This is a genomic window from Vibrio sp. 10N.239.311.G01, from assembly GCF_041465805.1.
Lineage (GTDB): Bacteria > Pseudomonadota > Gammaproteobacteria > Enterobacterales > Vibrionaceae > Vibrio > Vibrio crassostreae_C.
Genome location: NZ_JBFSRM010000001.1, coordinates 115,343 through 230,685 on the forward strand (window position 1 = coordinate 115,343; position 115,343 = coordinate 230,685).

Genomic DNA, 115,343 nt, shown 5'->3' on the forward strand with positions numbered 1-115,343 from the left:
ATCTACGGTCTGGGTGATCCTAAGTCTTATTTGAAGATGATGCTTCATTTGAGTCGTGGCGAGGTGATGGATCAGCGAGACATCCTGCGTCGATTGGCTGAGCTGCAATATTCAAGAAACGATGTCGCCTTTGAACGTGGTCAGTTCCGTGTTCGTGGTGAGGTGATTGATATCTTTCCGGCTGAATCTGACCAAGATGCGGTTCGAATTGAGATGTTCGATGACGAAGTGGACTGCATTAGTATTTTTGATCCTCTGACTGGTGCGGTGAAACAAAGAGACTTGCCGCGCTTTACGGTTTATCCAAAAACTCACTATGTAACGCCAAGAGAAAAAATCCTTGAGGCGATTGAGAACATCAAGGACGAACTGCGCGATCGTGCTCAATACTTAAAAGACAACAATAAGCTTTTGGAAGAGCAGCGTATCTCTCAAAGAACTCAGTTTGATATTGAGATGATGACTGAGCTTGGCTTCTGTTCCGGTATCGAAAACTATTCACGATACTTGAGCGGCCGTGCGGAAGGGGAAGCGCCGCCAACGTTATTTGACTACCTGCCTGATGATGGTTTGCTGATCATCGATGAGTCACACGTGACTGTGCCGCAAATTGGTGCGATGTATAAAGGTGACCGTTCTCGTAAAGAAACCTTGGTCGAGTTTGGTTTTAGACTGCCTTCTGCATTGGATAACCGTCCAATGAAGTTTGAAGAATTTGAGTCTATAGCCCCACAAACGATTTTTGTGTCGGCAACACCAGGTAATTACGAGATTGAAAAATCAGATGGCGAGATTGCTGATCAAGTGGTACGTCCTACTGGTCTGTTAGACCCAATCATCGAAGTAAGACCTGTCGCGACGCAGGTGGATGACTTGCTGTCTGAAATCAGAATCCGTTCAGTGAAAGAAGAGCGTGTTTTGGTTACCACGTTGACCAAGAGAATGGCAGAAGACTTAACCGAATACCTAAGTGAGCACGGCGTTAAAGTGCGTTACTTGCACTCGGATATCGATACCGTTGAGCGTGTAGAGATCATCCGAGACCTACGTTTGGGCAAGTTCGATGTGTTAGTGGGCATTAACTTACTTCGTGAAGGTTTGGATATGCCTGAAGTGTCGCTGGTGGCGATTCTTGATGCAGATAAAGAGGGCTTCTTGCGTTCTGAGCGTTCTCTGATTCAAACCATTGGTCGTGCTGCTCGTAACTTGGAAGGTCGAGCAATCCTTTATGGTGATTCGATTACTAAGTCGATGAGAAAAGCGATTGATGAAACCGATCGTCGTCGCGAGAAACAGCAAGCCTACAACGAAGAGCAAGGCATCACTCCGCAAGCGTTGAAACGCAATATCAAAGACATTATGGAACTGGGTGATCTAACCAAGTCGAAGCAGCAGCGCCAATCGAAACAAGTTCCACTATCTAAGGTGGCAGAGCCTTCTGAAAGTTATGCAGTACTTACGCCGCAACAGCTTGATAAAGAGATCAGCAAGCTAGAATCTGCGATGTATCAGCATGCTCAGAATCTGGAATTTGAATTGGCCGCACAGAAGCGTGATGAAATTGATCAGTTAAGAAAGCAGTTTATTACCAACAGCTAATCTCACTTTTCGCTCGAGAATTGATCCCCCTCAACACAAGAATTGAGAGTGTTTCAGACAAAAAAACAGCCAGTAGTAAATGTTCTACTGGCTTACGTTTGTGAACAATCGGTCCACTAACAACGTCAGTTGGCTAGGTGACCCGAAGGTCATTTATACCGTTGCATCGTTCGTGCCAGATAGATAAAACATTGATTGTTTGAAGCAAGTAAAAAAACACACTACAAATACTGTGGCTAATTTGCATAATGCAAAGCGGAATGCGACTATAATAAGAAATGCAAATTATAAATGGCTAGGATATGCAATCAAAAACGCTAGATAACAAATCGAAGTATTTGTTGATGGTAGAGGATACCGCTTCGGTAGCAGCTTTATATCGCTCGTATCTTACACCGCTCGAAATTGATATCAACATTGTCGGCACTGGCCGCGATGCAATCGAGAGTTTGAATCATCGAATCCCAGACCTTATTTTATTAGATCTACGTCTGCCTGATATGACGGGTATGGACGTACTATTTGCTGTAAAACAAAAATACCCTGAAGTTCCAGTTATCTTCATGACGGCTCACGGCTCTATCGATACCGCTGTAGAAGCGATGCGTCATGGCTCTCAAGATTTCCTTATCAAACCGTGTGAAGCCGACCGACTCCGTATTACGGTGAATAATGCGATCCGCAAAGCCACCAAACTTAAAAATAGCTCGGAACACCCGGGAAACCAGAACTACCAAGGTTTTATCGGCAGCAGCCAAACCATGCAGCAGGTTTACCGAACTATCGATTCTGCTGCATCGAGTAAGGCGAGCATTTTCATTACTGGTGAAAGTGGTACCGGTAAAGAGGTATGTGCAGAAGCCATTCATGCGGCGAGTAAGCGTGGCGATAAGCCGTTCATCGCGATTAACTGTGCCGCTATCCCTAAAGACCTGATTGAAAGTGAGCTGTTTGGCCACGTTAAAGGTGCCTTTACCGGTGCTGCGACCGATCGCCAAGGTGCTGCTGAGCTTGCTGATGGTGGAACACTGTTCCTTGATGAACTGTGCGAAATGGACTTAGAGCTGCAAACCAAGCTGCTGCGCTTTATCCAAACCGGTACTTTCCAAAAAGTCGGCTCTTCGAAGATGAAGAGTGTCGACGTTCGTTTTGTGTGTGCGACCAACCGTGACCCTTGGAAAGAAGTACAAGAAGGTCGCTTTAGAGAAGATTTATACTATCGTTTATACGTGATTCCATTGCACTTGCCGCCATTGCGTGAGCGTGGTGAAGATGTCATCGAGATCGCGTATTCTCTGCTAGGCTATATGTCGGTCGAGGAGGGGAAGGCGTTTGTACGTTTTGCTCAGGAAGTACTTGATCGCTTTAATCAATATGAGTGGCCGGGTAACGTTCGTCAGCTACAAAACGTGTTGCGGAACGTGGTGGTTTTGAATAACGGCAAAGAGATTACTCTCAACATGCTTCCACCACCGTTGAACCAACCGATTGAAAACAGTCTGCGATTGAAAGAGAAGCAGAATGAAGACATCACGGTAAAAGATATTTTCCCATTGTGGATCACTGAGAAAACGGCTATCGAGCAGGCCATTAAAGCGTGTGATGGCAACATCCCTCGTGCGGCAGGTTTCTTAGATGTCAGTCCATCGACGATATACCGTAAGTTGCAAACGTGGAATGCGAAGCAGTAATCAACAAACAATAAGAAAATAATAATGACGAAAGTATTAAATCAGCAAAAAGTTGATGAGCTTGCCGGCGAAATAGGCCAAGAGAATGTCCCGGTTTTACTGGAAATCTTTTTAGGTGAGTTGAAAGGCTACTACGAACACCTAGAGATAAATAAAGAGTCGGATACCTCTAAGTACTTGGCTGATATCAGTCATGCGCTTAAGAGCAGCGCAGCAAGCTTTGGTGCGGATTCTTTGTGTAGTTTTGCGATTAGCTTAGACGCAAAAGTGAAGCAAGCGTTGCCTGTAACCGAGATTGATTTTCAAGATATGCAAGACCTCCTGTTATCGACGTACACTGAATATCAGCAGTTGATGACGGACCTTTAAAACAGCGAGTTATTACTGAGATTAAAAAAGGAGCAGCATGCTCCTTTTTTGTTGTTTGTCGCTTGAACCTATGGCTACGCCAACTGGGCTTCAATGGCTTGTTGAAGCTTCACACGGTCGTGTCGCCAATCTCGGTTTGCCGATGCAAGATCTGTGGTCACACAATTCCATTGCACTTCTAGTTCCGGGTGAGGTTCATTGCCTAACACGATGTCTATTTTCCTTGCCTTACAGGTACGTTCACACCACTCCAATTGCTCTTGAAGCGTCATTTTCCCTGCGGGACCGTGCTCTGGTGAAAGGTTTTCAACGAAGATAACTTTTGCCTTGGTGTTCTCAGAGATTGCTTTGCCAATCTCTGGAAGGAGAAGAGGGGGCATCACACTGGTTAAAAAGCTTCCAGGGCCAAGGACAATGCAGTCTGCTTGCTCAACGGCAGCAACGGCTTCTTTGGTTGCTGGCACTTCTGGAGACAAGTCCATCATGCGCAGCTTTTCCGTCATGTCATCAACGTTGGTTTCGCCGGTAACCCAGCGGCCGTCCATTGATAGAGCCGTGAGGTCTGAAGGATGCTCAGTCATCGGCACGATATTGACATCGACCTTGAGCATATTTCGAATCAGGTTAATTGCTTCCAATGGGCGAACGGAAAGGTTGTCTAACGCCGTCAGCATTAGGTTACCCAAGTTATGACCGTCTAGCTCACCTTGACCACGAAAGCGGTATTCGAACATCATCGAACTGATTGAAGGCTCTGTGATTAATTGGTTGATACAGTTGCGTGTATCTCCCCATGCGATGCCACCTTGGCAATCTCTAATACGTCCGGTGGAACCGCCGTTATCTGTCGTTGCAACAATGCCAGTTGCGTTGTTACCAAAGTCTTTTAATGCAGCTAACATGCGACCTAAGCCATGGCCACCGCCGATTGCTACGACTTTCTTTGAAGAGTAAATATTCATTTATTGTTCTTGTTAGGTTATTACCAACTATAATTTAGGTTAAATGCTTCTCGCTATATACTCAACAAGAGTTATTTTGAGCGTTTGATACGTTTTTTTTGCCGATGTGACCCGTTTTTTACCATCAGAGCTAGATTCACGTACAAATATTAAGTATTTTATTACTCAGCTACTGCGCGTGTGAATATAACGCTCAGTTGCCATAACTCCGAGCTCTCGCATGCTAAGTCGCACAGTGGTATTTGCTGTACCGATACGCATCAAGAGCCAGTGACATGTTGTCACAAGGGCTTAATTGGAAATGATTATGCCTCCCGTGTTTGGAAAGGTGTTCCGTGGCGCAACAATTCGAAGATAGATTCCATCGCAAGTTTTATTACTTGCGCTTGTCGGTTACAGACGTCTGTAACTTTAAATGTACTTACTGCTTGCCAGATGGTTACAAACCGTCAGGGCAAAAAAACTCGTCTTTTTTAAGTGTTCCCGAGATCAAACGCATTGTTAAAGCGTTTGCAGATTGTGGTACCTCAAAGATCCGCATTACAGGCGGAGAGCCGAGTCTGCGTAAAGACTTTCCTGAAATCATACATACCGTTGCTTCTACTCCAGGCATCGAAAAAGTAGCCACCACAACGAATGGCTACCGCATGGAGAAACAAGTAGGGCAATGGCGTGATGCTGGTTTAACCCATATAAACGTGAGCGTGGATAGTTTAGATTCGCGCATGTTCCATCAGATCACTGGTGAGAATAAGTTTACTGAGGTTATGCGAGGCATTGATAAAGCGTTTGAGGTTGGCTTTGAACAAGTCAAAGTCAACGTCGTATTAATGAAAGACCTCAATAGTCAGGAATTACCAGCCTTCCTTAATTGGATCAAAGACAAACCTATTCAATTACGTTTTATCGAGCTGATGAAAACCGGCGAGATGGACGAGTTGTTCGATAAACATCATGTGTCTGGCGTTGCGATTCGCAACCAGCTTATTGCTAATGGTTGGCTGTTAAAAGTCAAAGCCGTTAACGATGGCCCGGCGCAAGTGTTTGTCCACCCAGACTACAAGGGTGAAATCGGTTTGATCATGCCTTACGAGAAAGACTTTTGTGAGAGTTGTAACCGACTGCGCGTTTCTGCGACCGGTAAACTTCACTTATGTCTGTTTGGCGACCATGGTGTTGAACTGAGAGATCTGATTCAAGAAGATCAACAAGAGCAAGAACTCATTGATCGAATTCAGGCTCAGCTTCAAACCAAGTCCGTTAGCCACTTCTTACACGATGGCAACAGCGGCATGACTCCAAACTTGGCGTCAATCGGCGGTTAACCCGCTACACACTCTAAAGCATTTTATCGCTCAGCTTCTTCAGGCTGGGCGAATCAGTCTAATGAAAAATTTATATAGGTGAACAAATGGGTCACGCAGAAAGCAAATTCCAAGCAGCAAACATCGCAGTACTAACGGTTTCAGATACTCGTACAGAAGAAAACGACACTTCAGGCGGTTACCTAGCAGAGCATGCTAAAGAAGCGGGTCACAACGTGGTTGATAAGCAAATCGTTATTGATGACATGTACAAGATCCGTGCGATCGTATCTAAATGGATCGCTGATGAAAGCGTACAAGCTATCATGATCACGGGTGGTACTGGTTTCACTTCTCGTGACAGCACGCCTGAAGCGCTTAAGCCACTGTTCGACAAAGAAGTAGAAGGCTTTGGTGAGCTATTCCGTCAAGTATCTTACGAAGAGATCGGTACTTCGACAATTCAATCTCGTGCGATTGCGGGTTTTGCTAACCACACGGTTATCTTTGCGATGCCAGGTTCTACAGGCGCTTGCCGCACCGGTTGGACTAAGATCATCAAGCAACAGATGGATGCTAGCCACCGTCCTTGTAACTTCATGCCACACCTTTCTGTATAAGGCGGTTTGAGTATGAGCCAATTTACACACATTAACGCGTCTGGCGAAGCAAACATGGTCGATGTATCGGCTAAAGCGGAAACAGTACGTGAAGCGAGAGCGGAAGCCTTCGTTCAAATGTCGGCAGAAACGCTAGAGCTGATTGTTTCTGGTAGCCACCATAAAGGTGATGTTTTCGCAACGGCACGTATCGCAGGTATTCAAGCGGCTAAGAAGACGTGGGATCTGATTCCCCTGTGTCACCCTCTGCTATTAACTAAAGTAGAAGTGCAGCTTGAAGCTATCGAGTCTGAAAACAAGGTTCGCATCGAATCTGTTTGTAAGCTTGCGGGTAAGACGGGCGTAGAGATGGAAGCGCTAACGGCTGCTTCTGTTGCTGCGTTAACGATTTACGATATGTGTAAAGCTGTTCAGAAAGACATTGTTATCGAGAATGTACGCCTGTTAGAGAAGACGGGTGGTAAATCTGGTCACTTCAAGGTGGAATCATGATTACAGTACTTTTCTTTGCTCAAACTCGTGAACTTGTTGGTGTGGACAGCGTTGAAGTTGATGCACAGTTCAAAACGATTGAAGCGATTCGCAGCCACCTTGTAGAACAAGAAGGCAAATGGGATATCGCTTTGGAAGAGGGCAAGCTTCTGGCTGCGCTTAACCAATCTATCGTGCCTTTGACGACTGAAGTGAAAGACGGCGACGAAGTTGCTTTCTTCCCACCAGTGACTGGAGGCTAAGCATGGATCCAAGAGTATTAGTGACAGCTGAGGATTTCTATGTAGGCGACGAATACGACTACTTGGCTCAAGGTACAGCTGCCGGAGCGATTGTGACGTTCGTTGGTAAAGTGCGCGACATGAACCTTGGCGACAATGTGATAGGTTTGTCTCTGGAGCACTACCCGGGTATGACAGAGAAATCACTGAGCGAGATCTGTGATCAAGCTGAGGCACGCTGGCCAATCCAAAAGATGCGAGTTATCCATCGTGTTGGTGACCTAGATATCGGTGACCAGATTGTTTACGTTGGTGTATCCAGTGCACACCGCGGTGCGGCCTTTGAAGCCAGTGAGTTTGTGATGGATTTCCTAAAAACCAAAGCGCCGTTTTGGAAGAAGGAACGCACCACTGAAGCAACTCGTTGGGTTGACTCTCGAGACTCAGACGCGAAAGCTGCAGAGCGTTGGGAAAAATAATCACCCAAGGTTACTCACCTTCAGAACGAATATTAAAAGCCGACTATTAAAGTCAGTTTTTTTGTACGTGCTACAAAGCTATTTATAAATAAGTGGTGTATTAATAAATGGTTAATCATTCAAGTTGCATATAAATTCGGTACGTGATTTTGCCTGTCTTGGTGCATTTCTAAATCTGTTTTGGTGCAGTGCATTATGCTGTTTTGTATAAAGTGATAATCCTCACAAATAGTGGAGTCTATTTAGGGGATATGTGATGTGCAATTAGATTTCATGTGGCATTAATGTTAATTTGCTGACCGTGTTCTAGCATAAGATGCTAAAAAAAAGTATCAATACAGATACATCAACACTAAAGGCTGTTTTTAATTAATCCCTATGTGTAACTCACTATTCATTAGGTTTTTATTAGAGATTTACACTGTTACCTTGAGTAATTCGGAGAATTATCCGATTTTTTGCGACTTGTTTATGGCAAATTACTTCAATGGTTGATAGTGTGTGCCTCAATCTTTGTAAGGTTTTAGATTTTTATGCTTAAAATTTGAGCTAAATAAATCTAAATCACTGCCGTTCAGTGAACCAAGCAAAGAAGTCATGGATGCAATACGGAAAACTTGGAGTTTATTAAATGTACAAGAATAAAATCACTCAGGCCCTTCTTCTAGGTGCTGGTTTGGCAGTGGCTGCCACTTCTACTCTTTCTATCGCTGCTGAAGTTCCAGCAGGCACTGAACTAGCAAAAGTTCAGGAACTGGTTCGCGGTAATGGTACTGAAGTAGCAACACTCGACCCTCACAAATCTCAAGGTGTACCAGAATCTCACGTAATTCGTGACCTTCTAGAAGGTTTAGTGAACCAAGATGGCGACGGCAATACTATCCCAGGAGTAGCTGAAAGCTGGGAAACGACAGACAACAAAACATTCACTTTCCACCTACGTAAAGACGCAAAATGGTCTAACGGCGATCCTGTAACGGCAAATGACTTCGTTTACAGCTTCCAACGTGCGGTTGATCCTTTAACTGCTTCTCCATACGCTTGGTACATGGAATATACCAAGATGGCGAATGCGAAAGACATCGTTGCGGGTAAGAAAGACAAGAGTGAACTAGGCGTTAAAGCTTTAGATGACTACACGTTAGAAGTGACTTTAGATACAGCTGTCCCATATTTCGTAATGATGATGGGTCACACAACAGTGAAGCCAGTACATAAAGCAACTGTTGAAAAATTCGGTGACCAGTGGACTAAGCCTGAAAACTTTGTTGGTAATGGTGCATTTGTTCCAAATCAATGGGTAGTTAACGAGCGTCTTGAACTAGTACGCAACGAAAATTATTGGGATAACGAACATACAGTTCTTAACAAAGTAACATTCTTACCAATCGAAAACCAAGTAGCGGAAATGAACCGCTTCCTCTCTGGCGAACTAGATTTCACATACGAAGTTCCTAACGAGCACTTCCGTCGCTTACAGAAAGAATACCCAGAAGATGTAAACATTAAGGGTAACCTGTGTACTTATTACTACCAATTTAATGCACAGAAAGCACCTTTCGACGACGTACGTGTTCGTAAAGCAATGTCTTATGCGATGGATCGTGACATCGTGACGAAAGCGATTCTTGGTCAAGGTCAAAAACCAGCTTACTTCTTGACTCCTGAAATTACTGCTGGTTTTGACCCGGTAACTCCAGAGTATGGTCAACTTTCTCAAAAAGAGCGTATTGCTGAAGCGAAGCGTCTTCTTGAAGAAGCGGGCTACACGAAGAGCAACCCACTTGAATTTAACCTGCTTTACAACACGTCTGAAAACCACAAGAAGCTTGCTGTAGCAATCGCATCAATGTGGAAGAAAGAGCTTGGTATTAACGCGAAACTCGAAAACCAAGAGTGGAAATCATATCTAGACAGTAAAGATACTGGTAACTTTGACGTTGCTCGTGCAGGTTGGTGTGGTGACTACAATGAAGCATCTTCATTCCTAACATTGATGGTTAGTCAAAATACAACTGCTGGTCAGCACTATAAGAGCGCAGACTATGACAAGATTATCGATAAAGCACTAAGCTCTACTTCAGAAGAAGAGCGTACTAAGCTATACATCGAAGCAGAAAAATTGCTAGCTAAAGACATGCCAATTGCTCCAGTCTACCAGTACGTTACAACACGTCTTGTATCACCTCAGCTAGGTGGTTACCCAGAAGGTAACGCCGAAGATAAGATCTATTCAAAAGATCTTTATATCAAAGCAAAATAACCTCCTATAAAAATAAAATATAACTAACTTAGACCTGTGTGCGAGAAATCGCACGCAGTGTCTATTTAATTTTTAATTGTCACAGACTGAAAAGAGTGAGTTTATGCTTAAATTCATTATGAAAAGGATATTCGAAGCGATTCCAACCATGTTGGTGTTGATCACTATATCTTTCTTTCTCATGCGTTTTGCACCGGGTAACCCGTTTTCGAGCGAACGCCCATTACCGCCAGAAGTTATGGCTAACATCGAAGCTAAATACGGCTTAGATAAACCTGTATTTGAACAGTACACCACGTACTTGACTAACATCGTTCAAGGTGACTTTGGTCCATCATTCAAATATCAAGATTACACCGTAAATGAGCTGATCGCAGTCGCACTTCCAGTATCTGCGAAGGTAGGTTTTATTGCCTTTATCTTTACCCTGATTATGGGAGTATCGGTCGGGACGATTGCCGCCTTGAAGCACAACACCTGGATTGACTACACCATAATGTCGACCGCTATGCTCGGGGTAGTAATGCCATCCTTCGTGTTGGCTCCAGCGCTTATTTACCTGTTCTCTCTGCACTGGAACATATTCCCAGCAGGTGGTTGGCACGGCGGTACTTATATGTACATCGTCCTGCCAGTTATCGCGATGTCTCTTCTTTACGTAGCCACATTTGCTCGTATTACTCGCGGTAGCATGATTGAAACGCTAAACAGTAACTTTATCCGAACTGCTCGTGCAAAAGGCCTAAGTTACCGTTACATCGTTCTAAAACATGCACTGAAGCCAGCACTGCTGCCTGTCGTTTCTTATATGGGACCTGCGTTTGTAGGTATCATTACAGGTTCTGTTGTTGTTGAAACCATCTTCGGCCTACCAGGTATCGGCAAGCTGTTTGTTAACGCCGCGTTTAACCGTGACTACTCGCTAGTAATGGGTGTAACCATCTTGATTGGTTTCCTATTCATCTTGTTCAACGCAATCGTTGATATTTTGCTAGCGCTAATTGACCCGAAAATTCGCTACTAACAGGGACGCATGGTTATGTTGAAGAAAAAAGAAAATTTAGAAGCGATCGAAAAGTTCTCTGAGAGTTTAGAGATTGAAGGTCGCAGTTTGTGGCAGGATGCCCGCATTCGTTTTATGCGAAACAAAGCGGCAATGGTAAGCCTGTTTATTCTTACGCTTATGGTACTGGCGGTTATCTTCTTACCGATGCTTGCTCAGTACACTTATGATGATACTGACTGGTACGCAATGCATGCAGCGCCAAGCGCGGACCACTGGTTTGGTACTGATAGCTTAGGCCGTGATTTGTACGTTCGTACTCTTATCGGTGGTCGTATCTCATTGATGGTTGGTGTGATGGGCGCATTCGTAGCGGTACTGATTGGTACGCTTTACGGTGCAGCTTCAGGCTTCATCGGCGGTCGTACTGACCGAGTGATGATGCGTATCCTAGAGATCTTGTACGCAGTGCCATTCATGTTCCTAGTAATCGTACTGGTAACGTTCTTTGGTCGTAACATCGTCCTAATCTTCGTTGCTATTGGTGCGATTGCTTGGCTAGATATGGCGCGTATTGTACGTGGTCAAACGTTGAGCCTACGTAGTAAAGAGTTCATTGAAGCTGCACACGTATGTGGTGTAAGCAAATGGAAGATCATTACACGTCACATCGTACCGAACGTACTGGGTATCGTAGCGGTTTACTCTACGTTGCTTATTCCAAGCATGATCCTTACAGAATCATTCTTATCTTTCCTTGGTCTTGGTGTTCAAGAGCCTATGACAAGCTGGGGCGCATTGCTTCAAGAAGGTTCGCAAACAATGGAAGTTGCAATCTGGCAATTGACATTCCCTGCGGCATTCATGGTAGTTACGCTGTTCTGCTTTAACTACGTAGGTGATGGTCTGCGCGACGCGCTTGATCCAAAAGACAGATAACGAAATAGCAATTAAAAGCTATAAAAGATTAAGGAAGCAATAATGAGCTTATTAGATGTCAAAGATCTGCGCGTCGAATTTACCACACAAGATGGTATCGTAACCGCAGTAAACGACTTGAACTTCTCACTTAACCAAGGCGAAACGCTGGGTATTGTTGGTGAGTCGGGTTCAGGTAAATCACAAACGGTATTTGCACTGATGGGGCTGCTGGCTAAGAACGGCATCATCTCAGGCAGTGCAAAGTTTGAAGGCAATGAAATTCTCAACCTGCCTGAAAAAGCACTGAACAAGGTTCGTGCTGAACAGATCGCGATGATCTTCCAAGATCCAATGACCTCACTGAACCCTTACATGAAAGTAAGTGATCAGCTGATGGAAGTACTTATGCTGCATAAAGGCATGGGTAAAGCAGAAGCGTTTGAAGAATCAGTACGCATGCTTGAAGCGGTGAAAATCCCTGAAGCACGCAAGCGTATCACTATGTACCCGCACGAGTTTTCGGGCGGTATGCGTCAGCGTGTGATGATCGCAATGGCACTGCTGTGTCGTCCTAAATTGCTTATCGCTGATGAACCAACAACGGCACTGGATGTAACCATTCAAGCGCAAATCATGGAATTGCTGAACGAACTAAAAGATGAGTTCAATACAGCAATCATTATGATCACCCATGACTTGGGTGTTGTTGCTGGTTCTTGTGACAAAGTACTTGTGATGTACGCGGGTCGTACAATGGAGTACGGCACGGTTGATGAAATCTTCTACGAGCCAAGCCACCCATACGCGGAAGGCCTGCTTAAAGCGATTCCTCGTTTGGATACCGAAGGTGAAATTCTACCGACGATTCCAGGTAACCCACCTAACTTACTTCGCCTACCAACAGGTTGTCCTTACCAAGACCGTTGTCACCGTGTAATGGACCGTTGTAAGCAAGAAGCACCGATTTTGCAGCCATTTGCTAAAGACCGTCAGCGTGCTTGTTTTTCAGATTGGGAGACTTGGACAAAATGAGTAAAGAATTACTATTAGATATTAAAGACCTGAAAGTTCACTTTAGCATTGCAGCTAAGTCTGCTTGGCCTTGGGCAAAACCATCAAACCTTAAAGCGGTTGATGGTGTTGATGTTCACCTTTACGAAGGAGAGACTCTGGGTGTAGTAGGTGAGTCTGGTTGTGGTAAGTCGACTTTTGCCCGTGCGATTATCGGCTTGGTTGAAGCGACTGAAGGTCAAGTGATGTGGTTAGGTCAAGACCTAACTAAGATGCAGGAAGTGAAGCGTCGTGAGACTCGTAAAGAGATTCAGATGATCTTCCAAGACCCGCTAGCATCGCTTAACCCACGTATGTCAGTAGGCGATATTATTGCTGAGCCTCTAGAGACTTTCTTCCCTGAACTTTCTAAACAAGAAGTGAAGGACAGAGTTAAAGAGATGATGGCAAAGGTTGGTCTACTACCCAACGTAATCAACCGTTACCCTCATGAATTCTCTGGTGGTCAGTGTCAGCGTATTGGTATTGCACGTGCGCTTATCTTGAAACCTAAGATGATCATCTGTGATGAACCTGTTTCTGCACTGGATGTATCTATCCAAGCTCAAGTAGTTAACCTTCTGAAGGAGCTACAAAAAGAGCTAGGTTTGTCTTTGGTATTCATCGCGCACGATTTGTCGGTTGTTAAACACATCTCTGATCGCGTATTGGTGATGTACCTAGGTAATGCGGTAGAACTTGGCGAATCAGATGCATTGTTCTCTGATCCTAAGCACCCATACACCAAAGCGTTGATGTCTGCAGTTCCAATTCCAGACCCACGCTTAGAGCGCAGCAAAACCATTCAGATGTTGGAAGGTGATCTCCCATCGCCAATCAATCCGCCATCAGGTTGTGTGTTCCGTACTCGTTGCCCACAAGCAACAGAGGCGTGTGCGCAAACTAAGCCAACGATTCAAGGCGATGACGTTCACGCAGTATCTTGCTTGCACGTACAAGTCTAGAGCCTATTTAAAACGGTTCAGCCTGTGACAGGCTTAAGCGCGACTAGTTATTAGAGTCGCGCTTTTTTTGTCTTAGGCTTATTGGTTCGCTCAACAAGCTTCATCAAAATATTCGAACAACTAAGCCAACTTCTTCTAGTTTTGAAAAAGTTGGCTTTTTTTATACTAGAGAAAAGTTTCGATGACAGAGGTTTGGATATGGGTAAGTTAGTTGAAGGTGTTTGGCACGATGTGTGGTACGACACCAAAGAAAGCGGTGGTAAGTTTGTTCGTGAAGATGCGGGCTTTCGTCACTGGATAGAGAACAAACCGGGCGCGCAGTTTGAGCCTGAAAGCGGCCGTTATCACTTATACGTATCATTGGCTTGCCCTTGGGCGCACCGAACCCTTATCTTCCGTGAGCTGAAAGACCTAACCGATCACATTGACGTGACGGTTGTTTGCCCAGACATGATGAGTGAAGGTTGGCAAATGGGGTTACCTGAACCTCTATTTGGCCATACCCGCATGCACCAAATCTACACTCAAGCCAAGCCTGACGACTCGGGTAGAGTAACGGTACCTGTGCTGTGGGATAAGAAAACCAACACCATTGTGAGTAACGAGTCGTCTGAAATCATTCGCATGTTTAACTCAGAGTTTAACGAGCTAACGGGTAACACCGATGATTACTACCCGTGGGAGTTGTCCAAGAAGATTGATGAGTGGAATGATTATATCTACCCAAACATCAACAACGGCGTATACCGAACCGGCTTTGCGACAACACAAGAAGCCTACGAAGAGGCGTATGAAGCGTTATTTGAAGCCTTAGACAAAGTAGATGCGCACCTTAGCGAACATCGCTATTTGGCGGGTAACGAGATTACAGAAGCGGATTGGCGCTTGTTTACCACTCTGGTTCGATTTGATGCGGTTTATGTGGGTCACTTCAAGTGTAACAAGCAACGAATTGCGGATTACAAACATATCCAAGGTTATCTAAAAGAGCTCTATCAAATAGAGGGTATTAAAGAGACTACGGATTTCTACCACATCAAGCGCCACTACTATTACAGCCACACTGGTATCAACCCGACTCAAGTGGTGCCTAAAGGGCCTGATCTGGATTTAGATTCGCCTCACGGACGTGGTTAGAATCATTAATTAATCCGCTTTTCTTCAGGCGTAAAAAAACCCTAGATAAACATCTAGGGTTTTTGCTTTCTGAAAAAGAAAATTAGTTAACTACTTTTTCTTCAGCTTGTGCAGCTTGGTCTGCTTGGATAGCCGTTAGAGCTACTGTGTAAACGATGTCGTCTACTAGAGCGCCACGAGACAAGTCATTTACTGGCTTGCGCATACCTTGAAGCATTGGACCGATAGATACTAGATCTGCTGAACGTTGTACCGCTTTGTAAGTCGTGTTACCAGTGTTTAGGTCTGGGAATACGAATACAGTCGCTTTACCAGCTACTGGAGAGTTCGGTGCTTTAGAAGCAGCAACGTTTTCCATGATAGCAGCATCGTATTGTAGAGGACCGTCGATCACTAGATCTGGACGTTTCTCTTGAGCAAGCTTCGTCGCTTCACGTACTTTATCTACGTCTGCACCCTTACCAGATTCACCAGTAGAGTAAGAGATCATAGCAACGCGTGGGTCGATACCGAATGCCGCAGCAGAATCTGCAGATTGGATAGCGATTTCAGCAAGCTGTTCAGCTGTTGGATCTGGGTTGATCGCACAGTCACCGTATACAAGAACTTGATCAGGCAGAAGCATGAAGAAGATCGAAGATACGATAGAAGCATCAGGAGCAGTCTTGATGATCTGGAACGGAGGAACGATAGTGTTCGCCGTTGTGTGAACAGCACCAGAAACTAGGCCGTCAACTTCGCCAGCTTCAAGCATCATAGTACCTAGGAATACTGAATCTTCTAGCTTCTCACGAGCAACAACTTCAGTCATACCTTTAGCGCCACGAAGTTCTACTAGACGAGCTACGTAGTTTTCGCGAACTGATGCAGAATCGATGATCTCAACGCCAGCGCCAAGCTCAACACCTTGCTGCGCTGCAACGCGACGGATTTCTTCAGGGTTACCTAGAAGTACACACGTTGCGATACCGCGCTCAGCACAGATAGCCGCAGCTTTAACTGTACGTGGCTCATCACCTTCAGGAAGAACGATGCGCTTAGCCGCTTTACGAGCAAATTCAGTTAGCTGGTAACGGAATGCTGGTGGGCTTAGACGACGGATGCCTTGAGTACCTTCAGATAGAGAATCAATCCAAGGGCCATCAATGTGGCTTGCAACGTGATCGTTAACGAACTCGATACGCTCTTTATCGTCTGCAGGAACTTCTAGGTTGAAGCTCTGTAGGTTTAGAGATGTCTGCCAAGTGTTACCTTGAGCCTTGAAGATCGGTAGACCTGAAGCGAATGCTGGTGCACAAAGGTTAGCAATGCTTTCTGGAATGTCGTAACCGCCAGTAAGCAGGATTGCGCCAATCTCAACACCGTTTTTCGCAGCAAGAGCCGCAGCAACGATAACGTCAGGACGGTCTGCAGAAGTTACTAGCAGTGAGCCTGGTTTGAAGTGCTCAATCATGTGCGGTAGAGAACGTGCACAGAAAGTGATGCTCTTAATACGACGAGTTGAGATTTCACCTTCGTTAACGATTTCAGCGTTAAGGTGCTTAGCCATATCAACCGCACGAGTTGCGATTAGATCGATGCTCCATGGCACGCAGCCAAGAACACGGATAGGGCTAGAGTTGAAGATTTGCATTACTTCAAGGTTCGCTTGCTGAGCGCTGTCTGCATCATCAAAGATTTCAGATAGGTCAGGGCGAGTACGGCCAGCCTCATCAACAGGAGCGTTAAGCTTGTTGATGATTACGCCTTTGATGTTTTTGTTCTTAGTACCGCCGAAGTTAGAACATGCTACTTCTATACGCTCTTTAAGCTGCGTAGGGTTGTCAGTACCAGGAGTCGCAACGAATACGATCTCCGCGCCAAGTGTTTTTGCGATTTCCGCGTTCACTTGGTTAGCAAATGGGTGCTTACGAGTAGGTACTAGACCTTCGATTAGCGTAACTTCTGCGTCTTTGTTGATCTTGTTGTATTGCTCAACAACAGACTCAAGAAGTTCGTCCATTTTTTCGCTACCGATCAAAGCTTCAGCTTTAGTCATTGCGATTGGCTCACCAATCTTAATGTCGCTGTTTGCGCTGATGATAGTAGACGTTAGATCTGGTTGGTTACCACCGCTGCGAGGCTGAGCGATTGGCTTGTAGAAAGAAACACTTACGCCCTTACGCTCCATAGCGCGAAGAACACCCATGCTAACACTAGTAAGACCAACACCAGCGCTTGTAGGGATAAGCATAATAGTACGTGACATTGACGAACACCTTTGACTATTGGAAATAAAAAAAGCTCAACTGCTATTCCCACCGATATTTAAATTGGGGTAGGAATAGAAGTTGAGCCCCATTTTCTTGATATGAAAAACTGACTAGCTTCGAATGAAGCTAGTCAGGAAAATCAATTAAAGACCTGCTAGTTTCGCAGTGTCTTCAGCAATTACTAGCTCTTCGTTAGTAGAGATAACCATTGCAGGGATACGGCTGTTAGCTGTAGTGATAGTACCTTCGCCGCCGAAACGAGCTTTAAGGTTAGCTTCACCGTCAACTTCGATACCGAAGATGCCTAGGCGGTTAAGAACCATTTCACGGATTGGGCCTGAGTTCTCGCCGATGCCGCCAGTGAAAGTGATTGCGTCTAGACGACCTTCTAGAGTTGCAGTGTAACCAGCTACGTACTTAGCTAGACGGTGACAGAACACGTCCATTGCACGAGTTGCTTCTTCTTTCTCACCGTAGTTGTCTTCAACGAAACGACAGTCAGAAGTCACTTCAGTTAGACCAGCAAGACCAGACTCTTTAGTTAGCATGTTGTTGATTTCTTCAACAGAGTAACCAAGTGCGTCGTGTAGGTGGAAGATGATTGCAGGGTCTAGGTCACCACAACGAGTACCCATTACAAGACCTTCAAGAGGAGTAAGACCCATAGAAGTGTCTACAGATTTACCGTTCTTGATTGCACATACAGAAGCGCCGTTACCTAGGTGACAGTTGATGATGTTAACTTCTTCAACTGGCTTGTTTAGTAGGCCTGCAACTTCACGAGTGATGAATAGGTGAGAAGTACCGTGCATGCCGTAACGACGGATGCCGTGCTCTTTGTACAGGTTGTACGGTAGAGCGTATAGGTAAGACTCAGAAGGCATTGTTTGGTGGAACGCAGTGTCAAAAACAGCAACGTTTTGTAGACCAGGGAAGTTCTGTTGAGCCGCTTCGATACCGATAAGGTGAGCAGGGTTGTGAAGAGGTGCGAAAGTCGCAGCGTCTTGAATACCCTTAAGAACTTCATCAGTGATAAGTGCAGAAGAAGTGAACTGCTCGCCACCGTGTACGATACGGTGACCGATAGCGCCAAGGTTAGCTTTAAGCTCAGGCTTAGAAGCAAGAATAGTTTCTACCATGAAAGATAGTGCTTCTACGTGAGCTGCGCCCGCGCCTAGTTGTGCTTCATGCTTGCCATCAAGTTTCCACTTCATACGAGCTTCTGGAAGACCTAGACACTCAGCAAGACCAGTTAGGTGCTCTGCACCTGTTTCTGCATCAACAACAGCGAATTTAAGAGAAGAACTACCACAGTTTAAAACTAAAACTAGCTTAGACATTAATGACTACCTGTTTATTTTTCTGATCGAAATCAGTTAAGGATGAAAATTAATCTCAAGAATAGTCGAAGCACATAGGCTTGCGTACTAACCTTGGTCAAAAAAACGTTAATTTCCGTATAAAGTGAAAGCGCTCTTTATCAAAAAGAGGCTTGTGCATTCCTTGCAGAAGTCTTCTCAAAGTTGCTTAAATTGTAAATAAGGGCAACAATGAGATTGAGGTCTGCAAATAATAGCGATATTGTGCAAATATAACAAAAAAATTTGAAAGAATATTATTTTTCGTCAAATTTTTGTGTTTTTAGTTGATGATTTCAACTTTTTTTTAATGGGAGACTCATATGAGCAATAGAGTTGGTTTAGCTAGTAGTTTAAAAGATGGCCAAAAGTACATGGATCTCTGGCCTGTTCGAAAAGAGTTAAACGCTATTTTCCCTGAGCAACGCATTATTAAAGCGACCCGTTTTGGCGTGAAAGTGATGCCTGCGATTGCCGCTATCAGTGTTCTTACACAAATGGTCTTTAATAATTACCAAGCGATGCCACAGGCTGTGGTTATGGCTTTGTTTGCGATCAGCTTGCCGCTACAAGGTATGTGGTGGTTGGGCAATCGCTCAAATACACAACTTCCGCCGGCGCTAGTATCGTGGTACCGCGAACTGCATGAAAAGATCACTGAAACGGGTTTTGCGTTAGAGCCTATGAAGCCGCGCCCTCGCTATAAAGAATTGGCAATCATTTTAAATCGTGCCTTTCGTCAGTTAGATAAATCCTCAATGGAGCGTTGGTTCTAAAGAATCCCAGCTCTCCCTCTTGTCTGAAAACAACTATTCATCTTCTATAGCTTGTTCTCAGATTTGCTCCTCTTTTTGTTACCTCGCTTACTTTCCGTTTAGCTTACCTGTCCTTATTCACTTGGTTTCTTACCTTCCTCCGAAGTCAATATAACCTTTCTCACATAACTCGAGCCTTGTTGTATTTTTGTTAAATATCACTTCAAGTTATCAATGGTTACTGGTAATAATGTCAATAGTGATTTTGATGTTGTTCTCTTTGAGCGAGTAATGACGGGTAGAGCTTGATTCAGGGAGCGATAATGAGTTCTGTAAGAAAGGTATTGGCAGCGGTTTTAAGTTGCTTGATGTTGCTATGGACTGGCAATGCAATGGCAAACGTGGCCAAAGTGTCGGTTTCACAAGTTGTTGACCATCCAGATCTGAATGCGACACGTTTAGGGCTTCTTGAAGGATTGAGAGCCAATGGTTATGAACCCGGTAAGAACTTAGAATTCTCCTATGAAATGGCGAATGGTAACCCGGCTCAGGCAGCCAAGATTGCCAGAGAGCTCGTCAGTGAAAATCCACATGTACTTGTTGGTATCGCGACACCGACTTCACAAGCCTTAGTGTCGGCGACTCGCTCGATTCCTATCGTGTTTACCGCGGTTACGGATCCTATCGGCGCTAGGCTCGTTAAACAATTAGAAAAGCCGGGGCGTAATGTCACGGGGCTTTCTGACTTATCTCCGATCACTCAGCATGTGTCATTAATCAAAGAACTGCTCCCTGAAGCTAATTCAATCGGTGTAGTTTACAACCCAGCAGAAGCAAATGCCGTTGCGTTAGTTGGGTTATTGAGAAAGGCAACTCGAGATTTCGGTTATACACTTCACACCGAAAAAGCGCTGACTGTTGACGATGTCGAAGCAAAAGCAGAATCCATTGCTAAGAAGTCCGATGTTATCTATGCCTTGACCGATAATACGGTTGCAAGCGGCATGGAGGGTCTTATCAAAGCGGCTAACCATGCAGATACGCCAGTCGTCGCAGGCGCCACATCTTATGTCGGAAAGGGAGCGATTGCTGGTTTAGGTCTAGATTATTATGATGTTGGGGTTCAGACCGCGGATTATGTCGCAGCCATTCTGGAAGGACAGAAGCCCGGGAAGTTGAGTGTCAAAACTGCGCAGAGCTCTCAGCTGGTGGTCAACCTAGATGCTGCTCGTGAGCTTGGCGTGACAGTGCCTCAATCTGTGATTGAGCGTGCGGTCATTAGCCGGTGAATTGAGTTTGGTGTTAGGTGAGCTAATAGGCCATAAGTCATATTATTAACAGCATTGAAATGGGCTCAGATAACAAACTCACCTGCTCTATATGTTGGCGCTTCTCTATTTTATTCATTTGTAAGCGGTTATTTGACCGTTAGGTGTGTCGTTAATATCAATTTACATTATTTTACGTCGAGCGAATTGCCGATTAATGTAATAATATTAATGGGGAAAATGAAAATAGCTGAACGCTAAGAGCACATTATATGAAAGTAAATAGGCACTTTAGCCTAACCTTTGTTTTCGGGTTTCCCGCTGTGATCGCCGCGATGTTACTTGGCCTAATAGGAAAGAATCATTTTGACGCGGTAGAAAAAGATATCAGTAGTGAGTTTCATCGTATTGAAGATGTGTTCAAAAGAACCACAAAAGTGGCGACAGCCCTAGACTACAGCTTCTCCAACTATTATAAATCAGGAAACCCTCTCTTTCTTGATCACAACAAACATGTTGTGGATGGTCTTTGCCAAATTTGGCCCATTGATGTATTGCTACTTGCCGACGGTAAAACCTCAGACATTCCCTCTGTCGATATCGACTATATGCTAATCGGTCAAGAGTCTCTTTGTTCTGAAAGCAGTGATAGTTATAAGAGCGCGTCAGAAAAAATAGCGTTAGCTCCTATTCTTTCATTTTTATCCCAGCTTGATGAATACCATGCCGGCGTGCACTTTATTGATACGAGCGGCTATGTGATCTCTTCACCTGAAGGTTTTGCCAAAGGGCTGAGCAAAGAGTTACTCGCGACCATAAAGAGTCGTCCTTATTGGCAGAAAACTGCCAACAACCCTGACCAACTCACCCTTTCAGGCCCTGGTTATCGTTTTGATTCCCTTGACCGTATAATCAGTATGACGATCCCTGTATTCCATAAAGGCGTTCACCAAGGGATGCTGTCGGTGGATATTAATGCTGACAAGCTGCTCGCAAACTCGAATGAGCATCTTGCAGGTCGGATCGATATCATTGATACCACTTTAGCGACTCCGGTAGATTCTGCTGCTTTTTATCACGAGATCAAACTGGATGGTGTCTCGTCTCACCATGCGATGTATTACAAATTAGACATCGCGAAAGAGGTTGAGCACTTTTTCGTCTACGAGAAAGACAGCCTTATTGTTGCCATCATTGTGTATCTGTTCTCAGTAACCATCTTCTTCTACGTCAATTCCAATATTGAACGTGGTTACTTCAAAGATCTCGCAGCCAAAGACCCTATGACAGGGTTATTGAATCGTCGTGGCTTAGAAGCGTTCTGGCGCAGTGTAGAGCACGATCAACTGTTTGCATTAACCGTCTTCGATATTGATGATTTTAAGTCAATTAACGACACCTACGGCCACGATAAGGGGGATGATGTGATTCGTTATATGTCGCGTCAGATCAGCAACAGTATTCGAAGCAGTGACGTTGCAGCACGGTTTGGCGGTGAAGAGTTTGTCGTTTATATGAAAGGCGAAGATCGTGAAACTTTGATGAGAACATTAGAGCGAGTGAAGAATGCGATTTGTTCCACTTCAGCCGACATTATTCCAAATGGATTTACGGTGTCTGGCGGTGTCTGCATTGTTGAAACTGAGCAAAGTAAACTTAACTTCGATGAGATATTTAAGTACGCCGATGAAAAGCTGTACGTGGCTAAGACGACGGGTAAAGACCGTCTTAAATTTTAACCACGTTATTGAATCGATGCTTTGTATGAAAATGAAAATGAAAGAGGGAAGAGCGAACGTGTCTACCAAGCAAAGCTTATTTGCACCGGTAAACACGTTTGTAGCGTTGGGTATTTAACCCTAAACATAATCTTAAACAGGTTGGCGGCGTTCTTCTTGATAACGCTGAAGGCGTTCTACAATCGGTGGCGCCTTTTTGAAAGTACGAATTTCTTTAAACAGTTCGTTCGCTTCAGGGTAGCCTTTACTCAGATAAACAAACCACTGCTTCACTCTATTGGGGTAGTACATGCCTTTGTCCCCTTTAATTTGAAACTCTGAATAGCGCAGCAAAAGTTCAATGACTTTATCCCACGGCATTTTCTGGTGGTTGTGCTTAACGACGTTACCAAGGTTTGGAATATTGAAAGCACCACGGCAGACCATTAATGAATCGACGCCTGTTGCTTCTATGCAATCTTGACCATCTTGATAGTTCCAGATCTCCCCATTAGCAATCAACGGCAGAGATGTTTTTTCTCTTATTTGATTGATGAAGTCCCATTTGATTTCGCTGGCTTTATAGCCGCCAACTTTGGTTCTTGCATGCACGGTGAGTTCGTCAGCTTTGGCTTGTTCGATGGCATCGACGATTTCAAAGCACTCTTCCGGATGCTCCCAACCCAATCGAATCTTTGCGGACACAGGAATGTGTGCCGGTACCGCTTCTCGACAGGCGTTCACCACTTGATAGATGAGCTCTGGCTCTTTTAGCAATGAAGCGCCACCATTACTTTTGTTGACCGCTTTTGCTGGGCAACCAAAATTAAGATCGATCCCTTTCGCGCCTAAGCTAGCAGCTTGAAAAGCATTCTCGGCCATCCAATTTGGGTGTTGCCCTAGAAGTTGGAGATGGATTGGCACACCAGCCATGGTCTGAGAGCCTTGATGTAGCTCAGGGCAAATACGGTGGAACACATGCGGGGGAAGAAGTTGATCTACGACGCGCACAAACTCTGTCACACAGAGATCGTAATCATTAATCTCTGTGAGAATTTCACGCATTAGGTGGTCTAGAACGCCCTCCATAGGGCCAAGTATTACGCGCATGTTGCTTTACCAAAACTGAATGAACCGAAAAATTCGAGGCGTGATTGTACGGTGTGCTTACAGAATTGTCACTATGAGTGTGGTGCATGTCTTAATGATGGTTTCGTCTCTTAATAGCGACATCTTTGGGAGGATGGCGTTATAATATCGAAAATGCCCAATATCCAGAGCTTTCATGACATATCAATTATTAAGCCTACCAGAATCAATCACTGACATTACTCCGCAGTTTATGGAAGGTGCAATCCTTGCCTCTAACTTAGCGACCAAACCACTCGATCCAGAAGAGTGGCTGGTTATCGTTGCGCCTGAAGCGGGTAAAGAGCTGGTAAAAACGGTGACAGAACAGATTAATCGCCAGCACAACCTGATTCAGCGTAATGAATACCTATTAACAGACGTACTGGCTGAAGGTGACTTTAACGAACAGTTCGCTGATTTTTCTGAAGGCTTCATGATGGTTTGGCCAACAGTGGAAGAGCAGTGGCAGAACGTGACAGTCGCGGATGGTACTCTGCGCATGTTGCAAGCGCTCTTAACCACCTTGATGCTTGCGATTGATGAAGAGCAAACTCAACAACAAATGATCGCTGCAGGGCTTACTAACCCACCATCGCTTGCCGATTTAGTGGGTCAAGTCGATCTGATGATCTCAGAAGTGGCAATGGCAGCGGATGAAGCTATGTTGGGCAATAAGTCCCAGAGCGTGAACCCGTTTAAAGACATCGGTCGAAACGACCTTTGCCCTTGTGAAAGCGGCAAGAAGTTTAAACAATGCTGCGGTAAAAGCAGCTAATCACGGCTTGTTGAGCAACTTAGTTTGTGTGAATAACAGACTCTCTTAATATGTTCAAAAGCTTAAGTAATAAAAAAGTCGACCTCGTGGTCGACTTTTTTGTTGTCCAAGTGTCAACGGCTTACTGTTAGTCGTTTTTCGACTTCACAAATTGAGAAATAACCACAATACCGAAAGCAACCAAGTTACCTGCAAAGATAATTACTAGCCACTGAGGCATAGAAAGATCGAAGAACTGCCACACAACCTTGCTGCAATCGCCGTAAGCCTCAAACATCCACGGAGCCCATTGGTTTAAAGGCGCCCAGCTAGGGAAGGTTACGAATAAGTCGCAGGTTGCGAAAGGGGACGGATTGAACTGGTAATCGACGTGCTCTAAAGCAAGCATCAAACCTTTGTATGCGCCAAATCCCCAGCTAGCAAGGCCTAACCAGCGTGATATTGGGTTATTCGGGGCAATCGCACCAATCATGGCGGCAACACCGATAGCGAGCATAGCAACGCGCTCATAGATACACATCACGCAAGGACCAAGCATCATCACGTGTTGGAAGAAGAGAGCGCACGCTTCAAAAAAGACAATAAAAGCCAGCAGTAAAAGCCAAGATAAACGTCCCTTAGAGAAGTCTTTGATCATTGCTAAAAAGTTCACGAATTGAATCCTGTCTATAAAATAAAAAAGCCCTGATTACTCAGAGCTTTTTATCTTGGATAAGTTTCCTAATCAACTAATATTTTTGATTAGTTAGTTATAGTTATTGTGGTTTGCGACACAATGTTTAGCTTAATGACCACCAGAGATAACTGGAGCAACGACTTCACCAGTGCGTTGAATGATCCAACCTGCATCATAGAACCATGCTGTCATTGGCTCTACGAAGAACACAATGCCTGCTAGGCCAACCAGTGCCAATACGATGGTGTATGGCAACGCCATGATAACCATGCGACCGTAAGACAATCTAATTAACGGAGCAAGTGCTGATGTTAATAGGAATAGGAATGCAGCCTGGCCGTTTGGCGTTGCAACAGAAGGTAGGTTAGTACCAGTGTTGATAGCAACAGCAAGTAGGTCGAACTGATCACGAGTGATGATGCCTTCAACCAGTGCAGTTTTCACTTCGTTAATGTAAACCGTACCGACGAACACGTTATCTGAAACCATCGATAAAATACCGTTGGCAATATAGAAGAGTGCGAGCTGTGCGCCTTTATCTTCAACGTGAAGTACTGCATCGATGACTGGCTTAAATAGAGCTTGGTCGATGATCACAGCAACAACAGCGAAGAAAACGGCAAGAAGTGCAGTAAATGGCAGCGCTTCTTCAAAGGCTTTACCCATAGAGTGTTCTTCAATAACACCCGTAAATGCTGTAGCTAAGATGATCACAGACAGGCCAATCAAACCTACTTCAGCAACGTGAAGTGCAAGGCCGACGATAAGCCAAACTGCGATTGCACTTTGAACCCATAGTTTTGCTACGTCTTGCTTCGTGCGGTTTGCACGTTCTTTGTTGTCAAACTCAACTAAGATTTGGCGAACATTCATTGGTAGTTGAGCACCGTAACCAAACACTTTGAATTTCTCGACAAGTGCACAAGTTAAAATACCGCAGAAGAAAACAGGTAGTGTTACTGGCAGCATACGGATGATAAATTCACCGAACTCCCAACCTGCTTGCTTAGCAATTACCAAGTTTTGTGGTTCACCTACCATGGTCATTACACCACCCAGTGCTGTACCCACACCAGCGTGCATTAGCAGTGAACGTAGGAAAGCACGGTAGTTTTCTAGGTCATCACGAGTTAGCTCTGAGATCTCTTCATCATGAGTATGATCGTGCGAAGACGTTGTGCCCTTGCCTGATGCAACCTTGTGGTAGATAGAGTAGAAGCCGACCGCAACGCTAATAACTACGGCGATTACTGTTAGTGCATCTAGGAATGCTGATAAGAAAGCGGCAGCAACACAGAAGGCAACGGAGAGTAAAATTTTAGATTGGATGCCAAGCAAGATCTTCGTGAAAATGAACAAAAGCAGTTCTTTCATGAAGTAAATGCCAGCAACCATGAATACGAGCAAGAGTAATACAGGAAGGTTTGCTTGCAGCTCGTGATAAACCATTTCTGGTTTGGTCATGCCAATGGCGACTGCTTGAATAGCTAATAGACCACCCGGTTGAAGTGGGTAGCATTTGAGAGCCATAGCTAGAGTGAAAATAAACTCAACCACCAATAGCCAGCCCGCAACAAATGGGTCAACTAGGAAGAAAACAAACGGGTTGATGATTAAAAAGGAAATGATGGCAAGTTTATACCAATCAGGAGCTTTACCAAGGAAGTTCTTGATAAAAGCGTTTCCGAGAGACATCGGCATGTTAATACTCTTTTATGTTGATTATGAATAGACAAGCAATACAACATTTTGAGAATCGAGCTATAGAAATTGTTAAAAACTATAACTAACAGTGACTTAGAAAAACTACATTCCATGTAATGTTCTGTGGTCTTGCCAAGTCACTCCCTTAGAAACTCAAGCACTGCTTATTTTTGAGCGCAACTTTACTCTTAGATAACATTTAGTCAACAGGAAAAGCCCTGTAGCCCTAAAAATACCTCTTTTTTGTTGAGAAACGCGATCAAAGTAGCGCAAGCATACCACTTAAAATGTGATAAAAACCGACTAGAATCAATATTTCAGCGAAATGATTGAAAATTACAGAATAACGACGGCTTATATATGATTATTACAACTTAATATTGCAAATTAATAGCTTTAAAAATATGACCAATCCCATTGATTTTAAAGAAAAATTGTTGTGTTATCGGTTTGTTTAAATGGTGGTTTAGAGTCGCTTGCTTTACAAACCTGAGGTGCAAACGTGTGCTGAACTTTAGAGTTATAACTCTAACGGTGTTTAGGGTGAGTAAAATTTTTGAGGGTGTTTCCGCTAGGTGTGAACTAGTGGTATGATGAGTAAATTAGAACAGAATAATTAAATTGGATTGAAGTGTAGATGGTCATTAAGGCGAAGAGCCCGGCAGGATTTGCAGAGAAGTATATCATTGAAAGTATTTGGAATGGCCGTTTCCCTCCAGGTTCTATCTTGCCCGCAGAGCGTGAGCTTTCTGAGCTGATTGGTGTTACACGTACTACGCTTCGTGAAGTACTACAACGTCTTGCTCGTGATGGTTGGTTGACAATCCAACATGGCAAACCAACTAAAGTTAACCAGTTTATGGAAACCTCAGGTCTTCATATCCTTGATACGCTAATGACGTTGGACGTTGATAACGCAAGCAAAATGGTAGAAGACCTGCTTGCTGCTCGTACTAATATCAGCCCGATCTTTATGCGTTATGCATTCAAAGCAAACAAAGAAGCTTCAGAGCGTACTATCAGTAACGTGATTGAATCTTGTGAAGCGCTACTTGCGGCACCAACTTGGGATGAGTTCCTAGAATCGTCGCCATACGCTGACAAGATCAAACAAGCGGTAAAAGAAGATTCAGAAAAAGATGAAGCGAAACGTCAGACGATCTTAATCGCGAAGACTTTCAACTTCTATGATTACATGCTTTTCCAACGTTTGGCATTCCACTCAGGCAACCAGATTTACGGCCTGATCTTTAACGGTGTGCGTAAACTTTATGACCGTATCGGTAGCTACTACTTCTCTAACCCAGAAGCACGACGTTTAGCGATGGACTTTTATAAAGAGTTGTTCATTATCTGTGAAAGTGGTGAGCGCGAAACTTTGCCATTAGTGATTCGTAACTACGGTATCGCAAGTGCACAAGTTTGGAATGAAATGAAAACGACATTGCCGACGAACTTCACTGAAGACGACAGCTAAGGCATAGGTTTACTATTGTTGTTCCTGTTTAGTCAGTGACGTAAAGAAAACGAAAAAGCGGCGAGATAATTCAATTATCTCGCCGCTTTTTATTTATCTGTCGTTACTAGAAAATTATCAGTGGGTCAGTTACTTACCTATGACGAGTAATTTATCTATGTGTAGCAACTTAAAATTTATCTAGGAGTAGTAACTTAACCCGCAAACTCTTCTGAGTCTGGACGGTTGGTAAATTGCACACCGTTTAGAAAATCGCAAAGTAGTTGGTCTTCACACACTTTGTAGTTTTTGTTTTCTGGCTTGCGGAAGTAAGCGCCGATTTCGTACTTGCTCAAGCTAATGCCAACCACTTCTAGTACGTCCAAAACATCTTCTGCTTTCATGTTCAATGCGATACGAAGCTTCATGAAGATCATGTTGTTCGTCAGTGCAACTTCAGGTTTAGGTTGCTCGCCTTCTTTTTTGCCACGCTTAAGGTTGATGAAACCATTTAGGAATACCGCTAACTCTTTATCTTTCATCTTAGAGCATGACTTGTCGTTGTCATCTTTTAGCCAGTTAATCACTTGGTCATGAGCAACAGTCACATCAGCTTGTTCGATAGCTTTGATGATTTGTGCATTTTTAAGGTTTAGTGCGTGTTGAATACGACGCAAGATTTCGTTGTTAGTCACTGGGGATTCCTAAAAAGGGTTTTAGAGTAAAGAGGTGTTGGTTTAGCCTATTTTTGTCGACGAACCAATTTCTACTCTACATAGCATAGTTGACGGCGACTCTAACAGAGAACGCTAATTTTCGGTAGATATAAAAAATCCCCAATGCTGATTAACTCTTTCAAGTCAAAAATGCATTAGGGATTTAGTGATGGGTGCTTGTTATCTGACTGGAGTCAGAATTACATTACACGCATACCAGGTTGAGCACCTTCGTGTGGCTCAAGGATCCATAGGTCGCTGCCGCCAGGGCCCGCTGCTAGGATCATGCCTTCAGACATACCAAACTTCATCTTACGAGGTTTTAGGTTTGCTACCATTACAGTTAGCTTGCCTTCTAGCTCTTCAGGTTTGTATGCTGATTTGATACCAGAGAATACTTGGCGAGTCTCACCACCGATGTCTAGTTGGAACTTCAGTAGTTTGTTCGCTTTTGGTACTTCTTCACAAGAGATGATACGAGCGATACGCATGTCTACTGCTGCAAAGGCATCGAACTCAATCTCGTCTGCGATTGGCTCTTTGTCTAGCTCAGTTTGGCTTGCTTGCTCTTTTTCAGCTTCTGCTTTTTCTTTCGCTGCTGCTTCAGCGGCTGCATCTTCTTTAGAAGACTCAACCATTGCTTCCACTTTCTTAGGGTCAATGCGGTTGAATAGCGCTTTGAACTTAGTGATCTCGTGATCAGTTAGCGGAGTAGCAATCGCTTCCCACGTTAGCTCTTCGTTTAGGAAAGCTTCAGTGCGAGCTGCAAGCTCTGGCATCACTGGTTTCAGGTAAGCCATCAGTACGCGGAATAGGTTAATACCTACAGAAGAAACTTGTTGAAGCTCAGCTTCTTTGCCTTCTTCTTTTGCAAGAACCCAAGGTGCTTTTTCGTCGATGTACTGGTTAGCTTTATCCGCTAGTGCAGTGATTTCACGGATAGCACGGCTGAATTCACGAGTTTCGTATAGCTCACCGATACGCTCAGCAGCAGCAACGAATTCGTTGTATAGCTCAGGCTCTGCAAATTCAGCAGCTAGCTTGCCTTCAAAACGCTTAGTAATGAAGCCAGCGTTACGAGAAGCTAGGTTAACAATCTTGTTTACTACGTCAGCGTTTACACGTTGAGTGAAGTCTTCAAGGTTAAGATCTAAGTCATCGATGCGGCTGTTTAGTTTCGCAGCGTAGTAGTAACGTAGACACTCAGGGTCTAGGTGGTTTAGGTACGTGCTTGCTTTGATGAATGTGCCTTTCGACTTAGACATCTTCGCACCGTTCACTGTTACGTAGCCGTGTACGAATACGTTGTTTGGCTTACGGAAACCTGCGCCGTCTAGCATTGCTGGCCAGAATAGGCTGTGGAAGTAAACAATGTCTTTACCGATGAAGTGGTAAAGCTCAGTTGTGCTGTCTTTCTTCCAGTATTCATCGAAGTTTAGATCGTCACGTTTGTCACATAGGTTCTTGAAAGAAGCCATGTAGCCAACAGGTGCGTCTAGCCATACGTAGAAGAACTTGTCTTTTTCGCCTGGGATTTCAAAGCCGAAGTAAGGTGCATCACGTGAGATATCCCACTGTTGCAGACCAGACTCAAACCATTCCTGCATTTTGTTTGCAGTTTCATTCTGTAGAGAGCCAGAACGAGTCCACTCTTTAAGCATGCTTTCGAACTGAGGTAGGTCGAAGAAGAAGTGCTCAGAGTCTTTCATTACTGGAGTTGCGCCAGAAACCGCTGATTTAGGGTTAATTAGCTCAGTTGGGCTGTATGTCTCACCACAGTTATCACAGTTATCACCATACTGGTCTTCTGACTTACACTTAGGGCAAGTACCTTTTACGAAGCGGTCTGGTAGGAACATCTCTTTCTCAGGATCGAAAAGCTGAGAAATAGTGCGGCTAGAAATGAAGCCGTTCTTTTTAAGTTCTAAGTAGATGTGAGAAGCCAGTTCACGGTTCTCTTCGCTGTGTGTGCTGTGGTAGTTATCAAAGCTGATATCAAAGCCAGCGAAGTCTTTTTGGTGCTCTTCACTAACAGCAGCGATCATCTCTTCTGGCGTGATACCCATCTGTTGAGCTTTAAGCATAATTGGCGTGCCGTGAGCATCGTCAGCACAGATGAAGTTTACAGTGTTGCCACGTAGACGCTGGTATCGAACCCAGATATCAGCTTGGATATGCTCAAGCATATGGCCAAGGTGAATAGAGCCGTTAGCGTACGGAAGCGCACAAGTTACCAAAAGTTGTCTTGGATCAGTTGCCATACTTAATAATTCGCTTTTTTGATAGGTATAAATTTGAGAGGTAATACTACTTTATAACGTGTGATACGCCAAGGTATCAGACTAAGGATTCCCCTAGTTTTTTAGGGGTTCAGTCTTCATCTCGTGGGTGATAGCATAAATAAAAAAAGGAGTCCCAATGCGTAACTTTACTTCTAAGCAAGATTTCTGTTCATGGTTGAATGAGTTCGAGTCACCAATCCTCATCCCAGAGTGGGCGCTACACCAAAATATTGTATCGGTTGATCCGCGTGGATCATTTGTTATCACCTTACCTTTTGCCGCTAATCAGCTTGCGGTTGAATTGGAACAGTGGATTCACTCTCAGATTGAACAACAGCTTGTTAGCGCTTTTCAGTTTGAAGTGAAGGTGAAGCCGTCTGCGTTAGAAACCACGGTTGCGACACCATTGAAGGGGGTGAAGAACATCATCGCCGTGACATCTGCAAAGGGTGGGGTGGGTAAATCGACCACTTCAGTCAACCTTGCTTTGGCTTTATCTAAGTCTGGTTCAAAAGTGGGTTTGTTGGATGCGGATATCTATGGTCCTTCTGTACCTATGATGCTTGGCCAATTAGATGCGAAACCAGAAGTCCAGAATAACAAGTGGATGATGCCAATCGAAGCGCACGGTATTTTCACTCACTCTATCGGTTATCTTGTGTCGAAAGATGACGCTGCGATTTGGCGCGGTCCAATGGCGGCCAAGGCTTTAGGTCAGCTTGTTAACGAAACCGTATGGCCAGAGTTGGATTATCTAGTTATTGATATGCCACCGGGCACGGGCGATATTCAGCTGACGTTATCGCAACAGATCCCAGTGACCGGGGCTGTAGTGGTGACCACTCCTCAAGATTTGGCGCTAGCGGATGCACGTAAAGGCGTAGCGATGTTTGATAAGGTGAGTGTGCCAGTCGCAGGCTTAGTTGAAAACATGAGCTATCATATTTGTAGTCACTGTGGTGAGAAAGAGCATATCTTTGGTGTTGGTGGTGCCGAAGCTATGTCAGAAGAGTTTTACCTCGATATTTTGGCACAGATCCCTCTTCATATTGATGTGAGAGAAGATATCGATGCAGGTTGCCCGACGGTGATTCGTCGTCCAGATAGTGAACATACACGTCACTACTTAGAGCTTGCAGAGAATGTGGCTGCGAAGATGTTCTGGACCGGCAAGGCGAGACCAGAAGCGATTAACTTTTCTTTGGTTGAATAGCGAAAGATAATCAAAAAGTTGTGTTAATCATGTTGGATTAGATAAATAGCGGTTGGATTTAGGCTGATAGCCATTGGGGTTGTGCAAATAGTTGTAGGCAAGTTATTTGAAAGCAAACGATTGCATTCATTAAATGCATTGATATCATCAATTTGACTGCAATTAGCTAAAATGGCGACTAGAATCTATGTGCTTTAGCCCCTATAATCAGGCGGTTTATCTCTTCCCACCACCAAACCATATCGGGTGCAAAATTAATGTCTGATAATAATCAATGTGTCATCGTAGGTATCGCTGGCGCTTCAGCTTCAGGAAAAAGTCTGATTGCTAGTACAATTTATAATGAATTGCGCGAAAAAGTAGGCGACCATCAAATTGGTGTTATCACGGAAGATTGCTATTACAGCGACCAAAGCCACTTGAGTATGGAAGAGCGTGTTAAAACTAACTACGATCACCCAAATGCACTAGATCATGATCTTTTATGTGAACATCTACAGCAGCTAATGAGTGGCAACGCCGTAGAAGTTCCTGAATACAGCTACACAGAGCACACACGTACTTCTGAAACGACTACACTTACCCCAAAGAAAGTGATCATTTTAGAGGGTATTCTGCTTCTAACAGACCCGCGTCTTCGTAAACTAATGCACGCAAGTGTGTTTATGGATACACCATTAGACATCTGTCTATTACGCCGTGTTAAGCGTGATGTAGAAGAGCGTGGTCGTACAATGGACACTGTACTTAAGCAATACCAAGAAACAGTACGTCCAATGTTCATGCAGTTTATCGAGCCTTCAAAACAACATGCAGACATCATCGTTCCTCGTGGTGGTAAAAACCGTATTGCGATTGATGTGCTAAAAGCGCACATTGCGAAGTTGTTGAAGTCTTAATCGAATAAAATTTTGCCTAAGTGACTCACTTAGCTTTATTTTTTACCGAATCAGTGGCACTTTTATAGTGCCACTTTCTTTTGGAATCTAAGCAAGGAATATGCGGATGAAGAAACTACTCATTTTCATAGCTGTACCAGTGTTTGTTGTCGTTGCAGCAATTCTGGCACTAGTGCTGTTAGTGAATCCCAACCAATTTAAGCCATTAATTGTCGAACAAGCCCAAAAACACACAGGCCTAGAGCTAGTGATCGAGGGTGATATCAGCTGGCAATTCTTCCCATCCATTGGCTTTGAACTTGGTCAAACTGAATTACGCAACCCTGAAGGTTTTACGCAACCTAACCTATTTAAGGTTGATACCGTTGGCGTTGACGTTTCGGTTACTCCGCTATTTAGCAACCAACTAGAGATCGGCAACATTACTCTAGATGGTGCAGAATTCTATTTAGAAACGCTTAAAGATGGTCGCAAGAACATTGATGCACTAACGCAAGCGTCAGCGCCTCAAGAATCTGAGCCTGCAGCAGGCACAAGTTCTGAATCAGCGCCTGCCCCTCAAGAGCAAACTACCACAGACGCATCGGGTTGGACGATCAACCTTGCAGGCGTAACTGTATCAAACGCATTGTTTGAAATGGACGACAAGCAAGCGGGTTCATTCACTAAGCTATACGATGTGTCTTTGAATCTTTCTGAGTTTGCCGTTGATACATGGACAACCGCGACATTTGCGGCTTCTGGTGAGAACAATCAACAGAAGTTCTCTGCACAAGGCAGTGCAGAATTCAAATTAGCTGAAGGCTTTGCAAGTTACGCACTTCGTAATATCGACTTAAACGCTAAGTTCAATGATCCAGCGACGTCGATTGAGTCAGCAAAAATTGGCTTGAATACGTTTGAGTTCGATAAGGTAAACCAACTGACTTACGCTGTAATCGGTAATGCAGCTGGCCTTGACCTTGATCTTAAAGGTGGCGGTGAACTTACTGTTGATAGCGCGATTTCAAAAGTAACGCTGAACAAGTTAACGTTAGACTCAACATTCAAAGGCGACACGCTTCCTCAGTCTCCAATGAAAGTCGACATGCTGTCTGACTTAAGCTTCGATCTTAACAAGAGCCACCTGAGCTTTGTGTTAGAGAAGCTACAAGCTAACGCTATTGCATTAGACGGTAAAGCAGACGTAATCCTATCTGAAATACCAAAGGTTCGTTTCTCTCTTCATAGCCCGAATATTGATTTAGATGAATTCTTAGGCTTAGGCAATACAACAGAAACAGCGAGCACAGCGCCTTCTGGTTCTGCTGGTGGTTCAACGTCAAGTTCTGGTAGTTCAGATCCAGCTAAAGAAGTGGAACCTGATCTGTCGGCTCTGAAAACGTTAGACGTGAAAGGTGACATCACGATTGATAAGTTCAAGGCGAACAACGCGAAGATGCAGAATGTTAAAACCGCATTTTCGGTTAACCGTGGTATCGCAGAGCTAACCTCATTCACCTCGAATCTTTACCAAGGTTCTATTTCTGCTACTGCAAAGTTAGACGCTCGTAAAACACCAGCGACTTACACGGCTAAGAAGAAAATCAAAGGCGTGAAAGTACAACCGTTACTGGTTGATGTTGCAGATAACGATATGCTGGAAGGTACCGGTAATATTGATGTCAACGTGAAAGGTAAGAGTCTAACTCCGACGGGTATCAAGAAAAACCTAGTCGGTACTATCGCGATTAACTTTGAAGATGGTGCAGTTAACGGCATCAACGTAGCTCAACTGATTCGAGAAAACTACGCTAAGATCAAGGGCGAGAAAGTTGAAAGCACAAATGAAGCTCAAAAAACGGACTTCAGTGCAATGAAAGCGACGCTGAAAGTGGATAAAGGTTGGGTTTCAACTAACGACTTATCAGCACAGTCGCCACTGTTACGTGTGACAGGTCAAGGTAAAGCAAACTTCATCAATGAAACGGTCGATTTCCTTGTGCGTACATCAATTGTGGGTTCACTTGAAGGTCAGGGCGGTAAGAGCATCGACGACCTGAAAGATGTGACTATCCCAATTAAGGTAACAGGTCAGTGGGCAGCCCCGAAATTTGCACTTGTTTTTGATGATGTATTGAAACAGAAAGCACAGAAAGAAATTGATCGTGGTTTAGAAAAGTTAGACGAAAAGTACGGTGACAAGATCAAAGATGAGAAAACAAGAGACGCAGTAAACGGTCTACTAAAAGGTTTGTTTAACTAGTCTTCATCTCATTTAAAAATGAACAAAGCGCCACTCCTGTTGTAGGAATGGCGCTTTTTATTTTTGGCTCGATAATACTCAAGAGAGATTCCCTATGACACTCGTCCCTCGCTCTAGGGAATGACGATAGGCCGTCGTCCTTTGTTCAAGAGCGTAACGGCCTAGTGGTCGTCATCCTCGAGAGGGAAGAATGACCGAGTCGGGGATCTCTGGTTGAAGGTGATTACCAGTCAACGCCTTGTAGCGCTTTAACACCAGATTCAAAAGCGTGTTTCACATTGCGAACTTCAGATACTGTATCTGCTATCTCAGTAAGAGTACGGTGCGCGCCACGACCTGTAATGATGACAGACTGCATCTTCGGGCGGTTATTCAACGCCTCAACCACTTCATCGAGTTCGATGTAACCGTAGCTAACCATGTAAGTCAGTTCATCAAACAGAATCACATCGATCGACTCATCAGCCAGCATGCGTTGGCACTCTTTCCATACACGCTGCGCAGCTTCAATATCTTGCGCTTTGTTCTGAGTTTCCCAAGTAAAGCCTGTGCCCATGACTTGGAACTCGACATCAAGCTTTTGCAGAACGTTTTTTTCGCCGTTATCCCAGGTACCTTTAACAAACTGAGCAACGGCGCATTTCTTACCATGACCAACTGCACGTGTAATCGTACCAAAACCGGATGTTGATTTACCTTTACCGTTACCCGTGATGACCAGCAATAGGCCTTTTACTTCTTGTGCTGCAGCGACACGTGCATCGACTTGTTCTTTTACTTTCTGTTGTCTTGCTTTGTGGCGTTGTTCTTTGTTGTCTTCAGTCGACATAACAAATCCTTTTAAGTTGTGATTGCGTCTATCATAGCCTAACTTAACGATAGCAAAAACCATCGGAAGAACAGGTGATTAGGGATGAAAAAGATACTCGTAGTTTGTATGGGGAATATTTGCCGCTCTCCAACAGGTGAAGCGGTGCTAAGGAAGAAAGCGCAACAGCTGGATATTGATGTTGTGGTCGACTCTGCGGGGACGATTGGTTTTCATCAAGGCAACCCGCCAGACTCGCGATCCAAATCTGCAGGAGAGAAGCGAGGCTACAGCTTTAAGGGGATTACTTCTCGTAAAGTGGTAGATAATGACTTCGAAGAATTTGACCTGATACTCGCGGCCGATAGGGCGAATTTAGACGACTTAATGAGCCAATGCCCAGTTCACCTCCAATACAAGCTCGCATTATTTTTGAGCTTTGGAGAGTCACAATATCAAGAGATCCCCGATCCGTATTATGGTGAGGGAAATGGTTTTGAATTGGTGTTGGATTTAATCGAAGAGTCTAGCGAAGCGATACTGCGTTCGATGTAGTGTAGGAACAATGTACGTCGTTTTGTTATCAGCGTAAGGGCTGACCGATAGGTATAAAAAAGGCCGACATTGAATGTCGGCCTCTCTAAATCTAACTTAAAGCTACAGCTAAGATTACTTAGACATTACTTTGTAGATTGGGTCTTCTGCAACGTTCGCTTCAACTAAGCTACCTGCTTTGTGCAGCATAGCAACACAGTCTTGGCTTAGGTGGCGAAGGTGAAGTGTTTTACCTAGCGCCGCGTAACGGTCAGCAATCGTGTCGATCGCTTCAATTGCAGAGTGGTCAGTCACGCGTGAGTTTGCGAAATCAACGATTACATCTTGTGGATCGTTGTATGCGTCAAACAACTCTAGGAAGTTAGCCGTTGAACCAAAGAAGATTGGGCCGTTAACTTTGTACTCTTTTGAGCCTTCAGCGTTTACTGATGTATCTGCGTAGATGTGTTTAGCATGTTGCCAAGCAAACATTAGCGCAGAAGCGACAACACCAACACCTACTGCCACAGCAAGATCAGTCAGTACTGTTACTACGGTAACAAGAACGATAACGAAGAAGTCTTGTTTAGGAACGCGACGCGCAAGCTTGAAGGTTGCCCATTCAAATGTGCCGATAACAACCATGAACATTACGCCCACAAGTGCTGCTAGAGGAATCATTTCAATCAGTGCAGAACCGAACAGGATGAACATCAGTAGTGCAACTGCGGCGACGATACCTGAAAGACGACCACGACCACCTGAGTTTACGTTGATCATCGATTGACCGATCATCGCACAACCACCCATCGCACCGAATACAGAACACGTTACGTTAGCCATACCTTGACCAACACATTCACGGTTAGATTGACCACGAGTGTTTGTCATTTCATCTAGTACTGTCAGTGTCAGTAGAGACTCGATCAGGCCGATAGCCGCAAGGATAATTGCGTACGGTAGGATGATCTGTAGTGTCTCAAAAGAAAACGGAACAGCAGGAATAGAGAACGTTGGTAGAGAACCCGCTAGCGTTGCAGCTTCGTCACCAGACATTGTACGTAGGAAGTCGACAACAGTGCGAGTTTCAAGGTCAAGACCGACAACCAAAGCCGTTACTGTAACAATAGCAACCAGTGAAGATGGTACCGCTGTTGTTAGCTTAGGTAGGAAGTGGATGATAGCCATTGTAAGGGCTACTAAACCCAGCATGAGTGTCATTTGACCGCTTGGTAGCCAAGTTAATGCACCTGTTACGTCTGGCGCTTTAAACTGACCAAGCTGAGCTAGGAAGATAACAATGGCCAAACCGTTCACGAAACCAATCATTACTGGGTGTGGAACGATACGGATAAATTTACCTAGTTTAAATACACCTGCTGCAATTTGCAGAAGGCCAGCCAGCATAACGGCTGCGAATAGGTATTGAACACCATGGGTTGCCACTAGGCTCACCATTACAACGGCCATTGCGCCGGTTGCGCCAGAAATCATACCTGGACGGCCGCCAAAGACAGAAGTGATTAAACCTACGATGAATGCTGCATAAAGACCAACCATTGGGTCAACGCCAGCAACAAAGGCGAATGCTACAGCTTCAGGTACCAGAGCCAGGGCTACTGTAAGACCTGAAAGCACGTCATTCTTTACAGAGTGCTTTGAAAATTGTGGGAATTCGAACATGTTTGCTCAGCTATGCTTAAGATGGATTTACCGACACGGGTGTATTGCGTAGCCAAACAGTGATGGAAAAGAGCGGCAATAGCGAAGTGTCGAAAAGATAAGTGCGCGAATGCTACCCAAAAATGTGATTAAGTTCAAGGTTGAACCTAACTTTGAGTAATATATCTGTTAATTTTTATTCGATTAGTAGATATGAAAAAGGCTGCTTTAATAAGCAGCCTTTGATTCTATTTACTCGCGATTACCTATCAGTAATCACTAGTAGTTTGGCTTAGTCATCGCCGCGCCAGCTTTGTTCGACGCTGCCTGACTGCCTGCACCTTTCGATACAAAACGTTCAGTGCGGAACGGAGCTGCAATCACTTCAATCTCTTTGATCTCTTGAGGACCAGGAGCTTTAGTCATTGGTGAACCGGCTTGCTTCTTAGCAACAGCTGCCTTTGGTGCCGCTTTAGGAGCTTCTGCTTTAACAACAGGTGCTTCTTCAACTTTTGCACTTTCAGCTTTAGGCGCTTCAGCTTCAACAACTGGTGTTGCTTCTGCTTGCACAGCTTCTGCTACAACAGGCGCTTCAACTTTCGTCGCTTCTGCAATCACTGGAGCTTCAACTTTCGCGGTTTCAACAACCACTGGTGCTTCTTCAACGACTGCAGGAGCTTCAACTGCAGCAGGAGTCTCAGCTACTTGAGCTTCAACAGCAGCATCTTCACGACGGATGATAACTTTACCCATTGCAAGCTCTGGACATGCGAAGCCGCCAGTCATTGCTACGTTGCTTTGTGGTGCCGTCTCTAGAGCAACATTCTGCTCTTGAACAGATGTTTGAGCTTCAGCTGCTACTTGAACTTCAGCCACTTCAGGCTTTGCCTGCTTGTGGTGAGGTTTTGGAATGAAGCGAGGCATCACTTTACCCATAGCCATCTCTGGAGAAGCTACACCACCTTTACGTAGGCGGAATGGGTTAGGGCGACGATCACGACCGCGACGACGACGTTGACCACTTGCACGTAGGTGACGTGGAGAACGACGGTTACGACGTTGTTTCGGCTCTTCCTGTTCAGTTTGCTCTGCATTCGCTTGAGTTGCTTCTACTTGTTCCGCAACTTTTTGCTCTTGAGCTACTGACTGTTCTTTTGAAACAGATAGTTCTTTAGCAGCAACCTGCTCTTTTGAAGCGTTATCTTCAGCTTGAGCTTGTTGGTCTTTAACACGAACTTGCTTGTTCAGTTTACGACGCTGACGACGCTCTTTAATCTTAGCTGCTTTCGCTTCAGGTTTAGCCTTAGGCGCTTCCGGTTTACCAGCTTGTGCTTCTGCTGCTAGCTGTAGACCTTCTTCTGCTAATTTAGATGGTGCTTGCTCTTCGCGTTGCTTCTGCTCATCACGTGGCTTGTTGCGACGGTCTTGCTTAGGCTTGCGAGGCTGACGAGTTTGCTGTGGAGCTGCTTCTTTTTGCTCTTCAGGCTTCTCATCACGAGCTGGCTTACGGCGGCGTTTGTTGTCACGGTTTTCGTTACGATTGTCACCACGTTCACCACGGTCGTTACGCTGTTCGCCACGCTCACCACGTTGGTTACGACGACGGTTATCGTTACGATCACGGCGTTGACGGTTGCCGTTGTTACGATTGTTTTTAGGTTTTTCTTCTTCTTTCTTCTCTTCTTCTTTTTTCTCTTCTTGAGTTGAAGAGCCAAATAAGAAGCTACCGATAGCTTTGAAGAAACGACCAATTAGGCCTGGTTCTTGAGTCGCTGCTGGTTCAGCTTTCTTCTCTTCTACAGCTTTAGGTGCTGGAGCAGGAGTTGGTGCTGATTGAGCAGGAGCTGCGAAGCCTTTCAGAGCAGGTTCTTCGATCTTCTTAGGACGAATAGTCTGTTCAGCAGGCTCTTTGCTTTCCGCTTCTTTTAGAGCTTCTAGCTTGTTAGGCAGCAAGTAAGATAGTAGATCGAACTCTTCACCTTCACGAACACGGATAACCTCAAAATGCGGCGTTTCCATGTCTGAGTTAGGAACAACAGTGATCTTAACTTCTTGGTTCTTCTCGATGTGGTTTACTGAGCGACGTTTTTCGTTCAGAAGGTAAGAAGCGATTGGAACAGGCACAACAGCAAGTACTTGTGCTGTGTTGTCTTTTAGAGCTTCTTCTTCAATCAAACGTAGAACAGAAAGTGCTAGAGATTCGTTATCACGAACAACACCAGTACCTGTACAACGAGGACAAATGTGGTGGCTTGCTTCTGCTAGTGATGGGCTCAAACGTTGACGAGACATCTCTAGAAGACCAAAGCGAGAAATACGACCAATCTGAACACGTGCGCGATCTAAACGAACGGCATCACGTAGACGGCTTTCTACTTCGCGTTGGTGGCGAACCGGGGTCATATCGATAAAGTCGATTACAACAAGACCACCTAGGTCACGTAGACGTAATTGACGTGCAATTTCATCGGCAGCTTCTAGGTTAGTGTTAAGTGCTGTTTCTTCAATATCGCCGCCCTTTGTTGCACGAGCAGAGTTGATATCGATAGAAGTCAGTGCTTCTGTTGGGTCGATTACGATAGAACCACCAGATGGAAGACGAACTTCACGTTGGAAAGCAGATTCGATCTGGCTTTCAATCTGGTAATGGCTGAATAGTGGCACTTCACCATCGTATTTCTTAACGCGATTCATGAAATCTGGGCGTATTAATTGAATGTGCGCTTGTGCACGTTCAAAAATAGTATTGCTGTCGATTAGAATCTCGCCAATATCACGACGTAGATAGTCACGAATTGCGCGAACAATAACGTTACTCTCTTGGTGAATTAGGAAAGGAGCTGCATTTGAATCAGAAGCTTGCTTGATAGCGCCCCAATGGTTCAATAGAACATTCAGGTCCCACTCTAGCTCTTCTGCGCTTTTGCCAACACCCGCTGTACGCACGATTAAGCCCATACCTTGAGGAAGCTCAAGAGTGCTTAATGCTGCTTTCAGTTGAGTGCGTTCATCACCTTCGATACGACGAGAAATACCGCCAGCACGAGGGTTATTAGGCATAAGAACTAAGTAACTACCAGCCAAAGAGATGAAAGTTGTCAGTGCAGCACCTTTGCTACCACGTTCTTCTTTCTCTACTTGTACGATTACTTCTTGGCCTTCTTTTAGCACTTCTTTAATGCTAGGACGGCCTTGGTATGTATAACCTTCAGGGAAGTATTCGCGGGCAATTTCTTTAAGAGGGAGGAAACCGTGACGTTCTGCGCCGTAATCAACGAATGCCGCTTCTAGGCTTGGTTCAATACGGGTAATACGTCCTTTGTAGATATTCGCTTTCTTTGACTCGTGACCTGGACTTTCGATATCTAGATCGAACAGTCGTTGGCCATCAACCAAAGCGACACGCAACTCTTCTTTTTGAGTTGCGTTAATTAACATTCTTTTCATTTAGAAATTCTCATTGTCTTTTCTTATTTTCATCATTGTTCTTATCGCTTTATTTCGTTTCTCATGGTGCCAGATCCCATGGCTTTATCGGTGCAGCCTCCCGGCTGGAGAGGGATGCTCTGGGGCACGTCAGTCATCATAGGGAGTTAGCCTATGATCCGCGATGTGGCGGTGAATACTCAACATGAGTGTACGTGAGTAGAGCGATAAGGAACTCAGTTGACCGTGTCTTACGCCGATTGCAGCACTGTCTAATCTGAGTTATCTACTCATTTACTTGCTTATGAATGGTTAACTGTTTAAATAATAGTCAAACCACTGATAGCAGCTGTGAACTATAGCAGCGGTCGGTAAACACAGCAATCTGCTTTGTCGGAATGCTGTAAAAAAAACAGTTTTTGTTTGGGTTTTGATAGCTCTAACTCACTGTCTATAAATAATTTATCAATTGATATTTTAATTTGCAGGAATCTTGATGCTTTTTTGTTCGAAGAATCAAAGAAATATAGAACTTCAATGACCATTTTGGGATAGATCGGTAAGGATTAGGGATAAATAAGTTCGGAATAGGGCTAAGAAAATATCAATTATCAAAAGTGACAGTGATACAATAGCGCAATGAGCGAAATTAGAACCCAAGTCCAATTCGTCGACATTGACGAAGATATGGCTGGTCAGCGTATTGATAACTTCTTACGCAACCAATTAAAAAACATCCCGAAAAGCATGATTTACCGAATCGTGCGTAAAGGCGAAGTCCGCGTAAATAAAAAACGCATTAAGGCTGAGTACAAACTAAAAGCTGGCGATTTAGTTCGTATCCCTCCGGTTACTATTGAAGAGAAAACAGAAGAGAACGTGCCGAGCACGAAACTCAACAAGGTTTCAGAATTAGAACAGTGCATCATTTATGAAGATGATCACATGCTAATTCTTAACAAACCGTCTGGCACTGCTGTTCATGGTGGTAGCGGATTAAAATTTGGCGCGATTGAAGCATTACGTGCTCTTCGCCCTGATGCTCGTTTTCTTGAATTAGTGCACCGTATCGATAGAGATACGTCTGGCATTTTGCTTGTTGCTAAGAAGCGCTCGGCGCTAAGACACCTTCAAGCACAGTTCCGTGAAAAAACGGTTCAAAAATACTACTTCGCTTTAGTTATGGGCGAATGGAAGAACAGCTGCAAAGTCGTCAACGCACCTTTGTTGAAAAATGAAGTGAACAGCATTGTTCGAGTCAACCCGAATGGTAAAGCTTCTGAAACCCGTTTTAAGGTTTTAGAAAAATTCCAAGAGGCGACGTTGATTCAAGCAAGCCCAATTACAGGCCGAACACACCAAATTCGTGTGCACGCTCAGTATACTGGTCACCCAATTGCTTGGGATGATCGCTACGGTGATCGTCGTTTTGATGCTTACACGGGTAAGGTTGGTCTTGATCGTCTGTTCCTACATGCAGCAAACATCAAGTTCACACACCCAGGTAGTGAAGAGAAGATGGATATCTCGGCGCCAATGGAAAGAAGGCTAGAGAAAGCCCTAACTGGTTTACGTAAGCTTTAAGAAGATACGAGATACGAGATACGAGATACGAAGGTATAGAGTGCCTCTAAATTTGTTCTTCAGTATCCATAAATGAGAAAGGTTGACGAATATCGTCAACCTTTTTTGTTTTCATCTGTTGTAGAAGATCCCCAAGTCGCTCGTTCCTCGCTCTTGAGGATGACGACTTTTTAAAATACGCTCTATATCATTAGTTGGTTAGATAAAATTGCGTGTTCCGCCATTCCCTAGACTGACGAAGGAAGGAGTAGGGAATCTCTAACAAAGAGAGCGTATCCGTTATAGTACCCCCATTCCTTGCGCTTCTAACATATCGACTAGATCGATCAGCGGTAAGCCGATCAAAGTATTTGGGTCTTTCCCTTCCATCTGTTTAAACAACGCGATGCCTAACCCTTCACACATAAAGCTACCTGCGCAGTAATAAGGCTGCTCTTTTTCAACATAACTAATGATCTGTTGCTTAGTTAAATCGCGGAAATGCACTACAAAGGTGTCGAGACGTGTGTCAGCTTCATTGGTTTCGTTGTTCCAAACCGAAAGCCCAGTATAAAAAGTAATGCTCTTGCCGCTTTGACGAGATAACTGCTCGATCGCTTTTTCTCGAGTGTGAGGCTTACCAATGATCTCTCCATCAATTACGCAAACCTGATCAGAACCAATGACTAAGCTAGGTTGCTCCACAACACAAGACTTAGCTTTGGTCTCAGCAAGGCGCATCACCAGCTGTTGAGGCGTCTCTTCAGGAAGCGGCGTTTCATCGCAGTCTGGCTTGGCTGTAATGATGCTTAACTGTAGTTTTTTGAGGATCTCTTGCCTAAATGGTGATGTAGAGGCTAAAACTAGTTGGTAATTTCTCATTTTAATTTACAATTCAAGGAAGCATTTATCTCAGGATAACGTAACTTGTCCTGCTATTCATAATGCTCTGAATAGGAAAGGCAGGAAAGTACATTTTTTTTGCCATTTCCTTTGACTAAACACGATTTGGAAGATAAGATTCGCGCCCTATGCAAAAGGAAAAAATACCGCGTACAGTTGATCCGGCAAGAACGGCTCAAAAACGACTCGATATGGATGGTATCATCCAGGTCAGTCTTTTGAAGCGTTTAACTGAAGCAACTGAAGGCGTAAAACGTGACGCGCAAGTCTCAATGTCATTTGGGCTTGATGAACAACGATTAGTCGTTATCTCTGGTAAAGCTAACGTCGAAGTCGATTTAGAGTGTCAACGTTGTAATGAGGTTTTCGCACATGAGTGCGATGTCCAATTTACTTATACTCCTGTTTACAGTGAGAAAAGTGAAGAGGAAGCACCGGAAGAGTACGATTTGGTAGATCTGAACGAGTACGGTGAGTTAGACCTGATTCAATTAGTTGAAGACGAGTTCATCCTTGGATTGCCACAAATAGCAATGCACGACGATGCGAAATGTAGCGTTAACTCAAATAACTTGGTGTTTGGTGAACTTCCTGAAGAAATTGAGGAAGACAAAAAGCCGAATCCATTTGATGTTTTAAAAAGCTTAAAGAAGTAATTGCTTCTTTAAGAATTTACATAGGAGTAGGGTCAATGGCCGTACAAAAGAGCAAGAAATCACGTTCAATGCGTGGCATGCGTCGTTCACACGATGCGCTAACTACAGCTGCACTTTCTGTGGACGCAACTTCAGGTGAAACTCACCTACGTCACAACGTGACTGCCGAAGGTTTCTACCGCGGCAAAAAGGTTATCAACAAGTAAGGTTGACCTTTGCAAAATCTAACCGTTGCGCTTGATGCAATGGGCGGGGACTTCGGTCCTCGTGTAACAGTGCCTGCCGCCGTGCAGGCACTGTCGTATTTCCCAGAGCTAAAAGTCATTCTAATAGGTGATCGAAACGCGATCACATCTCAATTATCTTCATTAGGTCGAATGCCTGATTCTCGTTTGAGTATCCAGCATTGTGATCGAGTCATTTCCAATTCTGAAAAACCTTCACTAGCCTTACGTAATAGTCAGGGTAGCTCTATGCGTGCCGCTATCGATCTGGTTGCCGAATCACAGGCTGATGCTTGTGTGAGTGGTGGTAACACTGGCGCACTGATGGCTTTATCCCGTTTCAGACTCAAGCTTCTTCCCGGTATTGATAGGCCTGCATTGGTTTCAGCTTTGCCTACTGCATCCGGAAATCGCACATGGATGCTTGATTTAGGGGCGAACGTTTCTAGTGACGCAGATTCACTGTTTCAGTTTGCTGTCATGGGCAGTGCATTAGCAGAACAACATTTAGGTCGCGCACCACGTGTCGCTATCTTGAATATCGGTGCAGAAGAAATTAAAGGCAATGACCTTGTAAAACGATGCGCTGAAATGTTGTCTAATACTCAGTCTGTGAACTTCATAGGCTATATTGAAGGTAATCAATTACTTCAAGATGCTGCTGATGTCGTCGTATGTGATGGTTTTGTGGGCAATGTCTGCTTAAAAACGTGCGAAGGTACGGCTCAGCTCTTTATTGATAAGCTAAAAACGCGCATGATGGCTTCAACAATAAAGGGTTGGATAGCCAGAATGCTGTTTTCTGAGCTATTTACTGAATTAAAAACCTTGAACCCCGACCAGTATAACGGCGCAAGTTTGTTAGGATTGCGCGGCATTGTCATTAAAAGTCATGGAAGTGCTGATGTGTCTGCAGTCGTCAACGCGATTGGTGAAGCAGTACACGAGGTCAAACGACAAGTCCCCAGCCGCATTAGCGATCGTTTGGAAGCGGTTTTACTCGAGAGGCATTATTAGTCTTCATGTATAGCAAAATTTTAGGTACTGGCAGCTACTTGCCATCTCAGGTGCGTACTAACGCAGACTTAGAGAAAATGGTAGAGACTAGCGATGAGTGGATCGTTGCTAGAACGGGTATTAAAGAGCGTCGTATTTCAGCGGAAAACGAAACCGTTGCTGATATGGCGTTTTACGCTGCTGAAAATGCCATTGAAATGGCAGGTATCGACAAAGAAGAGATTGATTTAATCATCGTTGCGACAACCAGCAGTAGCCACACATTCCCGTCTTCGGCATGTCAGGTACAAGGCAAGCTTGGTATCAAAGGCTGCCCTGCGTTTGATTTGGCTGCAGCGTGTTCTGGTTTTGTCTACGCACTGTCTGTTGCTGATCAACACATCAAGACTGGCATGTGTAAGAACGTTTTGGTAATTGGTGCGGATGCACTGTCAAAAACCTGTGATCCGACTGACCGCTCTACTATCATCCTATTTGGTGATGCAGCAGGCGCGGTGGTTGTAGGCGCAAGCGAAGAGCCAGGTATTTTGTCTACTCATATTTACTCTGACGGTAAATACGGTGAGCTTCTAAGCTTAGAAGTACCAGAGCGTGGCGGTGATGCAGACAAATGGCTGCACATGGCGGGCAACGAAGTATTTAAAGTGGCGGTAACTCAGCTTTCTAAGCTAGTTAAAGACACATTAGCGGCGAACAATATGGATAAGTCAGAGCTTGATTGGTTAGTTCCACACCAAGCGAATTACCGTATTATTTCGGCAACCGCTAAAAAGCTGACGATGTCGCTTGACCAAGTTGTGATTACTCTTGATAAGCATGGCAATACGTCGGCAGCTACCGTACCAACGGCCCTTGATGAGGCTGTTCGCGACGGGCGAATTAAACGTGGTCAAACGCTTCTACTTGAAGCATTTGGCGGCGGCTTCACTTGGGGTTCTGCGTTAGTTAAATTCTAACCCCAAGCGATAATCAACAAACAAGGCACATAACTTATGTGCCTTATTCAATTTTTTGCTTTGCTTAAAGGAAAATTACAATGAGCAAATTTGCTATCGTATTCCCAGGCCAAGGCTCTCAAGCTATCGGTATGCTTGCTGACCTAGGCGAACAGTATGATGTTGTTAAAAAGACATTTGCTGAAGCTTCAGAAGCACTTGGTTACGATCTATGGGCATTGGTTCAAGATGGTCCTGTAGAAAATCTAAATGAAACTTTTCGCACTCAACCGGCTCTATTAACAGCGTCTGTTGCAATTTGGCGTGTATGGCAAGAGCTTGGCCTAGAGCAACCTGTAAATCTAGCAGGTCACAGCCTAGGTGAATATTCTGCACTTGTATGTGCCGGCGTTATCGACTTTAAAGAAGCGATCAAGCTGGTTGAACTACGTGGTCAACTGATGCAAGAAGCGGTTCCTGCGGGTGTTGGTGCAATGTACGCAATCATCGGTCTAGACGATGAAGCGATTGCTAAAGCGTGTGAAGAAGCTGCGCAAGACGAAGTTGTGTCTCCAGTTAACTTTAACTCTCCTGGCCAAGTTGTTATCGCGGGTAACAAAGCGGCAGTAGAGCGTGCTGGTGCACTTTGTAAAGAAGCGGGCGCTAAGCGTGCACTTCCGCTACCTGTTTCTGTGCCGTCTCACTGTGCACTGATGAAGCCAGCAGCAGACAAGCTAGCGGTGGCTCTAGAAGCTCTAGAGTTCAACACGCCAGCATTGCCTGTTATCAATAACGTTGATGTTATCGCTGAAACAGATCCTGCAAAAATTAAAGACGCACTTGTTCGTCAGCTGTACAGCCCAGTTCGTTGGACTGAAGGCGTACAAGCGATGAATGAGCAAGGCGTTGAGAAGCTACTTGAATTAGGCCCTGGTAAAGTTCTTACTGGTCTAACAAAACGAATCGTAAAAACTATGACAGCTGCTGCAGTTAATGACACTGCATCACTAGAAGCTGCTAAGTAAATAACCACTTAATAGAGAAGTTATGATGAATTTAGAAGGCAAAGTTGCACTAGTTACAGGCGCAAGCCGTGGCATCGGTCGTGCAATCGCTGAACTTTTAGTTGAGCGTGGTGCTAAAGTTATCGGTACTGCGACATCTGAAGGCGGCGCAGCTGCAATCAGCGAGTACCTTGGTGAGAACGGTAAAGGTCTTGCTCTTAATGTAACGGATACTGACTCAATTGCTGCTACACTGAAAACCATCAACGATGAATTCGGTGCGATTGACATTCTAGTTAACAACGCAGGTATCACTCGTGATAACCTACTGATGCGTATGAAAGACGACGAATGGAATGACATCATCGATACTAACCTAACGCCTATTTTCCGCATGTCTAAAGCTGTATTGCGTGGCATGATGAAGAAACGTCAAGGCCGTATCGTAAACGTTGGTTCTGTAGTAGGTACTATGGGTAACGCTGGTCAAGCTAACTACGCAGCTGCAAAAGCAGGCGTAATTGGTTTTACTAAATCAATGGCTCGTGAAGTTGCGTCTCGTGGCGTTACAGTGAACACTGTAGCTCCTGGTTTCATCGAAACTGACATGACTAAAGCGCTAAATGATGACCAACGTGCAGCAACTTTGGCGAATGTACCAGCAGGTCGACTAGGTGACCCTCGCGAAATCGCTGAAGCTGTGGTATTTTTGGCGTCACCTGCGGCAGCTTATATCACAGGTGAAACACTTCACGTCAATGGCGGTATGTACATGGTGTAAATTATGTGCAACATTTGTGCATGATTTAAGTCAAGATCATACGTAATTTCGGTTAAAATCGTGAAAATTGTGGTTTGACCAGAAAAGTTGACCTTGCAACTTTCAATAGATTGAATAAACTACGGAAAACATCGCATAAAGCGAACTCTGTAAAGGAAAAGAAAAAATGAGCAACCTCGAAGAACGCGTAAAGAAAATCATTGTTGAACAGCTAGGTGTAGACGAAGCTGAAGTTAAAAACGAAGCTTCTTTCGTTGATGACCTAGGTGCAGATTCTCTAGACACAGTAGAGCTAGTAATGGCTCTAGAAGAAGAATTTGACACTGAAATCCCAGATGAAGAAGCTGAGAAAATTACTACTGTTCAAGCAGCTATCGATTACGTAACTAGCGCTCAGTAATAATCTCTCCCAGGCGGTCACCTCGACCGCCTGTGTTTTATCTAACTCATCTATCCTCATCTTAAATCACCTCAATCCCCGGAGTGTAAAATCGTGTCCAAGCGTCGTGTAGTTGTCACTGGCATGGGTATGTTGTCACCGGTAGGCAACACTGTAGAATCTTCTTGGAAAGCCCTGCTAGCTGGTCAAAGTGGTATCGTTAATATCGATCATTTTGATGCAACCAATTTCTCAACTCGTTTTGCAGGTCTAGTTAAAGACTTTAACTGCGAAGAGTATATGACTAAAAAAGATGCTCGTAAGATGGACTTGTTCATCCAGTACGGCGTCGCAGCAGGTATTCAAGCTTTAGATGATTCAGCCCTAACTATTACTGAAGAAAACGCTCCACGTGTGGGTGTTGCTATCGGTTCTGGTATTGGTGGTCTTGGTTTGATCGAAGCCGGTCACCAAGCTCTAACTGAAAAAGGCCCTCGTAAGATCAGCCCGTTCTTCGTACCGTCGACGATCGTGAATATGATTGCTGGTCACATGTCTATCATGCGTGGCCTACGCGGTCCAAACATCGCGATTTCTACTGCATGTACGACTGGCCTACATAACATTGGTCACGCGGCTCGTATGATTGCATACGGCGATGCAGACGCAATGCTAGCGGGTGGTGCTGAAAAAGCATCAACTCCACTAGGTATGGGCGGTTTTGGTGCGGCTAAAGCACTTTCTACTCGTAACGATGAGCCTCAAAAAGCTTCTCGTCCATGGGACAAAGGCCGTGATGGCTTCGTTCTTGGCGACGGTGCAGGCATGATGGTTCTTGAAGAGTACGAACATGCGAAAGCTCGTGGCGCTAAGATTTACTGTGAGCTAGTTGGCTTCGGTATGTCGGGTGACGCTTACCACATGACATCTCCAAGTGAAGATGGCTCAGGTGGCGCACTAGCAATGGAAGCGGCTATGCGTGATGCTGGCATTACTGGTGAACAAATCGGTTATGTAAACGCACACGGTACTTCGACTCCTGCTGGTGACGTAGCGGAAGTTAAGGGCATCAAGCGTGCTCTTGGCGAAGCAGGCAGCAAGCAAGTATTGGTTTCTTCTACGAAATCAATGACAGGCCACCTTCTAGGTGCTGCTGGTTCTGCTGAAGCTATCATCACGGCTATGTCTCTGGTTGACCAAATTGTTCCACCAACAATCAACCTAGATGATCCTGAAGAAGGCTTAGATATTGACTTAGTACCTCACACTGCGCGTGAAGTTAGCAACATGGAATATGCTGCATGTAACTCATTCGGTTTCGGTGGTACAAACGGCTGTTTGATCTTCAAAAAGATTTAATCATCTTATTAAAGACGTAAACACTCGTAGATAGTCACAATTAGACTTGTTTTTAAACGGCTTGATGCTTTAGCATTGAGCCGTTTCTTTTTATGGGGAAAAACATGTTTTGGGTTGATGGAGAAAGCCAGCAAACTATCGATATTTTGGATCGCTCGTTTCAGTACGGAGACGGCTGTTTTACGACAATGCTCGTGAGTGATGGTGAGATACAACATCTTCACGATCATCAGCACCGTGTCGACGAGTGCCTTAAAGCGCTACGCATTTCTGCTCTTGATTGGGATGTTGTTAGTCTTTGGCTCGATATTGCGCTTCAACACATCCAACATAACGCTCTTCATGGCACAAAGAGCCTTGATGGTTCAAAGAAGCTCCATAACGCCAACAAGCCTCATAATCAAAAAGCAGGGATCAAGCTGCACGTTAGTCGTGGAGCGGGTGGGCGTGGCTACAGTACCAAGAATATCGCCAAGCCGACAATCACCATCAGTACCTTTGATTACCCAAGCCATTATTCAGCGTGGCAAGACTCCGGTGTTGAACTCGGTATCTGCCATCAAGCGCTAGGTTTGAGCCCACTACTGGCTGGCCATAAGCACAATAATCGCCTTGAGCAGATTTTGATGAAAGATGAAATGGATCAAGCTAATGAAGTGGATGGCGTGGTTCTTGATATATCGGGCAATGTGATTGAAACCACCATGGCCAATCTGTTCTGGCGCAAAGGTCAGTCGATATACACACCTCAACTCACTCAAAGTGGTGTCGCGGGGGTTATGCGTAAGCAAGTGTTAACCGCGCTGAATCAGGCTGAACTTTCCGTTACAATTAGTGACTACTGCTTATCTCAACTCATGCAAGCTGATGAGGTTTTCATGACAAACTCCATTTTAGGGGTTGCCCCAGTTACCCGTATTAGTGATACCCAATTTAACATTGGAACCATTACTCGTAGCCTTCAAGGACAACTAAACTCGTGATCAAAAAGTTATTTATTTTTATTATCTTGTGCTTAATTGCAGCCGGTGCTGCTGGTTTTTATGTTTACAACCAAGCGCAAGATAACCTGAAACAAGTTATTCAATTAGAAAAACCACAAGTCGTGACTGTTGCTTCAGGTAGCAGCTTTAACCGCGTTCTAGCCCAGTTGATTAACGAGGGGCTGTTTGAGGCTTCTCCTTACGAGAAATTAATCCGTAAGTTACATCCTGAGCTTGTAGACGTAAAAGCGGGTACTTTCCTGCTTGAACCGGGTTTAACCTTAGAGCAAGCGCTACAGGTGCTTGTAGAAGGGAAAGAACACCAGTTTACTATTACCTTTGTTGAAGGCAGTCGTTTTGACGAATGGCTTGTTCAGCTAAAAGACAACGAATTCATTCAACAGACATTGGATGGCGTTTCTGAAAAAGAGATCGCTGAAAAGTTGGGTATTGAAAACGAAAAGCTAGAAGGTCTCTTCTTAGCAGAAACATACCACTACACCTACGGCACCACTGATTTAGATTTGTTGAAGCGCGCGCATCGAGACCTAATGAGCGTGGTGAATGAAGAGTGGGAAAATCGAGCGGATAAGCTGCCTCTTAAATCGCCATACGAAGCGCTAATTCTTGCGTCTATCATTGAGAAAGAGACTGCAGTAGCGTCAGAGCGTGAACGTGTGTCTTCTGTGTTCGTTAATCGCTTGAACAAGCGTATGCGTCTGCAAACTGACCCAACGGTTATCTACGGCATGGGCGACAGTTACAAAGGCAATATACGTAAGAAAGACTTACGTACTCCAACGCCATACAACACTTATACAATGAGTGGTTTACCACCGACGCCGATTGCAATGGCGGGCAAAGCGTCTATCAATGCTGCGCTGAATCCAGAGAAGAGCAACTACCTGTATTTCGTTGCGAGTGGAACTGGCGGTCACGTATTTTCAAAGAGTTTGACTGAGCATAACCGTGCAGTACGAGCTTACTTAAAGCAATTAAGAAAAAACAAATAAAGAAATAATTATGAATCAGTCGAAATTTATCGTGGTTGAAGGCCTTGAAGGCGCTGGCAAAAGCACAGCAATCAATGCCATCGTTGAGACATTAAAAGCATCGGGTGTTGAAGATATTGTTAATACTCGCGAGCCGGGTGGTACTGTCTTAGCTGAAAAAATGCGTTCATTGGTTAAAGAAGAGCACGAAGGCGAGAAGCTTCAAGACATGACTGAATTGCTGTTGATGTATGCAGCACGTGTTCAATTAGTCGAGAACGTCATCAAGCCGGCACTCGCCAATGGTCAATGGGTATTGGGTGATCGTCATGATATGTCTTCACAGGCATACCAAGGTGGTGGTCGCCAGATCGCGCGCACGACTATGGAATCACTGAAAGCAACCACGCTAGGCGGCTTTAAACCCGATCTAACGCTATATTTGGACCTAGACCCTAGAGTAGGGCTAGAGCGTGCTAGAGGCCGTGGTGAGCTTGATAGAATTGAAAAGATGGACATCTCATTTTTCGACCGCACGCGTGAGCGCTATCTAGAAATTGCAGAACAAGATGATTCTGTACTTGTGATTAACGCGCAGCAAGAAATTGAGCAAGTAGCCGCTGATATTAAAGTCGCGCTAACTGCTTGGCTCGACAAACAGTAGGTAGTCATGGCTGAAGTGTATTCTTGGCTCACACCGGTATGGAGTGAGTGGAAAAAAAGTCTCGATGCGGAGCGTTTTCCTAACTCTGTGATTGTTAATGCACCGGAAGGGCTCGGCGTTGATGCTTTGATTAGCCAACTTACCGACGCATTGATGTGCACGAACTATGAAAGCGAGTCGTGCGGGTTTTGCCACAGCTGTGAGTTAATGAAGTCGGGCAGTCATCCTGATTTTCATGTGATCTCACCCGAGAAAGAAGGTAAGTCGATCACGGTTGATCAAGTGCGTGCCAGTAACCGCTGGGCTCAAGAGTCTTCTCAGTTAGGTGGTTTGCGCGTTATTTTGCTTAACCCTGCTGAAGCAATGAACGAATCGGCTTCCAACGCACTATTGAAAACTCTGGAAGAGCCATCAAGCAAGTGCATCTTCATTCTGTCTACTCGTAACAGTAATCGCTTAATGCCGACTATTATTAGCCGTTGTCAGCAATTCAATGTGGTTAGTCCGCAGTTAGAGACAGCATCAGCGTGGTTAGATGGTGAAGTGGGCAAAGCGGTACCGCAGTATATTTTAGCACTCAATGACAACGCGCCTTTAAAAGCAAAAGCGATGTTTGAGCAAGGTGGCGTTGAAGCTTCAACAAAAGCGCTCGATGGCTTTGTGAATGTGATAAAAGGCACTCAACCTGACATGCTAAAGTTCTCTACAGAGCTTAGCAAAGACCCTTTGATTCAACTTGGCTGGCTTTGGCATCTATTGTCAGATGTACAGAAGCTGCATTTTGGTTTGGCGAATCAGGCTTTCACTCCGAGTGCGAAAGCACTGTGTGAGGCGATGTCTTATCAAAGTGCTTATGCAGCATCGAATAAACTGCTGACATTGATTGAGCAGTTAAAGCAACACCCTGGGCTCAATACGGAGCTACTCATAATGAATTGGCTGATAGCCACTTGCGAGGAAACATGTTCGTAGATTCCCACTGTCATTTAGACAAACTGGATTACCAAGATTTACACACCAGCGTAGAAGATGTGGTTAACAAGGCGAAGGCTGCTAATGTAGACCAATTGCTTTCTGTCGGTGTGACACTCGATTCGTTTGAAAATATGCTCGAGATGATCTCGCCGTTTGATAACGTTAAAGCCTCTTGTGGCGTTCACCCTCTCGATGTTGAAAGTGATTTCAGCCTAGAGACAATGCGTGAATACGCGAGCAACCCTAAGGTTGTGGCGATTGGAGAGACAGGTTTAGATTATCACTACCAACCAGAGACGGCGGAGCTGCAACAGCTACGATTTAAGCAGCATGTTGAGTTAGCCGTTGAGCTGAATAAACCTTTGATCATTCACACTCGTAACGCACGTGAAGACACATTAGCTATTTTACGTGATGGCGGAGCTGAGAAGTGTGGCGGTGTGATTCACTGCTTTACCGAAGATCAAGCATTCGCAGAAGCAGCAATGGAACTAGGTTTCTATATCTCAATTTCAGGCATTGTGACCTTTAAGCAGGCTACAGAACTTAAAGAAGTTGTTAAAAACCTACCGCTAAACAGGTTGCTGATCGAGACGGATTCTCCATACTTGGCGCCCATTCCATATCGTGGAAAGCAGAATCAGCCTGCATATGTCGTCGAAGTGGCGGCCTACATTGCGCAATTAAAAGGTGTGTCGATGAAAGAGGTTGCCGAACAAACGACCAAAAATTACCAAAAACTTTTTTTGCGATAAAAATCTAAGTAAACAAATAAAAGGGAGCAAAAGCTCCCTTTTTGTGTTTTTGATCACCAAAAATACGTTTTTTTTTAATGTTTACGAATTATGTTGAACTTGAGAGCGCTAATTATAACATTTGTAATTTTGTTACTAAAAATAACATTCGCTCCTATTTTATTTACCCAGTAAAATAATAGGGCTCTTGAAAAATACTTATATATTTCAATGCATTAAACACTTGTAAAGCATTGCATTTCTAGATTTGACATGTGATCCAAGACGTGTTTTGAAACTAAATTTCGTAAGTGACTAGAAAGTTAGTTCCCCATCAATATATATTTAGCGGCAGAAAATATAATGCAATACATGGTTACATTTTCGCAGGGTGCTAACATATAGGCTACGGGGGTGTGCCGTTAGAACCCAATATAATTATTTTATCTTTATCAGGAGCATAAACATGTTTAAGAACCTTTTTGCTAGCCTGCAGAAAGTTGGTAAGTCTCTGATGCTTCCAGTATCAGTTTTACCAGTTGCGGGTATTTTGCTAGGTGTCGGTGCAGCAGATCTTCCTTTCATTCCAGAAATCGTTTCAAACTTAATGGAACAAGCTGGTGGTTCAGTATTCGGTCAAATGGCACTACTGTTCGCAGTAGGTGTTGCACTTGGCTTTACTAACAACGATGGTGTAGCGGGTCTAGCTGCTATCGTTGGTTATGGCATCATGACTGCTACACTTGGCGTAATGGCTGGTGTAATGGGCGTTGATAAAATCGATACTGGTGTACTAGGTGGTATCCTAGTCGGTGGTGTTGCTGCTTGGGCATTCAACCGTTTCTTCCGTATTCAACTACCAGAGTACCTTGGCTTCTTCGCTGGTAAGCGTGCTGTGCCAATCATCACAGGTTTCTCTGCGATTGGTCTAGCAATCCTACTATCTGTAGTATGGCCACCAGTTGGCGGCGCTATCTCTGCGTTCTCTGATTGGGCTGCTCACCAAAACCCACAAGTGGCGTTTGGTATCTACGGTATCGTTGAGCGTTCTCTAATTCCATTTGGTCTTCACCACGTTTGGAACGTACCTTTCTTCTTTGAAGCTGGTACTTGTGTAAACGCTGCTGGCGAAACTCAAAACGGTGTTCTTACTTGTTACTTAGTTGCTGATGACGCATCTCGTGCAGCGGGCAATGGCTTCGGTCAGCTAGCTGGTGGTTACATGTTCAAGATGTTCGGTCTACCTGCTGCTGCAATCGCGATTGCACACTCAGCTAAGCCTGAAAACCGCGCTAAAGTAATGGGCATCATGGCTTCTGCTGCGTTGACTTCATTCCTAACGGGTATCACTGAACCAATCGAATTCTCTTTCCTATTCGTTGCTCCAGTACTGTACGCAATCCACGCTCTACTAGCTGGTTCTGCATACGTTCTTGCGAACACTCTAGGTTTTGTACACGGTACATCTTTCTCACACGGTCTAATCGACTTCCTAGTTCTATCTGGCAACGCGTCTAAGATGGGCCTAATGGTTGTATGTGGTATTGCTTACGCTGCAATTTACTACATCGTATTCCGCACTGTGATTAAAGCTCTAGACCTTAAAACTCCAGGCCGTGAAGACGAGACTGAAGAAGAGTCAGTTGCGACTGGTTCTGAACTTGCTGGTGAGCTAGTTGCTGCATTCGGTGGCAAAGCGAACATCACTGGTCTTGACGCTTGTATTACTCGTCTACGTGTTGCAGTAGCTGATACAGCTCTTGTTGACCAAGACAAGCTGAAGAAACTAGGCGCTGCAGGTGTTGTAGTAGTAGCGGGTGGCGTACAAGCTATCTTCGGTACTAAGTCTGACAACCTTAAGACAGACATGGATGAGTGGATCCGTAACAACGGTTAATTCTCTGATTCAATAAATTGAAAGGAGGCCGAAAGGCCTCCTTTTTTGTTTTCTGCTCTATGAAAGATCTATTGTGCTTAATCTCCATTAACTCAGATACTTATCATTCAACTCGATCAGTTGATGGTTGCTCTTAAATTTTTCGTGTCTTTTATCTTTTACCTAGCGATGACACCTTTCGTTATTATTCCAGTAAACTACCGCTTTTAAACACAGTCTGAGAATATTATGAAACATCGTTACTTGATCGGCCTTATGTGCTGCAGCGGAGCCTCGTTTGCTCACGCTTCTGAAGCTCCAGCTTTGGAAGTTGGACTTGCCATTGACCAAGACCTGAGTGTCGTTGTGGAATTTGATCAGAAATACCGTGCTACGATTGGCAATGACGGCGCTGCCTTTGATTACATTTTGAAGCGTGGTCAGTTCGAGACTGAAGCTCCGTTGAGCTGGTACGTCGGTGCTGGTGCTTGGGCTGAATGGAATGACGACTTTGGCTTACGCTTGCCGTTAGGCGTGAAAGTGAATTTCTACGAAGGTTGGAATGCTTACGCTCAAGTTCACCCTGAACTCGATATGTATAAAGGTGTTGAGTTGCAAGTGGGCGGCGCTTTAGGTGTTACCTATAAGTTCTAACCTGAACTAAAACCGTTTTAATAATGAAAAAACCAGCATTTAGCTGGTTTTTTAGTTTGGGCCGATCTTATATTTTTGCTTCATTGAGCCGCTTAGAAAGTAAAACTCAGTCCGACATTGGCTTGGAATTGGTTCATCCAGTCGGTATCAAAGCGAATGATGCACTCTTGCCCGTTATTTGGGATATTACAAACACCGGAGGTATCGTTGTCGACAACCGTGCCTAACCAACGTACTTGTGTGTTCAACGCTAGTCGGTCACTAAATTTGTACTCTAAGCCACCAAAGATAGAAGTTGAGAATCCATACTTATCTTTTGCCCAGTCTACATCGACGTAAGAAGCACCCAGGCCTAGCCCTAGATAACCCGACAACACAGGCGAAGCAGGGTAGTAGATGCTGCTTTGAAGGTGCAGGTATTGGATGGAGGAGCTTAGGTTAAGCGTTTCTAATTCCGAGCTCTGATTGGAGTAGAAGAAGCCGATGCGTCCTTTTTCAAGTGGCGTTTCAATGGCAAAGGTGTAATTTTCAGAGCCTTTCATGTCATAGGTTTTACCGTCCTGGTCTTCGACACTGCCACCGCCGGTATAACCTACCATAGGTGTAATGATGATCTCCGGCGAAGCATACGCGCTTGAAACGGAGAGAAGCGTAATCAGTGCCATCATATTTGCTTTGTTATTCATGAGTATATCCTTATCCATACACTTACTAATTGTGATGGTTACATCAATATTGTGCGACTAATTTCGACGATTCTTGAAGATACTTCACACACCTGATAGTACTTAAATAGAGACTCGACAAATTAATAATAAACCAGAGGTGTCTATGGACCATAATCTGAAAAATGCCCTACAAATTACCGTGTTTATCTACATGATCATTCTTTCATTTGGCTTTATTGCGATTGGTAGTTAATACCATCTATTGCGAGGCTGAGTTTTGATACTCAGGGAATAATGAATAGTGGGATTATAACCAATATTGATACAGCAATAGACTTGGATTATTACGCTAAGTTTATTGCTGGAAAAACAGCACTGGTCGCTCAAGGTGGCGGACAGAGAAGTATTTTTACTTCTGGAGTGCTGGATGCCTTTCTTCTCTCAAATTTTGACCCCTTCGACGAATTTTTTGGTACCTCAGCAGGTGCTCTCAACTTATGTGCTTATCTGTGCCGTGATAAAGGCCTTGGGCGTTCTTTTGTTCTCGACCTCACAACCTCACCAGAGTTCTTCAATCTCTTTTCCTATATACGACACAGAAAGAACCTAGGATTAGAATGGGCGCTAGAACAAATCATGGCTTACCCATATAAGCTCGATCTGGATTTAGGGCGACAAACGCTAGGCGATCGCCACTTCTATGCGGCTGTAACGGATTCCAAAGACTTACGAGACCACTACTTCCCATTATTGGGCGAAGATTGGTACAAGGTGATGATTGCGACCTGTGCTATTCCTCGCTTGTACAATGACGAAGTCTTTATTGGTGACAGTGCTTATGTGGACGGTGGTGTATCGGCGTGTATCCCAGTTCAGGAAGCGTGGCGAAGACAAGCTCGTTCTATTGTGGTGATTCGTACTGAGCCAGTGGTGGAGGAAGGTAATACCCATTTGGTTGAAGCACCAGTTAAGGGATCTTCAGTCAAAGCGCCTAAACCTATATCTGCAGAAGAACTGGAGTGGTTCCGCGAATCTTTCGACAGTGTTCAAGGCCATTGGCAACAGAAAGTGGAACAGTGGAAAACCGACTGGACCTCTTTCTTCCAACAACAAATTATGCGCTCAAAAGAGCAGAAGCGTGACCGTGGGCATTTAGACCTGCTGAACGGTGGTCGCTGGCTATTTGGTGCAGATGATATTTATCGCTTAAGTCATTTAATCGGAGATAAGTTTGATTCAGGGTTGGCTGACATGCTGATGGTGCATTATCAGACCTACTCATTGACTCAGGATTTTTTGAATTCGCCACCAGACGACGCGTTTGTGGTTCAGATAGCACCTAGTCAAACGCTTAAATCGAGCTCATTAATGAGTCATAAAGATGATTTACTGCATGATTACGAATTGGGTTTAGAAGCCGGTTACCGATTTGTGGAGACCTATACCTCAACGGAAAACGCTCGCAACTCGCATATGCCACAGTTAGCCACCATTGCTGCGGGTAACTAATTCCCGAAGTTGATGAGCTAGCATGCTGTGAGCTCGTTATGCTGTTTAAGCAGATTTTAGTGAGTCGTGTTCTGAAATGAAAAAGGGTTATTGAACTTGGTTCGATAACCCTTTTAAGTTTTTGAGATTAGGCGAATCGTTTCGCCTTAAGGTCAAATATTAGGTGACAGGCAAGATTCTCATACAGTTGGTTGACCCTGCTACATCCATAATGTCGCCTTGAGTGACGATCACTAGGTCACCAAACTTAAGGTGTCCTTTCTCTTTCAAGCAAGTGAGTGTAGATAGTGCAATGTCAAAGCTGTCTTCGGCTTCTGTCTCGAAGTAGATTGGTGTCACACCTCGGTATAAGGTACAGCGATTAAGCGTTCCTTCGTTACGAGACAGCGCGTAGATCGGCATGTCGGCACTCAGGCGAGACATCATCAGTGCGGTGCGGCCTGACTCGGTGAGAGTGACAACGCCTTTAATGCCTTCCATATGGTTTGCAGAGTAGATGGTCGCCATCGAAACGGTTTCTTCGGCAGTAACAAAGGTGCGGTCAATACGGTAATTGGATTGGTTATTAATGCCTGCCATTTTTTCCGCACCAATACAGACTTCAGCCATCGATTTTACGGTCTCGACTGGGTAGTCACCAGCTGCAGTTTCACCAGAAAGCATCACAGCATCGGTGCCATCGAGTACGGCGTTGGCAACATCCATAACTTCGGCACGGGTTGGCATTGGCGCAGAAATCATTGATTCCATCATCTGAGTTGCGGTGATGACAGTTCGGTTAAGCGCTCTGGCACGGCGTATAAGCTGTTTTTGTACTCCGACTAACTCAGGGTCGCCAATTTCCACTCCGAGGTCACCACGAGCCACCATGACCACATCTGAGGCCATTATGATGTCATCCATGTTCTCAACTGTAGCTACTGTCTCTGCTCGCTCCACTTTTGCGACGAGGTGAGCTTCTAAGCCGGCTTCTCGTGCAAGCTGACGAGCATAGTGCATGTCTTCACCATTACGAGGGAAAGACACCGCTAGGTAATCCACTTTGATTTGTGCGGCGGTGACGATGTCGCGCTTGTCTTTTTCTGTTAGCGCTTCTGCGGAAAGGCCACCCCCTTTTTTGTTGATGCCTTTGTTATTTGAGAGTGGGCCGCCAATGATGACTTCGGTATGAACGCGACAGCCTTCCACTTTGGTTACTTTGAGTTGAACACGACCATCGTCAAGCAACAGTATATCGCCGGCGGATACGTCGTTAGGCAGTTCTTTGTAATCAAGGCCAACGGCTTCTTGATTGCCTTCACCTAAACCTAGGCTGCTATCGAGAGTGAACAGGTCGCCTACGGCAAGTTGGATTTTGCCATCTTTGAATGTCGACACACGAATCTTGGGACCTTGTAAGTCTCCGAGAATGGCGATTTGAGTACCGTGTCTTTTTGCTATTGCTCTGACTTTTTCTGCGCGTTGTATATGGTCGTCGCTGGTGCCGTGAGAGAAGTTCATACGAACAATATTGGCACCGGCTTTGATGATCTCTTCAAGCACGTTACCTTTATCAGTAGAAGGGCCTAGCGTTGTGACGATTTTCGTTTTTCTTAATTCGGCTGTCATGAATACTCCTAGAGTGAGGCCAAGTAATCTTTTAAAAGACTGAATTAAGTATATGCATTAATTGATAATTTATTGGGAGCTAGGAGGATATTTCTTGATTTGCCTTTAATTATTGAATTCAGGGCTCAAATGCGATGTTTTATTCTGAAAATTAAGTCGCAAATTATCGATGTGGGTGTTAATTTTCCTCGAACTATTTGACTCGATACACAAAGATTCATGTATATACGTGATACTGGTCACGGCGATATACCAAGTGACTTCACAATTACTTCGCAAAGTAAAAAAATTACCTCGTTGATGATTTCTGGAGCGTAAAATGTACATGGCTCAACCGGGCCATATTGATCATATCAAACAGGTCAATGCTGGTCGTGTATATAAACTAATTGACCTTAAAGGTCCTATTTCTCGTATCGATCTGTCCAAGCAAAGTGAGTTGGCTCCGGCGAGTATTACTAAAATTACCCGTGAACTCATTGAAGCTCACCTTATTCACGAAACGACGGTTCAAGAAGCCACGACTCGTGGGCGTCCTGCTGTCGGTCTGCAAACCAATAACGAAGGTTGGCAATTTTTGTCGATGCGTCTTGGTCGCGGATACTTGACGATCGCGCTCCATGAATTGGGCGGCGACGTGCTTATCGATACCAAGATTGATATCCATGAACGTGATCAAGACGATGTGCTTGCGCGTCTTCTCCATGAAATCGATGAGTTCTTCCAAACCTATGCCGAGCAACTCGACAGGGTGACGAGTATCGCTATCACACTGCCAGGTCTGGTGAATTCAGAGCAAGGTATTGTGTTGCAGATGCCGCACTATAACGTTGAAAACTTAGCGTTGGGGCCGGAGATCTACAAAGAAACCGGTTTGCCAGTTTTTATTGCCAATGATACCCGAGCGTGGGCATTAGCAGAAAAGCTGTTTGGTAACTCACAAGACAACGACAACTCTGTTCTTATCTCGATTCACCACGGTTTAGGTGCCGGGATCATTCTTGATGGTCGCGTTCTGCAAGGACGTCACGGTAACATCGGTGAGTTGGGGCATATCCAGATCGACAAGGAAGGCAAGCTTTGCCACTGTGGTAATCGAGGCTGTTTAGAAACGGTGGCGAGTTCTCAGGCAATCCGTGAGCAAGTCAAAGAGCGATTGGTAAATGGTGAAGAATCAACGCTAACGGTGTTTGAAGACGTCACTATTGAACAGATCTGTGCTGCCGCTGCTAATGGGGATCCGCTGGCTGTCGAAGTGATTGAACAGTTAGGCCGTTATCTAGGTTCTGCGATTGCGATTGTGATTAACCTGTTCAACCCAGAGAAAATCTTGGTGGGTGGTGTTATCAATCAGGCGAAGAGCGTGTTATACCCGGCGATTCAAAAGTGTATCGAAGAGCAGAGTCTATCGGTTTACCATAAAGACTTAGAGCTGGTGGAATCTCGTTTTTATAAGCAGGCAACCATGCCAGGTGCTGCGCTCATCAAGCAGGCCTTATACGATGGCCAACTGTTAATGAAAGTTATTGAAGGTTAACCCCTTTTTCTCGTCTTGTAGCCTTACCTTGAACCTTTCCATGTACTTAAGCTTTGTATAACATCATTTGTTGTACTTAGTTTAAGCATTCTGTGCATTGGCGCTTTGCTTTAACCTATTGAAGTAGGCTATTGTAGCCACAGTTATTATTTGTCACTAAGGTGTTGTATGTCTGGCGTTTTAAATTCGGTTGATCAGAGAACCAAACTGGTCGGTGAAAACCGTCTGGAACTCTTGTTATTCAGCTTAAATAGTCGTCAACTATTTGCGATTAACGTATTTAAAGTGAAAGAAGTCCTCAAAGTGCCAGTACTCACTCGCTTACCGGGCTCTCATCATCATATTACGGGTGTTGCGTCTTTACGTGGTGAATCGGTGCCTGTTATCGATTTACGCAGTGCCATTGGCTTTCCGCCATCTCGTGCGGAGTCTCAAGAGAGCAACCTGATTATTACGGAATACAACCGAACCGTACAAGGTTTCTTGGTTGGGCAAGTTCGTAATATCGTGAACACGACATGGACAGAAATCCAGCCGCCGCCAAAGACAACAGGCCGTGCAAACTACCTAACCGCTATTACGCATATTCAAGAAGAAGAGCAGCACAAGATCGTCGAGATCATCGATGTTGAGAAAGTGTTGGCTGAGATCATTGATTACGATGTCTCGATCTCTGAAGGCGTTTTAGATGAACAATTAGCTCAGGAGATGATAGGACGCAATGTGCTTATCGTTGATGACTCTTCAACAGCGCGTAACCAAATTAAAGGCACCTTGTCGCAGCTGGGTTTGAACATTATTGAGTGTTGTGATGGCTTAGAAGCACTGACCTTACTTAAGGGCTGGTGTGATGAAGGCAAAGACATCAATCAAGAAATATTGTTGATGATCACCGATGCTGAAATGCCTGAAATGGACGGCTATAAACTGACACATGAAGTACGTACTGACCCAAGAATGCATGACCTATTCATCACGCTAAACACTTCATTAAGCGGAAGTTTTAATGAAGCTATGGTTGAGAAAGTAGGGTGTAACCGCTTTATTTCTAAGTTCCAGCCAGACCTCTTGGTTGAAGTGACTCAAGAGCGAATGCGTCAGATTTTATAATTAATGCTGCTGTACGGTTTGTTTTGAGTGACCTTATAGAAAACGCTTGCTAATATTCACGCAGCATATTTTTCTTAACGAAATATGCTCAACTACTAGCGTAATTTTTCACACACAATCTAAGGTAGTTCCTCTTAATGATATGGTTAACGTCTAAAGTCGTCATGACTTTGAGCTTATTACTGTATAGAGAATTTAAGAAAAGACGTACGGAAGCTGAAGTTGAGTCATAACTCAACAACTGGAATTGAAGGGAAGCGGATGCTTCCCTTTTTCGTTTTTCTTTCTCTCTTTTCTTTAGCCAATGATCGATTGAGAACAGTTGGTACTTCGCTAATGAAAATCCCGAGATTTGGTTTTCAAGCCAACAATTTCATCGGTAATATCGATAAGTTTTCCCGCGATAACATGCACGACTTCACCTTCTTTTTCTAATATCCCTTGTACTTTTAACGCCTTGGCTGTGAGATAAGCTTGCTGTTGAGCGCGTGCGGTTGCTCCCCATACCACGACATTAATATTGCCAGTGCTATCTTCCAGCGTAACAAAGGTGACACCTGCCGCGGTGCCGGGAGATTGTTTACCTGTGACTAATCCGACAACGGTGACCATAGATTTGTGTCTTTGCTGTATTAAATCTTTCATGTGTGTGAATCGACCTAATCGTCCTGCTTCTTCGAGCAAAGTGATGGGGTGCTTGTTCAATGAAATTCCGACACTGGTGAAGTCTTCGAGTAGATCTTGCATCTCATTGGGCTTGTGCAGTACATGTTCGTCATGTCCTGCCTCAGCATCGTCATAGGCTTGGCTAAACAGAGGTAAATCCGACGCCGAGTCCATGATCGCCCAGCGAGTCTGGAAGCGGTCTCCAGAAACGTTATGTAGCGCATTGGCCGATGCCAGTAGCTCGATATCTTTCTTATTCATCGATAACTGTTTCACCTGACTAGGGTGGCGATAACCGGATGGTGGACGATTGGCGAGCACGCTTTGAATTCCATGCTCGCTGAATCCTTTGATTTGTCGCAGCCCTAAGCGAATCGCTAGACCATTCTGATGAGGGGCAACCGTGTGGTCGTTTTGAGAAGCGTTCACACATACCGGAAGTATCACCACATTGTGTCGTTGTGCGTCTTGTACTAACTGTGAAGGGCTATAAAACCCCATCGGTTGGCTATTCAACAGAGAAGCGTAGAAGCACTCTGGGTAGTAGCATTTCAACCAAGCGGAGCAATACGCTAACACCGCAAACGAAGCGGAGTGGCTTTCAGGAAAACCGTACTCGCCAAAGCCGCATATCTGTTTAAAGATCTGCTCAGCAAACTCTGTCTCATAGCCGCGCTTTTGCATTCCTTCGATGAGTTTGTTTTTAAACTTAAAGACGTTGCCATTTTTCTTCCAAGCGGCCATTGCCCGTCTGAGTTGATCTGCTTCTCCGCCTGTGAACCCTGCAGCGACCATCGCGAGTTTGATCACTTGCTCTTGGAATATCGGTACACCTAAGGTGCGCGACAGTACTGATTCCACGTCTTTAGATGGATAACTGATTGGCTCAATGCCATCTCGACGCTTGAGAAACGGATGCACCATATCACCCTGAATAGGGCCTGGGCGTACGATAGCGATTTGAATCACCAAGTCGTAATAAGTCTTCGGTTTAAGCCTTGGCAGCATGCTCATTTGTGCGCGTGACTCAATTTGGAATATCCCGACTGTGTCTGCTCGCTGAATCATGCCGTAAACCTGAGGATCGTCCTTAAGGCGAGTGATCTCAGCAATGGTCAGTGATCGCCCGTGAATACGTTTGATCAGGTCGAAACATTTACGAATCGCAGAGAGCATACCCAACGCGAGCACATCAACTTTCAGCAAGCCTAAGGTTTCTAGATCATCCTTATCCCATTGGATAATGGTTCGATCGTGCATCGCTGCATTTTCGACGGGAACCAGCTCATACAAAGGCCCTGAGGATATGACAAAGCCACCGACATGTTGAGATAAGTGACGTGGGAAGCCGATGATCTCATTAACCAAGTGGATAAACTGCTGCCCCTTCAAAGAATCAGGTTGTAGCCCTAATTGAGTGAGCTGAGCCTGCCAACCTAAGCTTTTGTCCCTGCGATTGGTGTTCTTGATGAAGTAGTCGAGCTGAGTTTCTTGTAGCCCTAATGCTTTCCCCACATCTCTCACCGCACTTTTGAAGCGATAAGAGATGACTGTTGCAGCAAGTGCAGCCCGTTCTCTACCGTATTTTTTATAGATGTATTGGATGACTTCTTCACGACGTTCGTGTTCAAAATCGACATCAATATCAGGCGGCTCATCGCGCTCTTTACTGATGAAACGCTCAAACAGCACCGAGATCTGTCTTGGGTCGACAGAGGTGATTTCTAAGCAGTAACAGACCACGGAATTGGCCGCTGAACCTCGACCTTGGTAAAGAATGCCTTGGCTTTTGGCAAACATCACGATGTCATGAATGGTGAGAAAAAAGAAAGGGTAGTCAAGCTCGTCAATTAATCCCAATTCTTTATCTATGATTTGTTGGATGTCGTTAGGTACACCTTGTGGGAAGCGAGTCTGTTTTCCTTTTTCGACCAACATGCGCAGATAACTCATGGGTGTCTCCCCTTGAGGAATCAGCTCACTGGGATATTCGTATCGCAAGCTATTTAAATCAAATTCACACAGCTCAGCGATACGGTTGCTCTCTTCTAGCCACTCCGCTTTGAAGATATGAGAGAGCTTATTGATACTCCGTAAACAGCGCTCGGCATTAGCGAGTAAGTGACTGCCCACTTCGGTAATGGGCTTTTGGTACTTTATCGCAGTGAGTGAGTGCTGCAAGGGTAAGCGATTCGCATTGTGCATCAACACACCACCACAAGCTGTAATCGGCAGTTGGTGATGTTGTGACAGCTCAACGCAGTAATCTGTGTACTGCTGGTCGGTTTGCTTTAGGTGTCTTTGTAAGCCGATCCAAAGCCGACCTGAATGGTGCTGGGAGAGCCATTCCCCCCAATGCGCGTCTTCATTTTTCTGTTGAGGAAGCCAAAGAATAAAGCAGTGCTTAGCCGACATGATATCCCACTCAGAGAGCTGATAATGTCCCTTACTGCTACGACGTCTCGCGTTGGTAATTATACGGCACAGCTCGGCGTAGGCTTGTCTGTTTGGGCATATCAAGATCACTTGGCACTCTTCATTTAACCAAAACATGCTCCCGACAATTTGCTTGAGTGACAGTTTATGTTGCTTGATTGCAGAGTGAACCTTAACGATGCCCGCGACTGAGCACTCATCAGTAACCGCGAGTGCTTTGTAACGCAAGAAATCGGCCTGTAAAACAAGCTCTTCCGCATGCGAAGCTCCCTCTAGAAAGGAGTAATTACTTTGACAGAAAAGCTCTGAGTATTGCTGAGACATAACGTAATCTCACTTAACCATTGCGAGTGAACATGATTGAAAAGGGACGCTGAAATTGAATAAGTAGAACGGAGGAGCTAACAAAGTTTCTTGCTGACTTACGTTCTTACCGACTAGCTAAATAAGCCGTGCAAAAACCACTGTTTATCTGGCGTTCTAAATATCCAGAGCCACCGACCGTTTTCGCTGTGAGCAATAAAGTAGTCACGAATGACCTTCTCTCCGTCCCACCAGCCAGACACAATGCGCTCTGGGCCTTGAGATAAGGTGACGCTTTCGGTTAAGGCTTCGGGCTCTGGCAGTAAAATACTGGGCCTGAGCCGCTGTTGAACGACGCTGAGAGCTATGGTTTGTTGCTCGCTCTCTGGGGGTGTTTGCCTTTTTGTCACAGACTTACTCAGTGTTGGGAGCGAATACTGATTGGCCTTTTCTGGCCTTGGGTCGTGCTGTATTTTTGGTGTTTGAATACAGGCTTGTCCAAGCTTTGCTTGCAGTAGTGAGAGCAAATCTAACGCGGCAAGTGTTCCGGTATTACCATCAAAAAGATCATGGTAGGCCATTTGGGGTTCTCCATGACGAACCAAGCTGAGGGTCAGTCCTTGAACCGGTGCGGTGAGCTTGAGTGACTCTAAGGTGAGATGAGTAAGGTTCGCCCATTTTTCAGCAAGGTAATCACCTTGTGCCGAATAAAAAGAGACAGGGTGATCGTCTTTATCTCTTAGGTGTAAAGTCAGAGTTAACTCGAAAGCCACTCGATCGCGTAGCTTCAAAAAACATTCGAGTTGATTCAGTAATTTCAGCAACGGCTTTTCGATAAATAGGATGTTTTCAATATCAAACAATAGCTCCAAATATTGCTGGAAATTCTCTGGTGGATGATAGAAATCAATCGGGTGCTTGAACTGGCCGTTAAGGCGACCGACATAATTCACCAAGTCGATATCAAAGCGGCGTGCGACCTCTTGCAAAGGCAGCTTTAATAAGTCTTCAACGGTATTGATACCGACACGGTTCAGGCGTTCCACTTGCTTGGTCGGTAGCTCACTGGAAATTAATGCTTGTTGATTGACCCAAGTTTTCATCTGCTCAATATTGTTTGTTGCTTGGTTGATCGCTTGCTTACCCAAAAGGATCGCAGAAAGCGGCGAATAACCCGTAGCGAAGCTGAACTGGATATTGAGCGTTTCTAAGTGGCTTTTGAGCTCATGCCAGTAGTTATCTAGCCCGTCGTAAAGTGACAGCATGTTAGAGGCTTTAATCAACAAACCATTAGGTGGCAATAACGCCATGTCGGAAGTGACCAGATACGCCCATTGAGCGATCTCTTTAAGCTTACTTTTCTCCAGTTCAATACTGTAAGGGTGGACGTGTAAGTTGTGGCACAAAGCTGCTGCAGACTCTAAGCCCATACCAAGCGAAATTCCCGATTGCAGCGCAGCTGGGTTTACTTGCAGTACATGGTGATCTTTTTCATCCACGATGATAATAGGTTGTTCGCGTGAGTCTTCGCTCGAACCCAATTCATTAGAGTTAAACAAGGTATCCAACTGCAGAGATGGAAAGTGCAGATAAAGCCACAACATACGTTAGCCTTGCTTCGCAATAGGAAAAGCCAGCACAGTGTTACCAGACAAAGCGCGGTCTGAATTGTCTTCATAAACGACTTTCTCTGTGAGTAACGGCCAGTAGTGTGTCATGTCTAGAATAAAGCTGCCATACGACCAGCTGCCTTTTCTCTTAGTCACTTCAACCTTTAATCCCTGCGCGTGAGAAGAGAGTTTCATGCTTAAGGAAACGGGCAGGGATAATTGATTATGGCTGGGGGCTTTAAAGTGAAACTGCAGGCACTTACCGGTTTCACTGGCTGCTTGTAGGCGCTTTGTTTGGTGTATTTCTAGATCGGCTCCCCATAGCAATACAGAGTGACAAGCGCCGCTTTTGAGGCACTGCTCAGCTGCCCACAACGCATCGAGATCGCGTTGAGGCTGGATAACGAGAATGTTTTCTAATTCAATGCCTTGGCTGTTAAAAAACTCAGCACAGATCTTCCCTGGCGGGTTAATGAATATGGCCAGTTTTTGCGAGTTTTGTTGAGATAAATAGGGCGTCAGTAGGCGAAGCTCGCCGATCCCTTGTTGTGATTCAACTTCAATAACGCCGTGCGTCGGGAAGCCGCCATCAAGCTGTTTATCCAGTTGAGGATAGCCTGTTGAAGTGGTGCTTCCTTGCGTTGTTGATTGTAACCCTTTCCAGATTAGCTGGCGGTCTTGTAAGTTTTTTATTAGTTCATGCATAATTAAATACCTGTATATTTATACAGTATATTTAACAATGGAAAAGATGCAAAGCAAAATGACGAAAATTAGGGGAATAATACCAATCACAGTAAGTAAGTGATCATAAATAGCGCAGGAAAAATGCTTGAGAACAAGGCAGAAATTTTCGATAAGTAGTTATTCTACAATCAAAATTTCTAACGCCGTTATCGAGTGTTTTAACAAGCTAGGATGACCAGTTATTTACTACGATTGGTATCAGTGTTAGTTGATTGATTTAGATACAAAAAAAGCCGCTATGGAAGCGACTTTTTACTATTGGTCAATGATATCAGTTACTTAGGTTGAGCATCGATACATTGGCCATTAATGTCTGTCACACTTGGGTTCATTAAGTGTAGGTACAGTGGGATGATGTCGAGTGGCGTTTTTAGCTTATTCGCATCTTCTCCTGGGTACGCTTTTGCACGCATACGTGTTTGAGTACCACCTGGGTTGATCGCATTAACACGGATGTTTGTGTCTTCAAGCTCATCCGCTAAGATCTGCATCATCCCTTCGGTAGCAAACTTAGAAATCGCGTAAGTGCCCCAGAATGCACGGCCAGAGTGACCAACGGTAGAAGAGGTGAATACGATACGACCTGCTTCTGCTTTTTTAAGTGCAGGTAGCAGAGCTTGAGTCATCAAGAACTCAGACTTCACATTGATCTGCATAACATCATCAAAGGTTTCTTCATCAATCTGCTCAAACGGGCTCAGAGTGCCAAGAACGCCAGCATTATGAAGTAGGCCGTCTAAACGACCGAACTGTGATTGAATGGTTTCAGCCATATCAACGTAGTTCTGCTTTGTCGCACCTTTTAAATCCAATGGGATAATTGCAGGCTGCGGGTAACCAGCGCTTTCGATTTCATCGTAAATGAATTCTAGGTTTTTAACATTGCGGCCTAACAGAATGACAGTTGCGCCATGTTGAGCGAAGCTTAGTGCAGCTTGGCGACCAATGCCAGCACCGGCACCTGTAACCAAAATTACTTTATCTTTGAGGGCATCTGTAGAGATTGGGTAATCCACTGTGCTTATCCTTCTTTCTTTTATTATGTTCGTCATTCCATTGATGTTTAATCACACAGATAACCGCAGGAATGATGAGAAATTCTTGGTAATCGTGACAAGATGGTTACAATACACTAATTCATACAATAGGGGATATGACATTGGAATTTTTGTTGGACTACGGCTTGTTTTTAGCCAAGATTGCGACCGTTGTAATCGCCATCATTGCAATTTTAGTCATTGCTAAATCTGTGGGTGGAAAATCAAGCGCGATTAAAGGTGAGCTGGAAATCACGAACCTATCTGAACACCATAAACAGACGATTGAACAATTAGAGCACCATCTACACGATGATGCTTTCATCAAAGCCCGTGATAAAGCAGAAAAGAAAGCGGAAAAAGAGAAAGTAAAATCACGCGGTAAAGAAGTGAAGAAAGCAGCGAAAGAGGGTGAGCTTGATAGCAAGCGTGAACCACATCTATTCGTTCTTGATTTTAACGGCAGCATTGATGCGAAAGAAGTGGCTTCATTACGTGAAGAGGTAACGGCGGTTCTGGCTGTGGCTCGTGAAGGTGATGAAGTATTGCTGAAACTTGAGTCTGGCGGTGGCATGGTTCACGGCTATGGTCTGGCGTCTTCTCAACTTGATCGTATCAAAGCGGCAGGTTTGCCTCTGACTATCTCGGTAGACAAAGTGGCGGCAAGCGGCGGTTACATGATGGCATGTATCGCAGACAAAATTGTATCTGCACCGTTTGCTATTGTTGGCTCTATTGGTGTTATCGCTCAACTGCCAAACTTCAATAAACTGCTTAAAAAGCACGACATTGAGTTTGAACAGCTAACTGCGGGTGAGTACAAGCGCACACTGACTATGTTTGGTGAGAACAGCGATAAAGCACGTGAGAAGTTCAAAGAAGAGCTAGAAGAGACACACGGCTTATTCAAAGACTTCATTCGTGACCATCGTCCAGAGCTAGACCTTGATAAGGTTGCAACGGGTGAGCACTGGTTTGGTACACAAGCACATGAACTTGGGCTGGTGGATGAGATCAGCACTTCTGATGACTTAGTCGTAGCGGCATGTAAGGACAAAACGGTTCTAGCGATCCACTACGTACAGAAGAAAAAGCTTTCAGACAAACTAGCGGGCGTGGCAGGTAAATCTGCAGACAGCGTGTTGATGAAGCTGATTGAACGCGGTCAAAAGCCGATTGTTTAAGCTTATTTAGTTCGAGCCTTAAAAAGAAAGCGCATAAGTCATCAGACTTATGCGCTTTTTTATTGCTCCACTTCCGAGCGGGTGACCACTATGTTGTAGGGGGAGCGGAGTTTTATACCCATAATCTACTTACTATAATGGGTATTAAATCTTGGCTCCATAGTCATTGCGTTTCGGACAAGTCGTCAGGATTTCTCGATGACCCGTGTCTTTGAGCTCTTCCAAAATCACATCAAAGCCCCACAAGCGATAGAGATGCTTCATCACTTCGTCGTAGCCTTTATCAAGCGGGATGCGGTCGTGAGGCACATATTGCAGTGTCATTGAGCGGTCACCACGAACATCGACATTAAACACCTGAATGTTTGGTTCAAGGTTACTTAGGTTGTATTGCGCCGCAAGCTTCTCACGAATCAGGCGATAGCCCGGATCATCATGAATAGCACTCACCTCAATGGTATTTTTACGGTCGTCGTCGAGTACAGAGAACAGCTTAAAGTCTCGAATGATTTTTGGAGAAAGGTATTGGCTGATGAAACTTTCATCTTTGAAGTTGTGCATCGCAAAGTGCACCGCTTCTAACCAATCACTTCCGGCTAACTCAGGGAACCACTCTCTATCTTCATCGGTTGGCTCTTCACAGATGCGTCGGATGTCTCTAAACATCGCAAAGCCAAGCGCATAAGGGTTTATCCCGCTGAAATAAGGACTGTTGTAGGCAGGTTGTGCGACGACACTGGTATGGCTGTGTAGGAATTCTAAGATGAACTTATCACTCACCAAGCCTTCGTCGTAAAGGTGGTTAAGAATGGTGTAATGCCAGAAGGTTGCCCAGCCTTCGTTCATCACTTGAGTTTGTTTTTGAGGGTAGAAGTATTGGCTCACTTTGCGAACGATGCGAACACACTCTCGTTGCCAAGGTTCAAGCAGTGGTGCGTTCTTCTCGATAAAGTAGAGAATGTTTTCTTGAGGCTCGCTAGGAAAGCGGATCTTGGTCTCTTCTTCCTTACTTTTATTTTGAGGAACGGTTCGCCATAGCTCATTCACTTGAGATTGCAGATAAGCTTCGCGTTCTTCTTGTCTTGCTGTCTCTTCTGCAATGGAAATCTTCTCAGGGCGTTTGTATCGGTCTACGCCGTAATTCATCAGTGCGTGACAAGAATCAAGGAGCTGCTCGACTTCAGCAACACCATATTTCTCTTCACAACCACTGATGTACTTCTTAGCAAACAACAAGTAATCGATGATGGAACTGGCATCGGTCCATGTTTGGAACAGGTAGTTGCCTTTAAAGAAAGAGTTGTGGCCATAACAAGCGTGAGCCATTACCAGCGCCTGCATTGTGACCGTGTTCTCTTCCATCAGGTAAGCGATACAAGGATCGGAGTTGATTACGATTTCGTATGCCAAGCCCATTTGGCCATGCTTGTAGTTTTGCTCGGTTTGAATGAATTTCTTACCAAAAGACCAGTGGTTGTAATTGATAGGCATACCAATGCTCGAGTAGGCATCCATCATCTGTTCTGAAGTAATCACTTCAATCTGGTTTGGGTAAGTATCTAAACGGTAATGCTGCGCAACACGTTTGATTTCTACGTGGTATTTCTCCAAGAGGTTGAACGTCCAATCTGGACCATCAGGCAGCATCTTGTCGTTTTTCTTTTTTGCAGCTTTGTTTTTCTCTGCAACGTTTGATTTCGCTGTCATGGCAAACTCCCTTACGCTGTCTCTTTCTGGAACAGTTCTCTAAACACAGGAAAAATATCATCCACCGTTTTAATGTTTTTCATGGCGAAGTTGTCAAAGCTTGCTTCTAACTTCTCATACTCGTGCCAAAGCGTTTGGTGAGAGCGGCGTGTAATTTCGATATAAGAGTAATACTGACAAGTTGGCAGAAGCGTGTTGACCAACAGCTCTTTACAACGAGGCGAGTCGTCAGCCCAGTTATCACCATCAGATGCTTGTGCCGCATAGATATTCCACTCATTAGCTGGGTAACGGTCTGCGACAATTTCTTTCATTAATTTCAGTGCGCTAGAAACGATGGTGCCGCCCGTCTCTTGTGAGTAGAAGAACTCATGTTCGTCGACTTCTTTCGCTTGAGTATGGTGACGAATAAACACCACATCGACGTTTTCGTAGGTACGATTGAGGAACAAATAAAGCAGTACGTAGAAACGTTTTGCGATGTCTTTAGTCGCTTGGTCCATTGAGCCGGACACATCCATCAAGCAGAACATGACCGCTTGGCTAGATGGAATAGGGCGCTTCTCATAGTTTTTAAAACGTAAGTCGAAGGTGTCAATGAACGGCACGCTTTCAATCTTTTTACGTAACTCGGCAATCTCTTCTTTGAGGCGACCTTCCTCAAAAGGTTGTGCCGGCTCCGTCATTTTAACTTGGTCAAGCTGTTCCATCAGTAGGTTAAGCTCGCGCTTTTTACCTGCTGTCATCGCGGTTCTACGAGCCAGAGATTGCTGTAGTGAACGAACGATAGCGATGTTGGATGGAATCCCCGCGCTTTGGTAACCAGAGCGGTGAGTTTTCCATTCGGTGATTTTGTTGACCTGATTTTTCTCTAGATTAGGTAGAGCTAAATCTTCAAAGAGAATATCAAGATACTCATCTTTTGAAATTTGGAAGGTAAATTCATCTTGGCCTTCGCCATCAGGGCTTGCGTCGCCTTGGCCTGAGCCACCACCTTGACCACCACCTTTAGGGCGTTCGATTTTATCGCCAGTGATGAACTGATCATTACCTGGGTGAACGCGCTCTCTTACGCCGCCTTGACCTTGGTGAAAGTTCGGCTCTTTGATGTCTTTATGGGGAATAGTGACGTCTTCACCTGTTTCTGTATTGGTGATTGAGCGTCGGTTAACTGCATCGGCCACAGATTCTTTGATTTGCTCTTTATGGCGTCGTAAGAAACGCTGTCTATTCACAGCACTCTTATTTTTGCCATTGAGCCTCCGATCGATAAATTGTGCCATAAGAACTCCCTCTCAGCTGATGTCGCGATCCTACTTTTTATTCGGGTATAAGAGTTATTGATTTACTAAGGTATAAAAGTTATTGGTTTATACGAGCTGCTCAGTTGAGCAGCTCAATACCGTTTAGTTATGAGGATTTACGAACTCTTAGGTACCACTCAGATAGCAGTCTCACTTGCTTCTCGGTGTAGCCTTTTTCCATCATACGAGCAACGAAGTCGTCATGTTTTTTCTGATCATCCGTTGAGGTCTTAGCATTGAACGAAATAACAGGAAGTAGCTCTTCTGTGTTAGAGAACATTTTCTTCTCAATCACAGTGCGCAGTTTCTCGTAGCTCGTCCACACTGGGTTTTGACCGTTATTGTTGGCTTTGGCACGAAGCACAAAGTTCACAATCTCATTTCGGAAGTCTTTAGGGTTACTGATACCGGCTGTCTTCTCGATTTTCTCTAGTTCACCATTCAGAGAAGCACGGTCAAATAGTTGGCCTGTTTCTGGGTCGCGGTACTCTTGGTCTTGAATCCAGAAATCTGCGTAGGTGACATAGCGGTCGAAGATATTCTGACCGTACTCAGAGTAAGACTCTAGATAAGCGGTTTGAATTTCTTTACCGATGAACTCTACGTAGCGTGGCACTAGGTATCCTTTCAAGAACTCTAGGTACTTCTCGGCGGTCTCTTGAGGGAACTGCTCCCGTTCGATTTGCTGCTCAATAACGTAGAACAGGTGCACTGGGTTCGCGGCCACTTCGGCTTGGTCGAAGTTAAACACACGAGACAGGATCTTAAAGGCGAAACGCGTTGATAGCCCAGACATGCCTTCGTCAACGCCAGCATAATCTCGGTACTCTTGGTAGCTCTTCGCTTTTGGATCGGTGTCTTTTAGAGTCTCACCATCGTAAACACGCATCTTAGAGAATAGAGATGAGTTTTCAGGCTCTTTTAGTCTCGAAAGAATGCTGAATTGCGATAGCAGATCGAGTGTGCTTGGTGAGCAAGGCGCTTGGGATAGCTCACTGTGCTCAAGCAGTTTCTTGTAGATCTTAACTTCTTCAGACACACGCAGACAGTAAGGGACTTTTACAATGTACACACGGTCGAGGAATGCTTCGTTGTTTTTGTTGTTACGGAAGGTCTGCCACTCAGATTCGTTCGAGTGAGCGAGAATCATACCGTCAAATGGCAGTGCAGAAAGCCCTTCGGTACCGTTGAAGTTACCTTCTTGTGTTGCCGTAAGTAGAGGGTGTAATACTTTGATTGGCGCTTTGAACATCTCCACGAATTCCATCACACCTTGGTTGGCTTTACAAAGCGCACCAGAGTAGCTGTAGGCATCAGGATCATCTTGAGAGAAGTGTTCAAGTTTACGAATATCAACTTTACCAACCAGAGACGAGATATCTTGGTTGTTTTCATCACCTGGCTCCGTTTTCGCGATCGCAACTTGATCGAGAATAGAAGGGCGCAGTTTGATGACTTTGAATTTGGAAATATCACCGCCAAAATCGTGCAGACGTTTCGCTGCCCACGGAGACATAATTGAGCGAAGATAGCGTTTCTCAATGCCATATTCATTCTTCAATAAGTCGCCGTCTTCGTTAACGTCGAATAGACAGAATGGGTGATCGTTTACTGGGCTTCGTTCACCGTCAGCAGACAATACATAGATTGGTAGTTTCTGCATCAGGGCTTTGAGTTTTTCAGCGAGAGAAGATTTACCACCGCCCACAGGGCCAAGTAGGTAAAGGATTTGTTTACGTTCTTCTAAACCTTGCGCAGCATGTTTTAAGTAAGAAACAATCTGTTCAATCGCATCTTCCATACCGTAGAAATCTTTAAATTCGCTGTAGCGTGAGATGACACGGTTCGAGAAAATACGACTCAGTTGAGGGTCTTGAGCAGTGTCAATAACCTCTGGTTCGCCAATGGCTAGTAATAAGCGCTCGGCAGCATTAGCGTAAGCACTTTTATCGTCTTTACACAGCCCTAAGAACTCCTGCAATGTCAGCTCTTCTTCCTTGGCTGCTTCATAACGTGATTGATAGTGGTCAAAGATACTCATAGTCACATTCCCCTTGTTAACCAGTCAAAACTGACGAGCGATTGAAAAATAGGCTCTCCCTACATTTTAAGGTTAGACCCGCTTCCACAATTTTGCTTAACAATTATGTATTTATTTACAATTTTGCGTGTGAAAAACGTGGCGAGCGCAATAGGCAACTTGAGGCGCGTAGAATCAAATTATTTTACATTCGAGGGGATCTGGCCGTTTGTTTTGAGATTTTAGGTCGCTTAACAATACTCACAATGGATTTATGTGCATTAAATGTATAACTGGGCTCTATTGATTTTTGGAATGGAGTACCATATAATGCGCGAAGTTATCAAAAATTGCTCAATAAATAGGTAGATGTAGTGAAGAATAATGGGTTCAAAATAGTGGCTATCTGCATGTTACGCCAAATGTTCGAGTAACTGGTGGCGTTCGTTATACCAACCTTGAAGGTGATATAGAGAATAGCCCAATACTTGAAAGTGGTATCAATATGGCCGCGAACGTTGGTGTTGCTTACGTTTTCTAGTTGCTTTGGTTTTTCTCTTTGTGTGCGAAGATTAAAAAAAGGGTTACTCATGATGAGTAACCCTTTTTCTTGAAACTTTTTAAAAGTTATCGCTGATCTATTAACGAATTAAGCGCTAAAGATTTGAGATAGCTCTGTCGCACATAGGTGGTACTGACGAGGGCAGTTGCGCCATGTTGTTAGCATGCGACGGTACTTCTCTAGCATTGGCATCTGGCTATTGAAGTGGTGATCGGCTTTGTCGAATTGAGGGTAAAGACCTTCAGAATCAACAAGGAAACGCACGTAGTGTACGATCTGCGCTTCAGAAGCGATATCAAAACCTAAGAACTGCAGGCGACGTTGGTCTACTTCAGCACGCTCTTGTTCTGCAAGCATTTTGTTCGACTCTTGCATTGCATGGTACATCTCCATGATGTCGATAATTTCGCGACATTCTGCTTCAGTCAAACAACCAAACTCTTTGTTAAGTTCACGCATTTGGAGTTCGTAACCACGTTCTACAATCGTTTGTAGACGCTGGTATTTCGCCGAGTTCTCAGGGTTCATTTGAGACATTAGGTAGTATTGATTTGATAGAATTAGACGCTGAGCATTGGTCATTTCCATGGGATGAGCCTCACTAAAAAACTAAATGTTATATTCTTTTGTTGCAGTAAGAGTAACAGCATTCCTACGCGTGGAAACATGATCTCAACACGGATTTAATATGATTTTTTTAATTGATAAACAAAAGTTGTAAAGAAAAGTGAAAGGATAGTTAGCGCTAGAAAAGAAAACGCCCCAATCGAAATTGAGGCGTTTAAAATAGAGGTTGAGCATCGTCTGCAGTATTAGTATTTTACGTTTGAATGATACTGGCTAAGAACAGCAACAATCTCATCCATTTTCTCTTTGCTTGGCGGATTTGTACCTTCAAGAGGGTAGTCAAAACCAAGTGCTTCCCACTTATGTGCACCCAGCTTATGGTATGGAAGCAGCTCTACTTTCTCGATGTTATCCATGTCTTTGATGAATTCACCTAACAGATGAGCATCTTCAGGCGTGTCCGTGTAGCCAGGGACAATCACATAACGAATCCACGTCTTCTTACCGATTTTGTGTAGGTAGCGCGCAAAATCCAGAGTACGTCTGTTTGATACACCAATGAAATCGTGGTGAATCTCATCTCGCATGTGCTTAAGATCGAGCATCACTAGATCAGAGGCTTCTAGTACTTCGTCAACCACTTCAGTGTGCTTACGAATGTAGCCATTAGTATCAAGACAAGTGTGGATGCCTTCAGCTTGAGCTGCGCGGAAAAAATCACGAACAAACTCAGGTTGTAGCATCGCTTCACCACCAGAACAGGTGATACCACCGCCCGAAGCTTTCATGAAATGACGGTATGATTTTGCTTCGTTGATGATCTCTTCGACCGTTACTTCCTTTCCGTCATGAAGATCCCATGTATCACGGTTATGACAGTACATACAACGCATTAAGCAGCCTTGAAGAAACACAATAAAGCGGATACCAGGACCATCGACAGTACCACAAGATTCGAATGAGTGAATGCGACCAGTTGTAGACATGAGCTATTCTCGTAGAGGAATTTATACCGTTTATTTTATTACAAAATCGGTACATAAAATAGGGTCAAATGGTAACGAGACCTTTAAAAATAAAGGCAACCACCTGTGAAGATGATTGCCTTTATTAAACTTGAAAAGTAAAGGACGAAAGCCCTTACTGGTGGCTAGAAGAAAGCAAACATTGTGATACCGCCAGTGGTGTACACTGACTCTTTCGCTTCTTCGTAATCCGGTGTTTTTGCGGTTAGCGCTAAAGAGGCACCAACGTATCGGTTATACCAAGCGACACCCAATACAGCAGTTGCTTGAATGTTCTCTAAAGTCACATCGTAGATCGCTGGATCTTCGTTGTTTTTATTAGCGTACTCATCAACACCTGAGCGATCGCCTTCGATAGTCAGGTCGTTGAATCGGTAGCGACCTTCGAGGCCTGCATAGGTAAACCAACCAGCGTTTGATGCGCCGATCATGCCAGGTTTGAATGGGTTTTCTGTGGTGATGTTAGCAGCACCAAAGTTACCGCCTAAGTCCGTACCCCAACGGAACATAAAACCAGTCGAGATATCACTTCTAAAGTTACCGACGTTGATTTCAGAAACGTTAGAGATTTCGTAGTCAGTATTCGCAAGAGCTTGATTACGCATTAGGTTGAAATGGCTTAGGTAACCAACGCTTCCCGCCCACTCATCATCAACTTGGTATTCCCAACCCATCGGCTCATCTGATTTTGTGATCGAGTGAACCAGCTTTTGAGCATCTTCAGACAGTGCACGTTCGCCCGTAGTACCAAACGTGATATTAAACCGCTGGGCTTGCTGTGGGTTTAAGCTGATGTAATTGAATTCAGTGTGAAGGTAACCTGCGTATGGGCGATCATTAGGCGATGGCGTTTCTAACTCAATGTCAGAAGGCGTATACATCTTGTGGCCAATGGTGATTTCCCACTTGTCTAGAGAGCTTGCGCCCCAGTAGGAAAGACTCAATGGTTTTACCCAGTTATATGGCGTAATACTTGATGATGTGTAACCCAGAAATAAGCCGTTGGTATAGTCTTGGTCGACACCAAAAATACCATCATTATCTAAAGCAAAAGTTAACGTAGAACGCTCAGAGGCTAAAGATGAGAAAGAGAGAAGAATCAGGGGTAAACAACGCAGGTATTTCATGGAGCAGTTACTCTTAAATTATGAACCGCGATATTACCGTAATTTGACAGAATTTGTGGAAAAAAAGTGTATGGCAGGGTGCTTTTTTGCTCAACCTAACATTTCGCGGGATAGGTGAGTGTAGTGCGATTTATTTCAGATATAAAAAAGCCCCGCATATTGGCGAGGCTAATATTATTTACTGTCTATTGAGCGTGAGCTTATAGAGACTCAGTAAATGTACGTGCGATTACGTCAGCTTGTTGCTCTGCAGTTAGAGAGTTAAAGCGAACAGCGTAACCAGATACACGGATTGTTAGCTGAGGGTATTTCTCAGGGTGCTTAACTGCGTCTTCAAGAGTTTCGCGGTTAAGAACGTTAACGTTAAGGTGTTGACCACCTTCAATGCCAGCTTCGTGGTGGAAGTAACCATCCATTAGGCCTGCAAGGTTAGCACGTTGGCTGTCTTGTTCTTTACCTAGTGCGTTTGGCACGATAGAGAACGTGTAAGAGATACCATCTTGTGCGTCAGCAAATGGTAGTTTACCTACAGACGTTAGTGATGCTACAGCACCTTTCTCATCACGACCGTGCATTGGGTTTGCACCAGGAGCGAAAGGAGCGCCAGCACGACGACCGTCTGGAGTGTTACCAGTTTTCTTACCGTATACAACGTTAGACGTGATAGTAAGAACTGACTGTGTAGGGATAGAGTTACGGTAAGTCTTAAGCTTACGGATCTTGTTCATGAACGTAGAAACTAGTTCACAAGCAATATCATCTACACGAGAGTCGTTGTTACCGTATTTAGGGTAATCGCCTTCGATTTCGAAGTCAGTTGCGATACCGTCTTCGTCACGGATTGGCTTCACTTTAGCAAACTTAATTGCAGACAGTGAGTCAGCAGCAACAGAAAGACCAGCGATACCACAAGCCATAGTACGACGAACGTCACGGTCATGAAGAGCCATTAGAGACGCTTCGTAGCTATACTTGTCGTGCATGTAGTGAATGCTGTTTAGTGCAGTCACGTATTGCTTAGCTAACCAGTCCATGAATGTGTCTAGGCGACCCATTACGTCATCGTAGTTAAGAACTTCGTCAGTGATCTTGTCTGAAACAGGACCAACTTGCATCTTAAGTTTCTCGTCCACACCGCCGTTGATTGCGTAAAGCATTGTTTTCGCAAGGTTAGCACGAGCACCGAAGAACTGCATTTGCTTACCAACGATCATTGGAGATACACAACAAGCGATAGCGTAATCATCAGACTCTAGGTCAGGACGCATTAGGTCATCATTTTCGTACTGGATAGAAGAAGTATCGATAGATACCTTCGCACAGAAACGCTTGAAGCCGTCAGGTAGTTGCTCAGACCAAAGAACAGTGATGTTTGGCTCTGGAGAAGGACCCATAGTGTATAGAGAGTTTAGGAAACGGAAGTTCGAACGCGTTACTAGCGTACGACCGTCGATACCCATACCACCCATAGACTCTGTTGCCCAGATTGGGTCGCCAGAGAACAGCTCATCGTACTCAGGAGTACGTAGGAAACGAACCATACGCAGTTTCATTACGAAGTGGTCGATCATTTCTTGTGCTTGTTCTTCAGTGATCTTGCCAGCAGCGATATCACGCTCGATGTAGATGTCTAGGAAAGTCGAAGTACGACCTAGAGACATTGCAGCACCGTTTTGAGATTTAACAGCAGCTAGGTAGCCGAAGTAAGTCCACTGGATAGCTTCTTGAGCTGTTTGAGCTGGCTCAGAGATATCGAAACCGTATTTTTCAGCCATTTGCTTGATTTGACCTAGAGCACGATGTTGCTCAGAGATCTCTTCACGCAGTTGCATTGTTTCTGCTAGGTTTTCACCGTTTTCGAATTGCTCTTGAAGAGAAGCAAATTGAGCTTGCTTGTCTTTCATTAGGAAATCAATACCGTAAAGTGCAACACGACGGTAGTCACCAATGATACGACCACGGCCGTAAGCATCAGGAAGACCAGTCAGAACACCAGACTTACGACATTTTAGGATATCAGGAGTGTAGATATCGAAAACGCCAGCATTGTGTGTTTTGCGGTATTCTGAGTAGATTTTTGAAACCATTGGGTCAAGAGTTTCACCGTATGCTTTACAAGAACCTTCAACCATACGCACACCACCGTTAGGGATGATTGCACGTTTTAGTGGCTTCTCAGTTTGTAGACCAACGATAGTCTCAAGATCTTTCTCAATGTAACCTGCATCGTGAGCAGTAATGGTAGAGATAACAGAAGTATCGAAATCTACAGGTGCTTTAGTTGCGTTTTCCTGTTTGATACCTTCCATTACCGAAGACCAAAGCTTGTTAGTTGCTTCAGTACCCTCAGAAACTAGGAAAGACTCGTCGCCTTCATACGGCGTGTAGTTCTTTTGAATGAAATCACGAACGTTTACTTCGCTTTGCCACTCACCTGCAGCAAAATCTTCCCAAGCTTTAGCAAATTGCTCTGCCATGACATACCTACCTTTTTAGTAGAAAAAATACGTACATTAACACTGTTGAGCCAGCGCCCCTCGTAAGGGTAGTACACTCTTATTAATAACAATATATATGAGCATATAAGCGTCATATGGTTATATATATTGTCACTACCTTTTATATGTTGTCTTTACTCTATGAATTCAAGACTACGCTAAAAAATTTCTGTAAACCTTAAACTAAATCAATAAATGCCAAAAAAAGTTGAAAAAATTTGAGTGGCAGGGGTTGCCACCCAAACTTTTTTTTAATCCTAATACTACTTTTGTGTAGTAAGGACCATTATAGCCAAGCTTTTAGGCCATATTGACTTTCTAGCATACCAACTGCAAGCATTGCTACCAGACAGATAACTAAAACGCCAACTGGGATAACAATCTTATCTACAAATGATAGACGCTTCGCACGCTCTTTATCACCAATTAGACCGTTATTATCTAGAAGCATAGTCAGTGCCCATGCTAATACTGGGTTAACAACCGCTGAACCGAAGATACAGATACCAGCTGCTTGAGAGTCTTTTGAATCTTTAACCATCTGCATACCCGCTTCAAGTAGAGGTAGAGATACACCTACAAGTAGCGCAACACGCATCACTGGTGGCCATACTGCTACGTCCATTGGGAAGCCAAGAATCGCAACAATAATACATAGAGAGCCAAGCAAGATTGCGCCGCCAGGAATTGGACGTTTCGCGATTGCTGCTGGGATCATGTAAGTACCCCAAGAAGATGTGATGTTACCACCACCTACTGCAGTACCGACCATTTGACGAACAGAACACATCGTCATTGTGTCATCTACGTCCATCAGAACTTTTTCAGAACGTTTAGGGTAGTTCAGCTCTTGGAAGATACGGTGACCTAGGAAGTCTGGTGACCACATTGCTACTGCAAGAATAGCGAACGGTAGCGAAGCGATGAAGTGCTCAACATTTGGCAAGCCAAGCATCCAACCTTCAGAAGTCGAACCCCACCAGTAAACTGGGTTTAGGTTTGGAATGCCTGTTTCAGTTACGAATTTGATATCGAAACCAGCGCCTAATGCTAATGCAATAGCAAGGCCTGTAAACGCACAAACTGGAATAGCTAACCAACGCTTGTTCACTTTTGCTAAGAAAGCGTAGATAGCAATAGTAATAGCAAGAACGATAAGACCCACGTAACCCATGCTACCCGCTTCAACAGTAGAAGATTGAAGACCAACCGCCCATGCTTGAATTGAGTTGATTTGGCTCATGGTACCGGTTAAGCCTAAGAATATGAGCAAGCCACCTGCTGTACCTTCAGAAGTTAGGTTAACAAGTTTAGATCCGCCTTTTAGGAAACTTAGGATGAGACCGAACACACCGATCAGGATGGCCAATGCAAGAGGGTGAGCACCAGCGAGAGCGATGGTACCGATAAGAGGGATCATTGGGCCGTGGTTGCCGGCAAGGTTTGCTTTAGGGTTAAAGAAACCAGAAGCAAGGATACAAAACAGTAGTGCAGGAATAAGCATTTCTACACGAGCGACTTCAATTGCGAAGTCTTTACCTAGGTTTACGTGATCCCAAGCTTGAGTTAGGCCATCAGCCCACGACATCATTACTGCAGAGTACATCGCAATGATACCAATAGTACCAGCAAGTGCAGGAACAAGATCTTCAAGTTCAAAGCGGAAGTCACGACCTGGAAGGTTTAAACCGAAGCGGCGAGGCTTCATGATTTGAAGTTCGTGATCTAGATAATCTGAGCGGCTCTCAAATTCAGAAGCAGGACGGTGTAGCTCTTTATAGCTTTTCTCTTCTACTTCAGAGTTCGCATTATTGACAACGTCTGACATAGATTCCTCATATTTTTTGTTAGTAATTCTAAAATTGAATTCTATAAGTTCGCGTAATTGCGTTATTTCTTAGTTATAACTCATTAACATTATGTTGCACGTTTTTGCTGTGCTTTATGCAGCTAAGTTAAAAGAAATGTTTGGCATTTTTAATGCCTTATTCTTTGCTGAGGAGTCTAACAAGCTTACCCTTTAGGGTGATTGATCTTGATCACTTTATGAGTATATGTGAAAGAAAGCTACAAAACGCAGCGATTCATTAACTTCCCATTGATGAATCGTGTAATTAGTTTTCACAAATTGACGTTTACCTATCTTCTTCGAGCCTTTGTCGTCATGGCTCGAGTTCAATACTCAATTCTTACTGAGTTATTTCACTATTACTTGCTTCCCAACTGTTCCGAGTGAAATGCTTACAATGTAATAACCTTAAAATTACTGTGCCTTATAGTGTGTTGTGTATGGCTCTATGAGCGTTATATTTTTTGTCAGCGACATTTTCTAGCACACAAAATTTGTTTTGCTAGTAAGACATCGAGCTACGTAAATCTCATTTTGATTAACTTTATGTAAACAATGTAAGAGTGGTAATTACGACTTATTGATAGAACTCATTCATTAAATTGAGGGGAAAACGCTACCTTTTGCATAATAAGTCAGAGTGAATCGCTATTTATTCCAAATTCTTAGGTTAATAATTTGTTGCATGTTAATCCGTGTGGTGCTAGTTTGTATCGCATGAAAAGGTCGGAGTACCTTGCATTTTCACAAACTTGGGAGAGAAAGCGCATGAAAGATGTACCAGCGCTGGACATAAAGGATTTACACAAGACGTTTGGTCAAAATGAAGTTTTAAAGGGAATTTCACTTTCTGCGCATAAAGGCGATGTAGTATCGATTATCGGATCTTCAGGGTCGGGTAAAAGTACTTTCCTTAGATGTATCAATCTTTTAGAGACACCTACTGCTGGCGAGATTTGGGTTAACGGCGAATTAATTCAGATGAAAAACAACCGCCAAGGTGTTTCTGTGCCTGCTAACGAAAAACAAGTACAGCGAATCCGTTCTCGCCTAGCCATGGTTTTTCAGGGTTTTAACCTATGGTCTCACCTGACTGTCCTCGAAAATGTTATTGAAGCACCTGTTCATGTCTTAGGTGTACCTAAAGCTCAAGCGATTGAAAATGCAGAGCTACTGCTTAAAAAAGTAGGTTTGTATGAGCGCAAAGATTACTACCCAGGCCATTTGTCTGGCGGGCAACAACAACGTGCTGCGATTGCAAGAGCGTTAGCCGTTGATCCTGAAGTGATGTTATTCGATGAGCCAACATCGGCGCTTGACCCAGAGTTAGTAGGTGAAGTTCTTGGCGTAATGCGTGACTTAGCAGAAGAAGGAAGAACCATGCTTGTGGTAACACATGAAATGGCTTTTGCTCGTGATGTATCAAACCATGTGATGTTTCTCCATCAAGGTTTAGTGGAGGAACAAGGCGATCCAGCTAAACTGTTTACGGAACCTGAATCTGAACGATTACAAAAATTTATCTCTTCGATTTACTAATCAGAATTGAAATGCCGTCGCCAAGGTAAACAGCGGCGGTGTGAACAATGAAACACAACAAGTACAGTAATAACAAACACAATATTAAAAACTAGCAAAACATAAAAACCTAAATCACAGGAGTAGGGATATGAAAAAGTGGTTATTAGTCGCGGCACTTGCTGCAACTGCTGCAACGGGCGTAGCTCAAGCAAAAGAATGGAAAACAGTACGCTTCGGTATTGAAGGTGCTTATCCTCCATTTAGCTGGACAGAAGCTGATGGTTCACTGAAAGGCTTCGATGTTGATATGGCTAACGCGCTTTGTACTGAAATGCAGGTGCAGTGTAAGATCGTTGCACAAGATTGGGATGGTATTATTCCTTCTCTACTTGCTCGTAAATATGATGCGATCATCGCGGCAATGTCTATCACGGAAGAGCGTAAGAAAAAAATCGATTTCACTGGTAAATACGCACTTATCCCAAATAAGTTCATCGCTAAGAAAGGCGCAGGCCTTAACTTTGACGATCTAAGTGGTCAAAAAATTGCGGTTCAACGTGCAACAACCCACGATAAATACCTGACAGATAACTACGGTGACACAGTAGAAATCGTTCGTTACGGTTCATTCGATGAAGCTTACCTTGATCTAGCAAACGGCCGTGTTGCTGCTGTACTAGGTGATGCATCTGCTCTAGAAGAAGGTGTCCTAAACAAAGCTGGTGGTGAAGACTACGAGTTTGTAGGCCCATCACTAACGGATCCTAAGTGGTTCGGTGAAGGTTTTGGTATTGCTCTACGTAAGCAAGACAAAGATCTGACTAAGCAATTAGATGCGGCAATCCTTTCACTTCGTGAAAAAGGCATCTACCAAGATATCGCTGCTAAATACTTCAACTACGACGTATACGGTCAGTAATCTCTAGCGCCAATTCTTAAGGGAGAGGCTCTCCTCTCCCTGTCTTACCAACTTTTCGCAGTTCTGTTGGAATTCATTATGTTTGATTTACAAGGATATGAAGCTTCGATCCTGAAAGGGGCGGTGCTTACAATCGAAGTTGCCTTGCTGTCGCTAATTTTAGCTATGGTTCTTGGTATGCTAGGTGCCTTAGCAAAACTCGCGCCTTATCGTTGGGCTCGCGCTATCGCAACCCTCTATACAACCGTCATTCGAGGCATTCCCGATCTAGTCTTGATGATGCTGATTTTCTTTGGTGGACAAATCCTTCTAAACAACAGTTTGTATTCCATCAACGAGTGGCTCAACGAGTGGTTTGCATCCAGTGATCCTAACCACGAATGGACCGCTTACTTACCTGATTATATTGATGTCAGCCCATTTGTTGCTGGTGTCTTAACCATAGGCTTTATTTTCGGTGCCTATATGGCAGAAACGTTCCGTGGTGCCATCATGGCTGTCGACAGCGGTGAAATGGAAGCGGCAAAAGCTTATGGTATGAGCCCTGTAAAGGCGTTTCACCGCATACTGCTACCGCAGATGATTCGTCACGCATTACCGGGTTTTGGGAATAACTGGCTGGTATTACTTAAAACCACTGCGCTGGTTTCGATTATTGGCCTAGAAGACATGGTACGTGTTAGTGCACTGGCGGCGGGTTCAACCAAAATGCCATTCACTTTCTACATGACTGTGGCGATTATCTTCTTATTCTTCACCAGTGTTTCAACGGGCTTACTTAAGCTGGTTGAACGTAAATTCAGTATCCACGCGAGGTAGTTATGGACTTTTCATTGATAATTGAAAGCCTGCCGATTTACCTTGGTGGTTTATGGACAACGGCTTGGATGGTTTGCGTAGCTTTGATCATTGGCTTATGTGTAGCCATACCATTAGCTATCGCTCGTAACAGCCCAAATATGCTGATTAACGCTCCTGCTTGGTCATTCATCTATTTCTTCCGTGGTACGCCATTACTGGTTCAGCTGTACCTGATTTACTACGGTATGGACCAATTCTTCCCAGTGAAAGACACATTATGGGAAAACGCATGGTTCTGTGCTTTGGTGGCATTCATTCTTAACACGTCAGCTTATACCGCAGAGATCATTCGTGGTGCGATTAACGGCTTACCTAAAGGTGAAGTCGAAGCAGCAAAAGCTTACGGCATGAGTACACCGAAGACTTACCGTCGTATCATTTTACCAAGTGCTCTGCGTCGCGCATTGCCGGCTTACAGTAACGAAGTCATCTTCATGCTTCACGGCTCTGCGGTAGCGGGTATCGTAACCATTATGGACTTAACCGGTGCAGCACGTTTGGTTAACTCACGTTACTACGCTCCATTCGAGTCTTTCCTAACGGCAGGTCTGTTCTACATGGCGTTAACGTTCATCATCATCGCGATTTTCAAATTCGCAGAGAAACGTTTCCTTGCTTACCTAAGACCACTTAGCTAATTGCATTTTACATAGTTAACAAAACGGCGCTCATTGAGCGCCGTTTTTATTGAAAGTGTCTGTTTAACTCGTTACTTGAACGTCGACCAAATTGGCGCGTGATCAGACGGTTTTTCGATACCACGTAGCTCGTAATCGATGCCAGCTTCAGTACACTTATCAGCAAGCTTTTGAGTCGCTAGGACTACATCAATACGCAGGCCGCGGTTGTCTACGAAGCCTTTTGAGCGGTAATCAAACCACGAGTATTGATCATTCACTTCAGGGTGCAGCAAGCGGAAGCTGTCTACAAAGCCCCAATCCATCAATGTTTTCAACCATTCGCGCTCTTCTGGTTGGAAAGAACATTTACCAGTTTTTAACCAACGTTTCGCATTAGGTTCACCAATGCCGATGTCTGCGTCGATAGGGCTGATATTAATGTCGCCCATCACAATCACTTGCTCATCTTTGTTGTGATAATCGTTTAAGTAAGTCATTAAGTCTTTATAGAACTGGCGTTTGTACGGGTATTTTGTTTCATGCTTGATGTTATCCCCTTGAGGGAAGTAGCCATTTAGCACGGTAACCTTTTCACCATTTTCATCTTCAAACGTCGCCATGATCATGCGTTTTTGATGGTCTTCATTATCTGTTGGGAAACCCTTCTGCACAGAAATAGGCTCTTGCTTACACAACATTGCCACACCGTAGTGGGCTTTTTGACCGTGGAAGTAAACCTTATAGCCCATTGCTTCAACATCAGCAATTGGGAAGGCTTCATCGTGCACTTTTATCTCTTGCAGACCAATCACGTCGGGTTGGTGTTTGTCGATAATAGCTTGCAGTTGGTGAAGGCGGGCTCTAAGACCGTTGATGTTGAAGCTAATTACTTTCATTTGTTTTTATACCTCTCGTAAACCTTTGTCACTGCTTGTTTTTAAAGGTTTTTGATTTGGTGGATTTCATGGTTCATCGTATTTAACCATGCTTAATAATTTCTGTCGCCACTTTGTAGAGACAAAATGGCGACATTAAATGATGTGAATACTTACAGTTACGTAGAATCTATTGAGTCTTAAGTAAATCCAAAAAGAACGCGTATTCAAGTGCGTCTTCTTTTAATCGTTTAAATCGGCCAGAAGCGCCACCGTGACCGGCTTCCATATCGGTTTTGAACAGCATTACGTTGTTGTCTGTTTTCATTTCACGCAGCTTCGCAACCCATTTCATTGGCTCAAAGTACTGCACCTGTGAGTCATGCAGGCCTGTCGTTACCAACATGTTCGGGTAGTTTTGTACCTTAATGTTGTCGTACGGTGAGTACCCCAGCATGTAATCGTAGTAGGCTTTATCGTTCGGGTTACCCCATTCGTCATACTCATTGGTGGTTAGAGGGATCGATTCATCGAGCATGGTTGTCACAATGTCTACAAACGGAACATGTGCACCAATACCACGGTACAGTTCTGGTGCTTGGTTGATGATTGCTCCCATCAATAGACCGCCAGCAGACCCCCCAACGGCGAACACTTTATCTTTCGCGCCGTAGCCTTCTTCAACAAGCTCTTTGGTTACATCAATAAAGTCGTTGAACGTGTTTTGTTTGGTCAGTTTTTTGCCATCTTCATACCAAGGGCGACCAAGCATTTCTGAACCGCGGACATGTGCGATGGCATAAACAAAACCTCTATCCAGTAGGCTTAGGCGAGTTGAGCTGAAGGTAGGTTCAATCGTAGAGCCGTAAGACCCATAGCCGTATTGGTAGATTGGGTTAGTGCCGTCTTTCTTAAATAAGTCTTTACGATAAACCAAAGAGACAGGAACTTGCTTACCATCGCGAGCCGTAATCATGATTCGCTCTGATTGGTAGTTATCCGCTTCGAAATCACCTAATACGGGTGTTTGCTTCATGAGTTCGGATTCACCTGTACTTAGGTCGAAATCATAGTAAGTACCTGGCGTGGTTAAGCTGCTGTAATAGATACGAACTTTTGCGTTATCTAATTCATAGTTACTCGTTAGGTAAGCGGCAAATGCGGTGTCGTTAAATTCAAGTGGAAACTCGTGGCCTGTTGAGAGTTGGCGAACTTTCACTGTAGACAAGCCATCCGCGCGTTGCTCGTAGACAAGATGGTCATCAAACAACTCGAAATCTACAAGCTGAGTATTATCGTCCGCTGGGATGACATCGACCCATTTTGAGCGATCATGCATCTCTTCGGTTGTGACTTTCATTAAACGGAAGTTGACCGCTTGGTAGTTGGTGTAGATGTAATACAAATCACCTAGCTTAGCGATGCTGTACTCTATGCCGCTCTCTTTTGGGTAGAAAGCCTCAACTGTAGCCTTTGGGTTGTTGGCATCGATGACTGAGACACCGCTGGTTTCTGTGCTCGAATGCCAAATGTAGACCTGTTCTCCATCTTTGCTTTTACTCAAAGAGGTGTAGTAAGCGCTATCGGCTTCTTCGTAGATTAACTGATCGCTTGCCTGAGCTGTGCCTAACACGTGGCGGTAAACTTGATAACCCAGCAATGTTTGTGGATTTTTTTTGATGTAGTAGAAGGCTTGGTTGTCGTTTTGCCACGCGATAGCACTTGAAGCGCCTTCAATTTCATCTTTTAGGTATTCACCTGTTGTGAGGTCTTTGATCTTGATGGTGTAAATGCGGCGGCTTAGCGTATCTTCGCCATAGGCCAACAAGTTTTCGTCTGGGCTGATCGTTAAGCCACCAATACTGAAGAATTCATGCTCTTTTGCTAGCTCGTTTACATCTAAGATGACTTGCTTGTCTGTGCCTAAAAAGTTTTTTTCACGCAGGTGAACTGGGTATTCGTTGTCGCCTGTCACCTTATTCGAGTAGTAGTAACTGCCTTTGCGAACCGGTACCGAATTGTCGTCTTTCGCGATTCGGCCTTTAATCTCTTCAAATAATTGTTTTTGTGCTGCTTCTGTATGTTTCAACACCGTATCTGCGTACTGATTCTCTTGCTCAAGTTGTTGCAATATCTCTGGATCTTGGCGTGCATCATCGCGCATCCAATAGTAATCATCGATTCGGGTTTCACCATGAATCGTCATTGCGTGAGGGACTTTCTTAGCAACGGGTGCTTGGGTTTGCTGAGCGACGAGCTGTGATTGAGAGTAGTGGTTCATGGTTGAGATTCCTTGATTGCTGCATCCGGCGACAAGCGCTATTGATACGGCTAATGTGGTTAAAGCGATACGCATCTGTATATCCTTAGTGTGTACCTTACTCGTTTTAATGCCAGCATCCTTTGTTGTGAGAGTTCAGGTACGTTGGTGTTCTTCCAGTGATATTATTTATAATTGGATTCTGGATATGCACCTTCATCGTAAGTGTCTGTTATTGTTTTCAAAAAATCAAAGTAATGTTAAATGAAATTACTGATACGTGAGAGTGGAAGGAATAAATGTGCAACAAAAAGGGACACACTTTTCAGTATGTCCCTTTCCTTTGTTTAGCAAGATTCGAGTTTTACGTTAAATAGCCAATGGCATTTCGTTTGAGTGGTCAGGTTTACGATTAACCCAACGTAAACCAAGCATAGCGATGAATGACATAGCAATCATCAGGCAACCGAGTGGCAGTTGGTCTTGAGCTGGGAAGAACGATGCCAATAGTGTTGCGATGCCAGCACCTAGGTTTTGCATACCACCTAAAATCGCACCTCCAGTACCAGCGTGGTACGGGAATGGCGAAAGTGCCCCTGTTGTTGCTGCTGGGAATAATATGCCAGCGCCCAAGAAGTAAATTGTGGCACCGCCAATCAAAGTTAATGCTGTTGTTTGACCAAACAGACCCGGTATCAATACCACTGTTGAGCCTACCAATATCGCAACCAGACCAACATTCAATGCACGGCGCTCAGAGCGACGTTGTGCGATGTAACTAGATAAGCCTGCACCGACTAAGTAACCTGGAATAGGCAAGACAAACAGCAAGCTTACTGTGGTTGCCGGTAAGCCAAGTACGCCACCAAGCAACACACCTGCCGCTGCTTCAAATACGGCTACACCAGCAAAGGTTGCGACTAATACCAATAAGAAACCTTGGAAACGTTTATCAGACAGAACGAACTTGTAGCTGTTGGCAACCGATTCATGCTTGCGTCGTTCTTTCGGCAGTGTTTCCATCATGCTCGTCATCATAGTGATCACAACAGCAATACCAAACAGCGCAAGGAATAAGTAGCTAGAACGCCAGCCGAAAACTTCTGTTAGGTAACCACCCAGTACAGGAGCCATCAATGGTGAGAAAATCACACACATGCTAATCAAGCTGTTTGCACGGTGCAGCTCTGCGCCTTCAAAACAGTCGCGAGTCAATGTACGAGACATCGCACCACCACAACCGATGCCCAAACCTTGGATAAAGCTGCCCGCTAAGAACCATTCATATTCGTGAGCGAACAATGCTACCAAAGTACCGATGATGTAGATGATCAAACCAATCACGATGATCGGTTTACGACCTAGGCGATCTGAAAGTGGGCCGTAAACAAATTGCGACAGACCATAAGGGATCAAGTAACACGCCATCACTGCCTGCAGTGAAGATGCCGAAACTAAGAACTCACCTGCCATATGACCGATAGAAGGCACGTACATCGTTTGAGTCATTTGACCTACGGCAGTCAGAATAGCGATTAAAAAGGTAAGTTTCGCTAATGGAAACGAGGCGGACATTTGCGTATCTCTCCAAAAATTAAGACGTAAAAAGCCTTAGCGCTCCATTAAAGGAGAGCCAAATGAATAAAGTGTTCAGGGAATCTAGGCGCGAGATATTAGATCTTGATTGCGGGCTTAGCAATCAAAAAGTGTGAAGTTGAGCAAGATAAAAATCTATAACTTGGATTATAAAAACTAATCCGAAGTTACTGCATTTTAAAGAGGGAGAGGGTGGAGTGGGCTTCCTTTAAATATCGATGTTCTGGCTATGTCCAAAGCGCTAAAACCTAAGCAACACAGCTAATGATTATATGAGTACATCATTTGAAATCACAGAAAAAAGGAAGAAAACACGCTCTATTAACATTTGTATAAACTTTCGTTTTATATGTAAGCAATTTGTGCTGTAATTATCCGCTAAGCTATTCGTCTAACTCATTTACATTGTGTACAGCAATTCGTTGTCGATGTGATAGTTATGGTTATGGAAGTCTTTTGGCTTAAATAAGGATATTAAATGCGCTCTCTATCGGTACAGTGGAAAATAACCCTCTTAGCAGGTTGTTGTTTAATCATTACGTCACTGTCTCTTATTGGTTTCTCGATCTACAACGCGACGAGCAATCAACAAGTCATCAAATCTCAAAGTTCAGAATCAGTTATCAATAAAACTCAGCAGTTGCTGGCGTCTGTTTCTCAGCTAAACGCTCAAGAAACTCAACGTTATGTAGACGAAGCTATTTACCGCGCAGAGATGCTTGCGGCCAGTGCTCAGTTTCTAAAAAACAATGCAGACGAAAACTTTACACCAAGTGAAGAGCTTCGTACCGCCTTGGATGAAATGGTTCGTCGCTCGGTTTTAAACTTCGACTCTATTCAAGGAGCGTATCTAGTTTTCAAGCCTGACTTGCTCGATAGTGAAGATGCGAATTATGTCGATGCTGATTATGTTGGTTCTAACGAAAAAGGTCGTTTTGCTCCTTACTGGAAGGTGGCAGATAACGGTGAAAATGTTCTAGCGAACGTTCTTTCAGAATCTATCTTGAATGATGACAGCAATAGCGAACGTTTTTACTGTCCTTTGTCTTCAGGGCAAACGTGTATTAGTACGCCGAGAGTCGTGAACAGCGGTGGTTTAGCACTACTTACGTCCTCTATTTCAGTCCCTATTTTGGTTGACGACGTTGCTATTGGTTTTCTTGGTATTGATCTAAGACTTGATGGTTTAACCAGTGTGATTACTCAATCTGACCAGAGCTTGTTTAACGGTGCGGGTAAAGCTTACGTGGTTAGTCTAGATGGTTCGGTCATCGCTTCTGATGATTCAAGCATTGCAGTCGGTTCAACTTTCCAAAGTGGCAATACAAACAGTGATTTAATGACCGACTTTATCTTTGGTGGTGAAGTGACAACGCAATGGAGCGAGAACGGTGAGTGGTTACTTGCCTTTGCACCTGTTGTTGCAGCTAACCAAACTTGGGGGGTGTTGTTTGAGATCCCAAGAGACAGTGTCGTCGCTGACGCAAATAAATTGGATTCCACCATTAGCACTAAGCTAAGTGAAGGCATCAAAACAGAAGTGATCGCCGGTACAGTGTTTATTATCTTTGGCTTAGCCATTATCGCGTTTGCCTCGTTGTCTATTGTGAAGCCGATTCGTCAGGTTGTGGAAAGGTTGAATGACATCGCTTCAGGTGAAGGTGATTTGACCCAACGTTTGGAAGTGAAATCTCAAGACGAAATTGGTCAGCTATCCAAAGGGTTCAACTTATTCTTAGATAAGCTACAACACACGATCAAAGAAGTGATTCACACCACTGAGCAAGTGGCGAGCACGACAAGCCAGGCTAAAGCATCGGCATCAAGCACTCGAGAAAGCAGTGAATCTCAATTTAAAGAAGTGGATCTTGTGGCGACAGCGGCAGAAGAGATGACTCAAACTGCGGGCTTAGTGGTACAAAACGCAGAAGTGGCCGTTGATGCTGCTTGTGAAGCGAATCGTTCTGCTCAACAAGGGCAACAAGTCATCGAACTTTCAGCCGGTGAAATGAGAAAGCTGGTTGAGCGTATGTCGAGTGCTGTTCCTATTGTTGAAGAATTGGCAAAAAATAACGGAAACATCACCGAGATCTTAAGTGTGATTGAAGGGATCTCTGAGCAAACTAACTTACTGGCATTGAACGCGGCGATTGAAGCGGCTCGTGCTGGCGAACAAGGTCGAGGTTTTGCTGTTGTTGCGGATGAGGTAAGAAACCTCGCAAGTCGCACCCAGTCATCGGTTGGTGAGATCAGAGCGGTGATCGACAAGGTTCATGCTGGAACTCAAGATGTCGTTGAAGCAATACAAGAAGGCAATATCCTAGCTAACGATACAGCACTACACGTTCAGAAAGCAGTTGAAGATCTGGGGTCGATCTTTACTTCTATTGAGGCGATCAGTGATATGAACAGTCAGATCGTTCGAGCAGCCGAAGAGCAACAATCGGTTTCCGGTGAAGTAAATCAAAGCGTGGTTAATATTCGCGATTTGAGTGCGAAGATCTTGGAGCAAGCCGCGGCTTCTGAGCAAGTCGGCAATGAAATTGACCAACTGTCTCAACAACAACAGAAGTTGGTCAATCAGTTCAAGGTATAAGCATTAAGCCTTAACCAGTTCTTGAATAGAAAAAGGGACAAATGAAGATTTCATTTGTCCCTTTTTTAATTGTTTATTTAGAGGCTAGGCAATAACCAGCGGTTGACGCTGCTTACTCTTCGATAAACCAGTAGCCTTTGTTGACCAATTCAGTCACGACAGTTACGCCCGAAGGAGATAGGGCAGTAGCCGAGGTAATCATGGTCTCATCGCAAAGTATGTTGAGTAACGAAGAATCCGCTTCATCAACCTTAACCACTTCGCCATTGATGTAAGCCGTGTTGCTTTCATTTTCGTGGTAGAGCGCTTTTAAGCCTGATACTCGGTGAATTTCACCTTCAGACTCTATGTGTTGAGCGATCTCTTCTTGAGTCCATAGTGGCTCTGGAGCAACGATATCAAGCTGGTGGCGTGATTGGCTTAGCAGACAACCCATGAATTCACTGATGGTTTCAGGTTGCTCTAGTGCAGATTTCAACATGCCTGTGAGATTACTTAAATCCGATGAACGAATTTTTCCGTAGCCTTCTTGCATTTTGAATTCTGGATCGTGCAGGTGTACGTCACCCATATCATGAGCAAGCACAAAATCGGCAAAGTTGCTGATCAGTTCTTGTTCTTTAGGCGAGCGGTAGCCAATAGAGTAGCTCATTGACGGCTCTAACGTGCTCCCTTCATGTGGGAAACCTGGTGGGATATAAAGGATATCGCCCGGCTCTAAAGTTTCATCAATGATTGGGTCAAAACCTTCAATTTGACGAAGTGCAGACGCTTGAACAGTCTCTTTGTATTGGCCAACATCTTTAGCGCCAACCTTCCATTGACGTTTGCCTTGACCTTGAATGATGAAGACATCGTATTGATCAATATGTGGGCCTACGCCGCCTTCAGGTGCTGAGTAGCAGATCATGAGATCGTCGAATAACCAGTTTGGTAACGCTTGGAACGCCTCAGTCAGCTGATTTGCGCCTTGGTGCCAGTGGTTCGCTGCTTGAACGATCAGTTGCCAATGAGTTTCGGTTAATTCGCCAAACTTTTCTTCAGAGAATGGGCCGTGTTCTGCAGTCCACTGATTGTCGAGGTTAGAGACAAAGCGAGAATCCACTTCTTCTTCCATCGATAAACCAGCAAGTTCTTCCGGCGAAATTGGGTCGACGAAGTTTTGGAAGCCACCCTTTAAGATGGTTGGTTTTTTATGCCAGTAGTTTTCAAGAAACTCGGGCATAGAAAAGCTGAGTTGGTACATGTGAATCCTGTATATTTTTATGCTAGATGCTAGATGCTAGATGCTAGATGCTAGATGCTAGATGCTAGATGCTAGTTTGGCTTGTAAATCTTGCTGGACAATTTTGATTGCTTCTAACGCGACTTTTGGATCGATTTCGTTGCTTTCGAGCAGATAGATCAGGTCGACAGCTAACTTAACTTCTTCTGGTGCGTTATCCAGTGGTGATGGTGTGTTATCAGTGTTCATTTCGCTTAGGGTTCTCTAAGTTAATCAGTCTCTCAATATTTTTCATTGAGTCTTCACAGCGTTCTAATCGCTCTTTTGCTAACTGCCAAGCCTCTTCCGCTTTTTTCTTACTGTGGCGAGGCGCAGAATCAAACGCTAACTTTCGTACTCGTACTAAATCGACCAATCGCTTTTGCCAGTCTTGGTGCTGGGCGAGTTCGTTGTATAGGTCGTTCAGGGTTTTCCCTGACTTGCTTTTTCGGTCCAAGCGTAAATCGTGGTTGGCTAACTCTCTTTGGATTGCTGCAATCTGATTGGTCAGCTTTTCTGTCAGGTAGTTGGCTCTGGACGCGGTCAGTTGATTTGAGGTTTGTTCACGTACAATGGTGCGGTACGTTGCCTGAGTTTCAAGTGCATAGGGAAGCAAAACAGAGGCGCCGCATTTAAATAAGGCTCGGTCAAACAAGGCTTGATGATAAGCCCCTCGAGATTTGTCAACCTGCGAGCAATGGCCAATCAAGGTATCAATAACACTTTTTAGCTTTGAAAATTGATTCATTTCACTTCCCGTTGGCTACTGCCTATAAGTTCACAAACCAAGCTTCGTATGCCAGTTTAATTGCAAGTACGCTTACAACTGTAACAAACACAGGTCTTATAAATGTAGCACCGAACCGAATAGCAGAGTGAGCGCCAACAAATGCACCGGCCATCAAACAAAGGCCCATGGTTAAACCTAGAACCCAATCAATATGACCAAGAATCGCGAAGGTCACCAAAGAGGTAAAGTTACTGGTAAAGTTCATGGCTTTGGATAGACCAGAGGCAAGTAAGATGTTTAAGCGATAAAGCGCCATAGAGCTTACCGTCCAAAACGCGCCAGTTCCTGGGCCAGCAACCCCATCATAAAAGCCAAGAATGAATCCTTGGTACTTTTGTTTTCTCTTAAGCACAGGGCATGGCTTAGGAGACACATTATGGCTCACATCTGGAGTCTTATGAAAAATGGTATAGATCGCTGCGGCAAGAATGACTAACGGCAATACCTTCTCTAACCACTCGGTGCTAATGGCATCAACAGTGAGTGTGCCGATGGTCGCACCTATTAAAGTAGATATGAATGCATTGACCCAACACTCAGGCTTGAACAGCTTTTTACGGTAGTAAGTGAATGCAGCTGTAGATGAAGCAAACGTTGCGGCCAGCTTATTAGTTCCGAGTGCAATGTGTGGCGGCAGGCCAAGCGATAGCAAAGCTGGAACGGTTAACATCCCTCCGCCACCTGCGACAGCATCAATAAAGCCTGCTGCAAATGCAACCAGAGCAAGTATGACCAACATGGTTGGCTCAATCATTTCCATAAATAGCTAGTGTTCTCGTTATCGGCTGATAGGGCAGCCACATGAAAAATCTATGGATTAGTCATGTTGGGTTGTGAATGCAAGGGCCTAGCGATGAAGGCCCATAACTACCTCAAGGGCAGGGGATATTAGTATTTTATTGTTCTTTTAAAAGGCGGTAGTGAATCGAGTAGGGACTTTCCGTATCGCTTCGTTACTATGCGTCTATCAAGGATCGTGACTTTACCAGAATCTCTTTCCTTACGCAGTAGTCTACCCACAGATTGAATAAGCTTTTTACTCGCATCTGGAACAGTAATCTGCATAAAAGGGTTACCACCGCGTGATTCAATATATTCTGAATGTGCTTGCTCTACGGGAGAGGTAGGAACACCAAAAGGAATCTTGGTAATAACGAGGTTTTCAAGAAGCTCACCCGGTAGATCAAGACCTTCAGAAAAGCTGCCAGTTCCAAAAAGAACGCTGGTTTTACCTTGGTCTATTAGCTTTTTATGTTTTTTTAGAATTTCAGTTCGTGAAGTATCGCCTTGAACCTGCAATGCCCACGACTTTTTAACGAAATCTGTTGTTAAAGCCTCTGCAACTTTGTTCATTTGCCAGTAAGAAGAGAATAGAACGAGATTGGCTTTTTTGTCTTCTATTACCTTAGGCAAAATTTCAATAAGATATTCGGTAAACTGAGGTGCTTGTGGTTCGTACTTCATTGCCGGAACGATCAGCTCAGCTTGATTCTGGTAATCAAACGGTGATGCCAAAGCCAAAAACTGTACGCCATCTTCTGCTTTTTGGCTGATACCGGCTTGATGACAGAAAAAGCTGAAAGAGTTGAGCGCCCTCATGGTCGCAGATACTAATACGGCACCCACACAGCGGCTCCAGATTTGTTGATCCAGTTGCCAACCTACCTCTAGTGGCGAAACATTCACAACGAAATCGCCTTCGCTTTCTTTATTCAGTTCGAGCCAACGAGCCAAAGGAGCGCCTTTTTCTCTCTTCGGTTCAGCCATTAAGCGCCAAACTTGAGCAAGGTTCTCTGTTCTTTGCATATAGAAGCCAATTTCTGCCAGTGCCGGCTCTGCAAGTTTTGCTGAAAGCTCGCCGTCTTTAACTCGTTCTGCAATTAGGTCTGCAATCTTCGCAACGGCTTGGCTCGCCTTTTGCGTGAGCTGCTTGAGATCTTTAGATTCATTCTCAAGCCACTCTGGTAAGTCGCCATGTTCGAAGCGATACAAGCCGTCTTCAAAGTGGTTAGCGTCAAACTGTTTACTCATTTGAGTCAGGGTAGGGATCAGCTGTTGCACTGAGTCTTGCAGCTCATTTCGAAATCGATGGACACGTTTCTCGTCAGCGAGGCCTGAAAGCTTAGTGATTGATTGATTCAAACGCTCCAACCACGATGCTGCGCCTTTTAAGCTCGCAGCCGCAGAAGAGTGATCTCTGGCTACATGCGGTAAATGGTGAGCTTCATCGAATATATAGATGCTATTTTCTGGTTCAGGCAGTATCACGCCGCCGCCTAAGTCTGCATCAGCCATCACTAAACTGTGATTGGCGATAATCACGTCTGCTTTATCTAGCTCTGAGCGAGCTTTCTGGAAAGGGCAGTCTCTATGCGTAGGCATACTGTTGTTACAGCTGTGCTTATCGCTGACAATCATCTGCCAAATCATGTTGTCGATGGGTTTTGGCCACGAATCACGGTCACCATCCCATTTACCTTGGGTTAGGCTACGATACATGGTTTGAAGTTGGTCGATATCCTTCTTCTTTGGCTTAGATTCGAACATGGCCATTTGTCCGCCATCAACCCCGCAGGCAGCGGCTAGCTTTTCGGAACAACAATAACGCTGTCTGCCCTTCGCTAATATGAAAGAAAACTCTCGATCAGTCAGTCTTCTATATAGAGGGAGATCTTTATTGACGAGCTGTTCTTGTAGCGCAACCGTCGCCGTTGATATGACTATTTTTCGGTTATTGAGCACAGCGACAGGAATAGTTGCCATTAAATAAGCCAGTGATTTCCCGATCCCGGTTCCCGCTTCTGCAACAATCATGCGATTACTTTTGTGGTATTGACCACAAAGTGTCTTCGCTATTTCTGCAACAAGGTAATTTTGAGCACGTCGAGGTACAAAGTTGTCCAACTGATTTTGGAGGTTTTGATAACTGGTGCGAATAGATTTTTGAATTTTAGTAGTTAGCATACTGTGACCTACGTAACGGAGCGAGGATAGTAGCACATATCACTAGTCGGTACATTTACGGTGAAATAGCTTGCTTTTGAATCAAAGGTAGATCTTGTTCACAAAAAAAAACTGAACCATCAGGAACTTAACTATTTTATTTATGTTGCGAAATATAAATATTAAAAAAGACTTGCTTGTAGGTGTTAAATCCTGAGATTTGGCGTTTTTACAAGTTGTTTGTGGTGTTAAATGCTGTTTTGTTCTTTTTTTGGATTATTATATTTCCTAATAAAACTAAGGATAAGCTGCTCGTAAAACTATGAAAAAAAATGTAAGTAGTTGATTTTGATTGCTTTGTGTTTTTTTTAGGTTTGTTTTTAGTTTATTTGACACGCAGGATAATCTTTTGCAATCTAGACCTCGAAATTTAGTGACGGTGATTAACCAACAAAGAGTGGTAATGATCAGTCATAAAAATAAAAGGGAACCGGGCAAGGATCTCCCATTCTTAGAAAAGGCAGTGGATTTATTATGAAAAAGACTCTATTAGCGCTAGCAGTAATGACTGCAGCAGGTTCAGCAAACGCAGCTATCGAAATTTACAACCAAGATGGCGTATCTGTTGATCTTAAAGGCGATATCGAAGTTGTGTACAGCAACGAATTTAAGAAAGGCTCTTCGATGGAGCAAAAAATCGAAGATGCTGACTTCGGCTTCGATGTAAAATACATGGTGAACGCTGACTGGAAAGTTGGCGCTTACTGGGAATTTAACGGTTCTGATAACGCAAACGCTGAAAATACTAAAAACGGCGATACATACGTAGCGGCATACCACAATACTTTTGGTTCTATCAAATTTGGTCGCCTATGTACTGCTGTTGATGATCTAGGTATCGGCGGTGATGAAGCGTTCGGTATCTCTACTCTTCTAGACAATGAAACTAAAGAATGTGCTGACGAAGCTGTTCGTTACGATTTCGATAATGGTGATCTCTACGCTACGTTAGGTTACGTTCAAGATAAAGTTGACGGTTCTGATAACGCAGAAGCTGAAGGTACTAACGTAGAATACTTTGATGCTCGTATGGGTTACCGTTTCGCTGATTTCGACGTTTCTGCATTTGTTGCTAACCTTAACGCAGAGAGCGCAAACGGTGATCACCAAGGTTACGGTGCTGAGTTAGTATACTCTGGTATTGAAAACGTATACCTATCTACAGCATATTACGGTGTAGCTTCTGACGCTGATAATGATGACAACTCAGTAATCGCATTTGCTGCTGGTTACACTATGGGTCTTTGGGGCTTTAACGCTGGTTACTCAATCGGTGACCACGACGTAGACGTTAAAGATGAAGACCGTTGGTTTGTTAACTCAACTTACGCAATCGCACCAAACACTAAAGTATACGCAGAAGTGGGTGGTATCGATTCAGACAACGTTGTTTACAAAACTGATTCAGGTCTAGCTATTGGTGTTGAAGCATCATTCTAATTGACTTCTTAATTGAGTCTTAAAAAAAGCCACCTTAGGGTGGCTTTTTTGTTAGGATAAAGAGTAGTTTATTCGATTTGAAAGAGAGATATGATGAAGAAAGTATGGTTAGCTTTGGGCTTGCTTACAAGCGTTATTGGCAGTGTAAGTGCGGCAACCCTAACGCCTCAGAAAGGCGTATCAATTTTGTTCATTAATGGACAACAAGCTGAAAACAAAATTAGTGAGAATCACATTAATGAAGGCTTTAACCAAGTTCTAGTTCGCTTTGATAAAAAATTTGGTAATAGTGGAGTATACTCTTCAGCGCCTTATATATTGAGCTTTAATGTTACCGGTGATGAAGTAAAAATTAAGTCCCCAAAAGCGCGTAGTTATATTGAAGCAGAGAAGGTCTTCGAAAGCGGAAATCCTTCATGGAATGTTGTGCAAGATGAAGTGGCAATCAAATATCAACAGAATGTCATTGAGCGTAAACCCGGTTTTGCACCTTTTGGCGGGTTAGACTCCCAGTTGGTTGAGTATAATGAAAGTAATGCGATCTACTTCAAGGATGGTGTGTTACTTGATAAACCGGCTGACGCCGTGGTTTTAGTTCCTGTGGCAACAGGAATGGTTGTAGAAAATGAAGCTAAAACTCAAACGAAAACTGCGTCAACAGAAGCTCAAAGTGTCGAGCAATTGAAAGCTTGGTATCTAAAAGCTTCTAAAAAAGAGCGCAAAGAATTCCGTAAATGGATGATAGATCAAGAGTAACCAATCTTCATGTACAAAAAAAGCGAGACTAATAAGTGTCTCGCTTTGTTGTATTGCTATGACTTAAATCTCTTTCCACTCACCAGGCTGAAGCTGCCCTACATTCATGTTGCCCATTGAATAGCGAATAAGTCGCAGGGTAGGGAAGCCGATATTTGCTGTCATTCGTCTTACCTGACGGTTACGCCCTTCAATGATAGTAATCGCTAACCATGTTGTCGGTATTGCGGCTCTGAAACGCACTGGAGGGGTTCTTTCCCACACAACAGGTTCAGACATCACCTCGACCTGAGCAGGCAGTGTCATGCCGTCTTTTAGCTCCACGCCTTTTCTCAATTTATCTAAATCTTCCTCAGAAGGTGCGCCTTCAACCTGCACCCAGTAAGTCTTTGGCGATTTTGAGTTTGGTTGAGTTAATTTAGCTTGGAAGATGCCATCATTGGTCAAGACCATTAATCCTTCACTGTCGCGATCAAGTCGACCCGCCGCGTAAACATCTTTAACCGGAATAAAGTCGGCGAGTGTTTTCCTGCCTTCGCCATCAGTGAACTGGCTGAGAGTATCGAAAGGCTTGTTGAACAAAATGACTTTGCGATCTTCGAGCGCAACCTTAGGTTTTGCATTGGTAGGCTTGCCTTTATATCGGTGCTTGCTTGAGTGAGATTTGTTGTGCGAATTGCCAGTGTTATTCTTATCACTGCTTCGGCTTTGTCTATTACCGCTTTGTTTTAATGTTGCACCAGAACGAGCCGGTTTGTCTGAACGAGATGCGCTGCGTGAGCGAGTAGACATGTTAACTACCTTGCAAAAATGTAAACGAAGTGTGCTGAAAAGTTTTCACTGAAACGGAATTGAGCTATCATTTGCGCGCCTAAAAGACACAAAATAGAACAAGTTGATGGACTCTTAAGCCTGATTTGTTTAATTATACCTTCGTGTTTTATTATAACAACGCACTCACGGATTTGGTTCATGCTGTCATCAAGATTGTATGAAAAATAAGATAGAGTACGACTATCGAGTAAGCAGTTTTCACTCTTAGAGTGGCTTACTGGTCAATTTATAACACGCTCACTACTTTAAATGAGCTTGTAAGAACTATAGGGAAATTTCATGCCTACTGAAAAACCAACGATCATCTATACCATTACAGACGAAGCTCCGGCGCTAGCAACATACTCTCTGCTGCCTATCATTCAATCTTTTACAGCTTCTTCTGGTATTAACGTTGATACTCGCGACATTTCACTTGCAGGGCGTATTATTGCCAACTTCCCTGACTATTTGAACGAAGAGCAACGTATTGGTGATGCATTAGCAGAACTAGGTGAATTGGCTAAGACACCAGAAGCAAACATTATCAAGCTTCCAAACATCTCTGCATCTGTACCTCAGCTTCAAGCAACAATCAAAGAGCTACAGTCAAAAGGTTACGCACTTCCTAATTACCCAGAAGAAGCAAACACTGACGAAGAGAAAGCAGTAAAAGCGACTTACGACAAAATCAAAGGCAGTGCAGTGAATCCAGTATTGCGTGAAGGTAACTCGGATCGCCGCGCTCCACTTTCTGTTAAAAACTACGCGAAGAAGAACCCACACTCAATGGGTGCTTGGTCTGCAGATTCTAAGTCGCACGTTTCAAGTATGGACGACAAAGACTTCTTCGGTAGCGAAAAGTCAGTAACCATTGAAGGTGCTACAGAAGTTAGCATTGAATTCGTTGGCAAAGATGGTGCGAAGAAAACATTGAAGCCAGCTTTTGCACTGCAAGATAAAGAGATCATTGATGCGTCAGTGATGAATAAGGCCGCTTTGGTTGCATTCTTCGAAAAAGAAATCGCATCGGCTAAAGAGCAAGGTGTACTGCTTTCTCTTCACTTGAAAGCGACGATGATGAAAGTATCTGACCCAGTGATCTTTGGTCACGCGGTTAAGGTTTACTACAAAGACGTATTTGCTAAACACGGTCAGCTGTTTGAAGAGCTAGGCGTTGATGTAAATAACGGCATCGGTGATGTCTACGCGAAGATTGATGCGCTTCCTCAAGAGCAGAAAGAAGCAATCGAAGCTGACCTGCAAGCGGTATACGAGACTCAGCCACCACTAGCGATGGTTGATTCGGACCGTGGCATTACTAACCTACACGTACCAAGCGATATCATTGTGGATGCATCTATGCCTGCAATGCTGCGTTCTTCTGGTCAAATGTGGGATCCAGAAGGTAAGCAAAAAGATACCAAAGCAATGATCCCAGATCGTAGCTACGCGAGCATTTACCAAGCGGTTATTGATTTCTGTAAAGAGAACGGCGCGTTCGATCCAACAACGATGGGTAGCGTACCAAACGTTGGCTTGATGGCTCAAAAAGCGGAAGAGTACGGTTCTCATGATAAGACTTTCATCCTTGAAGCTGCTGGTCAGGTTCAAGTTGTTGACGCTTCAGGCGCTGTGCTTCTTGAGCAAGACGTAGAGGAAGGCGATATCTTCCGTATGTGTCAGGTTAAAGATGCACCAATCCAAGACTGGGTTAAGCTTGCGGTAACGCGTGCTCGTGCATCGGGTGTTCCAGCGGTATTTTGGCTAGATGCGTCACGCGCACATGATGCTCAGCTTATCAAGAAAGTTGAAGCATACCTTCCTGAATACGATACCGATGGTCTTGAAATTAAGATCCTTGCTCCACTTGAAGCGACTCAATACTCACTGGTTCGTATCAAAGAAGGCCTAGATACTATTTCGGTTACTGGTAACGTATTACGTGATTACCTAACTGACTTGTTCCCGATTTTAGAGCTTGGTACATCAGCTAAGATGCTATCGATTGTTCCACTAATGAACGGTGGTGGTCTGTTTGAAACAGGTGCTGGCGGCTCTGCTCCTAAACATGTTCAACAAGTAGAGAAAGAAAACCACCTGCGTTGGGATTCTCTAGGTGAATTCTTGGCACTAGCGGCATCTCTAGAGCACCTGAGCGTAGTAACAGGTAACGCTAAAGCACAAGTTCTAGCTGATGCGCTTGATAAAGCGACGGGTGAGTTCCTTGATAACAACAAGTCTCCTTCACGTCGAGTAGGTGAGCTTGATAACCGTGGTAGCCACTACTATCTAGCGGCATACTGGGCTAAGGCGCTTGCTGAGCAAACGGCTGACGCTGATCTTGCTGCTGAGTTTGCAGGTGTGGCAAGTCAACTGGCTGAAAGTGAAGAAGCGATCGTTGCAGAGCTGAACAACGCTCAAGGTGTGGCTGGCGACTTAGGTGGTTACTACCTACTTGACGATGCATTGGTTTCAACACTAATGCGCCCAAGCTCAACGCTAAACGCGTTTATTGATGCATAGTGATTGGACTCATCGTTAGTCACTCATGAACGTGATTTGCTAACGAGTTGCTTAGGCTGATAGCTAAGTTATAGATAAAGTCAAAACGAAAGACGCTTTAACGATAATGTTAAAGCGTCTTTTTTCTGTCTAATACTTCTTAAGACCTAGCTTAAGGGGAGTAGCTCTTCGAGCTCATTGTCCAGTGAGCAACTTTAGAGCCCCAAAAACGAAAAAAACCGCTCACGTAATCCTGTGTTACAGGTATTAAATGAGCGGTTTCAATATTCTGTTTACCTGTCACCGTTAATGACGACTGATGGAGGTTAACATGAGTTTGCATTCGCCTATTTTGCGGCGCTGCCTTCTACAGGAACAACGGAGCTAGCATGCGAGCCTTTAGGTCCACTTTCTACTTCATAGTCGACCTGCTGACCAGCCTTTAAGGTTCGATAACCTTCCATTTGTATTGTGGAGTAGTGCGCGAAAATATCGCCGTCTTCACCTTCTGGACAAATAAAGCCAAACCCTTTGGCATTGTTAAACCATTTTACTGTACCTGTAGCCATGCTATACATCCCTCATGCATTTTGTTACTAACGTTGTTATATCAATTGTTGTAAGTGCGATTGATATCATTCCTACCAGCTAAAGAATTTCAGCTAATAGCTTGAATCTCGTACATTGCTTACGGAAATTAACGCTACCCTGCGTAATTATTCCTTATTGTTAATTTTTGAAGCGTGTTACTGATTTTAATTCATGTTGCAAAAGTGTATTAAAAAACCTTTTAGCTCCAATGTAGCTAATGATTGAGCACAGTCAATAGTAAATTGGCATAAAAGTGATCAATTTTAATAACAAATCACATTCGAGATTAACCGCAAACTATTAACCAAATAGTAACTTAGCGGTAATCTTATCGTTAGTATCAATAGTTATGGCGTCTTTTTAATCAATCACATATGTTAATCTTGTTAATCGAGATCTTTTATTTGCAGCGATGGAAATGGTGGATTAGGCTCAGTATAGAGGAATATTTTTTGGTACTGTTTCTAGGTGCAGTTTCTTAGTACACGGTAAAGCGTGAATGTGGTAAATTTGAGTTAGGTAAACACTCACGACTTCCGAAAAATAACCCTTAGCAAAGCGATATGAGCAGAAACTTTGAATGGGCATCTCCAGGCTCAGATTTACTGGAGAAAGAAGCAACAAAAGTAAAGCCACCGGCGATGTATAACGTTGTGTTGAATAACGATGACTACACGCCCATGGACTTTGTAATCGAGATCCTAGAGCGATTCTTCTCACTAGATATCGAAAAAGCAACGGAAGTGATGCTCAAGGTTCATTATGAAGGTAAAGCTATATGCGGCACATACAGTGCTGAAATAGCGGAAACAAAGGTAGCGCAGGTCACGATGTACTCAAAGGAAAATGAGCATCCGCTACTATGTACAATGGAGCAATTATAAATTGCTCGAACAACACTGTTGTTCCCTTAGGAGGTACTTATGCTAAATAAAGAATTAGAGACGAGTTTAAATGGCGCATTTGCTCGTGCGCGAGACAAGCGACATGAATTCATGACTGTCGAACACCTCCTACTAGCATTATTAGAAAATGATGCGGCCAAGGAAGCGCTCCAAGCTTGTCAGGCTGATCTCGATGCTCTTCGCAATGAGCTCGATATTTTTATCGATCAAACGACCCCACTTATCCCTGAAAGCGACGAAACTCGCGAAACTCAGCCTACGTTGAGCTTCCAACGAGTACTTCAACGCGCTGTTTTTCATGTTCAATCTTCAGGTCGCAGCGAAGTAACAGGTGCTAACGTACTTGTGGCTATTTTTAGTGAGCAAGAATCTCACGCGGCATATCTTCTTAAGAAAAACGACATTAGTCGCTTAGATATTGTTAACTTCATCTCACACGGTATTACCAAAGCGAGCAACGAAGGCGACAGTCCTTCATCATCCGATTCATTTGGTGGTGCAGAAAATGCTGAAGAAGCTAACTCTGAAGACCGTTTAGAAAATTTTGCTACTAACCTTAACGAAGTCGCAAAGCAGGGCAATATTGACCCACTAATCGGTCGTGACAAAGAGCTAGAACGCACTATCCAAGTTCTGTGTCGTCGTCGTAAGAACAACCCTCTGTTAGTGGGTGAAGCGGGGGTAGGTAAAACTGCCATCGCGGAAGGTCTTGCATGGCGCATCGTTGAAGGACAAGTGCCTGAAATCATTCAGAGCAGCGTAATTTATTCTCTAGATATCGGTTCACTGTTAGCCGGAACCAAATATCGTGGTGACTTTGAGAAACGTTTTAAAGCGATTCTTAAGCAACTGGAGAAAGAAGAAGACGCGATTCTGTTCATCGATGAGATCCACACCATTATCGGTGCCGGGGCTGCATCGGGTGGTCAGGTTGATGCGGCAAACTTAATTAAACCACTACTAAGCAGTGGCAAATTACGTTGCATCGGTTCAACAACGTACCAAGAGTACAGCAGTATTTTTGAGAAGGAGCGTGCTTTAGCTCGTCGCTTCCAGAAAATAGATATTATTGAACCATCGCTAGACGATACGACCAAGATCCTGATTGGCTTGAAGCCAAAATACGAAGCTCACCACGAAGTGCGCTACACCAACAAAGCGTTGCGTGCCGCTGTGGAACTGTCAGCTAAATACATTAATGAACGCCACCTTCCTGATAAGGCCATTGACGTAATCGATGAAGCGGGCGCTCGTAGTCGTTTGGCACCTGCAAGCCGTCGTAAGAAAACGGTAAGCGTGGCTGATATTGAGTCAATGGTTGCGAAAATGGCGCGTATTCCTGAAAAGTCAGTATCGTCTTCAGACAAAGATACACTCCAGAAACTGGATGAGCGCATGAAAATGTTGGTATTCGGACAAGACCCTGCAATCGATGTATTGAGTGAAGCGATTAAGCTGACCCGTGCTGGATTGGGTGCAGACAATAAACCTGTTGGTTCATTCTTGTTTGCTGGTCCTACTGGTGTCGGTAAAACAGAGGTGACTGTTCAGCTGTCTAAGTTGATGGGTATTGAGCTTCTGCGCTTTGATATGTCTGAGTACGGTGAGCGACACTCAGTGAGCCGCTTGATTGGTGCGCCTCCTGGTTATGTTGGTTACGACCAAGGTGGTTTGCTAACGGATGCCGTAATCAAGAACCCGCACTCTGTTGTGTTACTGGATGAAATCGAGAAAGCTCACCCAGATATCTTTAACTTGCTACTGCAGGTAATGGATAACGGCACGCTAACTGACAACAATGGTCGCAAAGCGGACTTCCGTAATGTGATTCTAGTGATGACGACCAACGCAGGTGTGGCTGAAACCGAGAAGAAATCGATAGGCCTGATCCAACAAGATCATGCGCCAGATGCGATGGGCGAAATCAAGAAGGTATTTACTCCTGAGTTCCGTAACCGTCTTGATAATATCATTTGGTTCAACAGCCTTGACCCAAGTGTGATTAGCCAAGTAGTTGATAAGTTCATTGTCGAGCTTCAGGTTCAACTGGACGCTCGCGGCGTATCTTTAGAGGTTTCTGAGGATGCTCGTCACTGGTTAGCTGATAAAGGCTATGACAAGACCATGGGTGCTCGTCCAATGGGACGTGTTATTCAAGAGAAGCTTAAGAAACCACTTGCTAACGAGTTACTGTTCGGTAGCTTGGTTGATGGCGGTACGGTTAAAGTATCCCTGAAAAAAGACGAATTGGATTTCATCTATGTTGGTGCTAAAGAAGAGGTCATGCACTAACGAAGTGATTGATAAATCAAAGGCTTAAATATAAAACGCATGACTTAGGTTGTGCGTTTTTTTATGCTTGCGAGATGCGAGATGCGAGATGCGAGATGCGAGATGCGAGATGCGAGATGCGAGATTGATGTGCTTGTGTAGTAAAAAGCTCAGGCAATAAAAAACGGAGCCTTAAGCTCCGCTTCTTATTGTATTCGCTAATTAAAAATTAACGAGCACGGAAGACGATGCGGCCTTTAGAAAGGTCGTATGGAGTCATCTCAACAGTTACTTTATCACCAGTAAGAATACGGATGTAGTTCTTACGCATTTTACCAGAGATGTGTGCTGTCACTACGTGACCGTTTTCAAGCTCAACACGGAACATTGTGTTTGGTAGAGTATCAAGGACAGTGCCTTGCATCTCGATTACGTCTTCTTTAGCCATCTAATCCTCTTTCGAAATTTGGCGGTTTTCAACGGCTTGATTGTGCCGTTAAAATCAAAATATGTAAAGTTGTCGCGTATTCTACCCTTGCCACCGCTGATTTACTAGCCTTTGATGACGTTGAAATCGTACTTTATAGTTCATCGCAGGGCATTCATCGATTTGATAACCCAAATATAACCATTGTTTTTGTTCTTTCTGGGCATGTTGGATCTGAAATAGAACGCCAAGTGTTCCCATCGAAATGTCTATATCAGGAGCGAAGAAGGTATAAAACGCGCTCGTACAGTGAGCCATGATGTCGGTTACGGCGATACCAACCAACTTGTTCTCATCATAGATGTGCATGAACTTTGTAGTAAGCCACTCATTTTTAGAGAATTGTAGAAACTCTTCTTTCTTGGGTGGGTACATGGTTCCCGAACGGTGACGAGCGGTGATATAGCGACTGTATAAGTCAAACCAGTTGTCATCCATCTCATCTTTCAGTTCCCAACTTAGTGATTTTCCTTTGTTAAGGATCCGTCGTTGGCTTTTGGAAAGCTTAACCTCAGGAATTGAAAGCCGAATCGCTTGGCATGCTGAGCAATTATCGCAATGTGGCTTATAAATGGTTGAGCCACTGCGGCGAAATCCATTCGCAAGCAGAACTTCATAGTTATCTGAGGTGTGCATGTGTTCGTCAAGCGTGACCGCCACTCTCTCTTCGAAGTGAGGTAAGTAGCTGCAAGCGTGATTGTCTGTTAATCCAATTCTGATTTGTTGTAAATCTGGATTCATTAAGGCATTTCCTTTAGCCATTGGGTTTTAAAGCATGCATCGTCAACGGAGAACTCTTTGAGTAATTGCAGAGAGCCTAGGAATTCATCCCTATCAACCTCGATAGCGCCCAAGGATTCCAAGTGAGGGTTCATGACTTGGCAATCAATCAGTTGTCCGCCGAATCGGGTAAAGTGTTTACAAAAGTACCACAGCGCAATTTTAGAGGCATTGGTCTTTAGGCTGAACATCGATTCACCGCAAAAGACTTGGCCTCTTTGTAAGCCGTAAAGTCCACCGATCAGTTCATCATCTTGCCAAACCTCAACCGAGTGGCAGAAACCTAATGAAGCGAGTTTGCGGTAGGCTGACTGCATGTCGCTGTTTAGCCAGGTTTCTTCTTCGGGTCTTAGTGAAGAGCAATAACCAATTACTCTGTCCGTCGCTTGGTTGATGCTGACTCGGTAATTGTGCTTTCTTTGAAACTTTTTAAGACTTTTTGACGGTTCGAATGTCTTAGGATTAAATACCGCTCGCGGTGCAGGGCTCCACCAAAGTATAGGCTCACCTGGGCCATACCATGGAAATATACCTTGGCTATAAGCGTTTAAAATTCGCATTGGTGATAAATCACCACCGAAGGCGAGCAGACCGTTGGGGTCATCAAGCGCGTCGAAAGGCGAAGGAAACTCTATACTAGTAGTATCAAGTTTGGTTAGGTATATAGTCATAAGTACCGCATTACAGATTAATCACTGACCAAGAGGTCTTTAGGAGTTTTACCATGAAGAAGTTGCTTTGGATTTTACTTGTTTTGCCCATGTTGGCAAATGCAGCTTACAACAGAAACCAAGCTCGACCAGTAAACGAGGTGGTTTATGGTGAGATTGATACGGTCAGATACATCACTCAGCAAGAGATCGTTGAGTCGAAAGCGAATGGTTGGGAAACCTTGTTAGGTGCGGCGATTGGTGGCTTGATTGGTAACCAGTTTGGCGGCGGCACTGGTAAAGAAGTGGCGACAGCTGTAGGTGCAGTAGCAGGTGCGGGTATTGCTCGTAACCGAGGTAACACACAATATAAAGTAGAGTACAAACTGGTCGAGTTATTGGTCAAAACCAAAGACGACAAGTTGGTCAACATTATCCAAGATGTCGATAACTCGATGCTGTTCAACCGAGGCGATGATGTACGAATTCTCTATTTTTCAGATGGTGTTCGAGTTGATCTTGTGTACTAGTATATAAATACGATTGTTTGGCTAATTAATCACCGGTTTGGGCCGGATTAGCTCTGGAGTTCGTTGGAAAAGTTCGTTAGTCTGCAAGTACGAAGAATTATTCATCACCCGAAAATAAATACGCACCAGTGACTTCGGGTGGTACAAGGACTATAAGATTTAATGGAAAGCCTTACGTTACAACCAATTCAAAAAGTGAACGGGGAAGTTAACCTACCTGGTTCAAAAAGCGTTTCCAACCGTGCACTTCTTTTGGCTGCACTTTCTACGGGAACCACTCGCCTAACAAACTTGCTAGACAGTGATGATATTCGTCATATGTTGAATGCATTGACTCAGTTAGGTGTTGATTATCAGTTGTCTGCAGACAAAACCGTTTGTGAAGTGACAGGTGTTGGTGGTGCATTTTCAAGTGACAAAGCCCTAGAGCTTTTCTTAGGTAATGCGGGTACGGCGATGCGTCCGTTGGCGGCTGCACTATGTTTAGGTCGCGGTGAATACGTTCTTACTGGTGAGCCTCGCATGAAAGAGCGCCCAATTGGCCACTTAGTAACAGCACTACGAGAAGCCGGTGCCGACGTTGAATATTTAGAGAACGAAAACTACCCGCCATTGAAGATCACAGGTACCGGTTTGAAGAGCGGTACGGTTTCTATCGACGGTTCGATCTCTAGTCAATTTTTGACGGCATTTTTGATGGCTGCGCCTTTAGCTGAAGGTGAAGTGACCATTAAAATTGACGGTGAATTGGTTTCTAAACCTTACATCGATATTACGCTGCACATCATGAAGCAATTTGGTGTGGACGTGATCAATAATGATTACCAAGAGTTTGTGATTCCTACCGGGCAATCTTACTCGGCACCGGGTGATTTCTTGGTTGAAGGTGATGCATCATCTGCGTCATATTTCCTTGCAGCCGCTGCTATCAAAGGTGGTGAGATTAAGGTCACTGGTATTGGTAAAAACAGTATCCAAGGTGATATCCAATTCGCTGATGCGCTTGAGAAAATGGGTGCGGAAATCGAATGGGGTGACGACTACGTTATTTCTCGTTGTGGCGAGCTGAAAGGCATTGATATGGACTATAACCATATCCCAGATGCTGCGATGACTATCGCGACAACCGCATTGTTTGCGAAAGGCACAACGGCAATCCGTAATGTCTACAACTGGCGTGTGAAAGAGACAGATCGCTTGGCTGCAATGGCAACAGAGCTACGCAAAGTCGGCGCTGAAGTGGAAGAGGGTGAAGATTACATTATTGTTAACCCTGTGGCTGAACTGACTCATGCGGCGATTGATACTTACGATGATCACCGTATGGCGATGTGTTTCTCGCTGGTTGCTTTGAGCGATACGCCTGTGACGATTAATGATCCAGGTTGTACGTCAAAGACATTCCCTGATTATTTCGACAAGCTGAAAATGCTAAGTCTATAAAAATGCTTAGTATGTAAAGGTTTAGGAACAAAAAAGCTTGCCTAAGTGGCAAGCTTTTTAATTATTGCTGAATTGTAAATTCTTTCGAAAGGTGGTGCGCTAAGTATTTAAACATGTTAAATACCGCGGTTGTATTCTCTGTCGGCATTCCATTGCTGTCTAAGAAGTATTCACCTTTGAAGACGAGTACATCGTCTTTTTCTACTACGCTGTTTGCGCGCATGCCTTCAATGTAGTCATCATGTGATTGGATAATTTGGTTTGCGATAAGCAGTAAATCAAATTCTGCTATTACTTTCTTTGTCATGAGTTTATCTCTGATAACTGAATATAACGTTGAGTTTATGGTGTCGAACTAGAAATTCAATGATTTCACAACCGATTAAGAGAGTCTTTTCAAACATCCACAATTTATTTTGTGATTTACGGCAAAAATAATTGAATGGGGCTCGCGTTAGATTCGCGGACAAGCTTAGTATGAGCCCGTTTAGACGCAATGCCTGATGAATAGGCTCTTGCAAGTATTCTTAGTGAGTACTTTATAGCTTCTTTATATTGTGACCCTTTTATCTATGAGTCGTCGAATTGTCGAGCGATCAGATCCAATTTTGAAAAAAGCGGTTGATCTTCTAGTAATCTCGCACAATAGTAAAAAAAGAAGCAATGAATTTAGAATATCATGCGTAAAAGCCCACAAGCTAAATTGTTGGTGCTGAAGCATCGTGATTAAGGACGTTAGAGTCAATATGGGTAAATCGCTCGTTATAGTGGAGTCGCCAGCCAAGGCTAAAACTATCAATAAATATCTTGGCAAAGACTTTGTCGTTAAGTCGAGTGTAGGTCACGTACGTGATTTACCAACGGCAGGTCAAAGTACTGGTCAAAAGGCTGCTGCAGTTTCAACCAAGGGTATGAGCCCAGAAGACAAAGCTCGTATCAAGAAAGAAAAAGATCGCAAAGCTCTTATCAAAAAGATGGGTATCAACCCGTATAAAGAGTGGGAAGCGAACTACCAAATCCTACCTGGTAAAGAGAAAGTCGTCGCTGAATTGCAAAAACTGGCTGAGAACGCAGACCATGTTTATCTCGCAACCGATTTGGACCGCGAAGGAGAAGCTATCGCATGGCACCTTCGTGAGA

The 115,343-nt window shown here is 44.2% G+C and carries 97 protein-coding genes, 1 pseudogene and 1 riboswitch (2 of these 99 running past the window's edge); of the genes and pseudogenes, 58 read left to right on the plus strand and 40 right to left on the minus strand.

Features of this window, described 5'->3' with window-relative positions:
* The 3 genes from uvrB to luxU all read left to right on the plus strand — a co-directional run.
* A protein-coding gene (gene uvrB / locus AB6D06_RS00515) for an excinuclease ABC subunit UvrB (RefSeq protein ID WP_017066592.1) crosses the window boundary here: on the plus strand, positions 1 to 1,599 show its 3' portion. It extends 432 nt beyond the left edge of the window; 1,599 of the gene's 2,031 nt are visible here — the last part of the coding sequence; its start codon lies off the left edge, out of view; its stop codon occupies positions 1,597 to 1,599.
* 302 nt (positions 1,600 to 1,901) lie between these two features.
* A complete protein-coding gene (gene luxO, locus AB6D06_RS00520; protein ID WP_004734031.1) occupies positions 1,902 to 3,290 on the plus strand; it encodes a quorum-sensing sigma-54 dependent transcriptional regulator LuxO in 1,389 nt (462 codons plus the stop codon).
* A gap of 24 nt (positions 3,291 to 3,314) precedes the next feature.
* The gene (gene luxU / locus AB6D06_RS00525; protein ID WP_017062179.1) at positions 3,315 to 3,659 is read left to right on the plus strand and encodes a quorum-sensing phosphorelay protein LuxU; all 345 of its coding nucleotides are present in this window, start codon (positions 3,315 to 3,317) and stop codon (positions 3,657 to 3,659) included.
* 74 nt (positions 3,660 to 3,733) lie between these two features.
* Here the strand turns inward: luxU and AB6D06_RS00530 are convergent, their stop codons facing one another.
* Complete coding sequence (locus tag AB6D06_RS00530; protein WP_017062178.1) at positions 3,734 to 4,621, minus strand: YvcK family protein; 888 nt, start codon at positions 4,619 to 4,621, stop codon at positions 3,734 to 3,736.
* A 194-nt stretch (positions 4,622 to 4,815) separates the two neighbouring features.
* Positions 4,816 to 4,968, plus strand: a riboswitch (molybdenum cofactor riboswitch).
* On the opposite strand from AB6D06_RS00530, the gene moaA reads away from it, so the two are divergent.
* The 11 genes from moaA to AB6D06_RS00585 all read left to right on the plus strand — a co-directional run bounded on the left by moaA (position 4,957) and on the right by AB6D06_RS00585 (position 15,076).
* The gene (gene moaA, locus AB6D06_RS00535; protein ID WP_026012219.1) at positions 4,957 to 5,946 is read left to right on the plus strand and encodes a GTP 3',8-cyclase MoaA; all 990 of its coding nucleotides are present in this window, start codon (positions 4,957 to 4,959) and stop codon (positions 5,944 to 5,946) included. Its footprint overlaps the riboswitch before it by 12 nt.
* An 86-nt stretch (positions 5,947 to 6,032) precedes the next feature.
* Positions 6,033 to 6,545 (plus strand): molybdenum cofactor biosynthesis protein B, encoded by a 513-nt coding sequence (gene moaB / locus AB6D06_RS00540; RefSeq protein WP_004734027.1) that lies wholly within the window; start codon positions 6,033 to 6,035, stop codon positions 6,543 to 6,545.
* A gap of 12 nt (positions 6,546 to 6,557) precedes the next feature.
* A complete protein-coding gene (gene moaC, locus AB6D06_RS00545; protein ID WP_004734026.1) occupies positions 6,558 to 7,037 on the plus strand; it encodes a cyclic pyranopterin monophosphate synthase MoaC in 480 nt (159 codons plus the stop codon).
* The gene (gene moaD / locus AB6D06_RS00550; protein ID WP_055319720.1) at positions 7,034 to 7,279 is read left to right on the plus strand and encodes a molybdopterin synthase sulfur carrier subunit; all 246 of its coding nucleotides are present in this window, start codon (positions 7,034 to 7,036) and stop codon (positions 7,277 to 7,279) included. Before moaC ends, moaD begins: the two co-directional genes overlap by 4 nt.
* 2 nt (positions 7,280 to 7,281) lie before the next feature.
* On the plus strand, positions 7,282 to 7,737 hold the full coding sequence (gene moaE, locus AB6D06_RS00555) for a molybdopterin synthase catalytic subunit MoaE (protein WP_372109816.1): 456 nt from the start codon (positions 7,282 to 7,284) through the stop codon (positions 7,735 to 7,737).
* A 631-nt stretch (positions 7,738 to 8,368) separates the two neighbouring features.
* Positions 8,369 to 10,000, plus strand: a complete 1,632-nt coding sequence (locus AB6D06_RS00560; RefSeq protein WP_016767672.1) for an ABC transporter substrate-binding protein — start codon at positions 8,369 to 8,371, stop codon at positions 9,998 to 10,000.
* A 103-nt stretch (positions 10,001 to 10,103) separates the two neighbouring features.
* Entirely contained in the window at positions 10,104 to 11,024 is a 921-nt protein-coding gene (gene oppB, locus AB6D06_RS00565; protein WP_017067676.1) for an oligopeptide ABC transporter permease OppB, read from the plus strand.
* Between the two features lie 15 nt (positions 11,025 to 11,039).
* Complete coding sequence (gene oppC, locus AB6D06_RS00570) at positions 11,040 to 11,942, plus strand: oligopeptide ABC transporter permease OppC (protein WP_017067675.1); 903 nt, start codon at positions 11,040 to 11,042, stop codon at positions 11,940 to 11,942.
* A gap of 42 nt (positions 11,943 to 11,984) precedes the next feature.
* On the plus strand, positions 11,985 to 12,956 hold the full coding sequence (locus tag AB6D06_RS00575; RefSeq protein ID WP_012603544.1) for an ABC transporter ATP-binding protein: 972 nt from the start codon (positions 11,985 to 11,987) through the stop codon (positions 12,954 to 12,956).
* Entirely contained in the window at positions 12,953 to 13,939 is a 987-nt protein-coding gene (oppF, locus tag AB6D06_RS00580) for a murein tripeptide/oligopeptide ABC transporter ATP binding protein OppF (protein ID WP_017062172.1), read from the plus strand. Before AB6D06_RS00575 ends, oppF begins: the two co-directional genes overlap by 4 nt.
* 198 nt (positions 13,940 to 14,137) lie before the next feature.
* On the plus strand, positions 14,138 to 15,076 hold the full coding sequence (locus tag AB6D06_RS00585; RefSeq protein ID WP_372109817.1) for a glutathione S-transferase family protein: 939 nt from the start codon (positions 14,138 to 14,140) through the stop codon (positions 15,074 to 15,076).
* Between the two features lie 82 nt (positions 15,077 to 15,158).
* Here AB6D06_RS00585 and pta read toward each other — a convergent pair whose 3' ends face one another.
* Positions 15,159 to 17,324 carry a phosphate acetyltransferase gene (gene pta, locus AB6D06_RS00590; protein WP_017062170.1) on the minus strand — a complete coding sequence of 722 codons (2,166 nt, stop codon included), beginning with the start codon at positions 17,322 to 17,324 and terminating at the stop codon, positions 15,159 to 15,161.
* Positions 17,325 to 17,471: 147 nt separating this feature from the next.
* Complete coding sequence (locus AB6D06_RS00595; protein ID WP_017062169.1) at positions 17,472 to 18,668, minus strand: acetate kinase; 1,197 nt, start codon at positions 18,666 to 18,668, stop codon at positions 17,472 to 17,474.
* 341 nt (positions 18,669 to 19,009) lie between these two features.
* On the opposite strand from AB6D06_RS00595, the gene yfbV reads away from it, so the two are divergent.
* From yfbV to AB6D06_RS00610, 3 genes are all read left to right on the plus strand, one after another.
* Positions 19,010 to 19,462: a terminus macrodomain insulation protein YfbV gene (gene yfbV / locus AB6D06_RS00600; protein WP_017062168.1), complete on the plus strand. Its 453-nt coding sequence runs from the start codon at positions 19,010 to 19,012 to the stop codon at positions 19,460 to 19,462.
* A gap of 302 nt (positions 19,463 to 19,764) precedes the next feature.
* On the plus strand, positions 19,765 to 20,730 hold the full coding sequence (locus tag AB6D06_RS00605; protein ID WP_017062167.1) for an ABC transporter substrate-binding protein: 966 nt from the start codon (positions 19,765 to 19,767) through the stop codon (positions 20,728 to 20,730).
* Between the two features lie 251 nt (positions 20,731 to 20,981).
* Positions 20,982 to 22,448 carry a GGDEF domain-containing protein gene (locus AB6D06_RS00610; protein WP_372109818.1) on the plus strand — a complete coding sequence of 489 codons (1,467 nt, stop codon included), beginning with the start codon at positions 20,982 to 20,984 and terminating at the stop codon, positions 22,446 to 22,448.
* A gap of 132 nt (positions 22,449 to 22,580) precedes the next feature.
* Here AB6D06_RS00610 and dusC read toward each other — a convergent pair whose 3' ends face one another.
* Positions 22,581 to 23,537 (minus strand): tRNA dihydrouridine(16) synthase DusC, encoded by a 957-nt coding sequence (dusC, locus tag AB6D06_RS00615; RefSeq protein WP_017069187.1) that lies wholly within the window; start codon positions 23,535 to 23,537, stop codon positions 22,581 to 22,583.
* Between the two features lie 175 nt (positions 23,538 to 23,712).
* On the opposite strand from dusC, the gene AB6D06_RS00620 reads away from it, so the two are divergent.
* Entirely contained in the window at positions 23,713 to 24,333 is a 621-nt protein-coding gene (locus AB6D06_RS00620; RefSeq protein ID WP_102394331.1) for a YecA family protein, read from the plus strand.
* A 127-nt stretch (positions 24,334 to 24,460) separates the two neighbouring features.
* Here AB6D06_RS00620 and dsbB read toward each other — a convergent pair whose 3' ends face one another.
* The gene (gene dsbB, locus AB6D06_RS00625) at positions 24,461 to 24,970 is read right to left on the minus strand and encodes a disulfide bond formation protein DsbB (RefSeq protein WP_102394342.1); all 510 of its coding nucleotides are present in this window, start codon (positions 24,968 to 24,970) and stop codon (positions 24,461 to 24,463) included.
* 147 nt (positions 24,971 to 25,117) lie between these two features.
* Entirely contained in the window at positions 25,118 to 26,710 is a 1,593-nt protein-coding gene (nhaB, locus tag AB6D06_RS00630; RefSeq protein WP_136973544.1) for a Na(+)/H(+) antiporter NhaB, read from the minus strand.
* Positions 26,711 to 27,350: 640 nt separating this feature from the next.
* Here nhaB and fadR point away from each other — a divergent pair.
* Positions 27,351 to 28,190 carry a fatty acid metabolism transcriptional regulator FadR gene (gene fadR / locus AB6D06_RS00635; RefSeq protein ID WP_017062161.1) on the plus strand — a complete coding sequence of 280 codons (840 nt, stop codon included), beginning with the start codon at positions 27,351 to 27,353 and terminating at the stop codon, positions 28,188 to 28,190.
* A gap of 194 nt (positions 28,191 to 28,384) precedes the next feature.
* Here fadR and AB6D06_RS00640 read toward each other — a convergent pair whose 3' ends face one another.
* Complete coding sequence (locus AB6D06_RS00640; protein WP_010437231.1) at positions 28,385 to 28,864, minus strand: DUF1456 family protein; 480 nt, start codon at positions 28,862 to 28,864, stop codon at positions 28,385 to 28,387.
* Positions 28,865 to 29,085: 221 nt separating this feature from the next.
* Positions 29,086 to 31,146 carry a methionine--tRNA ligase gene (metG, locus tag AB6D06_RS00645; RefSeq protein WP_017062160.1) on the minus strand — a complete coding sequence of 687 codons (2,061 nt, stop codon included), beginning with the start codon at positions 31,144 to 31,146 and terminating at the stop codon, positions 29,086 to 29,088.
* Between the two features lie 157 nt (positions 31,147 to 31,303).
* Between metG and apbC the strand changes: the two genes are divergently transcribed.
* The 3 genes from apbC to AB6D06_RS00660 all read left to right on the plus strand — a co-directional run bounded on the left by apbC (position 31,304) and on the right by AB6D06_RS00660 (position 35,524).
* Positions 31,304 to 32,380 (plus strand): iron-sulfur cluster carrier protein ApbC, encoded by a 1,077-nt coding sequence (gene apbC / locus AB6D06_RS00650; protein ID WP_136978358.1) that lies wholly within the window; start codon positions 31,304 to 31,306, stop codon positions 32,378 to 32,380.
* A 257-nt stretch (positions 32,381 to 32,637) separates the two neighbouring features.
* Positions 32,638 to 33,279, plus strand: coding sequence for a uridine kinase (udk, locus tag AB6D06_RS00655; RefSeq protein WP_004734002.1), 642 nt, complete (start codon positions 32,638 to 32,640; stop codon positions 33,277 to 33,279).
* Positions 33,280 to 33,385: 106 nt separating this feature from the next.
* Positions 33,386 to 35,524: an AsmA family protein gene (locus AB6D06_RS00660; RefSeq protein WP_102427874.1), complete on the plus strand. Its 2,139-nt coding sequence runs from the start codon at positions 33,386 to 33,388 to the stop codon at positions 35,522 to 35,524.
* A gap of 223 nt (positions 35,525 to 35,747) precedes the next feature.
* On the opposite strand, the gene cobO is transcribed toward AB6D06_RS00660, so the two are convergent.
* A complete protein-coding gene (gene cobO, locus AB6D06_RS00665; protein WP_017062158.1) occupies positions 35,748 to 36,353 on the minus strand; it encodes a cob(I)yrinic acid a,c-diamide adenosyltransferase in 606 nt (201 codons plus the stop codon).
* A gap of 84 nt (positions 36,354 to 36,437) precedes the next feature.
* Between cobO and AB6D06_RS00670 the strand changes: the two genes are divergently transcribed.
* Positions 36,438 to 36,887 carry a low molecular weight protein-tyrosine-phosphatase gene (locus tag AB6D06_RS00670; RefSeq protein WP_017067202.1) on the plus strand — a complete coding sequence of 150 codons (450 nt, stop codon included), beginning with the start codon at positions 36,438 to 36,440 and terminating at the stop codon, positions 36,885 to 36,887.
* A gap of 114 nt (positions 36,888 to 37,001) precedes the next feature.
* On the opposite strand, the gene AB6D06_RS00675 is transcribed toward AB6D06_RS00670, so the two are convergent.
* Entirely contained in the window at positions 37,002 to 38,549 is a 1,548-nt protein-coding gene (locus AB6D06_RS00675) for a SulP family inorganic anion transporter (RefSeq protein WP_017063477.1), read from the minus strand.
* A 258-nt stretch (positions 38,550 to 38,807) separates the two neighbouring features.
* On the minus strand, positions 38,808 to 41,975 hold the full coding sequence (gene rne / locus AB6D06_RS00680) for a ribonuclease E (protein ID WP_372109819.1): 3,168 nt from the start codon (positions 41,973 to 41,975) through the stop codon (positions 38,808 to 38,810).
* Positions 41,976 to 42,593: 618 nt separating this feature from the next.
* On the opposite strand from rne, the gene rluC reads away from it, so the two are divergent.
* The gene (gene rluC / locus AB6D06_RS00685; protein ID WP_017054981.1) at positions 42,594 to 43,538 is read left to right on the plus strand and encodes a 23S rRNA pseudouridine(955/2504/2580) synthase RluC; all 945 of its coding nucleotides are present in this window, start codon (positions 42,594 to 42,596) and stop codon (positions 43,536 to 43,538) included.
* Between the two features lie 279 nt (positions 43,539 to 43,817).
* Here the strand turns inward: rluC and AB6D06_RS00690 are convergent, their stop codons facing one another.
* Complete coding sequence (locus tag AB6D06_RS00690) at positions 43,818 to 44,399, minus strand: nucleoside triphosphate pyrophosphatase (RefSeq protein ID WP_372109820.1); 582 nt, start codon at positions 44,397 to 44,399, stop codon at positions 43,818 to 43,820.
* Positions 44,400 to 44,548: 149 nt separating this feature from the next.
* Between AB6D06_RS00690 and yceD the strand changes: the two genes are divergently transcribed.
* The 15 genes from yceD (at position 44,549) to AB6D06_RS00765 (ending at position 57,653) form a co-directional block, all read left to right on the plus strand.
* A complete protein-coding gene (gene yceD, locus AB6D06_RS00695; protein ID WP_017062153.1) occupies positions 44,549 to 45,076 on the plus strand; it encodes a 23S rRNA accumulation protein YceD in 528 nt (175 codons plus the stop codon).
* A 35-nt stretch (positions 45,077 to 45,111) separates the two neighbouring features.
* Positions 45,112 to 45,282 carry a 50S ribosomal protein L32 gene (rpmF, locus tag AB6D06_RS00700; protein ID WP_004737376.1) on the plus strand — a complete coding sequence of 57 codons (171 nt, stop codon included), beginning with the start codon at positions 45,112 to 45,114 and terminating at the stop codon, positions 45,280 to 45,282.
* Positions 45,283 to 45,291: 9 nt separating this feature from the next.
* Complete coding sequence (gene plsX / locus AB6D06_RS00705; RefSeq protein WP_017062152.1) at positions 45,292 to 46,317, plus strand: phosphate acyltransferase PlsX; 1,026 nt, start codon at positions 45,292 to 45,294, stop codon at positions 46,315 to 46,317.
* A 5-nt stretch (positions 46,318 to 46,322) separates the two neighbouring features.
* Complete coding sequence (locus AB6D06_RS00710; RefSeq protein ID WP_017054985.1) at positions 46,323 to 47,273, plus strand: beta-ketoacyl-ACP synthase III; 951 nt, start codon at positions 46,323 to 46,325, stop codon at positions 47,271 to 47,273.
* Positions 47,274 to 47,353: 80 nt separating this feature from the next.
* Complete coding sequence (gene fabD / locus AB6D06_RS00715; RefSeq protein WP_017063479.1) at positions 47,354 to 48,277, plus strand: ACP S-malonyltransferase; 924 nt, start codon at positions 47,354 to 47,356, stop codon at positions 48,275 to 48,277.
* Positions 48,278 to 48,302: 25 nt separating this feature from the next.
* On the plus strand, positions 48,303 to 49,037 hold the full coding sequence (gene fabG, locus AB6D06_RS00720; protein ID WP_029235138.1) for a 3-oxoacyl-ACP reductase FabG: 735 nt from the start codon (positions 48,303 to 48,305) through the stop codon (positions 49,035 to 49,037).
* 166 nt (positions 49,038 to 49,203) lie between these two features.
* Positions 49,204 to 49,437 carry an acyl carrier protein gene (gene acpP, locus AB6D06_RS00725; RefSeq protein ID WP_004737381.1) on the plus strand — a complete coding sequence of 78 codons (234 nt, stop codon included), beginning with the start codon at positions 49,204 to 49,206 and terminating at the stop codon, positions 49,435 to 49,437.
* A 93-nt stretch (positions 49,438 to 49,530) separates the two neighbouring features.
* Positions 49,531 to 50,775, plus strand: a complete 1,245-nt coding sequence (gene fabF / locus AB6D06_RS00730; protein WP_010437291.1) for a beta-ketoacyl-ACP synthase II — start codon at positions 49,531 to 49,533, stop codon at positions 50,773 to 50,775.
* 104 nt (positions 50,776 to 50,879) lie between these two features.
* A complete protein-coding gene (gene pabC / locus AB6D06_RS00735) occupies positions 50,880 to 51,758 on the plus strand; it encodes an aminodeoxychorismate lyase (protein WP_372109821.1) in 879 nt (292 codons plus the stop codon).
* Positions 51,755 to 52,771, plus strand: coding sequence for an endolytic transglycosylase MltG (gene mltG, locus AB6D06_RS00740; RefSeq protein WP_102427872.1), 1,017 nt, complete (start codon positions 51,755 to 51,757; stop codon positions 52,769 to 52,771). Before pabC ends, mltG begins: the two co-directional genes overlap by 4 nt.
* Before the next feature lie 10 nt (positions 52,772 to 52,781).
* Positions 52,782 to 53,414 (plus strand): dTMP kinase, encoded by a 633-nt coding sequence (tmk, locus tag AB6D06_RS00745; protein WP_017062148.1) that lies wholly within the window; start codon positions 52,782 to 52,784, stop codon positions 53,412 to 53,414.
* Between the two features lie 6 nt (positions 53,415 to 53,420).
* Complete coding sequence (locus AB6D06_RS00750; protein ID WP_017062147.1) at positions 53,421 to 54,386, plus strand: DNA polymerase III subunit delta'; 966 nt, start codon at positions 53,421 to 53,423, stop codon at positions 54,384 to 54,386.
* Positions 54,377 to 55,144, plus strand: a complete 768-nt coding sequence (locus tag AB6D06_RS00755; RefSeq protein ID WP_017063483.1) for a TatD family hydrolase — start codon at positions 54,377 to 54,379, stop codon at positions 55,142 to 55,144. Before AB6D06_RS00750 ends, AB6D06_RS00755 begins: the two co-directional genes overlap by 10 nt.
* A 445-nt stretch (positions 55,145 to 55,589) precedes the next feature.
* The gene (gene ptsG, locus AB6D06_RS00760; RefSeq protein ID WP_017062145.1) at positions 55,590 to 57,020 is read left to right on the plus strand and encodes a PTS glucose transporter subunit IIBC; all 1,431 of its coding nucleotides are present in this window, start codon (positions 55,590 to 55,592) and stop codon (positions 57,018 to 57,020) included.
* A gap of 228 nt (positions 57,021 to 57,248) precedes the next feature.
* Positions 57,249 to 57,653 carry a hypothetical protein gene (locus tag AB6D06_RS00765; RefSeq protein WP_017070535.1) on the plus strand — a complete coding sequence of 135 codons (405 nt, stop codon included), beginning with the start codon at positions 57,249 to 57,251 and terminating at the stop codon, positions 57,651 to 57,653.
* A 92-nt stretch (positions 57,654 to 57,745) separates the two neighbouring features.
* On the opposite strand, the gene AB6D06_RS00770 is transcribed toward AB6D06_RS00765, so the two are convergent.
* Positions 57,746 to 58,339, minus strand: coding sequence for an outer membrane beta-barrel protein (locus tag AB6D06_RS00770; RefSeq protein WP_017067207.1), 594 nt, complete (start codon positions 58,337 to 58,339; stop codon positions 57,746 to 57,748).
* A gap of 145 nt (positions 58,340 to 58,484) precedes the next feature.
* Here AB6D06_RS00770 and AB6D06_RS00775 point away from each other — a divergent pair, with 145 nt between their 5' ends.
* Both AB6D06_RS00775 and AB6D06_RS00780 read left to right on the plus strand, forming a co-directional pair.
* Positions 58,485 to 58,574, plus strand: a complete 90-nt coding sequence (locus AB6D06_RS00775; RefSeq protein ID WP_100214626.1) for a YnhF family membrane protein — start codon at positions 58,485 to 58,487, stop codon at positions 58,572 to 58,574.
* 41 nt (positions 58,575 to 58,615) lie between these two features.
* Positions 58,616 to 59,830, plus strand: a complete 1,215-nt coding sequence (locus AB6D06_RS00780; protein WP_017063485.1) for a patatin family protein — start codon at positions 58,616 to 58,618, stop codon at positions 59,828 to 59,830.
* 159 nt (positions 59,831 to 59,989) lie between these two features.
* Here the strand turns inward: AB6D06_RS00780 and pyk are convergent, their stop codons facing one another.
* On the minus strand, positions 59,990 to 61,438 hold the full coding sequence (pyk, locus tag AB6D06_RS00785) for a pyruvate kinase (RefSeq protein ID WP_017062141.1): 1,449 nt from the start codon (positions 61,436 to 61,438) through the stop codon (positions 59,990 to 59,992).
* A 319-nt stretch (positions 61,439 to 61,757) separates the two neighbouring features.
* On the opposite strand from pyk, the gene AB6D06_RS00790 reads away from it, so the two are divergent.
* The gene (locus AB6D06_RS00790) at positions 61,758 to 62,975 is read left to right on the plus strand and encodes an ROK family protein (RefSeq protein ID WP_017062140.1); all 1,218 of its coding nucleotides are present in this window, start codon (positions 61,758 to 61,760) and stop codon (positions 62,973 to 62,975) included.
* A gap of 168 nt (positions 62,976 to 63,143) precedes the next feature.
* Positions 63,144 to 64,085, plus strand: coding sequence for a chemotaxis protein CheV (locus tag AB6D06_RS00795; protein ID WP_017062139.1), 942 nt, complete (start codon positions 63,144 to 63,146; stop codon positions 64,083 to 64,085).
* Positions 64,086 to 64,418: 333 nt separating this feature from the next.
* On the opposite strand, the gene AB6D06_RS00800 is transcribed toward AB6D06_RS00795, so the two are convergent.
* From AB6D06_RS00800 to AB6D06_RS00815, 4 genes are all read right to left on the minus strand, one after another.
* Positions 64,419 to 67,511, minus strand: coding sequence for an error-prone DNA polymerase (locus tag AB6D06_RS00800; RefSeq protein WP_372109822.1), 3,093 nt, complete (start codon positions 67,509 to 67,511; stop codon positions 64,419 to 64,421).
* A gap of 113 nt (positions 67,512 to 67,624) precedes the next feature.
* Complete coding sequence (locus tag AB6D06_RS00805) at positions 67,625 to 69,094, minus strand: DNA polymerase Y family protein (RefSeq protein ID WP_372100539.1); 1,470 nt, start codon at positions 69,092 to 69,094, stop codon at positions 67,625 to 67,627.
* 3 nt (positions 69,095 to 69,097) lie between these two features.
* Entirely contained in the window at positions 69,098 to 69,805 is a 708-nt protein-coding gene (imuA, locus tag AB6D06_RS00810; RefSeq protein WP_372109823.1) for a translesion DNA synthesis-associated protein ImuA, read from the minus strand.
* Positions 69,806 to 70,122: 317 nt separating this feature from the next.
* Positions 70,123 to 70,863: a YciK family oxidoreductase gene (locus AB6D06_RS00815; RefSeq protein ID WP_017062135.1), complete on the minus strand. Its 741-nt coding sequence runs from the start codon at positions 70,861 to 70,863 to the stop codon at positions 70,123 to 70,125.
* 137 nt (positions 70,864 to 71,000) lie between these two features.
* On the opposite strand from AB6D06_RS00815, the gene sohB reads away from it, so the two are divergent.
* Complete coding sequence (gene sohB, locus AB6D06_RS00820; protein ID WP_372100537.1) at positions 71,001 to 72,068, plus strand: protease SohB; 1,068 nt, start codon at positions 71,001 to 71,003, stop codon at positions 72,066 to 72,068.
* A gap of 144 nt (positions 72,069 to 72,212) precedes the next feature.
* Here the strand turns inward: sohB and AB6D06_RS00825 are convergent, their stop codons facing one another.
* The 3 genes from AB6D06_RS00825 to AB6D06_RS00835 all read right to left on the minus strand — a co-directional run bounded on the left by AB6D06_RS00825 (position 72,213) and on the right by AB6D06_RS00835 (position 77,120).
* The gene (locus AB6D06_RS00825; protein ID WP_017062134.1) at positions 72,213 to 73,775 is read right to left on the minus strand and encodes a SpoVR family protein; all 1,563 of its coding nucleotides are present in this window, start codon (positions 73,773 to 73,775) and stop codon (positions 72,213 to 72,215) included.
* An 11-nt stretch (positions 73,776 to 73,786) separates the two neighbouring features.
* Entirely contained in the window at positions 73,787 to 75,058 is a 1,272-nt protein-coding gene (locus tag AB6D06_RS00830; protein WP_171732055.1) for a YeaH/YhbH family protein, read from the minus strand.
* Positions 75,059 to 75,185: 127 nt separating this feature from the next.
* On the minus strand, positions 75,186 to 77,120 hold the full coding sequence (locus tag AB6D06_RS00835) for a PrkA family serine protein kinase (protein WP_017062132.1): 1,935 nt from the start codon (positions 77,118 to 77,120) through the stop codon (positions 75,186 to 75,188).
* Positions 77,121 to 77,499: 379 nt separating this feature from the next.
* Here AB6D06_RS00835 and AB6D06_RS00840 point away from each other — a divergent pair.
* A pseudogene (locus AB6D06_RS00840) lies at positions 77,500 to 77,640 on the plus strand (MipA/OmpV family protein); the annotation flags it as partial.
* 108 nt (positions 77,641 to 77,748) lie between these two features.
* Here the strand turns inward: AB6D06_RS00840 and AB6D06_RS00845 are convergent.
* From AB6D06_RS00845 to AB6D06_RS00865, 5 genes are all read right to left on the minus strand, one after another.
* Positions 77,749 to 78,249, minus strand: a complete 501-nt coding sequence (locus tag AB6D06_RS00845) for a YfbU family protein (protein WP_017070032.1) — start codon at positions 78,247 to 78,249, stop codon at positions 77,749 to 77,751.
* A 224-nt stretch (positions 78,250 to 78,473) separates the two neighbouring features.
* Positions 78,474 to 79,214 (minus strand): pyruvate formate lyase 1-activating protein, encoded by a 741-nt coding sequence (pflA, locus tag AB6D06_RS00850; protein ID WP_010437353.1) that lies wholly within the window; start codon positions 79,212 to 79,214, stop codon positions 78,474 to 78,476.
* Between the two features lie 164 nt (positions 79,215 to 79,378).
* Entirely contained in the window at positions 79,379 to 80,380 is a 1,002-nt protein-coding gene (locus AB6D06_RS00855) for a lipid A deacylase LpxR family protein (RefSeq protein ID WP_017063491.1), read from the minus strand.
* A gap of 200 nt (positions 80,381 to 80,580) precedes the next feature.
* Positions 80,581 to 82,857, minus strand: a complete 2,277-nt coding sequence (pflB, locus tag AB6D06_RS00860) for a formate C-acetyltransferase (protein WP_017063492.1) — start codon at positions 82,855 to 82,857, stop codon at positions 80,581 to 80,583.
* 307 nt (positions 82,858 to 83,164) lie between these two features.
* Positions 83,165 to 84,706: a DUF3360 family protein gene (locus tag AB6D06_RS00865; protein ID WP_372100532.1), complete on the minus strand. Its 1,542-nt coding sequence runs from the start codon at positions 84,704 to 84,706 to the stop codon at positions 83,165 to 83,167.
* Between the two features lie 789 nt (positions 84,707 to 85,495).
* Between AB6D06_RS00865 and AB6D06_RS00870 the strand changes: the two genes are divergently transcribed.
* From AB6D06_RS00870 to AB6D06_RS00885, 4 genes are all read left to right on the plus strand, one after another.
* Positions 85,496 to 86,266 (plus strand): ABC transporter ATP-binding protein, encoded by a 771-nt coding sequence (locus AB6D06_RS00870; RefSeq protein ID WP_102427863.1) that lies wholly within the window; start codon positions 85,496 to 85,498, stop codon positions 86,264 to 86,266.
* A 130-nt stretch (positions 86,267 to 86,396) separates the two neighbouring features.
* The gene (locus AB6D06_RS00875; RefSeq protein ID WP_010437364.1) at positions 86,397 to 87,167 is read left to right on the plus strand and encodes an ABC transporter substrate-binding protein; all 771 of its coding nucleotides are present in this window, start codon (positions 86,397 to 86,399) and stop codon (positions 87,165 to 87,167) included.
* Positions 87,168 to 87,245: 78 nt separating this feature from the next.
* On the plus strand, positions 87,246 to 87,986 hold the full coding sequence (locus tag AB6D06_RS00880) for an ABC transporter permease (protein WP_017062124.1): 741 nt from the start codon (positions 87,246 to 87,248) through the stop codon (positions 87,984 to 87,986).
* Between the two features lie 2 nt (positions 87,987 to 87,988).
* A complete protein-coding gene (locus AB6D06_RS00885) occupies positions 87,989 to 88,666 on the plus strand; it encodes an ABC transporter permease (RefSeq protein WP_102427862.1) in 678 nt (225 codons plus the stop codon).
* A 71-nt stretch (positions 88,667 to 88,737) separates the two neighbouring features.
* Here AB6D06_RS00885 and xthA read toward each other — a convergent pair whose 3' ends face one another.
* From xthA to emrD, 3 genes are all read right to left on the minus strand, one after another.
* Positions 88,738 to 89,544, minus strand: coding sequence for an exodeoxyribonuclease III (gene xthA / locus AB6D06_RS00890; RefSeq protein WP_010437369.1), 807 nt, complete (start codon positions 89,542 to 89,544; stop codon positions 88,738 to 88,740).
* Between the two features lie 169 nt (positions 89,545 to 89,713).
* Complete coding sequence (locus tag AB6D06_RS00895) at positions 89,714 to 91,804, minus strand: S9 family peptidase (RefSeq protein ID WP_372109840.1); 2,091 nt, start codon at positions 91,802 to 91,804, stop codon at positions 89,714 to 89,716.
* A gap of 348 nt (positions 91,805 to 92,152) precedes the next feature.
* The gene (gene emrD / locus AB6D06_RS00900) at positions 92,153 to 93,358 is read right to left on the minus strand and encodes a multidrug efflux MFS transporter EmrD (protein WP_017065927.1); all 1,206 of its coding nucleotides are present in this window, start codon (positions 93,356 to 93,358) and stop codon (positions 92,153 to 92,155) included.
* 499 nt (positions 93,359 to 93,857) lie between these two features.
* On the opposite strand from emrD, the gene AB6D06_RS00905 reads away from it, so the two are divergent.
* Positions 93,858 to 95,975 carry a methyl-accepting chemotaxis protein gene (locus AB6D06_RS00905; RefSeq protein ID WP_372109824.1) on the plus strand — a complete coding sequence of 706 codons (2,118 nt, stop codon included), beginning with the start codon at positions 93,858 to 93,860 and terminating at the stop codon, positions 95,973 to 95,975.
* 112 nt (positions 95,976 to 96,087) lie between these two features.
* Here AB6D06_RS00905 and AB6D06_RS00910 read toward each other — a convergent pair whose 3' ends face one another.
* From AB6D06_RS00910 to dinG, 5 genes are all read right to left on the minus strand, one after another.
* Positions 96,088 to 97,221 (minus strand): cupin domain-containing protein, encoded by a 1,134-nt coding sequence (locus tag AB6D06_RS00910; protein ID WP_017066710.1) that lies wholly within the window; start codon positions 97,219 to 97,221, stop codon positions 96,088 to 96,090.
* A 57-nt stretch (positions 97,222 to 97,278) separates the two neighbouring features.
* Positions 97,279 to 97,449 (minus strand): pleiotropic regulatory protein RsmS, encoded by a 171-nt coding sequence (gene rsmS, locus AB6D06_RS00915; RefSeq protein WP_017055021.1) that lies wholly within the window; start codon positions 97,447 to 97,449, stop codon positions 97,279 to 97,281.
* Entirely contained in the window at positions 97,439 to 97,987 is a 549-nt protein-coding gene (locus AB6D06_RS00920; RefSeq protein WP_017070024.1) for a primosomal replication protein, read from the minus strand. Before AB6D06_RS00920 ends, rsmS begins: the two co-directional genes overlap by 11 nt.
* 22 nt (positions 97,988 to 98,009) lie before the next feature.
* A complete protein-coding gene (locus AB6D06_RS00925; protein WP_372100527.1) occupies positions 98,010 to 98,789 on the minus strand; it encodes a sulfite exporter TauE/SafE family protein in 780 nt (259 codons plus the stop codon).
* A 128-nt stretch (positions 98,790 to 98,917) separates the two neighbouring features.
* Positions 98,918 to 100,993, minus strand: coding sequence for an ATP-dependent DNA helicase DinG (gene dinG / locus AB6D06_RS00930; protein WP_372109825.1), 2,076 nt, complete (start codon positions 100,991 to 100,993; stop codon positions 98,918 to 98,920).
* Positions 100,994 to 101,506: 513 nt separating this feature from the next.
* Here dinG and AB6D06_RS00935 point away from each other — a divergent pair.
* Complete coding sequence (locus AB6D06_RS00935; protein WP_372109826.1) at positions 101,507 to 102,472, plus strand: porin; 966 nt, start codon at positions 101,507 to 101,509, stop codon at positions 102,470 to 102,472.
* A 93-nt stretch (positions 102,473 to 102,565) separates the two neighbouring features.
* A complete protein-coding gene (locus AB6D06_RS00940) occupies positions 102,566 to 103,228 on the plus strand; it encodes a DUF2057 family protein (protein ID WP_372100547.1) in 663 nt (220 codons plus the stop codon).
* A gap of 63 nt (positions 103,229 to 103,291) precedes the next feature.
* Here AB6D06_RS00940 and AB6D06_RS00945 read toward each other — a convergent pair whose 3' ends face one another.
* Entirely contained in the window at positions 103,292 to 104,020 is a 729-nt protein-coding gene (locus tag AB6D06_RS00945) for a pseudouridine synthase (RefSeq protein WP_102398104.1), read from the minus strand.
* Between the two features lie 321 nt (positions 104,021 to 104,341).
* On the opposite strand from AB6D06_RS00945, the gene AB6D06_RS00950 reads away from it, so the two are divergent.
* Positions 104,342 to 106,567, plus strand: a complete 2,226-nt coding sequence (locus tag AB6D06_RS00950) for an NADP-dependent isocitrate dehydrogenase (protein WP_017067848.1) — start codon at positions 104,342 to 104,344, stop codon at positions 106,565 to 106,567.
* A gap of 326 nt (positions 106,568 to 106,893) precedes the next feature.
* Here the strand turns inward: AB6D06_RS00950 and cspD are convergent, their stop codons facing one another.
* Positions 106,894 to 107,115, minus strand: a complete 222-nt coding sequence (gene cspD / locus AB6D06_RS00955) for a cold shock domain-containing protein CspD (RefSeq protein ID WP_004736548.1) — start codon at positions 107,113 to 107,115, stop codon at positions 106,894 to 106,896.
* A gap of 585 nt (positions 107,116 to 107,700) precedes the next feature.
* Between cspD and clpS the strand changes: the two genes are divergently transcribed.
* Together clpS and clpA are read left to right on the plus strand one after the other, a co-directional pair.
* Positions 107,701 to 108,021 (plus strand): ATP-dependent Clp protease adapter ClpS, encoded by a 321-nt coding sequence (clpS, locus tag AB6D06_RS00960; RefSeq protein WP_372109827.1) that lies wholly within the window; start codon positions 107,701 to 107,703, stop codon positions 108,019 to 108,021.
* Between the two features lie 39 nt (positions 108,022 to 108,060).
* Positions 108,061 to 110,334, plus strand: coding sequence for an ATP-dependent Clp protease ATP-binding subunit ClpA (clpA, locus tag AB6D06_RS00965; RefSeq protein WP_017062108.1), 2,274 nt, complete (start codon positions 108,061 to 108,063; stop codon positions 110,332 to 110,334).
* Between the two features lie 208 nt (positions 110,335 to 110,542).
* Here the strand turns inward: clpA and infA are convergent, their stop codons facing one another.
* The 3 genes from infA to aat all read right to left on the minus strand — a co-directional run bounded on the left by infA (position 110,543) and on the right by aat (position 112,251).
* Positions 110,543 to 110,761: a translation initiation factor IF-1 gene (gene infA / locus AB6D06_RS00970; RefSeq protein ID WP_001040192.1), complete on the minus strand. Its 219-nt coding sequence runs from the start codon at positions 110,759 to 110,761 to the stop codon at positions 110,543 to 110,545.
* Positions 110,762 to 110,842: 81 nt separating this feature from the next.
* Positions 110,843 to 111,541 carry an arginyltransferase gene (locus tag AB6D06_RS00975; RefSeq protein ID WP_372109828.1) on the minus strand — a complete coding sequence of 233 codons (699 nt, stop codon included), beginning with the start codon at positions 111,539 to 111,541 and terminating at the stop codon, positions 110,843 to 110,845.
* Positions 111,541 to 112,251, minus strand: a complete 711-nt coding sequence (gene aat, locus AB6D06_RS00980) for a leucyl/phenylalanyl-tRNA--protein transferase (protein WP_372109829.1) — start codon at positions 112,249 to 112,251, stop codon at positions 111,541 to 111,543. Before aat ends, AB6D06_RS00975 begins: the two co-directional genes overlap by 1 nt.
* A gap of 53 nt (positions 112,252 to 112,304) precedes the next feature.
* Here aat and AB6D06_RS00985 point away from each other — a divergent pair, with 53 nt between their 5' ends.
* Positions 112,305 to 112,760 (plus strand): glycine zipper 2TM domain-containing protein, encoded by a 456-nt coding sequence (locus AB6D06_RS00985; protein ID WP_004736438.1) that lies wholly within the window; start codon positions 112,305 to 112,307, stop codon positions 112,758 to 112,760.
* Between the two features lie 162 nt (positions 112,761 to 112,922).
* A complete protein-coding gene (gene aroA, locus AB6D06_RS00990; RefSeq protein WP_017062105.1) occupies positions 112,923 to 114,203 on the plus strand; it encodes a 3-phosphoshikimate 1-carboxyvinyltransferase in 1,281 nt (426 codons plus the stop codon).
* Between the two features lie 61 nt (positions 114,204 to 114,264).
* Here the strand turns inward: aroA and AB6D06_RS00995 are convergent, their stop codons facing one another.
* Positions 114,265 to 114,510 (minus strand): YciN family protein, encoded by a 246-nt coding sequence (locus AB6D06_RS00995; RefSeq protein WP_017062104.1) that lies wholly within the window; start codon positions 114,508 to 114,510, stop codon positions 114,265 to 114,267.
* A gap of 439 nt (positions 114,511 to 114,949) precedes the next feature.
* Here AB6D06_RS00995 and topA point away from each other — a divergent pair, with 439 nt between their 5' ends.
* Positions 114,950 to 115,343 carry the start of a type I DNA topoisomerase gene (topA, locus tag AB6D06_RS01000; RefSeq protein ID WP_372109830.1) on the plus strand. It continues 2,237 nt past the right edge of the window, so the window shows 394 of its 2,631 coding nt (coding positions 1–394); the start codon lies at positions 114,950 to 114,952; the stop codon falls past the right edge of the window.

Coding starts and splice junctions, on each gene's coding strand:
- AB6D06_RS00775 (WP_100214626.1), top strand. CDS start 58,485: ATGGACCATAATCTGAAAAATGCCCTACAAATTACCGTGTTTATCTAC.
- imuA (WP_372109823.1), bottom strand. CDS start 69,805: ATGCATGAACTAATAAAAAACTTACAAGACCGCCAGCTAATCTGGAAA.
- fabG (WP_029235138.1), top strand. CDS start 48,303: ATGAATTTAGAAGGCAAAGTTGCACTAGTTACAGGCGCAAGCCGTGGC.
- AB6D06_RS00765 (WP_017070535.1), top strand. CDS start 57,249: ATGAAACATCGTTACTTGATCGGCCTTATGTGCTGCAGCGGAGCCTCG.
- AB6D06_RS00755 (WP_017063483.1), top strand. CDS start 54,377: ATGTTCGTAGATTCCCACTGTCATTTAGACAAACTGGATTACCAAGAT.
- rluC (WP_017054981.1), top strand. CDS start 42,594: ATGAGCGAAATTAGAACCCAAGTCCAATTCGTCGACATTGACGAAGAT.
- AB6D06_RS00560 (WP_016767672.1), top strand. CDS start 8,369: ATGTACAAGAATAAAATCACTCAGGCCCTTCTTCTAGGTGCTGGTTTG.
- dsbB (WP_102394342.1), bottom strand. CDS start 24,970: ATGATCAAAGACTTCTCTAAGGGACGTTTATCTTGGCTTTTACTGCTG.
- AB6D06_RS00875 (WP_010437364.1), top strand. CDS start 86,397: ATGAAAAAGTGGTTATTAGTCGCGGCACTTGCTGCAACTGCTGCAACG.
- ptsG (WP_017062145.1), top strand. CDS start 55,590: ATGTTTAAGAACCTTTTTGCTAGCCTGCAGAAAGTTGGTAAGTCTCTG.
- infA (WP_001040192.1), bottom strand. CDS start 110,761: ATGGCTAAAGAAGACGTAATCGAGATGCAAGGCACTGTCCTTGATACT.
- udk (WP_004734002.1), top strand. CDS start 32,638: ATGTCTGATAATAATCAATGTGTCATCGTAGGTATCGCTGGCGCTTCA.
- AB6D06_RS00830 (WP_171732055.1), bottom strand. CDS start 75,058: ATGGCACAATTTATCGATCGGAGGCTCAATGGCAAAAATAAGAGTGCT.
- AB6D06_RS00855 (WP_017063491.1), bottom strand. CDS start 80,380: ATGAAATACCTGCGTTGTTTACCCCTGATTCTTCTCTCTTTCTCATCT.
- AB6D06_RS00675 (WP_017063477.1), bottom strand. CDS start 38,549: ATGTTCGAATTCCCACAATTTTCAAAGCACTCTGTAAAGAATGACGTG.
- moaB (WP_004734027.1), top strand. CDS start 6,033: ATGGGTCACGCAGAAAGCAAATTCCAAGCAGCAAACATCGCAGTACTA.
- moaC (WP_004734026.1), top strand. CDS start 6,558: ATGAGCCAATTTACACACATTAACGCGTCTGGCGAAGCAAACATGGTC.
- AB6D06_RS00880 (WP_017062124.1), top strand. CDS start 87,246: ATGTTTGATTTACAAGGATATGAAGCTTCGATCCTGAAAGGGGCGGTG.
- clpA (WP_017062108.1), top strand. CDS start 108,061: ATGCTAAATAAAGAATTAGAGACGAGTTTAAATGGCGCATTTGCTCGT.
- rsmS (WP_017055021.1), bottom strand. CDS start 97,449: ATGAACACTGATAACACACCATCACCACTGGATAACGCACCAGAAGAA.
- AB6D06_RS00530 (WP_017062178.1), bottom strand. CDS start 4,621: ATGAATATTTACTCTTCAAAGAAAGTCGTAGCAATCGGCGGTGGCCAT.
- moaE (WP_372109816.1), top strand. CDS start 7,282: ATGGATCCAAGAGTATTAGTGACAGCTGAGGATTTCTATGTAGGCGAC.
- fabD (WP_017063479.1), top strand. CDS start 47,354: ATGAGCAAATTTGCTATCGTATTCCCAGGCCAAGGCTCTCAAGCTATC.
- AB6D06_RS00585 (WP_372109817.1), top strand. CDS start 14,138: ATGGGTAAGTTAGTTGAAGGTGTTTGGCACGATGTGTGGTACGACACC.
- pabC (WP_372109821.1), top strand. CDS start 50,880: ATGTTTTGGGTTGATGGAGAAAGCCAGCAAACTATCGATATTTTGGAT.
- clpS (WP_372109827.1), top strand. CDS start 107,701: ATGAGCAGAAACTTTGAATGGGCATCTCCAGGCTCAGATTTACTGGAG.
- AB6D06_RS00945 (WP_102398104.1), bottom strand. CDS start 104,020: ATGTCTACTCGCTCACGCAGCGCATCTCGTTCAGACAAACCGGCTCGT.
- pta (WP_017062170.1), bottom strand. CDS start 17,324: ATGTCACGTACTATTATGCTTATCCCTACAAGCGCTGGTGTTGGTCTT.
- tmk (WP_017062148.1), top strand. CDS start 52,782: ATGAATCAGTCGAAATTTATCGTGGTTGAAGGCCTTGAAGGCGCTGGC.
- AB6D06_RS00795 (WP_017062139.1), top strand. CDS start 63,144: ATGTCTGGCGTTTTAAATTCGGTTGATCAGAGAACCAAACTGGTCGGT.
- metG (WP_017062160.1), bottom strand. CDS start 31,146: ATGGCAACTGATCCAAGACAACTTTTGGTAACTTGTGCGCTTCCGTAC.
- emrD (WP_017065927.1), bottom strand. CDS start 93,358: ATGTCCGCCTCGTTTCCATTAGCGAAACTTACCTTTTTAATCGCTATT.
- aroA (WP_017062105.1), top strand. CDS start 112,923: ATGGAAAGCCTTACGTTACAACCAATTCAAAAAGTGAACGGGGAAGTT.
- cobO (WP_017062158.1), bottom strand. CDS start 36,353: ATGTCGACTGAAGACAACAAAGAACAACGCCACAAAGCAAGACAACAG.
- rne (WP_372109819.1), bottom strand. CDS start 41,975: ATGAAAAGAATGTTAATTAACGCAACTCAAAAAGAAGAGTTGCGTGTC.
- AB6D06_RS00950 (WP_017067848.1), top strand. CDS start 104,342: ATGCCTACTGAAAAACCAACGATCATCTATACCATTACAGACGAAGCT.
- AB6D06_RS00870 (WP_102427863.1), top strand. CDS start 85,496: ATGAAAGATGTACCAGCGCTGGACATAAAGGATTTACACAAGACGTTT.
- oppF (WP_017062172.1), top strand. CDS start 12,953: ATGAGTAAAGAATTACTATTAGATATTAAAGACCTGAAAGTTCACTTT.
- AB6D06_RS00865 (WP_372100532.1), bottom strand. CDS start 84,706: ATGTCAGACGTTGTCAATAATGCGAACTCTGAAGTAGAAGAGAAAAGC.
- fadR (WP_017062161.1), top strand. CDS start 27,351: ATGGTCATTAAGGCGAAGAGCCCGGCAGGATTTGCAGAGAAGTATATC.
- AB6D06_RS00805 (WP_372100539.1), bottom strand. CDS start 69,094: ATGTTGTGGCTTTATCTGCACTTTCCATCTCTGCAGTTGGATACCTTG.
- AB6D06_RS00920 (WP_017070024.1), bottom strand. CDS start 97,987: ATGAATCAATTTTCAAAGCTAAAAAGTGTTATTGATACCTTGATTGGC.
- AB6D06_RS00620 (WP_102394331.1), top strand. CDS start 23,713: ATGACATATCAATTATTAAGCCTACCAGAATCAATCACTGACATTACT.
- AB6D06_RS00800 (WP_372109822.1), bottom strand. CDS start 67,511: ATGTCTCAGCAATACTCAGAGCTTTTCTGTCAAAGTAATTACTCCTTT.
- dusC (WP_017069187.1), bottom strand. CDS start 23,537: ATGCGCGTAATACTTGGCCCTATGGAGGGCGTTCTAGACCACCTAATG.
- pyk (WP_017062141.1), bottom strand. CDS start 61,438: ATGACAGCCGAATTAAGAAAAACGAAAATCGTCACAACGCTAGGCCCT.
- AB6D06_RS00985 (WP_004736438.1), top strand. CDS start 112,305: ATGAAGAAGTTGCTTTGGATTTTACTTGTTTTGCCCATGTTGGCAAAT.
- AB6D06_RS00660 (WP_102427874.1), top strand. CDS start 33,386: ATGAAGAAACTACTCATTTTCATAGCTGTACCAGTGTTTGTTGTCGTT.
- acpP (WP_004737381.1), top strand. CDS start 49,204: ATGAGCAACCTCGAAGAACGCGTAAAGAAAATCATTGTTGAACAGCTA.
- AB6D06_RS00595 (WP_017062169.1), bottom strand. CDS start 18,668: ATGTCTAAGCTAGTTTTAGTTTTAAACTGTGGTAGTTCTTCTCTTAAA.
- oppC (WP_017067675.1), top strand. CDS start 11,040: ATGTTGAAGAAAAAAGAAAATTTAGAAGCGATCGAAAAGTTCTCTGAG.
- yfbV (WP_017062168.1), top strand. CDS start 19,010: ATGAGCAATAGAGTTGGTTTAGCTAGTAGTTTAAAAGATGGCCAAAAG.
- xthA (WP_010437369.1), bottom strand. CDS start 89,544: ATGAAAGTAATTAGCTTCAACATCAACGGTCTTAGAGCCCGCCTTCAC.
- moaD (WP_055319720.1), top strand. CDS start 7,034: ATGATTACAGTACTTTTCTTTGCTCAAACTCGTGAACTTGTTGGTGTG.
- AB6D06_RS00935 (WP_372109826.1), top strand. CDS start 101,507: ATGAAAAAGACTCTATTAGCGCTAGCAGTAATGACTGCAGCAGGTTCA.
- luxU (WP_017062179.1), top strand. CDS start 3,315: ATGACGAAAGTATTAAATCAGCAAAAAGTTGATGAGCTTGCCGGCGAA.
- AB6D06_RS00845 (WP_017070032.1), bottom strand. CDS start 78,249: ATGGAAATGACCAATGCTCAGCGTCTAATTCTATCAAATCAATACTAC.
- AB6D06_RS00710 (WP_017054985.1), top strand. CDS start 46,323: ATGTATAGCAAAATTTTAGGTACTGGCAGCTACTTGCCATCTCAGGTG.
- AB6D06_RS00905 (WP_372109824.1), top strand. CDS start 93,858: ATGCGCTCTCTATCGGTACAGTGGAAAATAACCCTCTTAGCAGGTTGT.
- AB6D06_RS00885 (WP_102427862.1), top strand. CDS start 87,989: ATGGACTTTTCATTGATAATTGAAAGCCTGCCGATTTACCTTGGTGGT.
- AB6D06_RS00610 (WP_372109818.1), top strand. CDS start 20,982: ATGAAAGTAAATAGGCACTTTAGCCTAACCTTTGTTTTCGGGTTTCCC.
- AB6D06_RS00790 (WP_017062140.1), top strand. CDS start 61,758: ATGTACATGGCTCAACCGGGCCATATTGATCATATCAAACAGGTCAAT.
- AB6D06_RS00605 (WP_017062167.1), top strand. CDS start 19,765: ATGAGTTCTGTAAGAAAGGTATTGGCAGCGGTTTTAAGTTGCTTGATG.
- AB6D06_RS00895 (WP_372109840.1), bottom strand. CDS start 91,804: ATGAACCACTACTCTCAATCACAGCTCGTCGCTCAGCAAACCCAAGCA.
- aat (WP_372109829.1), bottom strand. CDS start 112,251: ATGACTATATACCTAACCAAACTTGATACTACTAGTATAGAGTTTCCT.
- AB6D06_RS00575 (WP_012603544.1), top strand. CDS start 11,985: ATGAGCTTATTAGATGTCAAAGATCTGCGCGTCGAATTTACCACACAA.
- yceD (WP_017062153.1), top strand. CDS start 44,549: ATGCAAAAGGAAAAAATACCGCGTACAGTTGATCCGGCAAGAACGGCT.
- oppB (WP_017067676.1), top strand. CDS start 10,104: ATGCTTAAATTCATTATGAAAAGGATATTCGAAGCGATTCCAACCATG.
- AB6D06_RS00750 (WP_017062147.1), top strand. CDS start 53,421: ATGGCTGAAGTGTATTCTTGGCTCACACCGGTATGGAGTGAGTGGAAA.
- AB6D06_RS00940 (WP_372100547.1), top strand. CDS start 102,566: ATGAAGAAAGTATGGTTAGCTTTGGGCTTGCTTACAAGCGTTATTGGC.
- AB6D06_RS00995 (WP_017062104.1), bottom strand. CDS start 114,510: ATGACAAAGAAAGTAATAGCAGAATTTGATTTACTGCTTATCGCAAAC.
- AB6D06_RS00780 (WP_017063485.1), top strand. CDS start 58,616: ATGAATAGTGGGATTATAACCAATATTGATACAGCAATAGACTTGGAT.
- apbC (WP_136978358.1), top strand. CDS start 31,304: ATGCGTAACTTTACTTCTAAGCAAGATTTCTGTTCATGGTTGAATGAG.
- nhaB (WP_136973544.1), bottom strand. CDS start 26,710: ATGCCGATGTCTCTCGGAAACGCTTTTATCAAGAACTTCCTTGGTAAA.
- AB6D06_RS00975 (WP_372109828.1), bottom strand. CDS start 111,541: ATGAATCCAGATTTACAACAAATCAGAATTGGATTAACAGACAATCAC.
- dinG (WP_372109825.1), bottom strand. CDS start 100,993: ATGCTAACTACTAAAATTCAAAAATCTATTCGCACCAGTTATCAAAAC.
- AB6D06_RS00670 (WP_017067202.1), top strand. CDS start 36,438: ATGAAAAAGATACTCGTAGTTTGTATGGGGAATATTTGCCGCTCTCCA.
- AB6D06_RS00690 (WP_372109820.1), bottom strand. CDS start 44,399: ATGAGAAATTACCAACTAGTTTTAGCCTCTACATCACCATTTAGGCAA.
- luxO (WP_004734031.1), top strand. CDS start 1,902: ATGCAATCAAAAACGCTAGATAACAAATCGAAGTATTTGTTGATGGTA.
- AB6D06_RS00770 (WP_017067207.1), bottom strand. CDS start 58,339: ATGAATAACAAAGCAAATATGATGGCACTGATTACGCTTCTCTCCGTT.
- AB6D06_RS00925 (WP_372100527.1), bottom strand. CDS start 98,789: ATGGAAATGATTGAGCCAACCATGTTGGTCATACTTGCTCTGGTTGCA.
- pflA (WP_010437353.1), bottom strand. CDS start 79,214: ATGTCTACAACTGGTCGCATTCACTCATTCGAATCTTGTGGTACTGTC.
- AB6D06_RS00835 (WP_017062132.1), bottom strand. CDS start 77,120: ATGAGTATCTTTGACCACTATCAATCACGTTATGAAGCAGCCAAGGAA.
- AB6D06_RS00825 (WP_017062134.1), bottom strand. CDS start 73,775: ATGACAGCGAAATCAAACGTTGCAGAGAAAAACAAAGCTGCAAAAAAG.
- sohB (WP_372100537.1), top strand. CDS start 71,001: ATGACATTGGAATTTTTGTTGGACTACGGCTTGTTTTTAGCCAAGATT.
- AB6D06_RS00910 (WP_017066710.1), bottom strand. CDS start 97,221: ATGTACCAACTCAGCTTTTCTATGCCCGAGTTTCTTGAAAACTACTGG.
- cspD (WP_004736548.1), bottom strand. CDS start 107,115: ATGGCTACAGGTACAGTAAAATGGTTTAACAATGCCAAAGGGTTTGGC.
- rpmF (WP_004737376.1), top strand. CDS start 45,112: ATGGCCGTACAAAAGAGCAAGAAATCACGTTCAATGCGTGGCATGCGT.
- pflB (WP_017063492.1), bottom strand. CDS start 82,857: ATGGCAGAGCAATTTGCTAAAGCTTGGGAAGATTTTGCTGCAGGTGAG.